Below are 113,115 nucleotides of genomic sequence, written 5' to 3' on the forward strand. Positions count from 1 at the left end.
CTCTCGTCCATGCAGGACCAGGGACTCGCGTACGCGATCACCTATTTCCCCGAGGCCGCATATGACCGCTCGGGAATCGAACTGTTCGAGCGCGAGGTTCTGCCGGCCCTCGCATAACCGGTGCAGCGCGGCGGTCTGAGCGCGTTCCGGTGACGCAATTACATGGTTTGGGGTACCCATTCGATGTAATCGCGTAACTGGAACGAACGGATGCCGCCACCAACGACAAAGCGGGTGCCGTGGAGTTTTCCACGGCACCCGCTTTGTTGTGTTCTGCTACCGCACGATCGCGGTGCGCAGGAGCCGCCACGTGCCGATCGCGCTCAAAGCGATAACGACCACGGCCGCGACGGCGAGCCACCACAGCTGGAACGCCGCGAGGATGTCTGCGGCCGACGGAATGAGCACGATCAGGGCGAGAACGAGTACGAGTCCGATTCCGACACCGATGAGCTGGGGGCCGCGTGCCCCGAACCGCACCCAGGCCGCTCCAAATACTCCGCCGATCGTCAGCATGGTCAGCGCTCCGAGGAAGACGATCGGCAGAAGCCGGCCGAGGTCGCCCGCGCCAAGCACGTAGATATCGAAGACGTAGAAGTCGGAGAACCAGTGGTCCGTCGCGACCTCGATCGTCGTCAGCACCGCGAACACCACCGCGAGGTAGACAGAAACCAGAACAGCCCAGAGCACTGTCCCACCGGCGAATCCGCGGCGGGTGGCGCCGAGAGTCAGGGCGAAGGGAAACGTCGTCGCGACGGACTGCACGCCGAGGTAGACGAGGAAGCCCGCGAGCGCGTAGAGAATTCCGGGGTTGGATTGTGAACCCGAGATCCAGCCCGGCGTGCCCGGGATGCTGCCTGATCGCCAGAAGAGAAACGAGATCAGGACCGAAATCACAGCGACCACCGCCGTGATGTAGAGCGGAACGACGAAGGTGACCTCCCGCTTGTTGAGGTGCAGCTTCGTGGTCGGTATCAGTGTGCTCATGCTCGTCGTACCTCGTTAATGGTGTCGGATGCTGCGTCGTCCGCTCCGTAGGCGGCGACGAGTTGCTGGAGGGATGCGCGGGTGATCTGGACCCTCAGGTCTTCGGCAAGCACGCGGGTTCCGCTGTCGAGAACGCCAGAACCGGTCGCTGACATCAGCCCGCCGACGACGCTCGTCGACAGGACATTGGCCGCGGTCGTAAGCTGGCTGACCGCGTCGGTCGTTCCGCTCATCACCCACGCCGATTCGCTCACGTCGTCACTGTCGGCGTTGAGAACCAGGTGCCCGGAGTCCATGATCACGACGCGATCGAAGAGCGACGCGCTTTCGTCGATCAGGTGGGTGGAGAAGACGACGGTGCGCGGGTGTTCCGTGTAGTCCCGCAACAGGACGCGATGGAAGAACGCCCTGGCGGTGACGTCGAGGCCGAGGTATGGCTCATCGAGGAGGGTGACGGGGGCTCGCGATGCAAGGCCGAGCACGATTGCAACCGATGAGAGCTGACCGCGGGAGAGCTTCTTGATCGGCGTCTTTGCCGGAATGCGGAACCCATCGACGAGTTCGGCGGCGAGCTCCTCGCTCCAGTTGGGCGCGAAGTCCGGGGCGATGCGCAGCACGTGGTGCAGCCGGTAGTCGTCCGGGTAGCGCTGGTTGTCACGAACATAACTGATCTGAGCGAGCGTCGGGGCGTGCTCGAAAGGATCGTGACCGGCAACCTGGACGCGACCGGACGTTGGGCGGTCCTGTCCGGCCATGATCGACATCACTGTCGTTTTTCCCGCCCCGTTGCGGCCGAGAAGCCCGACGATCGAATGCTCCGGAACCGTGAAGCTGACGTTGTCGAGCGCGTGCACACGACCAAAATGTCGGGTGACGGAGTCGATCTCGATGGCGTTCGTCATTTGCTGTCCTCCTGGGTGATCAAGTCGTCGAGTTCTGTTCTGTCGATGTGAAGCAGACGGGCTTCGCGCACGAGCGGACCGATGTGCCGTTCCGCGAATTCTGCGCGCCGTTTGGCCCGCAGCTTCTCCTGCGCCCCCGACGACACGAACATTCCGACGCCCCGCTTCTTGTAGAGCACGCCCTGCTCGACGAGCAGGTTCACTCCCTTGGCGGCCGTGATGGGACTGATCTGGTAGAAAACCGCGTACTCGTTGGTTGAGGGCACACTGGATTCCTCCGGATACGTTCCGGCCAGGATGTCCTCCGCAACGCGATCAGCGAGTTGCTGGTAGATCGGGGCTTCCCCAGTGAACATTCTCACGACCTTAGGTTCTATAGTTCACTAGTTAACCTAAGTGGCTTCATGGCAGAAGTCAACCCGACAGGACGGTCAGCGAGTGCACGGATGCTTTCAGTACAGTGAGACGAGGGCGGCAGCGCGGATTTCCGGCAGCCGTCCTTTCACCTGAAGAGGGGTCAATGGAGACTCTGTTCCACCAAGAAAGAGCTCCATGACCACCGCAACATCCGATCGCACCGCGATCACCAGCACCCCCATCCACGAGGTCCTCGCAGGACGCTGGAGCCCCCGGTCCTTCGACCCGGCGATCGAGGTTCCCGCCGAGAAGATCACGGCCGCCCTCGAAGCTGCCCGCTGGTCGGCATCCGCCGCCAACACGCAGCCCTGGCGCTTCATCGTTGCCCGTCGCGGAACGACCGAACACGCCACGATCGTCGACAACCTGATGGGCTTCAACCGCGAGTGGGCCGCATCCGCCGCTGTCCTCATCGTCAACATCGCGACGATGACGACCGAGGACGGGACCCCGCTCCGCTGGGCACAGTATGACCTCGGCCAGGCCGTCGCCCTCCTCTCGGTGCAGGCGCACCACGACGGCCTCCACGTACACCAGATGGGCGGCATCGAGGTCGACGGCCTGCGTGCCGCTTTCGGTATCGACCCGGCGCTCGAACCGATGTCCGTCACGGCACTCGGGGCGCTCGGCTCCCCCGAAGCCCTGGCCAGCGACGTGTTGCGCGAGCGTGAGGTCGCTCCGCGTGTCCGCCGCCCGCTCGACGAACTCGTCCTCGCCAGCGCGTAGCCCGGAACGGCACCAACCAGCGGCTTCTCCTGATTGAGGGGAAGCCGCTGTCAGTCGTCCGTGCGCGTCCGGTTATCGACCCCTGGGCGTTCGGGGATCACGGGGAATGAACCGGTAAACCCCTGGCGCTCCCGCGCTATCTCGAGAATGCCGCGACGCGCGGCGAACCAGCCGACGACGAGCAGGGGGATGACGATGACGAGCGACCCGATGGTGAACGTCCCCACCGGATAGTCGAGCGCCATCAACACGAGCACGGTGACCAGGAATGCCAGCGTGAGCCAGGCCGTGAACGGGGCACCGAAGAGCCGGAATGACGGACGCTCCATCTTGCCCTGCTTCGCCCAGCGCTGGAGCTGCATCTGGCACAGGATGATCATGCCCCAGCCGGTCACGATCCCCAGTGCGGAAATATTCAGGACGATCTCGAAGGCGTCGTCCGGCACGATGGCATTGAGGCCGACGCCGAGGAGCGTGATCACACCGGTCAGAAGGATGCCCCCGTACGGCACTCCACTCTTGTTCATCAATCCGGTGAACCGTGGCGCCGCACCATTCACCGACATCGACCGGAGGATCCGGCCGGTGGAGTACAGCCCGGCATTGAGACTCGAGAGCGCGGCTGTAAGCACGACGAAGTTCATGATGTTGCCGGCGGTCGCCGCAACGGCCGGGCTCCCGATGCTGGAGAAGAAGGTGACGAAGGGGCTCTCATCCTTGCTGTATTCGGTGTACGGAAGCAGGAGCGAGAGCAGCAGGACACTGCCGACGTAGAAGACGGCAATCCGGATGATCACCGTGTTCACGGCCTTGGGCATGATTCGCTTGGGGTCAGCGGTCTCCCCCGCCGCTGTGCCGACGAGCTCAATGGCGGCGTAGGCGAAAACGACCCCCTGCACAACGAGCACAGCGGGCAGGAGCCCATTCGGCAGGATCCCTCCATTGTCGGCGAGCACAGACAACCCGGGCGTTCCGACATCCGTCGGCAATCGGAAGGCCAGGAAGGCTGCACCGATCAGCAGGAAGGCGACGAGCGCCACAACCTTGATGATCGCGAACCAGAACTCCATCTCGCCGAAAACCTTGACCGAAACCAGGTTGAGCGACAGCACGATAGTGAGGGCGATCAGCGCGAGGATCCACTGGGGCACGTCGGTGAACGCCGACCAGAACTTCACGTAAATGGCAACCGCTGTGACATCGACGATGGCGGTCATCGCCCAGTTCAGGAAGTACATCCACCCGGCGACGAACGCCGCCTTCTCGCCGAGGAACTCCCGTGCGTACGACACGAACGAGCCCGATGACGGCCGGTGCAGCACGAGTTCGCCGAGGGCACGCAGGATCAGGAATGCGAAGAACCCACAGATCGCGTAGACGAAGACCAGAGAGGGGCCAGCGGATGCCAGTCGGCCGCCCGCTCCGAGGAACAGGCCGGTTCCGATCGCGCCACCGATGGCAATCATCTGCAGCTGTCGCGGCTTGAGTGTCTTGTGGTATCCCTCCTGCTCGCCGGAGAAGTCCTGCACGGCCATCATCTCGTCGCCGATGCGCTCCCGCGGGTTCTCGAGATCGGGTGCCGGGTCGTGGTCTGGCGGCTCATAGTGGTGTTCGTGCTGCATGGCCGGCTCCCCTCGCCATCCCCATAAAAGACTCTGAGCCTAGACCTGCCTCCCGGGTCCGCCACAAGGGACGAACGGCAAGAACTGGAAGCGGGAATCTGATTCGAAAAGTACACAATGGTCATTGCGCAATGAGTATTGTGCGTCTAGGCTGGCGCTCATGACCCCTCTCGACGGCTCGCGCAGCACACTGGTTTCAGCAACCTCGATGCGGGTACTCGCACATCCGACCCGACTGCGGCTTCTTGGACTGCTCCGCGAACGCGGACCGCAAACCGCCGCCCAGCTCGGCGACGTCGTCGACGAAGCACCCGGCACCGTGAGCTACCACCTCGGCAAGCTCGCATCGATCGATCTGATCGAACCGGCGGAAGCGGAAAGCACCGACCGCCGCGAACGCTGGTGGCGGGCAACGTCGGCCCTCACCAGTTGGGAACCGGCCGAGCAGCTCGACGACCCCGACAAGCTGGCAGCATCCTCGGCCCTGCAGAAGTCGATCGCGCAGGCGTACGCGTCGCGGTTCACCGAGTACATCGATCTGATGCCGACGATGACAAGGGAGTGGGTGGCTGCCGGCGCGAGCAGTGACCGCACGCTGCGCCTCACCGTCGACGAACTCACGGCCATGCGCGCTGAACTCGAAAGCCTGACCGAACGATGGCTCGGGGTGAGCGCAGCCCACGACCCGGCGGCGAGCGACGGCGCTGAGCCCGTTGTGCTCGTCTATCAGGCCTATCGGCACCCCTGAGGGGCTGAGAATGACCACGCGCACCGCGGCTTCACGGCCGCCACGCGACCGCCGCGCTGTCGGCTCGCTGGCCGCGCTGCTGGCCGCCCACTCGATCTCGCAGACCGGCAACGTGGTGACGGCCTTTGCGATCCCGTTCTACGTGCTCGCCCTCGGCGGCTCCGGAGTCGAGGTCGGCATAGCGGCCTTCTTCGCGACGATTCCGATCCTCATCGGCGGCCCTTTCGGCGGAGTCGTGGTCGACCGGGTTGGGCACCGCCGGGCCGCGATCGTCGCCGACCTCGTGAGCGGTGTGGCGGTGCTGGCCATCCCGGTGCTTGCCCTGACCGTCGGTCTGCCGTTCTGGGCCCTGCTCGCCCTCGTGTTCGCCGCCGGCTTGCTTGACACCCCGGGGCAGACGGCGCGCAGGGTCATGCTTCCGAGGCTGACCGAACAGGCGGGAGTGCGCCTGGAGCAGAGCGTCGGACTCCTCGACGGCTCAGAACGATTCGCCAGACTCATCGGTGCATCCGTCGCCGGGCTGCTCGTTGCCCTCGTCGGCCCGATCGCCTCGCTCTTCGTCAACGCCGCGACCTTCGCCGTGTCAGCGCTGTTGACCTGGCTGTTCGTTGCTGTTGTCCCCCGTGACGAACAGGCCCAGCGTCCGGACGCCAACGACGCCGGGTCCCGCACGTCGTACTGGGCCGACCTGGGTGAAGGCTTCCGGTTCGTCGCCCGCGACCCGCTGATGAGGCTCATCGTCGGGCTCGTTCTCATCACCAACCTGTTCGACGCAGCACGCAGTTCATCTCTCCTGCCGCTGTACGCGAATGACCGGCTCGGTGGAGCGGCCGCCCTCGGGTTGCTCGTTGCGGTGATGGGTGGCTGTGCTCTCCTCGGCAACGTGGCGTTTGGTTTTGTGGCCCACCGGGTTCCCCGGCGCGTGACGTTCGCCGTGTGCTTCGCCCTGGCCGGCGGCCCGTCGAGCGCGGCATTCGCCCTCGGAGCACCACTTCCCGTCCTCGTGGCGATGACCGCGGTGTCGGGGCTGGCCGCTGGAGCCATCAATCCCATCCTCGGAACCGTTGAGCTTGAGCGCGTCCCTGAGCACATGCGCGGTCGCGTGTTCGGGCTGATCAACGCCGGTGCCTGGGCCGGCGTTCCGTTTGGCGCATTGATCGGCGGCATCGCCGCAGACACGATCGGCCTGTCGATGGCGTTCGGCATCATCGCTGTCGCCTACGTTCTCGTCACGCTGAGCCCGCTGACGGGCGGTTCGTGGCGACTGATGGAACGGGATCAGCGACCACCGTCGGCATCGAGTCGACCGGGCGATGCCCCTAACCCGTCTGCCCCTGGCCCGTCCGCCCCTGACCTACCCGCCTCCGGCCCACCTTCTCCGTGAGCGGTCTGGCGGCGATACCCACTCTCCTGCCATGGTGGATGCCGTGATCGCACTCCTGTCCGCGCCGTCCAACCTTGGCCTGCGGCCCCCCGAACCCGGCGGAGTTCCCGGCACAGCAAAGGCGCCGGAGGCGCTGCGCGAGGCCGGCCTCTACGACTCATTCCTGTCGGCGGGCGCCCTGGACGCGGGCGTCGTGCTTCCCGGTCGGTACGTCGACGACGATCACACCCGCCCGAGTGGCCGGGTGCGCAATGAAGAGGCGATCGTGGATCACGCCCGCCGGCTCGGCGCGCGTATCAGCACACTCATCGAGCGTGGCCACGCGCCGCTGGTCCTCGGCGGTGACTGCAGCCTGCTGCTCAGCGCCGGACTCGCCCTCGCCGTCAGACCAGCGCCTGGCCTCATTCACATCGATGGGCACACCGATTTTCGCCACCCCGGCAACAGCGACGAGTGCGCGAGCCTCGCCGGCGAGGATCTTGCTGCCGCAATCGGGCTGCACTGGCGATTGCCGATATCGATGGCCTCGGCCCGTACTTCGCCCCCGCGCACACAGCCCACATCGGATGCCGTGACGACGACGACGAACTGGCCGAAGCATCCGCTCGCCTCGGGCTCGTTGTTCCCGCGAGTGTCGCGATGGAGAAGGGCATGCCGGAGACCGCGGCCGCGGCGATCACCGTCGCGGGCGGGGCCGGGTACTGGCTCCAGCTCGACGTCGACGTCCTCGATCCTCGGTGGATGCCCGCCGTTGACAGCCCCGACCCGGGAGGCCTCGACCCCGACGAACTTGTGGGGCTGTTGCGCGCGTGCGCGCCGGGCGCGGTCGGTGCGTCGATCACGGTGTTCGACCCAGACCTCGACCCTGATGGCTGCTACGCGCTACTGCTGGCGCGAATCCTCAGGGACGGTCTCGGCGAGCTCGGCTCGAGGGTGCACGGCGGCTAAGACCCGCCCCGTGCACCCGCCCGCGCTCTAGACAGGTACCGAGACAGAACCGACCGTCAGAGCGTCGGCGTGAGGATCGAGATCCACCCGCACCATGTCACCGTCCCGAACTTCGCCACTGAGCAGCGCCATCGCGAGGCGGTCGTCGATCTCCGTCTGCATCAGTCGCCGCAGCGGACGCGCACCGTAAATCGGGTCGTACCCTCTCTCGGCAAGCCAGCTGCGGGCATCCGGGGTCACCGCGAGCTCGAGGCGACGCTCGTTGAGCCGGCGCTGCAGCCGATCGATGTAGAGCTCAACGATCTGGCTCAGGTCGTCCTGGCTCAGGGCGGAGAACACGACGATGTCGTCGAGCCGGTTGATGAACTCGGGCTTGAACGCCTGCCGCACCATCTGCTGGACGGCCTCCTCCTTCTCGGTCCACGACAGCGTCGGGTCGACGAGGAAGTGCGAGCCGAGGTTCGACGTGAGGATGAGAATCACGTTGCGGAAGTCGACGGTCCGGCCCTGGCCGTCGGTCAGGCGACCGTCGTCGAGCACCTGGAGCAACACGTCGAAGACCTCGGGGTGCGCCTTCTCGACCTCATCGAGCAGCACGACCGAGTACGGGCGGCGGCGAACCGCTTCGGTCAGCTGCCCGCCCTGCTCGTAACCGACGTAGCCGGGAGGGGCACCGACGAGCCTCGACACCGAGAACTTCTCGCCGTACTCCGACATGTCGATGCGGACCATGGCCTTCTCGTCGTCGAACAGGAACTCGGCGAGCGCCTTCGCGAGTTCCGTCTTGCCGACACCGGTCGGGCCGAGGAACATAAACGACCCGGTGGGCCGGTCGGGGTCCGAGATGCCCGCTCGCGTACGCCGAACGGCATCCGACACCGCGCGAACAGCGCGGTGCTGGCCGACGAGCCGCTTGCCGAGCTCGGTTTCGAGGTGCAGCAGCTTCTCGGTCTCGCCCTGCAGCAGTCGTCCGACGGGGATGCCGGTCCACGCGGCAATCACCGCGGCGATGTCATCGGCAGTGACCTGGTCGTTGACCATGAGCGGACCCTCGCTCTCGGCCTGCTCGGCCTCGCGCAGTTCGCGCTCCATGACGGGGATTTCGCCGTAGAGCAGGCGCGACGCCCTCTCGAGGTCGCCCTCGCGCTGCGCCCGCTCAGCGGCAACGCGCGCGGCGTCGAGTCGCTCCTTCAGCCCGCCGACCCGGTTGAGGTTGGCGCGCTCACGATCCCAACGGGCCTGCAGCTCTGCAAGTGTTGCCTGGCGTTCCTTGAGGTCTTCGCGCAGCTTCGCGAGTCGCTCCTTCGACGCGTCGTCCTTCTCCTTCTTGAGTGCGAGTTCCTCGAGCTTCAGCCGGTCGACCGCGCGCCGCAACTCGTCGATCTCGACGGGCGACGAGTCGATTTCCATCCTCAGGCGGGAAGCAGCCTCATCGATGAGGTCGATCGCCTTGTCCGGCAATTGACGCGCCGGGATATACCGGTTGGAGAGGGATGCCGCGGCAACGAGCGCCGAGTCGGCGATCGTCACCTTGTGGTGGGCTTCGTACCGCTCCTTGAGTCCGCGCAGGATCGCAATGGTGTCTTCGACGCTCGGTTCGCCCACGTACACCTGCTGGAACCGCCGCTCCATGGCGGCATCCTTCTCGATGTACTCGCGGTATTCGTTGAGCGTGGTGGCACCGATCATGCGCAGTTCACCGCGGGCGAGCATCGGCTTGAGCATATTCGAAGCGGCGACACTCCCCTCGCCTGCGCCGGCGCCCATGAGCGTGTGGAGCTCGTCGATGAAGGTGATGATCCCGCCCTCGGCGTCCTTGATCTCCTGCAGTACGGCCTTGAGGCGCTCCTCGAATTCACCGCGGTACTTCGCACCCGCGACGAGTGCAGCGAGGTCGAGCGAGACCAGCTGCTTGTCCTTCAGCGAGTCGGCCACGTCGCCCTGGACGATGCGCTGGGCAAGACCCTCGACCACCGCGGTCTTGCCAACTCCGGGTTCACCGATGAGCACAGGGTTGTTCTTCGTCCGGCGGGTGAGCACCTGGCTGATTCGACGGATCTCTGCGTCACGGCCGATCACCGGGTCGAGCTTGCCGGTACGCGCAACATCGGTGAGATTGACCCCGTACTGTTCGAGAGCGCTTTTCTGCTCTTCCTGCGGCTGCTGTCCAGGCTGCATTGTTGTTACCCCTCAGAGTTGAGTCGTGAAGACTCAAGTTTATCAAGTGTGTACCGGTGTGGCCACCTCTATGCTGGGAGGCGCCATTCGCCCGGAGCACAGAGCATGGGCACGTTACATCTCCCCGAAGAAGGACACCAGTGAACAAGGTCGACGTCATCGTGATCGGACTCGGTTCGATGGGCGGTGCAGCGGCGAGTGCCCTCGCGCAGCGTGGCCACAGCGTCCTCGGCATCGAACGGTTCTGGCCGGCCCACGACGGGGGGTGCGCACACGGCGGTACCAGGATCATCCGCCAGTCATACATCGAGGGCATCGAATACGTGCCCCTTCTCCGTCGCGCCTATGCCGGCTGGCGTGAGCTGGAGGAGCAGTCGGGCCGGTCGCTCATGACGCTCAGCGGAGGGATCTACATCGGGGATCCCGAGGAGCAGACGTTCACCGGCGCACTCGCGGCTGCGCGCCACTGGGACCTGCCGCACGAGGTGCTCACGAGTGACGAGATCACCGATCGGTTCCCGGCCATGCGACCCGCGCCGCACGCGATGGGCCTGTTCGAACAGAACGCGGGCTTCGTCGATCCCGAGGGCACAACGGCAGCCAACATCCAGGTCGCCACGATGCACGGCGCCGAACTGCACTTCGGCGAGACGGTTCTCTCGTGGACGGCAACGCCCGGCGGTGGGGTCGAGGTCGTGACGACGCGCGCCAGGTACGGCGCCGATCGACTCGTGGTCGCGCCCGGTGCGTGGTCGCAACAGTTGCTCGGCGAGGTCGGAGCACCCGTGACAGCAGAACGCCAGGTCGTCTACTGGTTCACCCCCGACGTCTCGCCCGGCAATCCCGGACACAGCGACTACGCCGTTGGCACTCAGCCCGTCTTCATCGAGCGCACCGACGGCAATCGACAGGTCTACGGCTTCCCGATCGTCGACGGCCCGGCGGGCGGCATCAAGATCGGCTTCTTTCAGGACCTCACCCCGACAGACCCGGATGCCGTCAATCGCGAGGTGCTGCCGTTCGAGGTTGCCGAGATGCAGGCGCGTGCGCTTGAGCTGTTCCCGCATCTCACGGGCAGACTGCTTGCGTCGAGCACGTGCCTCTACCCGAGCTCGCCCGACGACCACTTCATGATCGGACTGCACCCCGAGCACTCCCAGGTCACCGTCGCCACAGGATTCGGCGGGCACGGCTTCAAGTTCGTTCCCGTCGTCGGCGATATCGTGGCCGACCTGTCGACGCGCGGGCGCACCGATCTCCCGATCGACCTGTTCTCACTCGAGCGCGAGGCGCTGCGGCGCTAGCTGCGTCGTCGGCAGCATCCGCGACGAGCGCTGCTCGCGCTGGCGTGGCAGCATCCGCACCGAGCGCTGCAGGTTCCATGCCCGCGCTGCAGATGCTTCTGCAGCGCGGGCATGGATGTGTAGCGGTCGGCAACTCGCTCAGCGGGCGGTGCCGCTTCCCGAGTCCCCGTCGACGAACTCGTCGCTGGGAATCGGTGTTGCGTGGCGACCGGATGCGTCGGCGCTGTCGCCAGCGACAGCATCCGTTGCCCGCTCCGTGCGTGCGTCAGGTCCACCGGGTGTTGTGACGGCGTCGGCACGCTGCGCGGTGTGCTCGTCGAATTGATCGACGATGCCATTGGTCTGGTCGAAGGGGTGGGCGACGTCGCCCAGGACGCCGACGTTGGCTTCCCGGTCGGCGGCGGAATCAGAACCGGTGTTTGCGCCGGCTTCCGTGCGATCGGCGGGGCTGACTTCTCCGTCAGCGTCCGTGATCTTCAGCTGGTCTTCAATTTTGCGTTCGTCACTCATGACGCGAACCTACGCTCGAGCATCCGCCCAGCCAAGCCCTTGACAGTGACTGCGGGTGGCGCGGTGGTAGCCGGCGGCCCGGGCATCGTGCATCGCGCCGAGCGCTGCAGTTCCATGCTCGCGCTGCAGAAGCATCTGCAGCGCGAGCATGGATGTGTAGCGGTCGGAGAGCGCAGGGTGCACGCACTCGCCCGTTGAGCCGACTCACCGTCGAGCTCGAGTGCGCACATTCGACAGAAACGACTGGATCCCCCGGGCGACGGCGTCGGAGCGGAGCGAATGGAACAGATCGAAGGCATGCTGGGCGTGCGGCAGTTCGGCATAGACGACGGGCGCATCCGTTTCCTCACGCAACCGCGAGACGAAATCCCGCGCTGCCTCGACCGGGACGAGAGTGTCGTGGTCACCGTGCGCTACGAAGAACGGCGGCACGGCCGTCCCCGCGACGGGAGGGAGGAAATCATGGGGCGAGGATAGGCCGGTACCGCCCGAGGCCCGTCCATACCAGCCGTACAGGCATACAGCCGCGGAGACGGTCGTGTCGGCCTCTTCGAAGCCGGGCTGGAACTCGGCATGACCCGGGGTCAGCGCGCACATCGATGCGAGGTGGGCGCCAGCGGAGCTCCCCCCAACGGCGACCATTGATGCGTCACCGCCATAAGCAGGAGCGTTCGCTCGTGCCCAGACAATCACCTTCTTCGTATCGACCAGGTAGTCAGGGAAGCTCGCGGAGCGGCCCACGCGATAGTTCGCACTGATGCACAGCCAACCCTCACTGGCGAGGTTGTTGAGAAGCACACGGGACTCGAAGCTCTTGTGCCCCGATCGAAACCCCCCTCCGTGCAGGAAGATGAACACGCCACTCCCCGTTCGCCCGGACGTGCTGGCGTAGACGTCAAGCAGGTTCTGCCGACCGGCATCCCCGTAACTGATGTTCCGGATGAGGCGGACGTCACGTCTCCTCGTCGCGAACGGCAGGAACAGGATGTGCCCAAGCGGAAGCCGACGACGCGCAGTGTTACCCCCTCCCGCGCGCCATCCCTCGCCGAGCCCTGCGTCGAGGGCTCGATCAACAACGCCGGGAGCCGCTGTCGAGTTGACCGCGATGACGGCGAGGCCGAGAGAGACCGCCGCGACAATGGCGAGGGAGAGCTGGCCGACCACGGTGCTCAACTCCCCTTCGACACCGGCGAGCACGGTCAACCCAACGAGCAGATAAAACGGGTAGAACGGCTGTTCGCTGACGAGAAGCCCCGAGCGAAAGCTCACCTCGCCCAGAATCCTGGGCTGACGGAGCGGAACCGCAGCAAAAAACACCATCCACGCCATCGCGATGGCTGTAATGAGGTATCCGAATGGTTGTGCGTCGACGCTGTTGTCGGCGATGGCGTCGGCGAGCGCGGTCACGAGTCCTCCTCACGCCGGCGGCATGCAACTCATCGACCCTAGGCACACGCACTGCGTCGGTTCAAGGGGCAGAAGCGGTTGCTGGCACGCACGGGGATGCGGTGACCCTCGCCCGGTCAACCGACGGCGGGCAAACGCGAGAGCTGCAGTTCCATGCCCGCGCTGCAGAAGCAACTGCAGCGCGGGCATGGATGTGTAGCGGTCGGCGAGCGCCCGGGCCAGCCGCCCATTAGGCTTGCGCGCAGTGCCCGCCGTTCAGAACGGAACCGAATGCTCGACCCCGATACCGCGGAATACGCTCGCTGGAACGCCGCTGCCTACCGGGCCGCAGGTGTGCCAGACGACGACGTCTCACCTCGGACCATCAGGGCACTGCTACGAATCGGTGCCCTGGTTGCTGTCTGTGCTGCTCTCGGAGTGGCCCTGGTATTGGCACGCGCCAGCGAGGAAGCAGTACGCGGGACCGCCCTCCCGCAGCTCGTCGAACAGCTCATGTTCCTCACACTCGGCCTGCTTGTTGGTGTCGGCGGGTTCATCTGGGCACGGCAGAGTGGTCATTACCTGACCAGGGACCAGTCCATCTCACAACTCCTCACGCGGGCTGATCTCAGGCAATCACGGCGGTGGCTCAGGGGTCAGGAACACCCGGATCCCCGCTGGACGCCAACGCTGGTCGCCCTCGCTCGTCAGAAGCAGCGAACGCTCATCGGAGCGGCACCGCTCTACGCAGGACTGGTGCTTTTCGAGGTATCCGCAGCCTTCGCTACGAACGGACCGATGGCTCGAACTCTGATCCTCCTCGCCGTGCTGCTCGTCGGCGTCATTGCCATCCAGTCCGTGGTCGAGTACCGCCGGGCGGGCAGGTTCATCGCGGAACATCGGCTCCCCCACCGCCCGTAGCCCGTAGCCCGTAGCCCGTGCCGCAGCACCTCCCGGCGCGCGAGATCACTCGCCCCGGTCGAGAACATCCGGCGTGACGGGTGAACTCGACCGCAGCGAGTGTTTTCGGCACCTGGGCCTAACCGGCGAGCACCCGCTCGTACACGGCGATCATCCGCTCCGTCTGGTGACTCTGCCGGAACTCGACGCTCTCCTGCGGCGGCACCACGAGCCGCGAGCCCGACGCAATGTCCGCTGCCGCGTGCCGAATGGCATCCGCAAGCGCACGCACACTGCCGTCGGCGGGCTGCCAGTAGATGCCGTCGGGCAGCTCACCCGCGATATTCGGGTCGCTCACAAGCGACGGGGTGCCGAGCGCGGCGGCCTCGAACACCGTCATGCCCTGGGTCTCGAAGCCGATCGAGGTCTGCACGAGCGCATCGGCGGAGGCAATGGCGGCGAGCGCATCGCGGTACGGCACCTTGCCGGCGAACACCACCCGGTTCTCGAGCCCGTGCTCACGCACAAACGCCCGCGCCTTCTTGAGCAGCAGCCCGGCACCGTAGAGCCGGAACTCGGCGTCGACATCCGCGAGCCGAATCGCGTCGAGGTACTCCATGATGCGCTTCTCGGCGCTCATCCGCCCCATCCAGACGAAGAGCGGCCGACCCCTGTCGACGGCGGCAGGCGCGGCCAGCACCTCGTCGACGAGAGCATCGTCTGCCCCGGTCCAGATCACGTCGATATCGCTGCCGACCCCGTTCGATTCGAGCAGCCGCGCGAAATGACCGCTCGGCGCCACCGACGCGGCAGCCCGCTCGGCGAACTCGTCGAGGTAGCTCCACGCACTCGGCGCGAGCGCCGACAGCCGCGGCTTCAGCACGCGGTGCTCCCACCAGAGCAGCGCACGAATCACGAGCTTCGGAAACGGCACCACCTGCTCCAGCCCGAACTCCATGTGGTTGTGGAAGGTATGCACCGAACGGATGCCGTGGCGCGCGGCGAACCGATACCCGAGCACCGCACCCCAGTAGTCGGCCTGCACGTGCACGATGTCCACCGGCGGGCGGGCGGCGAGAGCGGCGTCGAGCAACCGGTCCGCGCGACGACCGGGCACCGTCAGCGAGTACTCGCGGTCGAGGGTAATCGGAACGGAGGGGGTGTCGACGTAGTCTCGACTGCCCTGGTGGTCCCGGTGCATTCCCGGGGCAACGACGGTCACCCGGTGTCCGGCGAGTTCGAGGAAGCGTTTCTGCAATCGGATGGAGACCTGCACTCCGCCGAGGGAATCGGCGTGCTGGTCGCTGAACATCAGTATGTGCATGGTGCTCTCAGGCTACCGGTGACGTGCCGGACGTTCCCGCAGGCCAGCGCGCCGGCATCCCGCACGCGCGCGCCGGAGCATCCGCACCCACGCCCTCAGCCGCCGAGACACGGATCCAGCCGAGCGGTCAGCCGCTGATGCCCTCGACCTCTTCGAGTGCTTCGATGAGCGAGCCCTGGGTGAAACCGAACCACTCGTAGAGGCTCTGCACGTACTCGGTGTCTGCGCCGTCGACCGCTGGCGCTTCGGTGCCGATCCCGAGGTTGGTGGCAAGCACGAGGCGCAGGTCGGTGAGGGTGCCGAGCCAGTACATCGAGTACTCACGGTCAAGCCGGACGAGCGTGACGTCGCCATCGACCGTGGTGCGCACGCCGGCCTTGTCGAACGACTCGAGCACGCCCTGTGCGTTCTCGATCTTCCGGTCGATGAGGTCGTCGATGGTGAACCGCCGGAATTCATCGGATGCTTCGGGGTCGTCGGTGTACGCATCGGGGAACAGCCGGGACAGTACGGCGCCATCGATGTCGGCCTCGCCCTCCTTCACGCGGACGAGAAGAGAGATGATCTGCTGCACCAGGTCGGTGAACATCATCACCTCCTGTGACTCGAACTCCGCGAGGATCTCGCCCCCGGTCGCGACGCCGAATGCCCTCATCGCTCGCTCCGGGTGAGGCTCGCGAGGAGGCCGTACCCGTGCATCGCGACGACGTGCCGCTCCATCTCTTCGCGGGTGCCCGTCGCGACAGTAGCGCGGCCGTGATGATGCACCTGCAGCATGAGTTCGTCTGCGCGCGCCTGGCTGAAGCCGAAGTAGCTGCGGAAGACCCAGGAGACGTAGGTCATCAGGTTGATCGGGTCGTCCCACACGACGGTGTTCCATGGCTCGCCGAGTGTCAATTGCTCGTCGAGGTCGCGCAGCTCATCTAACTTGGGCACACGACCAGCTTTGCACTGACGGGCGACAAAGCACAGCCCGGCCTTCAGGCTGTAGCGTCCTGCCGCAAAGTGCAGTACCAAACCGATTCAAGTGGACACCGCGTGGGGATTGCCGGATAGTCTCGAACGAGACGGCACGTGCCGTCGAGGCCACGGGAGGCACTGTTGTTGAAACTGGGTTTGAAGGCATCGGCTGAGCAGTTCGGTCCTCGTGAGCTCGTCGAGCTCGGCGTCGCAGCGGAGCGTCACGGCTTCGACAGCGTCACGGTGAGTGACCATTTCCAGCCGTGGCGGCACAACGGAGGACACGCCCCGTTCTCCCTCGCCTGGATGACAGCGGTCGGTGAACGCACCGAACGGATCACCATCGGCACCAGCGTGATGACACCGACCTTCCGGTACAACCCCGCCGTCGTCGCGCAGGCCTTTGCCACGATGGGCTGCCTCTACCCCGGCCGCATCTTCCTCGGTGTCGGCACCGGCGAAGCGCTCAACGAGATCGCCACAGGCTTCCAGGGTGAATGGCCCGAGTTCAAGGAGCGTTTCGCCCGCCTGCGGGAATCCGTCGACCTCATGCGGCAACTCTGGGTCGGCGACCGCGTCGACTTCGACGGCGAGTACTACAAGACCAGGGGCGCATCGATCTACGACGTGCCCGAGGGCGGCATCCCCGTCTACGTGGCAGCCGGTGGCCCGGTTGTTGCGCGCTACGCAGGCCGCGCGGGTGATGGATTCATCTGTACGTCGGGCAAGGGCATGGAGCTCTACACCGACAAGCTGCTTCCCGCTGTGGCCGAGGGCGCGGCAAAGGCGGATCGGGATGTCGCGGAGATCGACAAGATGATCGAGATCAAGATCTCCTACGACACAGACACGGACGCAGCCCTCGAGAACACACGCTTTTGGGCGCCACTGTCGCTGACCCCCGAGCAGAAGCACTCGATCGACGACCCGATCGAGATGGAAGCGGCCGCCGACGCTCTGCCGATCGAGCAGGTGGCGAAGCGCTGGATCGTCTCGAACGACCCGGACGAGGCCGTTTCCCTCATCAAGCCATACATCGACGCCGGCCTCAATCACCTCGTGTTCCACGCTCCCGGTCACGACCAGGAGCGGTTCCTCGAGTTGTTCGAACGCGATCTCGCACCGAGGCTCCGGGCGCTCGGCTAGGAGCAAGCCACATCGCGTGACCCGGCTGGGTGACGGCGTCAGCGCTTTGTCGACGCCGTCACTGTGAACTTCGCGTTGCGCCCGATCTGACGGGTCGGGCCGATCGTTCGCTCGAGCGCTGACCGGTACCCCAGGTGCGAATTCCACACAGCCCAGAGTTCGCCGCCTGGCCTCAGCACCCGCGCGGCAGCTGCGAAAAGCTTGTGCGCGATGCCGGCGTGCACTGTGGCACCGACGTGGAACGGCGGGTTGAGCAGGATCAGTGAGGACGACGCGTCTGGCTGCATCGACAACCCGTCGTCACGCACGACCGAAACCCGGTCGGCGATGCCGTTCGCGAGCGCCGTCTCACGGGCGGATGCCACGGCGGCAGCCGATTGGTCGGTCGCGGTCACGCGCATGGCAGGCCGGGCGCGGGCGAGGGCTGTAGCGAGCACACCGGTGCCGCAGCCGAGGTCGACGGCATCAGCCGCATCGGGAACCGCGTCGAGGAACTCGAGCAGGAACCGCGTACCGATGTCGATTTTGGTGCCGGCGAAAGCAGCACCGTGCGCGACGACCCACAGACCGAGGTCCGAGTGGAACTCGCGGGCCGGCCACGCCGGTTCGCCGCTGAGGGGCACCGGGTCGCGGGCAATGAGCACACGGGATTTCTGCTGCGCGAGCGACGCGGTGACGGTCCCGAAGAACCGTGCGAGCACGTCGTTCATCGCGCGGGTCATGTGTTTGACCCGACCGCCGGCGTACACGGTCACGTCCGGCTCGGCGTGCCGCGCTATCAGCTCGGCGATCTCCGCGAGCGCATCAAGCGAGCGCGGCAACTGCAGCAGCACCGCCTTTGCGCCCCGAAACAGCGTGGCGTCGAGCGGAAAGTGGCTGACGGCATCCGTCATCGACAGCGCCTTCGCGTTGGCGTCGAGTGCACGCTCGCCCGACAGCTCATCCTGATGCGTGCGGATGCCTGTGGCCCCGTCGTGCGCGGCAGCGAGAGTGAGAGCGCCGTACCGGTCGCCGACGACAACGGTCTCGCCGCCGCCCGCCGCGCGGAGCGAGTCAGCAGCTGTCTCGAGAATGAGCCTGTCGCTGGCGTCAAAGGCGAAGAGATTGTCGGCTTCGATGTCTGGCCAGCGGCGAAGCCGGTCGAAAGCGAAGTCAGTCACCTGTTCAGGGTATCCCGCAGCTCGCCATCGCCCCGCATCGCCCGACATCGCCCGGCCCGGCATCCCGGGCCGGGCGCACGTGGTCTGCGGTCAGGAGGTCGGGGGGTTCGATTCAGCGTCCGGGGTGTCGGTCCGACCGCGAGCCGGTTCAGCGGAGGTCGGCGCGCCCGGCGTGTGTCCGGCCTGCGTCGGCGCGCCCGGTGTGTGTCCGGCCTGTGTTTGTCCGGCCTGTGTTGTTCCGCTGTGCGTGATTCCGCCAGGTGGGGGTGCGGCATGAGTCATGCCTGCGGGTGTGTTCGTGCCGGTGCCGTGCTCACCGCCGGCGGATACTCGACGGTCTGCCGGCCCCTGCTCCCTGAAGACATGAGCCATCCACCACCAGCTGAGCAGACCGATAGCCGCGTTGACCACGAGACTGAGGAGCAGGAAGAGCAGGGCAAGACCGAGCGCTGCCGGCGCGAGGTTGACACTGTCCAGCCACTGCATCTGGCCGGGGTCGCCGAAGTTGCGGAAGTCGTCAGGATCGTCGAAGTCGGTATCCCACACGTTGAACAGACCGGTGATCGGCGAGCTCAGCGCACTGAGGAAGAAGTTCCCGACGACGGCGATTCCGAGTCCGCTCCACGTCACGGCAACCGGCCTGTTGACCTTGTGACTGCGCAGAATCCACAGGCTGGAGAAGTAGCCGAGGAGCCAGATGATGATGCCGAGAATCACCGCACCGATGAGCCAGGGAAGCAGGGCCGACGAGGCGTCCCCAATGAACGTCTCGATGTCCTGGGGACGCGGTCCTCCGTTGACCGAGAAGTCATCGGGATCGTTCCGGGCGGCCCAGCCGATTATTGTGCCGAGGAAGGCGCCAAGCAGAGCAAGGATGAGCGGGACAGCGATCAGGGTGAAGCCGAGAGTCATGAGCGTAAAACCGACGGCACCGGCGATCATGGCACCGCGTCGCTGGCGCGGAGCCAGCGGCGGCCGGGGTGGTGTGGCCGGACCGGCAGCGCGGGGAACGTAATTCCTCGGCGGCTGAGGACCGCCGGGGCGAGGCGGGTACCCCGGCTGTGGCGGGTACGGCTGGCCCGATTGCTGTGGTGGATACCCCTGCTGCGCTGGATACCCCTGCTGTGGTGGATACCCCTGCTGCGGTGGGTAGCCACCCGGTTGCGGGGAGGCTGCCTGCTGCGGATATCCGGCGTGCTGCTGCTGCGGGTAACCGGCCTGGGGATGGCCCTGGTTGATCGTGGGTGCCGGTCCGGCCTGCTGGCCCTGGGCCTGGTGAACCGGCCCTTGGTGAGCCGCTCCCTGCTGGACCGGGCCCGGCGCGGCTGTCTGATTCGCCCCGGGAGCGGGTGCTGGCTGACTTCCTGGAGGTGGCGCCTGAGGCGATCCGGGCGGGGGGCCACCGGGGGCCGTCGAGCCCGTCGGTGGCGGTGTCTTTGCTTCAGCGCGTGGTTTGCTTTTCCTGCCCGCCGGCGGCTTCTGCTCGCTCATGCGGTCAGCATAGACCGCGACCTGTCGGGCCGTAAGGGACTAACGCTGGAACGGTCTCCACACGACGAGCTCGGTGCGGCGCTGTGCCCTCGTGCCACTCTTGAGCGGCACAACGTCGCCGTGCGAACCGGCCGCGAAGACGCGCCGGCCGGGCGATTTGAGCATCTCATTGGCGAGGGCGTGCTCAAGCTCGCGAACGCGCGACGACAACGAAGCGACCTCGTTCTCGAGGGCGAGAATGCGACCGATACCCTCCAGGCTTACGCCCTCGGCGCTCAGTTTGGCGATCTCGCGCAACTGCACGACATCCCTCATCGAGTATCTGCGGGACTTACCCGCCGTTCGCGTGGGCGAGACGAGGCCGAGCCGGTCGTACTGCCGCAGTGTCTGCGGGTGCAGTCCGGCCAGCTCGGCCGCTGTCGCGATCGCGAAGATCGGCGAATTCTCGTCCACGCTCTATCCCCTCGCGCGTACGATCAGGTCTTCGCGTGGGTTTTCCTTGGGCTCCACCTCGTGGAATCGCTCGAGCGCCTCGCGTGCCTCAGCACTCAGGTGCGATGGCACGGCCACCTGGACGACCGCGAGCAGGTCACCGGTGCCCTTGGACGTGGCGACGCCCCTGCCCTTAACGCGAAGCACTCGTCCGGACGGCGTTCCCGGAGCAACTCGAAGTCGCACAGGTTCACCGCCCAGTGTCGGCACTTCGATCGTCGCGCCGAGAGTCGCCTCGACGAACGTCACGGGGACGTTGACGCGGAGGTTGAGTCCATCGCGCTCGAACACCGGGTGTTTACGCACGGATACCGAGAGAACGAGATCGCCCGCCGGGCCGCCATCCGGAGACTGGTGACCCTTTCCGCGCAGCTTGATCTTCTGCCCGTCCGCGACACCCGCCGGAATTTTGACCTTGATCGTCCGCCCCTCCGCGGTCTGCAGGGTGATGGTGTCACCCTTGACCGCGGTGAGGAAGTCGATGGTGGTGGATGCTGTCACGTCACGTCCCGGCGTCGGGCCACCGAAACCACGGTAACCACCGGAGGGCTGGCCGAAGCCACCGCCCCGGCCGAAGACGCCACCGAGGATGTCCTCGAAGTCCGCCTGTTGGTAGCTGCTGCTCGTGCCACGGGCACCGCCACCGAACATGCCGCCGAAGACATCGTCAAAGCCGCCGGCTTGTCCGCCGCCACCGGGAGCGGTGAACCGTGCACCGGATCCCATGGCGCGAACGGCGTCGTACTCCTTGCGCTGTTCCGGGTCGTTGAGAACCGAGTAGGCCTCGCTGAGCTCCTTGAACTTGGCTTCGGCCTTGGGGTCGCCCGCGTTCGAGTCCGGATGGTATTTCCGCGCAAGCTTGCGGTAGGTCTTCTTCAGTTCAGCAGGCGTGACATCTTTCTTCACGCCAAGAACCTTGTAGAAGTCCTTGTCGAACCAATCCTGACTTGCCATCGTTCCTACTCGGCGGGAACGGCGACGACGACCTTCGCCGCGCGGAGGAGGGTCGAGCCGACCGTGTAGCCGGTCTCAACGACATCGAGAATTGTTGCGGTCTCAACGTCGGGGCTCGGCTGCTGGAAGATCGCCTCGTGGATGTTGTGGTCGAACGGTTCGCCCTTCGCGCCAAACGGGGCAAGGCCCAGTTTGGTGACGCTCGTGCGGAGCTTCGCGGCGATCGCCGTGAACGGGGTGTCGCCCTCGAGGTCGCCGTGCTTCTCGGCGCGGTCGAGGTCGTCGAGCACGGGAAGAAGGGATTTGACGACGTCACCGGTCAGCCGCTCACGCTCCACCTCGCGGTTCGCCTCCGTACGCTTGCGGTAGTTCGCGTACTCGGCACTCAGCCGCTTGAGGTCGACCAGGTGCTCGTGCTCGGGGTCTGCGTCTGCAGCTCGCGCTGCCTCGTTCTCGGCGTCCTCGGTCTGTACCGCGTCGAGGATGTCCTGAACGGTCAACTCGTGGTCGGCCGCTTCGGGCAGTTCCGTCTCGGGTACGTCGGTCTCGGATACGTCGGGGTCCACCTGCGACCGAGGGCCGGAAGCCGTAGCTTCCGACCCTTCGTTCACTGGCTGAACCTCGTCACCGTCTTCTGGAGTCGGGTTCGTGTCAGTCATTGTTACTTCTTGTCGCTTTCCTCGTCATCGACAACTTCGGCGTCTACAACATCCTCGTCGGATGCGGTGTCGGCCGGCTGCTCGGTTCCGGCAGCACCCGCAGCGGCGTCAGCCTGCTGCGACTGGGCGTAGATGGCCTCGCCGAGCTTGGTCTGGCTTTCGTTGAGCTTATCGAAGGCGGTCTTCACCGCTGCGTCGTCGTCGCCGGCGAGCGCGGACTTCAGTGCGTCAACATCGCCCTGAACCTCGCTCTTGACGTCTTCGGGCAGCTTGTCATCGTTTTCCTTGATGAGCTTCTCGATCGACCAGGCGAGCTGCTCCGCGGTGTTGCGGGTCTCGGCCGACTCACGGCGAGCCTTGTCCTCGGCCGCGTGCTCTTCAGCCTCGCGAACCATGCGCTCGATGTCTTCCTTGGCGAGCGATGAGCCACCGGTGATCGTCATCGACTGCTCCTTGCCGGTGCCCTTGTCCTTGGCGGACACGTGCACGATGCCGTTGGCGTCGATGTCGAAGGTGACCTCGACCTGCGGTACTCCGCGCGGTGCCGGAGCGATACCGGTCAGTTCGAAGGTTCCGAGGTTCTTGTTGTCACGGGTGAACTCGCGCTCGCCCTGGAACACCTGGATGGCGACGGACGGCTGGTTGTCGTCCGCCGTCGTGAAGGTTTCGCTTCGCTTGGTCGGGATCGCGGTGTTGCGCTCGATGAGCTTGGTCATGATGCCACCCTTGGTCTCGATACCGAGAGACAGCGGGGTGACGTCGATGAGCAGAACGTCCTTGCGCTCGCCCTTCAGCACGCCAGCCTGGAGTGCGGCGCCGACGGCGACGACCTCATCAGGGTTGACGCCCTTGTTCGGCTCCTGTCCGCCGGTCTCTTCCTTCACGAGTGCCGAGACGGCGGGCATACGGGTCGATCCACCGACGAGCACGACGTGGGCGATGTCGCCCACCTTGATGCCGGCCTCGCGGATGACGTCCTGGAACGGCTTCTTGGTGCGGTCGAGGAGGTCAGAGGTCATCTGCTCGAACTGCGCGCGGGTCAGGGTCTCGTCGAGGTTGACCGGGCCGTTCTCCGTGAGGGAGAGGTACGGCAGCTGGATCGACGTCGACATGCTCGACGACAGTTCCTTCTTGGCCTGCTCTGCAGCTTCCTTGAGACGCTGCTTGGCGATCTTGTCGTTCGAGACGTCGACGCCTGTGGTCTCCTTGAAGCGCTTGATCAGGTGCTCAACGACGCGCTGGTCCCAGTCGTCTCCACCGAGGCGGTTGTCACCGGCGGTCGCGCGAACCTGGATGGTCGAGAAGTCGTCGTCCTTGCCCACTTCGAGCAGCGAGACGTCGAACGTTCCTCCACCGAGGTCGAAGACGAGGATGAGCTCGTCTTCCTTGCCCTTGTCGAGGCCGTACGCGAGCGCAGCGGCGGTGGGCTCGTTGATGATGCGGAGGACGTTGAGTCCGGCGATCTCACCGGCTTCCTTCGTGGCCTGACGCTCAGCGTCGTTGAAGTATGCAGGGACCGTGATGACGGCATCCGTCACCGTGTCACCGAGGTACTGCTCAGCGTCGCGCTTGAGCTTCGCGAGGATGCGCGCCGAGATCTCCTGCGGCGTGTACTTCTTCTGATCGACGGCGAAGGTCCAGTCGGTTCCCATGTGGCGCTTGACCGACGCGATGGTGCGGTCAACGTTGGTGACTGCCTGGCGCTTCGCGGTTTCGCCGACGAGGACCTCGCCGTCCTTCGTGTATGCGACCACCGACGGGGTGGTGCGGAGCCCTTCAGCGTTTGCGATGACGGTGGGCTCGCCACCTTCAAGAACGGCCACACAAGAGTTGGTGGTTCCGAGGTCAATTCCTACTGCACGTGCCATGTGTCTATTTCTCCTTTGAGACCGCGAACGGTCTGATTCGATGTTGGCCTTGGCCTGTTATTCGAAGTTTGTGATCGTCGCTCATAGTTGAGCGCCGATGACTCAAGTTTACCGAACCCCCGACGGCTGTCAACTTTTGTCGGCAAATCTTGAGCCGGGTCGGCTCAAGTTTTGAGCGCGCAAGCCACCGTAGCCCCACAAACTCGGGTGTACACGACACCCGGTCGACACAACAGAGGCGGCCATCGAAATGGCCGCCTCTGTTCGGGTGGCGTTGCGTGAGCCAGCAGCGGGAGTCGTCAGTCCGTTCGCCGGAGCGCTGCGGCAATCCCCGCGATGACGAGGACAACTCCCCCGGCGACGAGCGTGACGATCAGCCACGTTCCCGCATCGAGGCTGAAGGGCACGAGCGCGTTTGTCACCATGAAGGACGCGAAGATCAGCAGGATCACGCCCCACAGGATGGTCCCGAACCGGGCGTGCCGCCGTTCTGGGCCACGGGATGCCGACCGGTCGCCCGGTCGATCCTCGGGGCCGCGGAATACCGCCCGGTCGCCCGCTCGATCCTCGGTACCGGAAAACAGGCCGGTGGCCGGGTCGGTCGCTGGGCCAGTTGCCCGATCCGCGGGATCGGAAAACAGACCACCGATCGCGTCGGTCGCTTGGCGGGTTGCCGAGTCGGTTGCCGGGTCAGTTGAGGCCGCTGTCCCGGGTTCGATCGGGGTGGTGTCGCCGTTGCCGTTGCCGTTGCCGTTGCCGTTGCCGTTGCCGTTCATCGTGCGCTCCTCGCATTGTTCTCGAGGTCGACGCTGCCTGCGCCGATCCAGATCCGGACCGTCGTGGTGTCGCTGTCGCTGGTGTCACCGAAACGAAGCACCTGTCGGTAGAGCGGCGCACCGTTCTCGCGCAACTCGCCGTCATCGACGTAGCTGATGCCGGCGACACCGCCGGCGACCTCGAGGATGACGGGCGCGTCCTCGGGGAGGACGAGATCGACGGTTCCCGCGGCAAGCCACAGGTCGACCGTCCCGCCGGTCTCCGCTCCGGGATCGTCCAGGGCCGACAGGTCAAGCGTCGGCGATCCCGCCGCCATGGCGAATCCCGAGGTGGAATCTGCCGGTGCGTCGATCACGTGCCAGGTCGTGTTGCCGAAGACGGAGACCGCTGTACCGCGCGGGAACACTCCGACGAAGAGCAGAGCGAGAACCGCGACGACGGCGAAGAAGCCGAGCCAGCCGCTCTCACGGCCGCGGATGCCGGCGATGATCGTGGCGAGCGCCAGCACCCCGAGTGCGGATCCTGTACCGATGACCACCGCCGTTTCCGACATCGTGGTGTACCCGAGGGCAATGGCGACGAAGACGCCGGTGAGCACGGCCAGGCCAAGCGAAATCGAGACGAACGCCGCTCCCGGCTGGCGGGAGCGGTAACGCTCCTCGTGCTCACGTCGCTGTTCGGCGTGAATGGCCGCGCGACGCCTGCGCTCGGCCTCCCGCTCGGCCGCGTCTGGCCGCTGCGGCGGGTTCCACACGGCGCCGTACACCCGGGTTCCCTGGTCGGTGGCGGAGTGGGCTGCCTCAGCCGTAGCGAACCAGGGCTCAGCGCCGGTCGGGTTGGCTGCGGACGTCGGTACGAATCCCTGGGGCGCGGTGGCGTTCGCCCCGGCATCCGGTGTCGAATCCGTCGATGTACCTGTCGAGGTGGCCGTCGGCCCTTCGGTCGGTGCGGCTGGAGCTGCCTGCGCTGGGCTGGTCCAGAAGTCAGCGTGCGAACGCGGCTCGGGCTGGCCAGGAGCCTGAGTCCGTGAGGACGGCACCCGCCGAGCGATGACGACGGTGAGCCAGATGAGTCCGGCGATGAGCGCGAGAGTCCAGCCGGTGCTGAGCGTCGACTCGAGCCACCGCGGCATGTTCCACGCGTCGGGGGCGCCCCGCCACCAGATGCCCTGCATGAACGGGAGAAAGGCCAGGGTGACAAGAATGATGATGGCAATCATCGCCGGGTCGAAGATTCCCCTGAGGGCCCGTTCGGTGTAAATGCGGCCAGAGCTGTCGGGCAACAACGCCCACGCGATCGCGTAAAGGAACAGTGCGGGGCCGCCGAGCAGGGCGACGACGAGGATGACGCCGCGCACGATCAGCGGGTCGAGGCCGGTGTGCCGTGCGATGCCACCCGCAACACCGCCAAGCCAGGCGTCGTCCGAGCGGCCGATGCCGGTGCCGCGGATCCAGTCGAAGAAGGTGACCTGCGGTGCCGGCGGCGCGTACCCGCCCTGGGCAGGTGGAGCGTCTGGGGTTGACGGTGCTTCGTTCATACTCCGAGTGTGGCGCGCACCGGTACGCCACTGCCATGAGGGTTCCCCCGGATCGAACCCTGAGATTTCGGATTCCGTCCCGCAGCGAGCATCAGGGGTGCTTGGATTGCAGCATGGACGCAGCGCTGATGACCCGCCCCCGCGTCCGGCTCGTGGGCGGAGTGTGCGCGGGTTTCGCCGAGCACACCGGCCTGCCCCTGCCCCTCGTGCGAACGTCGACAGTGCTGCTCGCACTGTGCGGCGGAGCGGGCGTGCTCCTCTACGCGTGGCTGTGGGCGACGACTCCGGTCGCCATCGACGCCGCCGACCCCGTCAAGCGCGCACTCACGAGGCCGTACGACGACAACGACGACACCCCGCCGTCGCCAACGGAACGGAGGGCGCCGGTCACCGAGGTGCTGCTCGGCCTCGCGCTGCTCGCCGCGGCCGCCGCTCTCGTCGCTTCCCGCCTCGGTGCCGATGTCCCGCTCTCCTTTGTCATCCCGGCCATCGTGGTGCTCGGCGGAGCGGGACTGGCCTGGCGCCAGTTCGACGACCTCAGGCGCCAGCGGTCCTCCTCCTCATCGGCGCTGCTCGTCCGGGCGCTCGGGGCGCTCATCCTCGTCGCCGTCGGAATCCTCCTGTTCTTCGTCACCGGTGAGGAACCCAACGTCTGGACCGTGTTCGTCGCCGCGATCGCCGTGCTCTTCGGGGTCGCGATCGTCGTCGCACCCTGGCTGGTCCGGCTCACCCGTGACCTCGCCGACGAGCGCGCGGCGCGCGTGCGCGAGGCCGACCGGGCGGAGATCGCGGCGCACCTCCACGACTCGGTGCTGCAGACCCTCGCACTCATCCAGCAGAAGGCCGGTCCGGCGAGTGAAGCATCCCGGCTGGCCAGGGCGCAGGAGCGTGAGCTGAGGGACTGGCTGTTCGCCGGCTCCCCAGGCGCCTCCGTGGAGTTCGCCGATGAGCTCCGCCGAATCGCCGGGGTGATCGAGCAGGATTATGCCGCCCTCATCGAGGTCGTCGCTGTGGGCCAGAGCCCGAGCTCGGTGCCGGACGCGCTCCTCGGTGCCGCACGCGAGGCGATGCTCAATGCGGCACGGCACGCGGGCGGCACCGTGTCCGTCTACCTGGAGTCTTCGCCGACCGCCATCCAGGTCACGATCACCGACCGCGGGCCGGGGCTGAACCTCGACGACATCCCCGCCGACAGAATGGGGATCCGCGAATCGATCCTCGGTCGCATGCGACGCATCGGTGGCACCGCCGAACTGGCACCCGGCCCGGGCGGCACCGGTACCGAGGTCCACCTTCTTCTGCCCCTGACCCCCGGAGCTGACCATGCCGACAGTTGAACCGACCACCCCAGCGTCCTCGAACGACCCAGGCCTCACCGTGGTGATCGTCGACGACCACTCAATCTTCCGCTCAGGTCTCCGTGCCGACCTGGCCGACGGCATCCGCGTCCTCGGTGAAGCCGCGACGGTCGATGGCGCCGTCGATCTGGTTCTTGCAACGCAGCCGCAGGTCGTTTTGCTCGACGTTCACCTCCCCGGCGGCGCAGGAGGCGGCGGCGGCGAGGTCATCCGGCGGGCAGCGCCGCAGGCGCCGAACACCCGGTTCCTGGCGCTCAGCGTCTCCGATGCCGCGGACGACGTCGTGACGGTCATCAGGGCGGGGGCCCGCGGTTACATCACGAAGAGCGCCTCGGGCGCTGACGTGTCGGATGCCGCACGGCGCGTTCGCGACGGAGATGCCGTGTTCTCGCCGCGGCTCGCGGGGTTCGTCCTCGATGCCTTCGGCGCTGTCGCCGGCGAAACCGCGGAGGCGTCTGATGAGCTCGATCGCCTGTCGGCACGAGAGCAGGAAGTGATGCGCCTGATCGCGCGGGGCTACTCGTATAAAGAGGTGGCGGCATCCCTCTTCATCTCGGTGAAGACCGTGGAAACCCACGTCTCCAGTGTGCTGCGGAAGTTGCAGCTGTCGTCGCGGCACGAGCTCACCGCCTGGGCGCTTGCGCGCAAGCTACTCTGAGCCCGGCCGCACCCCGTTGCCCCGGCGGCGGATGCGATCGTGCCGCATCCGCCGCCTGGCAGGCTACCCGGGGCTGGCAGCTCTAACCGAGCCGCGCCGCATCGACGACTGCACGCGCAAGGGTCGCCGCGACAGGCGACAGGGCCTGCGCGTGCCGCAAGCGCAGCGTCGTGAGTGTCACGCTGCCCTCACTCCAGCGCACGGTCGCCGTCGTGGTCGCGGCTCCGCGCAACCAGCCGGAGAAGATCCCCGAGTACACCCTGGCGGAACGGATGGCGTTCGGAATGCCGGTGAGCACGTGCTCACCGAGCAGATCCTCGAATGCGATGCCGAGGAGAGTGCTTCCCGGGACGTTCTGGAACGGGCCCGAGCGGTCAAGCCATTCGCTGCGCGGCACCCAGTCGCCGTCACCTGAGCGCGGGCCGATGCGGCCGGCGGTGAGCAGGTCGAACGCCCCGTCGAGGGCGTCCGGTTCTTCGACCAGCACGAGCACCCGGCCACCGTCGCTGGCGTGTGCACGGGCAGCGGCGTCGAAAACCGTCGTGACCAGGAGCGAATCCGGTTCCAGCTCGGCGTCGCAGCCGAGGCCGATGGACCGTGCCCAGTCGGCGATACCGCTGTCTGCGGCGACAACCGCCCGGCCGGCATCCGCACCGACGGGCGCAACGACGACGAGGTCTGCGGCGTCGCGGGCAGCCACCTCACCGTTCACGACGAGTTCTGCGGCGAGCTCGTACTGGCCGGGCTCGCTCGGCACTGGCACTGACATGCGCGCGGTCGACCAGCGCTCGGCGTCGTCGGGGATCGTGAAGATCTCGACGCCATCGAGCAGCACCCGGACGGTACCGGCGACGGGCGCAGGTGCGGACCCGGTGCGGGCCGGCACCGTCGTGATGCTCAGCGCGAGGCTGTCACCGGTCACGGCGCTGTACGCGTCGGGCCGAAGGGCGATTGCCCGGTCGCCGTTGGCGAGGGCAAATTCAGCGGTACCGGTCTTCGGTGTGCGGTTCATGTCGAACAGCCCGTTGGCCTCCCACTGCACATCGCTCAGCTGCGTCAGCACGTAACCGCTGATGCTCGGCTGCATCCGGATGGATGTGGTCTGGTAGCGGTTCGCCACGAGTTGCGCGTGGTGCAATTGCGCGACGAGGTCCTCCCACGTGCCGAAGACCCGGTCGAGACCGAGTTCAGCGAATCGTTCCATCAGGCGGGTGCCTTCCGCCGCGCCGTACGCCCAGTTGGCGCCGAGGCCAAACCACCACGGTTCCGCTCCGTCGGTGTACTGGTCGCGCACAACCGGCAACGCCCAGTTTCCGAACTCGGAGAGCATGAGGGGCTCGGTCCCCGAGCGTTCCGCGTCACCATAACCGGAGTAGGTCCAGTCGGGGCGGGCGGCGAATTCCTCGATCTTCTCGTCCCATTCTCGACGCGACTCGGGGATGCCACGGTAGACGTGGTAATCGTCGACGTCCGAAACCATGTGGAAGTTGGGGAAGCACGCGGAGTTGTCGACGACGAGGGAGCCGAGAGCGACAGCCTTGATCCGGTGGAACGCATCGGCGAGCCAGCGCCGCTGGCGCCCGCTCGTCATGTCGAGCCCCCAGGACTCATTGATGATCGTCCACATGACGATGCTCGGGTGATGCTGGTCAGCGGCGATGAACCGCTCGAGCATCGCGAGTCCTTCGTCTGCACCACTTTGGGTCCAGACCATCCAGCTCGGGAGCTCAGTCCAGACCAGCATTCCCATCCGGTCGGCGATCTCGTAATAGCGCGGATCCGGGCGTTTGATGTGCACGCGGAGCATGTTGAAGCCGAGGGCACGAGTCTCGTACAGCAGCTCTTCCCACTCCTCGGTGCTCTCGGGGATCGGTGCGGAAGACGGGTGGTAGTCCTGGTCGAGAACCGCACGCACCTCAAGTTCGTGGCCGTTGAGGAAGAACGCACCGTCGCGTGCCTCGATCGTGCGGAAACCCGTGCTTCGTGAGACGACGTCGGCTGTGCCGTCGGCGGCCTCCAGCCTGAGCGTCACCGTGTAGAGCGCGGGCTGGTCGATCCCCCACAGCTGTACATCAGGAACCACGACTGTCCCGTTGTACCGGCCGTCGTGCTCGGGCAGCTCGGCGCGAGCGACGACCTCGTCGCCATGGCTGACCGTCACTTCTGCCCGCGCACCGGGGAGCGAGGCGATGGCGCGAACATCGATGGTTCCCGTCGGGGCATCCGCTCGCACCTCGATCTCAGCAATGTGGTGCAGTGGCCTGGTTTCGATGAAGACCGACTGCCAGATGCCCGCCGATGTGCCGTACCAGGACTGCTTGCCGTGAGGGACCTCGAGGTAGCCCGGCTCGGCATCGGTGTCCGTGCGCGGCGGATAGGCCACAATCACGTCGAGTGAGTTCGTCCCGGCGATCACGACGTCGCTCACGTCGAGGGAGAAGGCTTCCCAGGCCCCGACGTGGGTTCCGACCACGGTTCCATTGAGCCTGACCTCGGCGGAGTGGTTCACGCCGTTGAACACGAGGTGCACACCCGCAGTGCCGGGCGTCCAGTCGAACGTGCGCCGGTATCGGACGCTCTCGTGCGAGTCGCCGTGGCCGGCGATCTGCGCGGTCCAGGCACCGGGCACGATCACGTCTTCGGGTCGTCCATCGGTGTCGTCGCCGTCGAGGAGTTCGAGCTCCCAACGGCCGTCGAGGGAGAGTCGTTCGCGAGGGTGCAGGCTCATGTGCCCATCCTTCTTGATAATGAGTGGATCAGAGCCGTGGCCCGCCCCGAAAACGGGAGCGGGCCACGATTGTGGTGCGGATTAGTCCTGCTACTTCAGTTCCTGGCCGACGCGCTGCTGCGCCTCGGTCAGTGCTGAGTCGAGGTCTTTTCCGTTGAACCAGACCTCTTCGAGCTGCTTGTGGATCAGCGACTTGATCGCCGTCCAGTTCTCGACCTGCGGTACGAAGCTGATGTTCTCAAGCGCCGTGTCGGTGTAGTTCGCACGCTCGGGAGCGTTCGGGTACTCGGCGGATTCAACGACCGAGACGCGAGGGGCAATGTGCCCGGTCGCGGTGGCCCAGACGCTCGTGTTCTCGTAGAGGAACGAGGCGAATTCAAGCGACGCACGGTACTTCACCGGGTCGTTGTCCTTCTGCACTGGCAGCACCCACATGTGCGAGGACGCCCAGACTGCGGCTTCGTCCATGATCGTCGGGAAGTCGGTGACCGTGTAGCCGAAGGTCGCCGTCGATGCGTACTCGTTGACGCCCCAGGTGCCGTTGACGAGGATTGCGGACTCGCCGTTCTTCCACTCCTCGATCGAACCCGAGTAGTCGGCCTTGGTGTGGATGTAGCCGTTGTCGATGAGCTCCTGAAGCAGCTCCATCGCGGCCTTCGCCTCGGCGGAATCAACGTTTGCCTCACCGTCGACGATGAGGTCAGAGCCCTGCTGGCGCACGAACGAGTAGAACATCCGCCATGCCATGTCGTCGTTGGCGAACCCGACGGACATCAGAGGCTTGCCGGTCTTCTCTTTGACAGCCTGTCCCATGGCCATGAGCTCGTCGGCGTTGGTCGGCATGACGGGCCGGCCGTCGGCGTCCATGTAGCCGGCAGCGCCGAGGACGTCGGTGTTCACGTGGGCGAGGATCGCGTGGGAGTCGAACGGAACCGCGAACGTCTTGTCGTCGTAGGTGACCGAGTTCTGGGCCTGCTCGGTCGCGTCGTCCATGTCGATGTCGAGCGCTGCGGGGTCGAACGACACCAGCTGGGCACGGCGCGCATAGTCAGACAGCGCGTAATCGTGCAGGTTCGCGATGTTCGCGGGTTCTCCACCGGCGATCGATGCGTTGAACGCGTCGTAGTACGAGTTCCAGTCAGCACCACCGAGGCGCTCAACAGAGATGCCGTGCTCGTTCTCGGCATTGAACTTGTTGGTGAGAATCTGGATCGCTTCACACTCGGATGCCGCCATCGCGAGGTCGGTGACGCCCTTGGTGGTCTCCTCGCAGTCGCCGAACATCCGCGACATCGTGATGCTGGTTCCCTTGAGCTGCTCGTCTGTGACCGCTTCAATCTTTGCCGTCATGTCATCGTCTCCGGCGGCTGTGCCGGTTCCGGTTCCAGTGCCACAGCCGGCGAGCAGCATCGATGCTGCCGCGACCGTCGCGAGAACCGCTGGGATGCGTTTTCCGTTCATGTCTGTTCCTGTCTTGTTAGGTTCGTGTTACGGGTGTTCGTGTTACGGGTGTTACGAGTGGACCTGCAGAACAAATGCAGGGGGAATGCGACTGCGGGGCTGGTGCCCTACTTGCCGCCTGAGGTCATTGAGATTCCGCGGATGAGATGGCGCTGGAAGAGCAGGAAGATGATCAGCAGCGGCAGTGATCCCACGAGCCCGCGGGCCATCAGGCTGCCGAGTTCGGTGGCCTGGGCGAAGTTGCCCTGGAGTGACGCAAGGCCGGTGGTGATCGTGAACATCTCACTCTTCGTCGCCGACACGAGTGGCCACAGGTAGTCGTTCCAGGTCTGAACGAAGGTGAAGATCCCGAGCGCGAACATGCCGGGGGTTGCAAGCGGCAGCATGATCGAGAAGAACGTGCGCCACGGCCCTGCGCCGTCGACGCGCGCCGCTTCCTCCATCTCGAGCGGAATCTTCGAGAAGAACTGGGTCATCAGGAAGACGCCGAGGGGAGCCGCGATCCGCGGCAGAACGAGCGCAGCGTAGGTGTTGTGCATCTCCGCGTCAGCGACCATCGTGAAGAGCGGGATGAACATCGCCTCCTTGGGGATCATCAGCCCCGCGAGCACTGTGGCGTATACAAACGTGCGGCCGGGGAACTCGATGCGCGCGAAGGCGTAGCCCGCCATCGCGCAGAGGAGCACCGTCAGGACCGTCGTGACGATGGCCACGATGGCGCTGTTGAGGAACCAGCGGCTGGTGAGTCCGACGGAGAAGACACCGAAGACGTTGTCGAGTGTGAAGTCCCGCGGGATCAGTCCGGTGACACCCTGGCTCAGCGTCGCGTTGTCGCTGAGCGCGAGCGACAGCATCCACAGCATGGGAAGAAGCCAGACCAGCGCGGCGACGATCATGGCGAGGTGCCACCAGGTCGCACGCGTCGCGGTGTGCCGTGCTGCGACGAGACCGGGCGCTGCGGCGCTCGTCTTCCGGGTCGGGGGAGGGCTCATGACGTTCACTTGGTGTCGTCCTTTCCGAGGAAGCGCATCTGGACGACGGAGACGATCAGCATCAGTGCGAAGAGGAAGAGTGACATCGCCGACGCGTAGCCGAGCTCGAAGTCGCGGAAACCGGTCTGGTAGATGTGCCGGATGAGCACCTCGGTCGAGGTACCGGGGCCGCCACCGGTCATGATGTTCACCTGACCGAAGACCTGGAACGACGCGATTGCCTGCATCACCATGACGAGCAGGATGACGTGACGGATGCCGGGAAGCGTCACGCTCACGAACTTGCGCCACGGGCCGGCACCATCGAGCGATGCGGCTTCGTAGAGCGACTTGTCGACATCCTGCAGCCCGGCGGCGAACATGACGAGGTTGAACCCGACGGTCCACCAGATCGTGGTGATGATGACCGCGGTGAGCGCCGTGTTCGAATCACTCAGCCAGGGAATCGGGTCGATGCCGAGCGGGGTGAGGATCTGCGCGAGCAGACCCTGGCCCGGTGAGAGGAAGTACGTCCAGATGAGGGTGACCACGGAGACCGGGAGGATGTACGGGAGGAAGAACGCCATCTGGTACCAGCGGGATCCGCGCCGCTGTCCCTGCAGCGCAAGGGCCATGACGAGACCGAGCAGGGCGATGATCGGAGTGGAGATGGCTGTGAACAGCAGGGTGTTCTGCAGGGCGATCCAGAACGTCGGGTCGTACCAGTAACCGTCTTTGCCCGGCGCAAAGCCGAGGGCGACGAACACCCCGAGCAGGCCGAGGACGCCGGCAACACTCCAGACGCTGATGTGCCTGCGCTTGATCGGGCCGACCAGCAGCACCGCAACCAGGGCGAGCACGCCGATGCGCCACCAGAACAGGTTGGTGATCGACCACTGAATGTCGACGCCCCAGAGCATCCGCTCATAGTTTTCGAGGCCGATGAACTCGCGAACGGACCCGAGCAGGTCCCAATCGAAGAAGCTCATCTGGGCTGCCTGGAGAACCGGGTACAGCACGAAGACGAGGTACAGAACCGCGAAGGGAGCGACGAAAGCAAAGCCGTACTTCAGTCCGGCCTGAGAACGCCGTTTGCGGGGCAGTCGCGGCGGGCGCTTCCTGGTCGCTTGGGCCGCTTGATCGAGCGTCAGCGTCATCGATTCCTTGCCTTCCGGTTTGCCACGTTGCAAAAACTGCACGAGGGCTATTGTGTTCATGACCGTGATGCTTTGTCAAACGCTGTCATACGCACCTTTGCCACGTTGCATAAATCGGTTCACCGTCACGCCTCGTTGTAGGCCAAGATGGTCAGGGAGGGAACATGGCAACCAACATTCACGACGTCGCGAAGCTTGCAGGCGTGTCCCCCCGCACGGTCTCCAACGTCGTCAATAACTACGTGCACGTCAGGCCGGACACGAGGCAGCGCGTGCAGGACGCCATCGCCAAGCTCAATTACCAGCCGAACATCTCCGCCAGACGGCTCCGCCAGGGCAACACCAAGATGCTCGGTTTCGCCGTGCCCGAGCTCTCCCAGCCGTATTTCGCCGAGCTGTCCGAACTCGTCGAGCGGTCTGCCCAACGCCGCGGATACACGGTGATCGCAACCCACACGCAGGGAACGAAAGAGCGGGAACTGGGCACACTGAAGAGTTTCACCTCCCACCTCGTCGACGGGCTGATCTTCAGCCCGATGTCCCTGACCAGGGAAGACCTCTACTCGGCTCCCCCGAGCGTGCCCACCGTGCTCATCGGCGAGCAGATCTCGACGTCGTCCTATACGACCATCGCCATCGACAACGTCGGTGCTGCACGGGAGATCACCGCGCACCTCATCGCCTCGGGCCGACGCCGCATTGCGACCGTGGGAGCGTACCGATCGGACGACTACCGGAGTTCCCGGTTACGACTGCAGGGCTTTCAGGAGGCCTTGTCAGCTGCGGGGCACAGCCTGGACCCCGAGCTGCTGCTGTACACCGATCGGTTCGGCACCGCGGCGGGGTACGACGCTGTCGGCCGCGCGCTCGCTGCGGGCATCCGCTTCGATGCCCTCGTGTGCTTCGCAGACGTCATCGCGTTCGGAGCGATGCGTGCACTCGCCGACGCGGGACTACGGATGCCGGAGGATGTTGCCATCGTCTCAATCGACGACGTTCAGGAGTCGACATACTCGATTCCGTCGCTGACGTCGGTTGCACCAGACAAACAGGCGATCGCCGACCGAGCGGTCGATACCCTCGTCGACGCCATCACCTCGGAGCGGGTGAATCCACGCAGCATCGAGATCGGGCACCGTCTTGTCGTGCGTGAGAGTTCACGGGCGCGGGGCGAAGACACGGCGGATCAGGGTTCACCCGCGAGTCTGCCAGTGCCAGTAGCCTGAGCACCATGACCACGAATGCGGGCAATGGTGCAGCGACGGCGGCACGCCCCCTCTCCGAAACACCGACGAAAACCTCGACCAAGCAGGTACTGGCGTGGGGCTTGTGGGACTGGGGCTCCGCATCGTTCAACGCCGTGATCACGACGTTTGTCTTCACCGTCTACCTGACGAGCGACGCCTTCGGTGAAGAGGCCGCCGTCTCGGCCCAGCTCGGCTGGGCGCTCGGCGCCGCCGGTCTGCTGATCGCCATCCTGGCCCCCGTCACCGGGCAGCGCTCAGACAGCTCGGGCCGCCGCAAGTTCTGGCTCGCCGTCAACACCTACATCGTCGTCGGGATCACCGCGGCCATGTTCTTCGTCGAGCCCGACCCGAGCTTCCTCTGGCTGGGGCTTCTGCTCGTCGCCGCAGGAAACATCTTCTTCGAATTCGCCGGCGTGAACTACAACGCGATGCTCGCCCAGGTCTCGACGCCGAAGACCATCGGCCGGGTGTCGGGCATCGGCTGGGGCCTCGGCTACCTCGGTGGAATCGTATTGCTGCTCATCGTGTACTTCGGCCTGATCCAGCCCGACGTCGGCATCTTCGGAATCACGGGCGATGACGGCATGGATATCCGGGTGACCGTTCTGATTTCCGCGATCTGGTTCGGCCTGTTCGCCCTTCCGGTGCTCCTCTTTGTTCCCGAGTACAAGGGCGTCGGTGCCAGGCGCGACAAGGTCGGATTCTTTGCCTCGTATCCCCGTCTCTTCGGCGACATCAAGAAGCTCTGGAACGAGAGCAGGCAGACCGTGTACTTCCTGATCGCGAGCGCGGTCTTCCGCGACGGACTCGCTGGAGTGTTCACGTTCGGCGGGGTACTCGCGGCTGGCTGGTTCGGTTTCTCGCCGGGTGAGGTCATCATCTTCGCCATCGCCGCGAACGTCGTTGCGGGTATCTCGACGATCACCGTCGGTCTGCTCGACGACAAGCTCGGCGCAAAACCGGTGATCATGGCATCCCTCATCGGACTCGTCCTCGCCGGTCTTGCCGTCTTCTTCCTCCACGACGGTGGTGCGATCATGTTCTGGATCTTCGGACTCGCGCTCTGCCTGTTCGTCGGACCGGCGCAGTCGGCCTCACGGTCGTTCCTGGCCCGCCTCATCCCGGCCGGCCGCGAGGGAGAGGTCTTCGGCCTGTACGCAACGACGGGTCGTGCCGTGTCGTTCCTCGCTCCGACAGCGTTCGCCATCTTCATCACCATTGGCGGAGAGCAGTACTGGGGGATCCTCGGCATCATCCTCGTCATCCTCATCGGACTTCTCCTGCTGATCCCGGTACAGGCGAAGCAGAAGCAGCTGGCGTAGCCGCGAAGACTCTCGATGAGCGATACACCACAGCAGAAGGACACCATGAGTTCTCGACCGTCAGCATCGGCATCCGGTGGCGTGCTGATCGTCGGAAGCATCAACGTCGATCTCACGACCTTCTCGTCGAGGCTCCCGGCTCGAGGCGAGACGATCATCGGCGACGAGTTCACGCTCGTGCTTGGCGGCAAGGGTGCGAACCAGGCGGTCGCCGCGGGGCTCGCAGGGGGCAACGCGCACATGGTCGGCTGCGTTGGCACCGACGTCTTCTCCGACGTCGCGAGCGGCGGGCTTACGGATGCCGGCGTGCACGTCGACCACGTCCGCTCGGTTCCTGGTCCGACCGGAGTGGCGCACATCCGGGTCGATTCATCGGGCGAAAACGACATTGTGGTGGTTCCCCTCGCGAACTCGTCGCTCAGCGAGTCACAGATCGACGATGCGTTCGAGGCTCTCGGGGCGAGCTGCCGGGTATTGCTCACCCAGCTCGAAATCCCCTGGGCGCTCACGCAGTACTCGATCAGGAAGGCGCACGACGCCGGACTCACTGTCGTCCTCGACCCGGCGCCAGCCACAGCTCTCGACGACGCGATCTGGCCGCTCGTCGACATCGTCACTCCGAACGAGACAGAGGCAGCGATCCTCACCGGCATCGAGGTGACCGATGAGTCATCGGCGGTCGAGGCGGGTCGCTGGTTCACCTCCCGCGGCGCGACCAGCGCCCTCATCACTCTGGCGGCTGCTGGAGCGGTTCTGGTCACGGCGACGAGCGCCGAACGGTTCGACTCCATTCCGGTCACCGCCATCGATACGACGGCAGCCGGCGATGCATTCGCCGGCTACCTTGGCGCTTCGCTCGCCGACGGCCTCACGCTCACCGACTCGATCCGTCGCGCGATCGCCGCTGGAGCGCTCACCGTGACGCGGCAGGGTGCTTCCCCGAGCCTCCCCCACCGTGATGAGGTCGACGCGCTGCTCGCTCGTTCCCGCTGACGCACCCGGGACAGAAACTGACCTGGGCCGGGGTTGGGGATGTGCCGTACGGCCTGTCTCTCTGCCATGCCACCGGAGTAATCTGCGGAAACGGGCTTCGCACCGGCGCGGCCACCGGGGTGGAAGGACACGATCGTGCTCATCGGCGCACACGCTCTCGTCTTCTCAGGCTCATTCGACGCCGCGGGGCTGACCCTCGCGATCGAGAAGACGAAACAGGCGGGATTCGACCTGATCGAAATCCCCCTCATGGACCCTTTTCATTTCGATCGGATGCTTGCGGCTCGCCTCCTGCAGGAAAACGAGCTCGCGGTCAGTGCGTCCCTCGGACTGAGCGAGGCAACCGACCTCACGAGCAACGACCCCGACGTCGTGGCTCGAGGCGAACGGATGCTCGAGGAGTGTCTCGAGATCGTGCACGCAATGGGTGGAAGCGATCTCTGCGGCGTGATCTACAGCGCCATGAAGAAGTACATGGCCCCGGCCACCCCGGCAGGTCGCGCGTCGAGCGCCGCCGCTCTCGCCCGGCTGGCGTCACGGGCCGAAGGTCTCGGCATCCGGTTGTCGCTTGAGGTCGTCAACCGTTACGAGACCAACCTGATGAACACGGGCAGGCAGGCGCTCGCGTTTCTCGACGAGGTGGGGCACGACAACGTCTCGGTGCACCTCGACACCTACCACATGAATATCGAGGAGTCGGATCTGTACACCCCGGTCCTCGACGTCGGCAACCGGCTGGGTTACGCGCACGTCGGCGAGAGCCACCGCGGTTATCTGGGTTCGGGCACGGTGGACTTCGGCTCGTTCTTCCGCGGTCTCGCCCGGATCGGCTACGACGGGCCCGTCGTGTTCGAGTCGTTCTCGTCGGCGGTGGTGAACGAGGAGCTGAGCAGGATGCTCGGCATCTGGCGCAACCTGTGGGACGACCCAGACGACCTCGGCGCGCACGCGAACCGGTTTATCCGCACCCAGTTGCGCGCAGTGGAGACCATCGCGCTGCATTAGGCGCGAGAGCCGCCTTCAGATGCCGCAAAACCGCGGTATGCCGACGCCATTCCGCGGTTTTGCGGCATCTGAACGCGCTATTCCTCCGGGTAACCGGTGCTGAGGCTGAGGTCGCGCCAGGTGTCGGCGTCGTTGCGCTCCCGGGCCGCCAGCGTCTCGAAGCCGTCGATGGCGTCGGCGCCGAGCAGCAGGAGGAGGGGTGCGTTCGGGGATTCGACCGCCGTGATGATCGCCTCGGCGGCGAGCGCCGGGTTGCCCGGCTGGGTGCCGTGCACCGTGTCGTTTTCCTTCCGCCGCTTGCCAGCGGTCTCGGCATAGTCCGGGATGGCGACCTCAGACTGTGCCAGTGATCGCCCGGCGAAGTCGGTGCGGAATCCACCCGGTTCAACGACGGTAACCGCGATTCCGAGGGGCTCCAGTTCCTTGCGGAGGGAACCGGACATGCCCTCGAGGGCAGCCTTCGACGCCGCGTAGTACCCGGACCCCGGCGGTGTGAGGCGCACACCGATGGAGGAAATGTTGACGATGGCCCCGGAGCGGCGTTCGCGCATCGCGGGCAGGACCGCCTTGATCATGGCGACGGCTCCGAAGAAGTTGGTGTCGAAGAGCCGCTGGACGTCCTCGGGGGTGGCTTCCTCCACGGCGGACCGATACCCGTAGCCCGCGTTGTTCACGAGCACGTCGACGGTGCCGAACCGGCGCTCAGCCTCCCGGACGGCTGACTCGACCTGCGCCGGGTCGGTCACGTCAAGCGAGAGTGCGAGGGCTGAGTCGGGGGAAGTGTCGGCGATGTCCTGCACCGTCGACGCATCGCGCGCCGTGACGACGACGTTGTTCCCGTGAGCGAGCACGGCGGTCGCGAGCGCGCGACCGAGGCCTGTGGAGCAGCCGGTGATGAGCCAGGTGGACATCTGAGTTCCCTTCGACGGGCGCCGGGCGGAGGAGGCCGACGCGCTCCGAGACTAATGCCCAGTGCCGCGGCACGAAAAGGGCTTGCACCGGACAGCGGGAGGTGTCGCTGTGCCGGTAGATTTGGTCGATGCGCGACGCCACCTTCTCCATCCGTCCCACCACCGACGCCGACTGGCGCGAGGTCAGGAGGCTCCGGCTCGAAATGCTCGCGGACACGCCGATCGCTTTCGGAGAGACGCTCGCTCACGCACAGGCCGTGGGCGAAGCCGAGTGGCGGATGCGTGGCAGGCGAGGCACGAGCGACGGCGGAACCGTGCTCGTCGCGATCACTGGCGACGGCCGATGGGTGGGCACGATGGGTACGTACAGGCCGAACGGAACGACGGTGCCGATGCTCGTTGGCGTCTACGTCACACCTGAGTTCCGGGGCGAAGCGGCCGGTGTCACCTCCGCTCTCCTCGAGGGCGTCGAGCAGTGGACCAGGGAGCGATCCGACCGGATCACCCTGCACGTTCACGAAGACAACACCCGGGCGCACGCGTATTACCTGAAGAAGGGTTACCGCGACACCGGTGTGACCATGCCGTACGACCTCGACCCGAGTAAGCGCCAACTCGAGATGGTCAAGATCCTCGCGTCGGGCGAGGCCGGACCGGCCTAGAGTCCGTCGGCGACCGCCGCCGTCACCTGAAGCCACGCTTCGCGGGTCTGCGGAGAGAGCACGTCGACGTTGAGCGGTCCGCCGCCCTGGAACCCGGGGTCATAGGGCACCTCGAGCACGACGCGGGTGAGGGCCGAAAAGTGGCTGCGCAGCCGCTGGGTCAGCTCGGGCTGCACGGTGTCTCCCGGTGACGAGAGGATCGTCACGGCCTGGCTGACCTTGTCCTGGTGCCCCTTCTGCCTGAGCCCGTCGATGAGCCACGCAGCACTCGCCGCGGTCTCCTCGTTCACCGTGGTGACGACGACGAGCTGGTCGGCGGCTTCGACGGCCGCTTCCCAGTTGGACGCACGCATGTTGTTGCCCGTGTCGATCACAAGCACGCGGTAGAACCGGCTGAGTGTCGAGTGCAGGCTGCGGAAGGCATCCGCATCGATTGTGGATGACGCCGCGGCGTCCTCGTCAGAAGCGAGCACGTCGAACTGGGCGTCGCCCTGCCCGCGCACATAGTTGTCGAGGTACCCGACGCGCGCCGACTCGACATCGGAGAACCGTCCGAGGTCGCGAAGCAGGTCGACCGCCGTGTTGGAATGCACCGACGGCTGGGCCCGCCAGCCAAGGGTGCCGCGGGTTTCGTTGTTGTCCCAGGCGAGCGTCGATCCACCGCGGTGAGTACCGAAGGTCGCGGCGAGCAACAGTGTTGCCGTCGTCTTGTGCGCTCCACCCTTCGGGTTGAGCACGACGATGGTGCGCGGCCCCTTGAGGCTCCGCTGGACCCGCCGGATCGCATCACGATGGGCGCGCTCGGCCTTGCCTGGGCGCGGCGAGATCAGTCCGCCCGTCACACGGCGGACGGCCCCCTGCCAGCCCTGCTTCGCCGGGCCCTCCGGGGCCGATGGTCGCGACTGGAGGAAATCCTCGAGAGTGGGCGCGGCTTCCGGTTCACCCTCGGTCGACGGCGCGGATGCCTTTTCCCACCTGCCCGGTGTCGGCAACAGCTGGTCAAAGGTCAGCTCGGCCGCCTCCGATGAGGCAGTGTGCTCGGCCGACCTTCCGGCGTCGGGCCGCGCAGTGGGCGATGGAGCACCCTCCGCTGGCGCGGCGGATCCGGAATTGTTCTGCGACAGGTCGCTCTCCTCTGAATAGGACCGGAAGGTTGACCTCCGTGTCGGTGCCGGCTCGGAGCCTTTGTCGTTGTGCGGCGTCGGCTCGGATCCGGACTCGGCGAAGTCGATGAGGTCATCGATACCGAAGGGGGGCGGAGGAATCACCGGCGTTGCCTCGCCGAAGGCGGGGTTCAGCACGGCTCGCGTTGGGCCAGCCCCGCGAGCTGGTCCTTCCGCCGGAGACGGCTGGCGGGTCGGCCTGGTCTCGGGTTCCGGCTCCTGTGTATGGGCGGGCTCGGATCCGGACCCAGCCGCTGTCGCGCCCTGCGCCGCTGCACCGGCATCCGGAACAACAGGACCCTCTGACTCGACATTTCCGTCGGGGTGAACCGACAGCAGGTAGACCCCGTCGAGGTCCGTGATCGCCACCAGCACCCGTTGGTTGCGCGCCTTCGCCTCGTCGGTGACACGCGCGATGATTGCGGCTCGAACTTCGGCGACGTCGTTTGCCCGGATGTCGGACTGCGCGCCATCGACCGAAATCATGCCCGTGCCGTCAGCTCGGGCTACGGCGGTTATCCACGGCTCACTCAGCTCAGTGGACTCGTTCGGCTCGTTCGACACGTCAAGTCACCATCTCTATCAGCGGCTGATCAGTTCCCGTGCGGGCTTCACATCGGCCGGTTTCCAACTACCAGTATCGCCTGACCCACATTCGGGGGGCGAATCCTGACAGCGCCTCACCGCGGAGCGGCGCCGCAGCATACGTGTTTGGATCGGTTACGGGTGCCGCCATGGGTGGCGCCGAGGCATCCGACCTGTCCAGACTGGGGAGATGACGACTCAACTCGAGAAAGCCGAACTGCTCAACCGCCTCCACGCCCCGGGCGACCCGCTCATCGTGACGAACGTCTGGGATGCCATCACCGCGAAGATCGTCTCAGAAGCCCCGGGAGTGCGTGCCCTCGCGAGCGCGTCGCACTCGGTCTCGTTCGCACGTGGCGTGCCCGACAACGAGGGACTCACCGTCGACGCAGCGATCGAGGCCGCCCGCATCATCGCCGGTGCCGTCGACCTGCCGCTCTCGGTCGATTTCGAGAAGGGCTACGCACCGGATGCCGTCGGCGTCGGTGACAACGTCCGTCGCCTGATCGAAGAATCCGGTGCCGTCGGCATCAACATCGAGGATTCCCTCGAAGCGGCCAACGGTCCGCAGCGCAACATCGACGACTCGGTCGCACGCGTAGCCGCTGCCCGCGATGCCGGGAACGCGACGGGCATCCCGCTCGTGATCAATGCCCGCGTCGACACGCTCGCCGGCGGCGGAAGCTGGGAGGAAGCGGTCACGCGGGCAAACGCCTACCTCGACGCGGGGGCCGACGTGATCTTCTTCCTCGGGTTGAGCGATGAGGATCGCGTGAAGCGCGCGCTGGACGAGGTGAACGGCCGCATCTCCACAATCGGTGGGCTCGGCGGCATCCCGCTCAAGCGGCTCGCCGAGCTGGGCATCTCCCGCGTCAGCTTCGGCCCGCAGACCCTCGGCCTCACCCTTGCTGCATTGCAGCGTGCGGCGACGACGCTCACGGCGCTCGGGGACTACCCCGAGGACCTCAGCTTCCGGTTCGAACTGTAGCGGGCGCCCAACTCATCAGTTCCGGCCGAGAACATCAGGCGCAACTGGCGTTCTCGGCCGCAAGTGACGCTCTCGCGGCGAGGCCTGCGTCAGCTGACGCGAATGCCCTCGTTGTGTTCATTGAGCACCCAGGTGGTGCCTTCGTCTTCCGAAACGAAGCTCTCCCACTGGTAGGAGTGATCGGTGATCTTCGAGAAGTTCCAGCGGATCAGCAGCCCGTCGTTGCGGGTTCCGTCCTGGCGGATGCCGTCGCGCTTGTGCGCGGTGGCAACGAGGTGGGCGTATTCGCCGCGCTCCGGCTCGAAGTAGCTCACACGCCAGGCACCCATGTCGCGGTCGTAGACCCGGACCGCCGTGGCGATCGTTTCGAAGCCACCATCGGTCGGCGTGAGTGCGACATCCTGAACGGCTTTCCCGTCGAGAATGAACCCGACCACCCAGACGAAGTCCGACTCATGCCAGTTCCCTGTGGCCTCATCCATGCGGCGTGAGTGCACGTTCCAGCGACCGACGAGGCGACCGAAGCGGGACATCCGGTTCGGGTATCTCTCGGTGGCGGCATCCGATATGAGTGCGTCAGCGAACGACAGGTCGATGGGGTCACTCATGGCGGTGGCCTTTCTTGCCTAGCTGCCGGCGCTGCCCGCGTCGATGAGGCCGACGTCGGTGCGGTGGAAGTTCTTGAACGAGCGGGATGCCGTTGGGCCGCGCTGACCCTGATAGCGGGAACTGTACGCGGCTGACCCGTATGGGTTCTCAGCCGGGGAGGTCAGCCGGAAGAAGCAGAGCTGGCCGATCTTCATGCCGGGCCAGAGCTTGATCGGGAGGGTCGCGACGTTGGACAGCTCGAGGGTCACGTGGCCGGAGAATCCCGGGTCGATGAAGCCGGCTGTCGAGTGCGTCAGCAGGCCGAGGCGGCCGAGTGAGCTCTTACCCTCGAGCCGGGCAGCGATGTCATCGGCGAGGGTGACCTGTTCGAACGTTGCGCCGAGCACGAATTCACCGGGGTGCAGGATGAACGGTTCGTCTGGCTTCGTCTCGATGAGGTGGGTGAGCTCCGGCTGGTCTTCGGCCGGGTCGATGTAGGGGTACTTGTGGTTGTCGAACAGCCTGAAGTAGCGGTCGAGGCGCACGTCGATGCTCGAAGGCTGGATCATCTCGGAGTGGGACGGTTCAAGACCGATGCGTCCGGATGCCAGCTCTGCCTTGATGTCGCGATCGGAGAGAAGCACGAGGCCAGTTTATCTGGCACGTCTTGCTAAGATTGCGAACGTCGCCGTACGGCGTCATGCGGATGTAGTTCAATGGTAGAACTTCAGCTTCCCAAGCTGATAGCGCGGGTTCGATTCCCGTCATCCGCTCCATCAGGCCCCGGAGTGACCCGCCCGTTCCATCTGTGGGCGACGGGCACGCGACCGACGCCAAGGACCTCGGCCTCTGCCACCTCCCACACCTCCTCTTTACCGTCGAGGAATGAACGCGTCACGCAACAACACTCGAGGCGGGCCAGCGCAGGGTGCCGGTGGCCCCGAGGGATCCACACGCCCCAAAGCCAGGCACCCCAAGGGCAGCCCGGTAGTGATCATCCTCATGATCATCGTGGTCCTTCCCTCCGTGCTCCTCGCCGATGCGTGGGGAGCCGGTGCGGCTGGGATCATCGGCGGCCTGACGGGTATGTTCTCGCTGGTGGTCTTTATGGGCGGCCCTCTGAGGCCTGACCTCCGCGTGATCGCGGTAATGGGACCGCTTCTGGTCTTCGCCGCGGTCGTTCCGCGCCTCGTGGCTGAGGCCTCTCGCCCCGCGGCGATTGCGCTCGTCGTGGTGCTCATTTTCGTGGCCTCATTGCTTCCGCTGATTGGCCCCCGCTTCGCCAACGCCGGCATGGGATTGGGAATGACCACGGTGTTCGGTTACGGCTACGCTCCAGCCGGCGGAGCCGACCACCGACAGGTGATCGTTGCCGCCGTCGCCGGCGTCGCCGTTGCTCTGCTACTGCGGGTTCTGATGGGAATCTCGGACCCGTCGAAGCCGACCAGGGAGCAGGTCGCCGATGTGCTCGTTGCCGATGATCCCGGCGCCGCCACCGCCACCGCGTTCGGCACCTGGCTGAGCGACGGCAGGCAGCGATGGCTGGCGGACGCGCTCGAGGGGGCCTCCCGCTACCGTCTGGCCATGCACACCGCAGAGTTGTCCGACGCGGGCGGTTCGGCCGACACCGAGATTCGAGCCCGTGCCCACACGCTGGCCGAGCAGCTGAAGTCCAAGCCAGGACGGAAAAACAATCCGGTCACGACCTCGTCGTCTTCGTCGGCGTCGGTCGCCACCGGCTCACCCCTCGCCGAGGCCACAAGCGCCCTGGACGTCGTTGAGCAGGCAATGCGGGATCATGACACCTCACCGGTCACGCTCGATCGCGACCGACGCCACCAACTTCAGGACGCAGTGCTGCATCCGTCCGCGAGGCTGCGGTCCATTCAGGTCAGGCACGCGTTGCGCACCGCGCTCGCAATTCTTCTCATGCTGCTGATCACGTCGCGCCTCGAGCGCGGTGATCCGCTGGTCTCCACCGTCCTTTTGGCCACTTTCGGCATCATGCAGGCCAGCTGGAACGACACCGCCACCAAGGCGAGGAACAAGATCATCGGTCTGGTCGCGGGCTCGCTCACCGTCGCGTTGGTCCTGCTGTTCGTCCCGTCCCGCTACCTCACCCTCGTCGCAGTGGTCGCGCTGTGCCTGGGGCTGTGGTTCATCGCCACCCGTCCCGCGCTTGGCAATGCTTTCATGGTGATCGTCAGCGTCGGCTTCAATTCAGTGACCCGCGACCTGAACCCGGTGAACCTTCTGGCGCAATACGTCGGACTCACAGCGGCAGCGGTGCTCATCGGATGGGTCCTCGGCTTCATGGTTATCCCCGCTTTCCGACCAGCGCCCCTGCGACAACGGATCGAGACAGCGACCGAGGCCACCGCCGCAGCCATCCGTGCCTCCTCGAACGGCACCGGCCCACCCGGGCCGGAAGTACTCGCCCTGTTCCGGGACGCAACACGGATGCAGGACGAGCTCGTGCCCGACCGCGACCGGCTCGATGACAGGCAGCTCCAGGAACTGGACACGCTGCGTTCAGGGTTGCGGGATCTGACCGCGCTGGCCGATGCCACTCAGTTGACCACCGGCGAGCTGGATGACGTGCTCCAGGCGCTGAGTCCCGATGACCGGGGCACCCGGGACAAACTGGGCGGCACTGCCCCTGAGACCTCCGGCGCGGCATCCTCCTCGACTCTGTGGGGCCTGGCCCAGCAGACCGGCTCAGCCGAACGAGACCTGCTGCGGACGCTGCCGGTCAGCGCCTGAGAACACTCGCCCGGTGAGGAGAAACGCTCGCCCATGTCTCGGATTCTGGATCTCGCACGGCGATATTGGCCGGTCACACTCACGATCATTGTGGGCGTCGCCGGTCTGGCGCTGGCATTGCTGGGCTCGGGCTGGCTCGTGCAGTGGCTGTTCAGCGTGTACTCATTGGCGATCGCTGCGTGGCAGGCCGTCGGCATGGTGCGGGCACTGTTGCGTCGAGAATTTGGTCTTGACGTCTTAGCCATCACCGCGATCGTTTCTACGGTCATCGTCGGCGAGTACATCGCAGCTCTGGTCGTTGTTCTGATGCTGACGGGTGGCGAAGCGTTGGAGGATTTCGCGAACGCGCGGGCCAAACGCGAACTGGATGCGCTCCTCGATCGGGCGCCTCAACTCGCCCACCGATCCGTTGCGGGCGAGTACCAGGATTTGCCGGTCAATGAGGTGCAGGTCGGCGACGTGCTGCTCGTGCGGCCGTCGGAGATCGTGCCGGTTGACGGCGTGTTGCTCTCTGCCGGGGCCACTCTTGACCAATCCTCCATTACCGGCGAAAGCACCCCCGTAGAGAAAGTGGCCGGCGACACGGTGCCGAGCGGCGCCGTGAACGGGCAGGAGGCTGTGGCGATCCGGGCGACGGCGACAGCGTCGGCCAGCCAATATCAGCAGATCGTCGCCCTGGTCGCTCATGCAGCCGAGAGCAAGGCACCGGTTGTCCGGCTCGCCGACCGGTTCGCTATACCCTTCACCCTCTTCTCACTTGCCCTCGCAGCGGTCGCCTGGTGGCTCAGTGGCGATCCGGTCCGTTTTGCTGAGGTGCTCGTGCTTGCCACCCCGTGCCCGTTGCTGATCGCGGCGCCGGTGGCATTCATCGGCGGCATGAGCCGGGCTGCGCGCAACGGCGTCATCGTGAAAAGCGGTGGAGTTCTCGAACAACTCGCATCCGCTCAGACTGCTGTGTTCGACAAGACCGGCACACTCACCTATGGAGTGCCGGCTCTCTCGGAAATACGGGCGGAGCATCCGTTCACGGAGGACGAAGTACTGACTTTTGCCGCGAGCGCCGAGCAGTATTCGTCGCATGTGCTCGCAGCGGCGATGATCTCTGCCGCCCAGGAGCGGGGACTCCACCTGCTCGAGGCGGAGTCAGCGCGAGAAGCGGTCACGAATGGCGTGGTTGCCCGAATCCAGGGGCGCGACGTGGTGGTCGGCAAGTTCGCGTTCGTCGCCCAACACGCCCCGAATGCCCGGCGCACGGAGATAGCGCCAGGCGAACTGGCTATCTATATCGCCATCGGCGGGCTGTACGCCGGAGCGTTGCTGGCGAGGGACCACCTGCGAGCCAATGCGAAGGCCACACTCCAACGGCTCGACACATTGGGAGTGAAACGGTCGATGATGCTGACCGGCGACGCTGCGGAAACAGCACAGCACGTCGCTTCTGAGCTGGGCATCACCCGGGTTCGCGCCGAGTGCCTTCCGGCTGACAAAGTCACCGAAGTGAGCAACGTCAGGGAGCGTCCGGTGATCATGGTCGGCGACGGTGTCAACGACGCTCCCGTGCTCGCAGCGGCGGACGTCGGCATCGCAATGGGCGCCAAGGGCGCGACAGCGGCGAGCGAATCCGCGGATGCCGTAATCCTCGTTGACGACATCTCCCGCGTCGCGCTCGCTGTCAGGATCGGACGCGACACCGTTCAGATTGCGCTGCAGAGCATCTGGCTGGGCATCGCCATCTCCGTCGTGTTGATGACCATCGCCGCTTTCGGCTTGATCCCCGCGACCGTGGGTGCCGTGACCCAGGAACTTGTCGATCTGACGACCATCCTCGCTGCCTTGCGAGCGATCGGGGGTCGCCTCGACAAGCGGGAACAGGAGGCAGACACCGCGGGTGTAGCCCAGAGTGCGGGAACGAACGCGCCGATCACCCGCTGACCCGGTTCGTGGGTTCGCCGATGCGTGTCCACCCGGGCGCACCGTTCCTACCGGTCCTCCCCTCGTTCAATGAAGTCCAGAACGACGGATGCCAGTTTCGCGGGTGCTTCCTGGGCAACCAGATGACCGACGCCCTCGAGGTGCACAGCAGTGAACTCTCCAGCGGCCACCGGACGGAAGGACTGTTCCGTGAACGGATGATTGGCGCCATCGACGACGAGGACGGGGAGGCGCAAGGGCTGCGCCTCGGCGAGCGCCCTCGTCTCTCCCTGATCCGTGAACAGGGAACGGTAGAGGCCCTCCGTACCGCGCCAGGCGCTCGGTCGCGAGTAGGTGCGGATGAATTCGTCGAGATCCTCGGCGCGGATCGCACCGGCTGTGCCGTTCATCATCGGGTAAGCCCAGTCTTCCAGGAGCTCGCGCTCGTGCCCCGGCAGGAGCATCGAAGGGATGCCTGGGGCGCCAAGGAATCCGACATGCCACGAACCGAAGGCGTTGACGTCCGCGAGCGCCTCGAGCCCGAACCCGGCAAGGGAGGATTCGACCGCTGTGAAGCTCAACACCTCGTCAGGGTGGGAGGCAGCGAACCGGAACGCCACGCCTCCACTGATGTCCTGAGCGAGAAGGTGCACGGGACCAGCTCCCAGATGGTTGACGAGCTGGTGGAGGTCCGAGGCTAAGGCCTGCTCGCTGTAATCGGTGTCGGCATTACTCGAGTCGCCGAATCCGCGCAGGTCGAGAGCGTATACGCGGTGGGACTCCGCAAGCAGCGGGATCAAACCCCTGAACGCCCACCACGTCTCAGGCCAGCCGTGCACGAGCAGGATGGGCGAACCGGAGGTCCCGGCGGTGACGTAGTGCAGCTCAGTGCCGTTGATTTGAGCTCGATGGTGGGCGACGCCGGGGATGGTTGTGCCGATGGCCGCAATGGCAGACATGAGTCCTCCTTAATAGACAATCATGTTGTCCATAAACGATAGACAACTAGATTGTCTATTACAACCCTGACTTAGACTTCCCCTATGTCTCGGAAGGGTGGCGACCTAGCGCTGCTGATGCTTGCGGGGTTCCGCACCCTCGCCGACAGGGCCACCGCCGAACTGGCGCGCCGAGGCCACGATGACTTCCGACCGGTGCACGACTTCGCGCTTCACTCGATCCTTTCCGGCGCCGAAAACGCGTCGGAACTGGGCCGGGCGATGTCGGTAACAAAGCAGGCTGCGGCCCGCACGATCGCTGTCCTGGAAGAACGGGGCTACGTCGCCAGGGAGCCCGACGAGGCGGATCGCCGGAAGATGCGCCTGCGGGTCACCGAGCGCGGGACAGCTCTTCTGCGCGAGGGCGAAGCCGTCTTCGATGAGATGCGGGATGAGCTCGAGAAGCAGGTGGGCGCAGAATCACTCGCCAAAACGGAAGCGACACTGCGCGCGCTCGTTGGCGACAACGCAATTCGCCTCGACTCCCCCGGCTGGGCCGCCGATGTCGACTCCAGCGGTCGCTCCTGACCGTCGATCTGAGAACGTCCGGCTCTGACAGGCCGGCTCATGCCGATGAACGGCCCATGCCTATGCACGGTACGGCGCCTGCACTCCGAGTTGTGTCGCAATTTCCCAGGCGCATTCCTCGGCCGGGCGGTCTGTCGTGTCCACCTCGAGGTCGTAGCTCACGCCGACATGCACGCTCAGGGCCTGTTGCCGCGCCATTCCCTCTGCCCGGTCAGACCGCCGCGCTTCGCGGGATGCAGCAACATCGGGCGCACAACGGACACCCACCCACAACATCCCGGTGTTGCCAAACGTCGAACGCAGACTCTCCTGCCCGGCACCCCCTGAGAGAAAAACTTCGTCGAGGATCATGTGCGCCCCAGCGGCCGTCATCGCACTGAGGCCGGCGTACCAGCTTCGCTCGAGAGTGCGATACTCGGCGCTGAAGGTAATCATGCCGTCGTGCTCATAGGTGATCCCGGCTCGCGGGCTGTCGCCCCGACCCGGGAGTGCGTCGATAAACGTGTCGACGCCGAAGGTCAACCAGACGCCGGGCAGGATTTCCTGAAGCGCTCTCGCGATCGACGATTTACCTGAACTGGATCCGCCGTTCAGCACGATCACTGTGGGGTTGCGACTGGCAGACATTCTCCGAGGGTAGCCAAATTGGCTGCCCGCTGACACACACGGGCTGGCATGATGTCGCCATGACGACAATCGCTCCGTACGGATCCTGGCGCTCACCGATCTCCGCTCATGATCTCGCCGAGAGCGGGCACGCCGTGAGTGAGGGCACATGGGTGGGCGACGACGTGTGGTGGCTCGAACTGCGCCCGAGCGAGGGCGGCCGGTTCGCTGTCCGCACGACGGGTGACAATGGCGACCCCATCGACGTCCTGCCGGAGCCGTGGAATGCCCGGACCCGCGTGCATGAGTACGGCGGTGGAGCGTGGGCGGCTGACGACGACGGCACTCTCGTGTTCGCCGAGTTCACGGATCAGCGACTGTATCGCCTGGATCGTGGCAGCCGCAGTCCTGTACCGCTCACGAGCGCGGATTCCGGATTCCGCTTCGCAGATCTCACGTGGCGTGACGGCGAAATCATCGCCGTGCGCGAGACCCACTCGGGCGACCTCGTTGAAAGAGACATCGTCGCGGTGCCGGTGGACGGCACTGCCGATGGCAACAACGAGGCGATCCGCTCCATCGTTTCGGGTTCACACTTCCTCGCCTATCCGCGGTTCTCCCCCGACGGCACACGCCTCGCCTGGGTCGCGTGGGATCACCCGCAAATGCCATGGGACGGGACCGAGTTGCGCGTCGGCGACCTCGATCGAGCGGGCCAGGTCGGCGAATGGCGCACGCTCGCGGGTTCACCGACAGAGTCTCTTCTTCAGCCCGAATGGCGGGATGACGACCACCTGACGATCATCACCGACCGATCCGGGTGGTGGAATCTTGCCGAGGTCGATCTCCAGGGAGAGGTCACTCCGCTGCACCCGGACGAGGCCGAATACGGCGACGCACTCTGGTTCGTCGGGCTGGCCTGGTATCGGCTGCTGGCGGATGGCCGCATCCTTGCCTCCCGAACACTCGGCCAGAGCGAACTCGTCATCATCGATCCAGCGACGGGCGCCAGCTCGGTCGTGGCACAGCCGCTCACCCATATCGTCCTGGGACCCGTCCGCGGCACCAGCGTGCTGCTCGCCGGAGGCAGCGCGAAGGACGCACCCGGACTTCGCCGTCTCGACCTCGAGTCGGGAGAGATCACGGTGGTTCGGCTCTCGGTCGATTCACTTCCGGATGCCGGATACCTCCCCATCGCCGAATCCCGGACGTTCGCGGGAGACCGGGAGGTGCACGCCATCGTGTATCCGCCCCGGAACGTGGACTTCGTTGCTCCGGATGACGAATTGCCACCATTCGTCGCCTTCGTGCACGGTGGACCAACCACGCGGGCACCATTCGTCGTGAACCCCGCGATCGCCTATTTCACCAGCCGCGGTATCGGCGTGGTCGACGTCAACTACGGCGGATCGACCGGATACGGGCGGGAGTATCGGGAGCGGCTGCGCGGGCAGTGGGGCATCGTCGACGTGGAAGACACCGTCGCCACCGTGCTTGGACTCGCAGACGCCGGACTCGCCGATCGGGATCGCCTCGGGATCCGAGGGGGTTCGGCGGGCGGCTGGACGGTGCTCGCCGCCTTGACGAGTTCGGACGTGTTCGCGGCGGGTACCTCGTATTTCGGCGTGGCCGAGCTGACCCAGTTCGCCAGGGACACGCACGACTTCGAGTCCCGCTACCTCGACGGGCTCATCGGCCCGCTTCCGGAAGCGGCCGACCTTTACCAGTCGCGGGCACCGCTCAACCGGGTGGATAACCTCTCCACCCCTGTCCTTCTGCTTCAGGGCCTCGACGACCCGATCGTTCCGCCATCGCAGGCAGAGCTATTCCGCGATGCTCTGGCACGGAAGGGCATCCCCCACGCATACATCGCCTTCGAGGGAGAGTCACACGGCTTCCGTCGCGCGAGCACGATCGTGAGCGCGACGGAAGCCGAGTTGTCGTTCTACGGTCAGGTGATGGGGTTCGACCCGGTCGGCGTACCGCCGCTCGAACTCGTCAGCGAGTAGGTCCGCCCGCTCGCTTCCACACCAGCACCCGGATGCCGTTCGGCTGAGAACCGTCAGCGCTGCTGACGCAGGGTCACGAGCACGACGGCGCCGGCGATCGCCGAAATGCCGCCGATCAACAGCGGTGCGGTAGCTGCGACATCATCGACGAGGATTCCCCCGACGATCGCACCGACGGCGATCGCAATGTTGCACACGGTCACGATCACTCCGCCGATCTGCTCAAGACGGGTCGGCTGAGTTCGGGCACCCCACGTGAGCACCGCGGTCGGAAGGCCACCGAAACCGAAGCCCCACAGCGCAGCCGCGATGAACAGCGCCACGGTCGAACCGCCGGTCGCGAGCATGACAAGCATCCCGATCCCGAGGACCGTCGGAAACAGGAAGACGGCCGCTCGGAGTGCACGGTCGGCCAGTGGGCCGCTGACAGCCGTGCCGAGGAAGTTGGCGATTCCGAACACGAGCAGAAGCAGGGCGAGTCCGCCGGCATCGATGTCGGATACGCTCTCGGCAGCCGGCCGGATGTATGTGAAGCCACTGAAGTGCCCGCCGAAAGCGAGCAGCACCGCGAACAGTCCGATGAGAACGGCACGGGAGCGGAGTGTCGCTCCGAGCGCACGAATTCCGCTTCCGACCGTAGGCGTGACGTGCGGCAGTGTTGCCGCCTGAACGATCAGCGCCAGTGCCGCAACAACGGCACCGAGGATGAACACTCCCCGCCATCCCCACAGCTCCCCGAGCCACGCGCCCAGGGGCACCGCGGCAACGGTTGCGACAGACACTCCAGCGTTGACGACGGTAAGCGCACGCCCGAGGTGGTCCGCGTGAACCAGCTGCGCGGCGACCGCGGTGGCCATTGCCCAGAAGCCGCCGAGTGCGACGCCCAGCAGGAGCCGGGACGAGAGAAGCACGAGGAGGTTCGGTGCCAGTGCGACGGCGAGGTTGGAGATGATGGCGAGCAGCGTGAGGCCGATCATGACGCGGCGCCGGTCGGCATGCGGCAGCACCACCGAGATGAAGAGGGCCGAGAGTGCGGCCGCGAGCGCGGTCACGGTGACGCTCTGCCCCGCTGCGCCGACCGTCACCCCAAGATCGCCGGCGATTCGCGGCAGCAGGCTCGCCGGCAGGAACTCCGACATGACGATCGCGAAGATCCCCAGTCCGAGCGAGACGACGCCGGCCCAGGAGCCGGGCTTATGGTCGGTCGATGTGTCGATCGACGAGGTTGCGTTGGTCACGATTCAGTTCCTTCGATGGTTCGATTGTTCGATGTGGTCAGGCGCGCCTGGGCACGGGGAGGGAGGATGCGTGCTCTCACCAGTGAAGGTGCCCGTCTTCGTCCTGGAACGTCCCCGTCGGACCGTCGGGGGCGAGGGCCGCCAGACGCACGACGGTTTGGGCGCTCTGGGCTGGCGGCCTTCCGCCGTCGAACGCCGCCGTCATGTCTGTGGCGGTGTACCCCGGTTCGAGTGCGTTGAACTTGATGTCGGGGTGCGACTTGGCGTACTGGACGGTGAGCATGGTGGCCGCCGCCTTGGAGGCGGCATAGAGGAGATTCCTCAGTTGCGATTCGACCCGGTCGGGATTGTTGACCGCCCAGAACGACCCTGCGCTGCTTGAGACGGTAACCACCGTCGGGTTGGATGATTTCTTCAGCAGCGGGAGCGCTGCTTCCGTGACGCGCACGACGCCCACCGCGTTTGTGTCGAATGCTCGCAGCGCCATCGGGCCGTCGATGTCTCCAAACTCCTGAATTCCCGCGTTGTTCACGAGGATGTCCAGCTGGCCCTCGACATCCCCGATGGTTCCAAGCGCCTTCGCTACCGACAGGTCCTCGGTCACATCGAGCTGCACAAATCGCGCACCGAGCGACGCGGCAGCCTCCCCACCCCGCTCAGCGTCGCGCGCGCCGATGTACACGAGGTGTCCCAACTCCACCAGTTGTCTGGCGGTCTCATAACCGATGCCCCTGTTTGCCCCGGTAACCAGTGCGACGCTCATGCGTCTCCTCTCGAAATAAGTGGCCCGATCGAGCCGTTAAGGACGCTATGAGCAGCGAACACCCCCAACCAGCACCCTCTCCAGCCGGGGGTATGACAGGGCCCCCTCGCTCCGCGGCACACAGCCATAGGCTGGCGTCGTGAGCGAGACAACGAATCCCCTCGGCGCGTATCTGCGGGCGCGCCGCGAACTGGTGACCCCGCAGCAGGTCGGCATTCCCGACGGTGGAGTCCGTCGCGTGCCCGGGTTGCGGCGCGAGGAAGTCGCCATGCTTGCCGGCATCAGCGCCGACTACTACCTGCGCCTCGAGCGCGGTCGTGATCGCAACCCCTCGGCCCAGGTGCTTGAGTCAATAGCTCGCGTGCTGAACCTCAACGACGAGCACGTCTCCCACCTGCTGACACTGGTGGCGGATGCTCCGCGCCAGCGGAGACGCCAGCCACGGAAAGAGACGGTGCCGCCCGGCGCCCTCAAACTCCTCGACTCCCTCGCCCAGCCGGCATTCATCGAGGGCAGATACTTCGACGTACTGGCCTCGAATGCACTCGCCCGGGCGCTCTCCCCCGGACTCAACGTTGGCGGGAATCAACTCAGAGACCTGTTCCTCGATCAGGGCGAACAGGCGCTGCAGCCCGATTGGGAAGACCTCACCGAGTGCTTCATCGCGAATCTCCGGCAGGCCGTCGGCAACGACATCGATGATCCACGCTTCATCGAACTCACCGGCCAGCTCAGCCTCGCCAGCCCTCGCTTCCGCCAGCTCTGGGCCCGCCACGAGGTCCGTGGCCAGCACGGAACACTGGTTCGGTTCGACCACCCTCAAGTCGGCGAACTCGTCCTCAACCGGGAACGATTGAGCATCGGCGGCGCAGACGGCGTCATGCTTGTTGTCTTTCACCCTGACGCAGGGTCGAGTGATGCAGAAAAACTGGCGCTGCTGGCATCCGCGAGCGTACCCACGGCGGATCCGTCACATGAACTGCAGAGCCAGGACTAGCCGATGACACCCCGAGAGGAGCGGGGCTGGTGCGCCCCGCCCCTCTCGGTCGCCCACATTCACTGCGCTATTGCTTGACCTTGACACGCAGTTCGCGAAGCGGACCGGTCTTCACGTGGGTGGTGTAGATCATCAGCCCAACGAAGGTCAGGCCGCCGACGAGGTTGCCGAGCACCGTAGGAATCTCGTTCCAGATCAGATAATCGCCGATGGTGAAGTCTCCACCGAGCATGAGGCCGATCGGGAACAGGAACATATTCACCACGGAGTGCTCGAATCCCATGTAGAAGAACAGCATGATGGGCATCCACATAGCGATGACCTTGCCAGGGAGGCTGTCGGACATCATGGCTCCGACGACTCCGGTGGACACCATCCAGTTACAGAGCACTCCGCGAACGAAGAGGGTCAGCATGCCCGCGAAGCCGTGTTCGGCGTAGCCAACGGTTCGTCCTTCACCGATACCGCCGATCGCCTGCCCGACCTCGTTGACGTCCGCGGAGAAGCCGTAGGTGAAGACGATGGCCATGAGCAGCGCCGTGGTCAGGGCTCCGGCGAAATTACCGACGAAGACCAGACCCCAGTTTCGGAGCATCGCGCCCAGGCTCACCCCGGCACGCTTATCGAGCCAGGCCAGCGGGACCAGTGTGAAGACACCGGTCAGGAGATCGAATCCCAGCAGGTAAAGCATGCAGAATCCGACCGGGAACAGAACAGCGCCGAGGAGCGGTGAGCCCGTCTGGACGCTGATGGTGACGGCAAAGGCCGCGGCGAGCGCCAGGATGGCCCCGGCCATATAGCTGCGGATCAGCGTGTCGCGCGTCGACATCGCCACCTTGGACTGCCCGGCATCGATCATCCGGACAGCGAAGTCTTTCGGCGTTACATAAGTCATCAGAGTGCCCTCTCGTCCTTCACCACTGGTATTTCAGGAATTTGCCGTCGATGACGATGCGCACGCGATCGCCCTCGGGGTCCTCGCGACGCGACATCTCGACCTTGCAGTTGATCGCGCTCATGATGCCGTCGCCGAACTCCTCGTGAATCGCCTCTTTCAACGCCGGCCCGTACACGCCGAGCAGTTCGTAGAAGCGGTAGATGGTCGGGTCCGCTTTGAGCACGTCGCCCGCGATCCGATAGGGCTGCTCCTGGAGCGCGAGGACGGTTTCCTCGTCAAGGTCGAGCAACTGTCCTGCCTTCTGAGCGAGCTCGGCGGGCAGTGCGTGCGAACCCAGGAGCGCTGCAATGGTCCAGAGGAGCGGTCGGTCAAGCTCCTCTGCGAGGTCGGACCACGATGATTCCGAGCGGGCAACAGCCGTGCGGATGTTGTGGGTCGCCTCGTCGCGTCTGGCGTTCCAGTCAGTCATGTGTTCTCCTCGTGCGTGATGTGGGGAAATGCCTCAAGCCCACTTCAGCGACGTCGGGAACCTGCTCACAGGCTTTTCGCGCAGACGATAGAGCCAGCAGCGCAATGGGGAGACTCTTTTACCTCCGTGAAACACCTGCGCAATCCGCTCGCCGTTCCCGGCTCATACCGTTACAGCAGGTTGGAGGTCCCCATGATCGGCGTTGAGGTGCAACACGACGCGAACTTTCTGTCGCAGGTCCTTCACGACGCCCCGGTGCCCCTGTGGGTCATTGATGACCGGGGGCTCGTGGCCCTGGCGAACCGGGCGGCGATCCGCTTTCTTGGCTACCGTGACGGCGACGACGTCGTCGGCGGGCCGAGTCACGAGCTGCTGCACCCGCACCGTCCTGACGGATCTCCGTACCCGTGGCACGAGTGCCCGATCGTCGGCTCGACGGGGTCACACCTCGCGTCAGAGTGGTTCGTCACGCGCGCGGGCGATACGCGACTCGTTCACTGGTCAACCCGGCGTATTGGCGACGGGAGGGCGTCGACGCTCCTGAGCTTCAACGCACCCGACGACACCACAGCCATCCCCCACACTCGAGAGCAGAGGACTTCCGGCCTGCCACCGGTGATCAACCCACGGTTACCGTCGGACGTGACGCACGCACAACTTCGGGAGTCGATGCGCCGGTCGATCCGGGATCGATTCACCGACCCCGCGTTCTCGACGACGGATCTGGCAGCGGATGCCCACCTCTCCGTCCGATCGGTTCAGGCCATTTTCGCAGGCGGCGGTTCTTCACCAGCGGCAGAGATTCGTCGTCTTCGCCTCGACCACGCGCGCGCCATGCTCGAGGAAGGGCACACCGTTCAGGCAGCCTGCCAGACCTCGGGATTTCTCGATCCGGGCACGTTCGCCCGCACATTCCGGCAGCGGTTCGGGCTCGCTCCCAGCCAGGTTCAGCGCGCTGCGTCGCGGTGAACCGGTCGTACACCGCTTAGCTCTCCCGGTTGCCCTTGCCCCAGCCCCAGCCAGTCCGCTTCCTGGGCGCGGCGGGAGCGGGCGCGACCAGCGGGGGCAGCGAGAGCGCCTCTCGAATGCGCTGGTTGGCCTCGGCCCATTCATCCTCACCCGCATCGGCCCACAACTCTGCGAGTTCGCCGTCAGGGACCGTTGCGATGTCGAGGGCCCTCAGCGCGACGGAGGCGATCTCAGCGGGCGGGGCCGGGACGCGATCGACGAAGGCCGAAACGCTCTCGGTGTAGCTGTCGGACTGCGTTGGCCGCCCACGTTGATGTGCCACGACTTCAGCGGCGGCAATGACGGCGGTTGCCGCATCAGCGTCGACGGACGCGGGATCTTCGTCAAGCACGGCTTCAAGCGCCTCGAGGACAATATCCCAGCCCTCGGCACCGTCCAGCTCCCATGCCCAGTCAGCTGCGGCGTCATTGCCAAACGGTTGTCCACTCCAGGTTCCCATGAGGGAATCATAGGGGGAACACCGCGGCGGGCTACAGCCGCCCCACCCGCTCGTCGCGCACGTCGTCCTGCGCCGCGATCGGTTCACTGATCAGCCGCAGCCCCGAATCGGTGTTGGACGACGCGGTGAGCGCGCTGATCCAGTCGAGATTGATGTTGGGCAGTCTCGATTCGTCGTACCGGAAATAAAGCGAAATTCCCGGAGCGATCCACAGGCTCCCCGGAGGTCCGCCAGCGCCGTCAGGCAGCTTCCAGCGGAAGGGAAAGCTCTCGCCCCGCCTGAGCTTCGCACCGATCACGATCTGGAGGTGCGCGAGCGTGCGATCGTCAAGGTTGATGCTCGTCGTCGAATCGTAAACAAGCCGTCCCACCAGGACCCCCTACCCGGCGGGCACGGGACTCGCCGTTGCCCCGAGACTACTCCCGGGCAGGCTGACCGGAAAGACCGGGCTCAGGTGGACGATGCGACCTCGAAGGCGTGTCGAACCGCCTCGATCGATGTGGCAATGTCATCGGCATCCGTCGACCAGTTGCTCACCGAGATACGCAGGATGTCCCTGCCCTGCCAGTGCGAACCGGACATCCACACCGAGCCATCGGCGATGAGCTGCTCGGTGACCCTGCGGGTGAGGTCGTCTGGACCGAAAGCAAGGCAGACCTGGGTGAAGACGACATCGTTGAGCACTTCGATGCCAGGCACGCGAGAGAGCCCGGCGGCGAGCTCGGCCGCGGTGTCGACGAGCCGTTCGACGAGTGCGACGGTGCCTGACCGGCCCAGCGAGCGCAACGCAGCCCATACCGGCACTCCGCGGGCGCGGCGGGAGAGTTCGGGAACCTTTTCCCACGGGTCACCCGGCCCCCTGGCGTCATCGTGGATCAGGTAGTCGGTGTGGATGCCGAACGTGCTGCGGAGTACCGAGGGCTTCGCGACGATGGCGATTCCACAGTCGTACGGAACGTTGAGGGTCTTGTGGGCGTCGGTCGCCCAGGAATCCGCCCTGTCGATTCCGTCGAGCGTGCTCCGGTAGCGCGGACTCGCGGCGGCCCAGAGTCCGAACGCCCCATCAACGTGCACCCAGGCGCCGTGTTCGTGGGCCACTCGGATGGTCTCGGCCAACGGGTCGAACGCTCCTGAGTGCAGGTTTCCCACCTGGAGACAGACGATCACCGGGCCGTCGACGCTGGCGAGAGCATCCGTCAACGCGGACGTGATCAGCCTGCCCTGGTCGTCGGATGCGACAGCGGTCGGGGCGCCGAGGCCGAGGTACCGGAGAGCGAGGTCGACCGACGCGTGTCGTTCCTGTCCCACGAGCACGGTGACCGGTGGGCCACCAGCCAGGCCGTTCGTGTCGAGGTCCCAGCCGACGGTATCCAGAACCGCTTTTCGACCCGCAGCGAGACCGACGAAGTTTGCGACAGTGCCACCCGTGGTGAAGCCGACGTCTGCTGTCGCCGGGAGGCCGAGCAGATCGAGGATCCAGTCCCCCGCCGCTTGCTCGATGGCGGCCGTGGCGGGGGAAGCGTAACGGAGTGCGGTGTTCTGGTCCCAGGCGCTGACGAGCCAGTCCGACGCGAGTGCGGCGGGAAGCGTTCCGCCGATCACCCAGCCGTAGAACCGGCCGGACGGCATCGCCATGAGGCCGGGTTCGGCGAAGCCGGCCAGCTCATCGACAACCGCCGCCGGATCGGTTGGGCCGGCCGGCAGCGGAATCGAGAAGTGTTCGGCGACCTGATCTGCGGTGCGCTGTGGCCGAACCTGGCGCGTTGGCAGTGACGCGAGCCACTCCAGGGAGTGCTCCCGTGCGCGGTCGAGAGGTTGGCGGTAGGCGTCAGGAAGTGCAGCCACAGTCAGAGGCTAGACCTGCGCGGACTCGGCGCAACACCCCCCCCTGCGTCGGTATCTTGAGCCGAGGCTCAGTGTCCGCCGCCCTGGTACACGTCGGGCGTCCCGTCGTTGTCCGCGTCCACGCGCTCCTCGGCTTCGATTTGCTTGTACCTGCGGTTCCGAATGCGCAGCACAACAGTGGCGAGCAGCGCGGCCAGAACGGATGCCGTCAAAATCGCAACTTTTGCGTGGTCGTTTTCGAGGCTGCCGAATCCGAAACTCAGCTCGGCGATGAGAAGCGACACGGTGAAACCGATCCCGGCGAGCAGGCCGACACCGAACAGGTCCACCCACCGGAACGATGGGTCGAGCCTCGCCCGGGTGAATTTCGAGACCAGCCACGTTGTTCCCAGGATTCCGATGGGCTTTCCGGCGACGAGGGCAATGATGATGCCTATCGTTACCGGGTCCATCAGGGCCGACGTGAAGCCGTCAACGCCACCAATCGCAACACCAGCGGAGAAGAAGGCGAAAACGGGCACGGCGAACCCGGCGGAGATCGGCCGGAACCGGTGCTCGAAGATCTCGGACAGGCCGGGCCCGGCTTCCGGTCCGCCGCTGGCCTTGCTCCTGATCACCGGGATCGCGAAGCCAAGCAGGACACCCGCGATCGTTGCGTGAATCCCGGATGCGTGGAGCAGCGCCCACGTGACGACGCCGATGGGCAGCAGGATGAACCATGCCGCCGCAGGCTTCAGCCCGAAGAATCGCCGGTACTTCTGCGCGAGGAAGGTGTACAGGGCAAGCGGAATCAGCGTGAGACCCAGAGCCACCACGTTGATGTCCGTCGTGTAGAACACGGCAATGATCAGGATGGCGATCAGGTCGTCGACGACGGCGAGGGTCAGGAGGAAGATCCGCAGCGCACTTGGCAGGTGGGAGCCGACGATAGCAAGGACGGCCACAGCGAAGGCGATGTCTGTCGCGGTGGGGATCGCCCATCCACCGATTGTGGCGTCGTTTCCCCAGTTGATAGCGACGTAGATGAGCGCGGGAACAACAACGCCACCGACGGCAGCCGCCACCGGAATGACGGCCTTGCGGAAGTCACGCAGATCACCCGCAACCAGTTCCCGCTTCAGCTCGAGGCCGACGAGAAAGAAGAACACGGCGAGCAGCCCGTCGGATGCCCAGGCCCCGAGACTCAGTTCGAGGTGCCAGGGCTCGTAACCGATCTTGAAGTCGCGCAGGGCAAAGTAACCGTCAGAGGCGGGAGAGTTCGCCCAGATCAGGGCGATAAGCGCCGCGGCGACCAGGAGCATTCCGCCGACAGTTTCCTTGCGGAGGATGGTCGCGATTCTGCTCGCTTCGGCGTAGCTGCCCCGCGACAATACGTTGGGACGGTCTGGCGGCACGGTTGCCATGGAAACTCCTTGAAATTGGGTCGTTGATCGATCTTGCCGACCAGACTTCCCGGCGCACCACCTCGATACTATCCGGCCCGGCCTCACGGCGCGGGTTGCCCGGAAGGCTCCACGAGCGCATCAAGCGCGGCCTGTAGCGTGTCGAAGCGCTCCCAGCCAGGTCCCTGTTGCAGACGCACCAGTTCGTAAACGTTCGCCGTTCTGCCGATGTAGCCCAGCATCCGTCTGGCGTCGCTCTGACGGAACCGCCCATCGCACACCCTCCACTCGTGGTCGCTGATGGCGAGAATTTCCAGCACCGGCTTCGCTTCAACATTCCGGGGTACCGGCACTCACTTCTCCACTTCTTCATCAGCGAAACCGCTGCGACTTGCCCGCGAGGGTCTCCTACCGTAGGTTCACAACACAACTCGCGGCAGGACCTTGACATCGGTCGGCAGGGAGGTCCGGGCGCGTCTCTCTGGAGCGACCCACTGGGCCACTGCGTCCCGTCCATCGGGCATCAGGGTTGACCAGGACCGCCCGTGGCCCTAGCTTGAGAGCCACCAGCCGAAGGAGAAAACCATGAATGCTGACATCGTTCTTGCCTGGCTGGTCGCTGGTCTCGCGGGCGCGGCATATCTGGCCGCTCTCGCTTACGGCGTCGTGCAGGTCGTTCGGACCCGCGACCTTTCGCGCGGCGAGCGAAACCTCTGGATCATCGGGTTTCTCGTCTCTCCGCTTATCGCAGCGCTCGTCTGGTTCTTTGCCGGCCCACACCCCTGGGGTCTGCGATGGGGTACTCCGGCCTTCCGCTGATCCGCGCGATCGACGGCAGGCTACTGACGCGGCCGCGTTGACGCGGCGGCGATCGCCGTCAACTCACCGCGCGTGCGGACCCCGGCTTTGCGGAGCAGGTTCGATACGTGGAACTTCACTGTGTTGTCGGTGATGCCCAGCTGAGCAGCGATCGCACGGTTGCGCGCACCCGATGCCACCAGTCGAAGCACGTCCCGTTCGCGCGGGCTGAAGTCGGCGGAATCCTCGAGCGGTTCCGTCTCGGCGGGCGGGTCAAGTGGGAGTCGGATCGCGAGCGTCGTCCCCCAGCCCGTTGTCGATGACACGTCGAGGCCGCCGTCGAGTGCGGAGACCCGTTCCGCGATGGGGCGCAGCGAGTCGTCGTGGGCGCTGATCCTGCCCTCGCCGTCATCCCGGATGTCGATCAGCAGGTTGAGGCCGTCACAATCCCATTGGATGCGCACACGTTTGGCGTCTTCCTGATCCACGAGGGCAAGCACCGCGCTTCGTACGATCGCCCGCGCCGCGTGGGCAACCTCTCCGGGCAGCGCACGACCCCCGGTGGGTGGTTCGACGAACTGCACGTCGAGCCCGCCGAACCGGGCAAGCGGGCGCAGGTCGGATCGAAGCCGGGCGAACGCGCCGTCCACGGGTTCGAGCATGGTGCCGCGCTGCTGGTCGGTGGTGCTGCGCAACTCGATCAGCGATGAGGATGCCAGGTCGATCGCCGTCGTTCGGCTCGCGCGGTCATCCAGGCGCGCTGAGCGGAGAACCGCAAGGATCGACTCAAGGGTCACGGCGTGCCGGTCGGCCTGTTCGGCTACAGCCTGCGCGTGCTCGAGCTGGAGCCTTCGGGGTACAGGGGTTGGCTGATCGCTGTCGATTGTCACCGGTTCAACCTACCCAGAGAACCTGTACCTCCCCCGATGGGTAGGCCGCCTGCACGGGCGGGCGGGGGCCACGGAGCCGCCGTCTGGACACGATGGATCAATGACGAATTCCGAGACGGCGACGATCCCGAACACCGAGGTGACGGCATCCCTCGCCACGATCATGCGGGAACTCACCGCAACGGCAGATGCGATTGCCGAACTCGGCACCGACGATCTCGCGGCTATTGCGAAGGCGCTACACGGCGCCCGTCGGGTTTTCGTACTGGGAGCGGGGCGATCGGGACTGGCGTTGCACATGACCGCGATGCGCCTGATGCACCTCGGCCTCAGCGTCCATGTCGTCGGCGAAGTAACAGCTCCGGCGATCGGCCCGGGCGATGTCCTCGTGACGGCGAGCGGTTCGGGAACAACGCCGGCGATAATTCGCGGGGCGGATGCTGCCGCGAACGCCGGTGCATCCGTGGTCGCCATCACCACGGCCGCTGATTCTCCGCTGGCTGCTCTCGCCACGGTGGTCATGGTTGTGCCGGCGGCGGGCAAGCTCGACCGTTCCGGTTCAGTCTCGGGCCAGTACGCCGGAAGCCTGTTCGAGCAGACCGTCATGGTTGTGGGAGACGCCCTGTTTCACACCCTCTGGCTTCGCTCCGGTCAGAGCGCAGACGATCTCTGGCCACGCCACGCAAATCTTGAATGACCGATCCCTGCACTTGCACGCGATCACATCACCAAAAGAAGGAACACACTATGAAGCTTCAGTTCGCTATGGACACCCTGACCACCGAGGCCGCCCTTGAACTCGCCGCAGCTGCCGCGCCGCACGTCGACATCCTCGAACTTGGTACTCCCCTCATCAAGAGCGCCGGTCTCCCCGCGATCACCGCGGTGAAGGCGGCGCACCCGGACAAGGTCGTTTTCGCGGACCTCAAGACGATGGATGCCGGTGAGCTCGAAGCTGACATCGCGTTCACGGCCGGAGCCGACCTCGTCACGGTGCTCGGTGTTGCCGGTGACAGCACGATCGCCGGAGCTGTGAAGGCCGCGCAGAAGCACGGCAAGGGCATCGTCGTCGACCTTATCGGTGTGGCGGACAAGCCTGCCCGTGCACGCGAGGTCATTGCACTCGGCGCCGAGTTCGTGGAGATGCACGCGGGACTCGACGAGCAGGCTGAAGAAGGCTTCACGTTCGACACGCTTCTGCGTGATGGAGAAGCGTCTGGGACACCGTTCTCCGTCGCGGGCGGGGTCAATGTCACGACGATTGCTTCGGTTCAGGCATCCGGTGCGCAGGTTGCCGTTGCTGGCGGAGCGATCTACGGAGCCCCCGACGTCGGAGCAGCTGCGGCCGCGCTGCGTGCAGCGATCGTCTAGAGATTTCTGAGCGGGGCACCATCCCGGCACCCGGCACCCGGCACCCGGAACCCGGAACCCGGCACCCAGCACCCGGCACCCGGCACCCGGCACCCGGCACCCGGCACGAGCGTTCATGCGCACGTACCGGGTGCTGTGCTGTCTGGAGCCGAAGCCGTCCGATGCATCCGTACCATCCCTGTACCCGGCACTTTTTCGAAGTCCGGCACTCGGCAGGGCGTTCGCGCGCACGTGCCGGGTCTCGTGTTACCTGGAACCGGAAGTTCGGCGCCGGTCACTGGAAGTATGGTTTGCGGCGGATCCACTCGGCGATGGTGACCTTCGGTTTACCGTTAACCATCGTGACCGTGAACACTCCGGTGTCGACCATGCGGTGGTGGAACCAGCAGAACAACACACCATTGTCGATATGGGTAGGCCCACCCTCCGCGTGGGGAACGACGTGGTGCGCTTCGCAGCCGGTCGCCGGGATCTGACAGTCCGGCATCCCACAGGTCGGACCGTCACGGGCGATCATCCCCATCCGCTGCGACCGGTTGAACCCGCGCTGGTCATTGCCGAGGGCGACGACGGTGCCGTCGGGGTCGATGAACACCGGGATGATGCTCGCGTCACAGAGAATTTGGGTGATCGTTGATGCCGCGACCGGAGCGTTCACTCCAACGATCTGGCCGGTACCGGACTTCGAGTCGATGACCTCCGCGTTCACGGTGACCACGACCGTGGGCGCTGCCCCGGTGACACTGGGTGCGTCGGCGGAGCGGGCGAGGGCGTCGATCATCGACGCGAACACGTCAGCGCGTTGCTGCCCAGCGGTCCGTCGGGCCCGGATTGGCTCCTCGCTCTCCTCGCCAGGGTTCCCGCCGGGGCCTTGGGCCGGGTTATCGGTGTCTGGGTTGGTGCTGGCCACGGTTGGCGACGCGGCGGATCCGAAGGCACCCGTGTCGCCAACCCCGGTTCCGCCAGCCCCGCCGCCCGTTCCATCAGCAGTGCCCGCGCCCGCATCAGTGACCATCGGGTCGTATCGGTCCGCGGTCTTGGGGTTCAGCACCGCATCCAACAAGGCATGGAGTTTCGCTCCCACATCAACGGTGACCTGGCCACCGAACTTCACCAACCCATCCTTCGCCGCACGAGCGATCCAGAAATCGCGTTTCTGGAACGCTTTGTCGGTGTTGGGTTCAATCCCGTCTTCGTCCAACCGGTCCCGCCACTGCCGAGCCTGAATACCCACCAAATCGGCCGACATGGGCAACCCGTCGCGCCAGCCCGCACCGACCGCCTCACTGACCAAAGTGCGTTCCGCAATCGTCAGGTGCTCCACTTCTGCGCGTGGTGCGGCGAGGGACAGTTCCCGGGTGATGACTTCGGCGGTCTCTACCCCGATCAGGCCCTGCCGGAATGCTTCCCCGACCACCGGGAACAACGGCGGAAGCGGGAACCCGGCATCGGTCTGGCGGCGGCAGGTGCGCTGCCCTACCCGGATCAACCGTGATGCGGCAGCGGAGGACACCCCGGTGATCACCTCGATCAGGTGTGACGGGCGCTGGTAGTTGTGCTTCACGGCCAACCCGTCGTTGCCGCGGGCAGGATCAGACCGGTCAGCAACCTCGGCACTGAACGCCGCAAGGACCGCTTCGCCGGCGCGCACCACCCCCGCGACCTGGCCCAGCTGCGTCAGCAGTTGTTCGCCGGTCAACCGATCGAGGTGATCCAGATCGAGAACACTGACCACCTGGCCCAGGTGCGTGAGCAACCCGGTGAGCGCACTCTCACCCTCCGGCACCGATGCCGGCGGAAAGTCGCTCACCGCGAAGCTCATGACACCCGCACACCCCCACCAGTCAGGCCATCCGAGCCAAAGACAGAAGGCACGGCCACACCCGAGTTCACTCCACCAGAACGGTGGCGGATCGGACTGCTGACCGGGATGTTCATGACTTCAGTACACACCCAACCACTGACATTGGCCTACAGCAACGACGGCGCCCCGCCCGGGCCGCTGCAGGCATCCGAACACCGCACCAGAACGGTGGCGGATCGTGTGGTTGACCGGGATGTTCATGACTTCAGTACACACCCAACCACTGACACTGACCTGCCGCACCGATGGCACCGCGCCCGGGCCGCTGCAGGCATCCGGACGCCGCGCCAGAACGGCGGCGGATCGTGTGGCTGACCAGGATATTCATGACTTAACTACACACCCAACCATTGACATCGGCGCTGGCCGCGCCCTCCACGAGCACTCGGCTCAGTCGCCCGCAATCTGCAGGTCAGCCAAAACGTCCTTCTTGAAGTCACTGATCCGTTTCGCCCGCAACTTCTCGTATTTCGGATCGTTGTCGCGAACGTACCCCGTGTTCCGCAGCCTCGACCGCAACTCCCGGCCGATCTCCTCCCACGCGTCGTCTCGCGCGTGTTCCACGACCTCGCGAATCCGGTCAGGATTATCGGCCTCGGCCCTCAGTGCATCGGCGAGCGCGCGATGCACCTGGGGCCGCCTCCTGTGCTCTTCATCAAAGTCATCTTCATCGATGAATGGGTCCGCCAGGTCTGCGTCTCCCACCGAATAGGCGTGATGCCCCAGCCTGTCCAGCCGTTCCGCGGTCGACGCATTCTCCTCTGCGGCCGCGAGAAATTCCTGGCGGGCAGCTTCACCGAGCGACTCTGCGTCGAACTTGCGGTCATCGCGGAGCGCTCCGACAATCAGCTTGTTCTTGATGGCCATCCGCACCGACGACGCCGTGATGAGTACGCCTTCGTCGACAACCCTGCTGATGGGTGCGATCGGCTCCTCGGGTGGGGGCTTATAGGTGCCGACACTCACACGTTTGGGGCGGCGACGACGGAATATGGACACCGGTCAATTGTCTCGCGAACCCTCTCGCGGTGCACCTTTCGTTCGAGAGTGGCGTATCGGAAAGAGACAAGGTAATCGGATGCCGCTACTCGCCTCGATTCGCCCCCGCGAGGAAGCGCATTGAACACCCAGCGATCAGCGAACCGACACCACCGGCGGCGATATCCCCAATGGTGTCGGTGTATGACACGTAGATGGATTCGTCGAGGAAGTTATGCCCAAACCACTCCCACATCTCCCACACCGCCCCGAGCGCAAGCCCGAAAGCCGTTGTCAGGCTGACAGTGAGCACAAACCGATACCGTGACTCCGCATCGACGAGTGAAACCCCGAGCTGCGCGCAGAGTACCCAGGCGAGCGCCGCGATCAGACCGTTGAGGGTGCAGTGGACAACGATGTCCCACCACGAAATCGCCTGGTAGAGCTGGAGCACAGCACTCCACGCCGCCACGAGAACGGCGATGCAGACAGCGAGATCGAGGGTTGCTCGCGCACCGAGGAACCGCGGCAGAACTACGCCGAGCATGGACAACGCGAACACCGCCATGGCGACAAAGCCCCAACCGAAGGCAACGACGACCAGGCTCACCAGCCCGACAACGCGGAGGAAATCGGCGGCGTGCTCTCCCGTGGTGCGAGCGGGGCGGAGGAAGTTCTCAACCAGTCGATGATGAAACAGTGTCGCGTGGGGCACTCTCGCTTCTTCTCCTCATCCGCAGGACTGCCTGCACAGGTTCGTGGTCGGATGCCGCGGCGCCGGCATAACGGACCGCGTTGATTGCAACCGACTCCACCGCGACAGCGTCGTTCACGAGGATCCAGTCGATGCGTTTACCTCCCCGCCGTGGCGGGCGGTATCCGGAATATGTCGCCCATCCCTCCGTGAGGCGGTGCTCCGCGATAACCCAGCTGTCCTGGAGTGCGCCCTCTCGCGTCATGTAGCGATACGGCAGCGACCGCGGTGTCGTGTTCATGTCGCCCATGACAATCGCGGCAGCGGGCGCTTGTGAAGCCAGCTCGCTCACCATGCGCGCCGACCGTTCACGGGATTTGCGCGAGTAGTGATCGAAGTGCGTATTGATCATCCGTATCGGCAGCCCGGTGGCAAGGTCGACGAAATCTGCGACAACAGCAATGCGCGGGATCAGGTTTCCCCACGATCGTGAGCCAGGTACCTCCGGGGTGTCCGAGAGGGCGAGCTGCTTCCACGACTGCAGTCGCAGCCGCTCGGAGTCAAAGAAAATGGGAATGTGTTCGCCGCCGTGGTCTGCGTTCCTGCCGTACCCGACCCACTGCCAGAACGGCCCAAAGGCTGCGCGCAGAAAGTGCAACTGGTCCGGCATGACCTCCTGCATCCCAATTACCGAGGGTTGCTCGCTGGCAAGCAGGCGGACAGCGAGCCATTTCCGGTCCTCCCACCGGTCAGGATGCCGTCGCGCCATATGCGGAAACGGCCTGCGGATGTTCCAGCACATGACGTGCAACCGAGCCGGGCCGATCGGACCGATCAGGGCGGGGTCGGCCGCTGACAGGTCGCTCACGACCGCGCACCTCCCCGCACGCGACGAAACACGCTCATCATCGCCCGCTCATCATCATGGTCATCCGGTCAGGTTATCCGCGTCCCAAGTACGCCGCTACAGCCTTTTGATTGGTTGCGGGGAGCACTGATGTGTTGAGCAGGGACGGTTTCTGTCAACCCACCGGGAGAGATGCCCGATCGGCATAGGCTGCTCGACAAGCACACCGGCACGAGAGCCGGCCGGAACGCCGGGCACCGCCCACCAGGAATCGAGGCAGCATGACCGCACGAACAGTCGTCATCACCGGAGCGAGCGATGGCATCGGCGCTGAGGCCGCCCGCCGGCTGCACGAGGCGGGCGACACCGTCATCGTCGTCGGCCGGTCGCCGGAGAAGACGAAGGCCGTTGCCAACGAGCTGAAAGTGGCATCCTTCACCGCAGATTTCTCGCAACTCGACGACGTCAGGAAGCTGGCCGCTGCCCTCCGCGACAACTACGAACGGATCGACGTTCTTGCCAACAACGCTGGCGGGATCTTCGGGCCGCGGCAACTGACCGTCGACGGAAACGAGACGACTTTCCAGGTCAACCACCTCGCACCCTTCCTCCTCACCCACCTGCTGATGGACCGCCTGATCGAGAGCAGGGGGCGCATCATCAACACCTCGAGCATCGCGAACACGCGATTTGCGAAGTTCGACATCAACGACCTCAACATGGACCACGGATACTCGGAGAACCGCGCGTATGGGAACGCGAAACTCGCAAACATCCTGTTCACCACCGAACTGCACAGGCGTTTCTCTGATTCGGGAATCTCGACAGCGGCCTTTCACCCCGGTGTCGTCGCAACGAGCTTCGCCACCGGATCGACGACCGCAATGCGCCACATTTACCGCAGCGTTTTCCGGTTCCTGCTGATTTCTCCCGAACAGGGAGCAGACACCCTGGTCTGGCTCGCGCAGTCGATCCCGGGTGTCGATTGGGTCTCCGGTGCGTACTACGCCAAGCGCCAGATCGCCAAGGCGAATCCGCTCGCATACGACGCGGCGCTTGCCGCCGAGCTGTGGGAGAAGAGCGAGAGGCTCGTCGGGATTTCCAGCGGGTCCGCCGAGCGACCCTGACGATTTCCGGACGATCGGCCCTAACGCTTCACGGTCGAACGGAGAATACTGACGGCATGAGCGACAGCGAATCAACACCATCGGCCGACCCCACTGCAACCCGAACCCGCCCGATAGTGGTGGGGATCGACGGCTCAGAGCTGTCGATCAAGGCCCTCCGTCATGCGCGGCGGCTCGGGGAGGCGCTCGATGCCCCACTCGAGGCTGTCGCCGTATGGCAGCAGGCCCACTCCCTCTACGATTTTTACCAGGCAGAGTCAGGCTGGACTCCGGAGAAAGAGGTGGAGAAACTTATCGGTGACGCGGTCATCTCCGCATTTGGAGAGGATCGCCCCCACGGGTTCACCCAAACGGTCCTCAAGGGCCCTCCCGCCCGCACGCTCATCGGCCACAGCGCCGACGCCGAAATGCTCGTCCTCGGTTCCCGCGGCTACGGTGGCTTCACCGGGCTGCTCGTCGGGTCAGTGAGCACGGCGTGCGTCGCACACGCGACGTGTCCCGTGCTCATCGTTCACGGCTAACCGCGAGCGATCAGACAGCGCGTCGCGCGGTCACGTCCCACAGATGGTGGATTGGATCGTGGACGAGGTAACGTCCGAGCGTCTCGACGCTGAACACAGCACCGTCGCTGCGACGGCCGGTTCGGGATGCCGCGTCACGCGGAACTGCCTCGAAAGCGTCGGCCAGCTGATTCCCCGCTGAGACGAGCTCAGCGGACACGAAAGCGGGATCGAGTTCCGCGTATCGTTCGGCGACGGCTGTGGCATCCTGGTCCCAGTTCTCGAACAGCGGATTGTCGTCGGAAAGCATCGCCGCGAGGCGCGAGGCAAAGATCCGGAACACATCCCTGACGTGGGCCGCATACTCGAGCGGTGACCAGGTGCTGTCATCGGGACGAACCCGCACCAGGTCATCGCGCAGCACCGCGGGCCATGCCGCTGTGTTCTCGCGAAGAATGCCCGGCACATCGGCGAGCCGTACTGAGCTCGTATCGAGACCGCACTCGGGGCACGGGCGCTCGAGCACCCAGGTCCAGTTCTTGGTGTCAGGAACGATAGCCATGACCCCACCCTAGGCCGAGACCCTCGCTGAGCGGGAGAGAGAAGCCGCCGCTTCTCGGCGGGTTCCGGCCATCTTCGGTGGATGCCTCAGCACACGCCGCTCGCGGCAAGTTGGGCCGACATCTGCTCCTCCGACCAGGGCAGCCCGATCTCGGGCTGAGCCCCTGTGCCGGACGGAGCGGCTTTCGACGCAATCGCTGCGAGCTTCATCGCGAGCGTTTGAGCGAACTGTTCGCCCGCGCTCGAGTTGTTGAGCATCACGACAACGGTCAAGCCCGATTCCGGATCGGCGAGCATCGCGGAAATATGACCGGGCATGTAACCAGACTGGCCCCGCATCGGTCCAACCTGCAGCGCACCCGGGCCGAATGACTGCCAGGACGGGGCTCCCGTCATCGGCATCGTCTCCCACGCTGCATCCTTCGTGTCCGGGCCGCGGAGCGAACCGACCGCGAGAGCCTGCACGTACCGTTTCAGGTCACCCACTGTCGACACGACACCGCCGGCGGCGAAGACCATCGAGTTCGACAGCTTCGACTCGTCATAGGGCGCGTCGCACACGAAGGACCCATCCGGTTGCCTGCGCCCTTCCCAACCGCTCGCGAACGGTTCAGGGAGGGTCAGGTCGTGTGGGCCGGGGTATCCGGTCTTGGCCATACCGAGCGGCTCAAAGACGTAATCGTTGTAGAGAGCGGCCATGTTGGACTGCGTCGCCGCCTCGAGCGCGAGTCCGAGAAGCACGTAGTTCGGTTCCGACGGTGAGTAGGTCGTTCCCGGTGTGGCGACGGCGGGGTAGGAGACACCGTGCGACACCAGCTCGAGAGGCGTCCAGAGCCGCTGCGGGTTGCTCGCGAACATCTGCTTCAGCTGCACCGGGTAGTCCCCGAAGCCGGAGGTACTCCGACAGAGTTGCCCGAGGGTTCTGCCGTCCGCCCCGACGACACCGGGGAGATAATCCGCGACGTCGTCGTCGAGCGACAACCGCCCGGCATCGACGAGGGCAAACAGAACATCGCACGTCATCGGCTTGGTATTCCCGCCGACGCGAAAGTGCATGTCCCGCGTCATCGGCGCTCCGCCCGGTGTCACCGTTCCCGCCGCCTTGGTCCAGCGTCCCGACCACGGTGCCCACACTCCGACGACAGCACCGGATGCCGCAGCGAGCGCCATTGAATCGGCGAGCGCCGCGTCGAGCTGCTGAACCGTCGCGGGTGGAAGATCCCCCGCGATCTGTTCCGGCAGGTCGATCGGCGTTTGCATCGGCCCGGAAGCGCAACCCACTAGCGCCGCAACGACGCTCATGGCGGCTGCAAACGCGATGAAGCGAGCGCCTCTGGATCCCGTAGTTCTCATCCATCCCCCGATGGCTCAACGAGGGGCGATCATAACCACGGCCGATCACGTCTCCGAGAGGCCAAAGACAGGTGCGACGAATCCGTTATGCGATCAAGACACTGCGTGGCCGGATTTCGCCAGTGCAGCCGCCGTCAGTGCAGGTGCCGTCAGTACAGGCGCCTGCTCCCGGGCTCGATCACCCGAAGCCACCGGTAGCCGTAGCCTCCCAGTTCGAACCGGCCGGCACCGTCATCGGAGAGCGTGACCTCACCGGTGGTGAGCAGGTCGACAAGCCGGGTACCTGCCGCCGTATCGGGAATGGTGAGCTCGAGGCTCACCGGATCCGGGCCGAAGTTGTGCAGTGCGACCATGCGGCCCTCCGACGCGCTCACGACATGCGCCAGTACCGCCCTGTTCGGCTGATCGAGCACCTCAAAGTCACCCCAGCCGATCTCTGAGGAGTTGCGGTAGGTCCTGATGAGCGTCCTGATGAAACTCAGCAAAGAACCCGGCTCGTGGCGTTGCTCAGCTACGTTGACGAACCGCGGCGCATAGCCGTCGTCGACCACTGGCGCTGTCAGCCGCCGCGGCTTCGCGTTCGAGAAACCACCGTTCGGCTCGGGCGTCCACTGCATCGGCGAGCGAACCGCCTCACGACCACTGATGTCGCGGTTCTCGCCCATACCGATCTCTTCACCGTAAAACAGCACGGGCGTGCCTGGCATCGAAAAGAGGAGGCTGTACGCCATCCGAATGCGTCGCGGGTCACCGCTGAGCATCGTCGGCAGCCGACGGATGATGCCCCGACCGAACACGCGCATGTCCTCGTCAGGGGCGAACGCGGTGAAGACCTCGTCACGCTCGGCGTCGCTGAGCTGGTCGAGGGTCAGTTCGTCGTGGTTCCGCAGGAAGTTCGCCCACTGCGCGGGTTGCCCGAGCCGCGGGCGGCTCGCCAGCGCTTCGGCGAGCGGTGCCGCGTCTTCCCGCGCGAGCGAGAGATAGAACTTCTGCATGGCGACGAAATCGAACTGCATGGTGAGTTCGTCGAATGCTTCGCCTCCGAAATACGTGAGCTGCTCCTCACGCGGGAGGTTCACCTCACCGAGGAGGATGCCGTCTCCCGTCCGCCTGCCGAGGAACGCCCTGAGCGACTTGAGGTAGTCGTGCGGGTCTCCGTACTCATCTCCTGCAACAGCGCCGGGATCACCCTCGATGAAGAAAGGAACGGCGTCGACGCGGAACCCGCTGAGTCCAAGCTCGAGCCAGAACCCCATGATCTTCGCGATCTCTTCGCGCACCGCGGGATTCTCGACATTGAGGTCGGGCTGGTGACGGTAAAACCTGTGCAGGTAGTACTCGCCCGTCTTCTCGTCCAGCTCCCACACTCCGGATTCCTGACCGGGAAACACGGTCTCCGGCTGGTTCGTGGGAAGGTCCTTCCGCCAGACATAGAAGTCGCGGTACGGCGAGGTGACGCTCGAACGGGACGCCTTGAACCACGGATGCTGGTCGGACGTGTGATTGACGACGAGATCGGCGATCACCCTCATCCCCCTGTCCTTCGCCATGCGTAGAACCTCGACGAGGTCGCCGTGATGGCCAAGCCTCGAGTCGACCCCGTAAAAATCGGTGATGTCGTAACCGTCATCGCGGTCGGGCGTTGGATAGAAGGGCATCAGCCACAAACACGTCACGCCCAACTCGGCCAGGTAGTCGATGCGCTGAGCAAGCCCGGCGAAGTCTCCGACGCCGTCGTTGTTCCAGTCAAGGAACGTCTCGACATCCAGGCAGTAGACGACGGCGTTCTTCCACCAGAGATCGGCGGTGTCGGTCTTCTTCATGTCGTTCATGCGAACTGCCCGAGCACGCGGTCACCAAAGACGTCGAGGAACTGGTCCTGCTCGGTTCCGACGTGGTGCAGGTAGATCTCGTCGAAACCGAGGTCAACGAACTCGGCGATCCGCGCCGCGTGCCACGCGGCATCCGATGAGACCAGAACACTCCCCCGCACATCCTCGGGCCTGACGTGGCGAGCTGCCTCGTCGAAGGCCTCGGGCGTGTCGAGGTCCCAGCTGACCGGTGCGGAGAAGACATTGGTCTTCCACTGCTCGTGGGCGATGGCGAGCGCTTCGTCATCGGTGTCCGCATAGCTCAGGTGCACCTGCAGCACGACGGGCCCACGACCGCCGGCGCCACGGTACGCGTCGATGATCCGGCGAAGGGCGTCCGGCTCCTGCAGGACCGTGGCGAGGCCGTCCGACCATGGCGCGACGAAAGCTGCGGTTTCCGGGCTTGTGGCCGCGCCGAGCAGCGGTGGCGGTGAGTCGGGCAACGTCCACAGGCGAGCGCGATCCACGGTGATCAAGCCGTCGTGACTGACCTCGTTGCCGGCGAGCAACTGTCGCATGACATCGACGCTCTCGCGCAGACGTTCGTTTCGGAGGCTCTTGCGTGGCCAGCCATCTCCGGTGATGTGCTCGTTGACGTTCTCGCCCGAGCCGAGCGCTGCCCAGAACCGACCGGGATACATGGCCTCGAGGGTCGCCGCGGCCTGGGCGATGATCGCCGGGTGGTATCGCTGACCGGGAGCGTTGACGACGCCGAGCTTGAAGCTGGTGGCCTGCAGCGCGGCCCCGAGCCAGGACCACGCAAAACCGGAATGCCCCTGGTCCTTGCCCCACGGTGCGAAGTGGTCCGAACACATCGCGGCGTCGAACCCCACCTCTTCCGCTCGGATCACCGAGTCGAGCAAACGGCGGGGGTGGATTTGTTCGTGGGATGCGTGGAAACCAAGGATCACTGCGTGTTCCGCCTTTCGGGTCATGCCCGAGCATAGGGAGTTCTCATGCGCCCGGACCAGCCCTCGCGTTTGCCGTCCGCCGCGTGGTATCCAAATTGACTTTCCACGCGGACGTCGGCTGTGATGAGGTCATGGCAGCTCACAATTTCGACTCGACCGTCGTCGACGCGGTCCTCCGGCATATGAACAGCGATCATGCCGACGACAACCTCCTCATCGCGAGGGCGTTCGTCAGCCCTGACGCTTCAGCGGCGAGAATGGTGGGCCTCGACGGAGACGGCGGAACCTGGCTCGTGTGGGTCGGCGGTGAGGAGCGGGAGGTTCAGATTCCGTGGTCGACTCCGGTCACGGAACGCGCCGAGATCCGCCGGGAGGTCGTCGTCCTGTACGAGGCAGCGTGCGCCAGACTCGGGGTCTCCGCGCGCGACCACTGAGTCACCGCCACCCGGCATCCGCTGGCCGTGGACAGCGCTGCCAGCCCCATAACATCCTTGCGCCGTGATTGCCAGTCGCCCGCTGAACTCAGCGTTCTGCCCGGACTGTTTCGATAGAATATGGCTGACCGCGGCGTTCTCCACCCTGACCGCAACCGCAACCGCCGACGACGGAGTCCCCATGTCAGTCATTCCCTTCTCACAGGAGCTTCGCGAGCGCACTCGCACGAGTCACTCCGAGAGCGAAGGCGCGGACTTCATGGGCGACCTGATGAGCGGCAAGGGCACGGTCAGTGACTACGTAGCCCTCGTGGTCCAGCACTACTTCATCTACGAAGCCCTCGAGGCCGCAACCGAACGCATGAAGAACGACCCTGTGGCGCTCCCGTTCATCTCCGACAAGCTGACACGGCTCCCGGCGATCGAGGAAGACCTGCGGTTTCTCATCGGCGACGAATGGCGCGACCAGATCAGCCCTCTGGGAACGACGGTGGCGTACGTCGACCGCATCCGTGAGGTTGCCGCGGTCTGGGCCGGCGGATTCGTCGCGCACCACTACACCCGTTACCTCGGCGACCTCTCCGGCGGTCAGGTGATCCGTACCCTTATGCAGCGCCAGTTCGGCTTCGAAACCAACGGGGTCGGCTTCTACCTCTTCGGCGACATCGCCGAACCCAGGCGCTTCAAAGACACCTACCGCGAACAGCTGGATGCTGTGCCGTGGGACGAAGACGAGCGGTCGCGCGTGATCGACGAAGTTCGCGTTGCGTACCAATTCAACACAGATCTCTTTCTCGACCTCTCGCGTGCAAAGGCAGCGAGCGTGGCCTAGAGATCGTTTCCGTTCCAGGATGCGTAAGTTCCAACCCGAGGAGAAGTGTGAATCCGTTTGAAAACAAGCCGTGGCTTGACGCGTATGCGCCGGGTGTGCCGCACGAAATCACCCTGCCGACGGGGTCACTCGTCGACATGATCGAGGATGCCGTCCGGCGATTCCGGTCGAAGCCCGCGCTCGAATTCTTCGGCAAGAGCATGACATACGGCGAACTCGGCACCGAGATCGGGCGAGCGGCTGAGGGCCTTCGACGGCTCGGCGTGAAAAAGGGCGACAGGGTCGCCCTCGTGCTTCCCAACTGCCCGGAGCACGTTGTCGCCTTCTACGCAGCGCTCCGCCTCGGCGCGGTCGTCGTCGAGCACAACCCGCTCTATACGGCGCGGGAACTCCGCCACCAGTTCGAAGACCACGGCGCCCGCGTCGTGATCGCGTGGGACAAAGTCACCGACACCGTTGCCGGGTTCCCCGCAGACCTTCCCCTCGACGCAATCGTGTCCGTTGACATCACCAAGTCGATGCCGTTGTCGACGAGGCTCGCCCTCCGCCTCCCCGTCAAGAAGGCTCGCACCTCCAGGTCCGCGCTCACGAGCGGAACCGTCACCCGCGGCGCCACCACCTGGTCACAACTGGTCTCCCAGGGCACCTTGCGGAAGCGCCACCCGCGACCGGATGTGCACGACCTTGCACTGCTCCAGTACACAAGTGGAACCACGGGAACCCCGAAGGGTGCCCAGCTCAGTCACTTCAACCTTCGCTCGAACGCCGAACAGGGTCGCGCATGGGTGCCGGGACTCCGCGAGGGAGCAGAGGTGTTCTACGGCGTCCTCCCCCTCTTCCACGCCTACGGCATGACCCTCTGCCTGACCTTCGCCATGAGCATGGGTGCACGCCTTGTGCTCTTCCCGAAGTTCGACGTCGACCTGGTCCTCTCTGCTTTCGCGAAGCATCCGGCCACCTTCCTCCCCGCCGTCCCACCGATCTACGACGCACTCGAGCGGGAAGCAGAGCGCCGCAAGATCGACCTGTCCGGGATCAGGTACTCGATCTCGGGCGCCATGAGCTTGCCGGTGTCCATCGTCGAACGGTGGGAGGAGTCGACGGGAGGCCTGCTCGTCGAGGGTTACGGCATGACCGAGACGTCACCTGTCGCTGTCGGCAACCCGATCGGCCCCACACGGCGGCCCGGCACCGTCGGCGTGCCATTCCCGAGCACGGAGATCCGCGTCGTCGACCCGGAGAACCCGTCGGTCGACCGTGAACCCGGCGAGGCCGGCGAACTCCTCCTCCGCGGGCCACAGGTCTTCTCCGGGTACTGGAACCGGCCGACGGACACCGCTGCCGTTCTCGACTCGGACAACTGGCTGCGCACGGGCGACATCGTCGAGGTGTCTGACGATGGTTTCATCACCGTCGTCGACCGGGTGAAGGAGCTCATCGTCACCGGAGGGTTCAACGTTTCGCCCTCAGAGGTCGAGGCCACACTCATCAGCCACCCCGACGTCAGGGAAGCCGCCGTCGTCGGACTACCGCTCCCCTCCGGCGGCGAGCAGGTCGCTGCTGCGGTCGTGCTCAAGCCCGGCGCGGTCTTCGATGAGATCGGGCTTCGCGACTTCTGCCGTCACGGGCTCACCGCGTACAAGGTGCCGAAGCGCATCACGGTCGTCGACGACCTGCCCCGTTCCCTCATCGGCAAGGTGATGCGACGCGAGGTCCGTGAGGCGATGCTGAAGAAGGGCGCCTGACGCTCAGCGCTCGATGCCGCGCATGAATCGTTCGACATCCTTGTCGACGATGATGTCGCGCGGCCGCAGGGGCCTGGTCAGGTACAGCCCGTCGAGTGACGTCAGCCTGCTCAGCGCGACGTAGGTCTGGCCCGGGCTGAATGCCCGGTCACCGAGATCTACGATCGCGCTGTTGTAGGTCTTGCCCTGGGACTTGTGGATCGTAACGGCCCACGCCAGCCGCAGCGGGAACTGCGTGAACTCGGCGACGATTTCCTTTTTGAGCTTCTTCGTCGCCGCGAGGTAGCTGTACCGGTACTTCTCCCAGACGACGGGTTCGACCTCGAAGACGTCGCCGTCGACCTCGACGAACACGTTGACGTCGATCTTCGTCACTGTGCCGATTGTTCCGTTGACCCAGCGCTGGCCCTCGCCTCCGCCACCGGTGTCATTGCGCAGGAACATGACCTGCGCACCGACCTTGAGTTCGAGCGACTCGTCAGCGGGGTACGACGCCTTGCCGAAATCACCGCTGACCTCGGCCTCTGCCTTGAGGGCGCGGCCTGGCAGCTTGGCGAGCGCCGCCGCGTTGATCCGGTTGACGATGTCATTTCGGGTGGCGAGAGTGATCGTTCCGTCATCCGGTGGCGTCCTCGCCCCTGTGCTGTTGAGGATGCCGGCGATTTCCGCGGTCACCTGACCGAACCGCACTGCGTTGAGCATGTGCTTGAAGTCAGCGTCAGCCTGCCGGTGGATTTCGGTGAGCTCGATGACCTTGAGCGGCGACTCCTGCCAGACCTTCGCGTCGAAGAACCAGAACGACCGGTAGGTGTCGGCGATGTAATTGCGCTCATCGCCCTGCCCTGGCACCGGTGCCAGCTGGTACGGGTCACCGAACAGCACGAGCTGCACGCCGCCGAACGGTTCGTGCCTCCGCTGCCGCGCCTGCCGGAGGCTCCGGTCGATGGCATCCATCAAGTCGGCATTCACCATGGACACCTCGTCGATCACGAGCGTGTCTATGGTGTTGAGCAGCTTCTTGAGCGCGTCGTTCTGGTCGATGTCGTGATCGGCAATAAGTCCGATCGGAAGCCGGAAGAGCGAGTGGATGGTCTGCCCGCCCACATTGAGCGCGGCCACCCCGGTCGGCGCACAGATGACGATCTGCTTCTCTGTTCGCCACGCCAGGTGGTTGAGCAGGGTGGACTTACCGGTTCCTGCCCGCCCGGTGACGAAAATGTGCTCGCGGGTTCCCTCGATGAGGTCGAACACGAACTGCTGCTCGGGAGACAGCTCGATCGTCGGTTTGGTCTGGGTCACGGATGCCTTCACTTCTTACGTCTGCACCTCAATGGTATGCGGCGTCGCGCAGCCGTTGGAGCGGGCCTCGCCACACCGGCATCCGCCGCCCCGGCCCCTCGCCCGTGCACGTGCCCCTTCCGCATAGGATAGCGGGGTGAGCCAGGTCCAAGCCCCGCACGACCCCAATCCGCAGCAGGCCGTGCCCCCGGCCGGGCCCGAAACGCCCCAGCGGACGAAAATGAGCGAGAAGTCAAAGCTGCTCGTGACCTGGCTCGTCGTCGGAGTGCTGCTCGTGGTCTCGGCGTTTGCGGCAATCGGCGCACTCAACCGTGACGTATACGGCCCGGGGGCCTTCGTGGGTACCTACCTGTCGGAACTCGCTGAAAAGGATGCCGCTGCGGCGCTGGCAATGCCCGGTGTCGAGATCAGCAAGACCGATCTCAAGGCCGCCGGTCTGCCGGAAGGCGCTTCGGGTGCGCTGCTGCGGAATGCAACGCTTGGCTCCATCGAAGAGATCACCGAGATCGCAGACGAGGAGGTCGGCGACGGCGTCCACGAGGTCACGTTCTCCTACGAAGCCGACGGCGTTTACGGGGAGTCGACGTTCACCGTCGCTCCGAACGGCACCCGGTTCCCGCTCATTCCCACCTGGAAGTTCGAGGTGAGCCCTGTCGCTGTGGTGAACCTCTCTGTCGAGCACGCCACGGCGTTCACCGTCAACGGGTTCGACGTCGATACTCGCGCGGTCGCGCCCGCCGAACAGAAGCCGGCGTTCGACAACATCGTCAACCTGCAGGTGTTCACGCCCGGGCATTACACCTTCGAGACGTCGACCGATCTGCTCGAATCCGAGCAGGAGAAAGTACTCGTCGATGTCCCGTCGGACATGCACGAAGCGGCTGTCACCGCTGGACCGACCGAGGAGTTCGTCGAGAAGGCACAGGAGGCTGTCGACGCCGCCCTCGACACGTGTGCCGAACAGGTGGTTCTGCAGCCGACCGGCTGCCCGTTCGGCATCCTGATCGACGACCGCGTCGATGGTGAGCCCACCTGGTCGATGGATGACTACCCCGAGATCACGCTCGAGGCGGGTGCCGAATCGTGGCTCATTCCGTCGACAACGGGCACCGCGCAGATCGATGTCGACGTCCAGTCCCTGTTCGACGGCTCGATCACCAACTACAAGGACGACGTCGACTTCACGATGGACGGGCAGATCTACCTGCTGTCCGACGGCTCCATGCAGGCGCTCGTCACCGGCGAGCCGGTCTCCTAGGACCGCACCCGCGCTGCCCCTTCGGCCGAGAGCATCACTTCCGGTCGAGAACACCCCGCGCAACCGATGCGCTCGACCGGAACTGATGCGCTCGCGCGCGCGGCACGTGGGAGTGACAAGGGGTCGCTACGCGGACGCGCCCGGCCTTCCCTGGCCGGAGACCGCGTCGGACCTCTCCGCGCCTCTCGCGCCCACCTGGTCGGCATCGGGCCCCGCGGTGGCCGCACCCTCGTCACCCTCATCGGCCTTCGCCAGCCGCGCGAGTCGCTCGTTGTACTCGTTGAGTTCGGCGTCACCTGTGCGGTCGGCGTTCCGGTCGAGGCGCTTCGCGTCCTTGGCGTCGCTGCGGCTCCACTGAATCGCGACGGTGATCGCCAGGGCGATCGTTGGGAGTTCGCCGATGCTCCAGGCTATGCCTCCACCGTTCTGCTGGTCGATCAGCGGAGGGTCACCCCAGGTGCGGCCCATTGCACCGAACCAGTCGGGCAGGAACAGGCCGACATTGGACATGATCGAGAGTCCGAAGAACGCGTGGGCAGCCATCGTGGCGAGAAGTACCAGCAATCGCATCGGGTAGCTCAGCCGAACGGGAACGGGATCGATACCGATGATCGATTGCACGAACAGGTACCCGGTGAGCAGGAAGTGGACGATCATCCACTCGTGGCCAATGTGATCGACGGTCGCCCACCGGAACAGCGGTGAGTAGTAGAACACCCAGAGCGAACCGACGAACAACGCGGCCGCAACGATGGGATTCGTGAGGAATCCTGCGTATTTGGAGTGAACCGCGAGCAGGATCCACTCCCGGGGACCCCGGGAACCGTCGGTGCGCTTGTTGATGGCGCGCATCGCCAGGGTGATGGGAGCACCGGGCACCAGCAAAACGGGCACGAGCATGGTGAGGCCCATGTGGCCAAGCATGTGCACGCTGAACAGGTAGTCCTGGTAAGCGGCGACGCCGCCGTTGGTGAGGTAGAACAGCACGAGAAGGCCAAGCACCCAGGAGACGGCGCGCAGCACCGGCCACCGGTCACCGCGGCGGCGCAGCCGCACGACGCCGGCGAGGTAGAAGAAGATCCCGAAGGCGCAGATGAGCAGCCAGATGAGATCGATATTCCACACGGTGAAGTACCGCTCGGCCGTGAGCTCTGCCGGGAGGGGCTCGCCGGTGAGAAGCTCGGCCGCCGTCGGCGTTCCGCCGAGTTCCTCAGGAACCGGAGTGGCGGTCCGGGCGAGGGCAGCCGCGAGCCCCGACGCAATACCCATGAACGCCAGCTCGACAGACACGAGTATCCAGAAGTATCGTCCGACCGTATTGGCCGCCGCTGCCATCCTGCCGATCAGCCATGACCGCTGCAGTGCGCCGAATACCCCGAGCACGATGAGTGCCCCGACCTTCGCGAGCACGAGAACGCCGTACGGGGTGAACAACTGGTCCCAGGTGCCGACGCGGAGTGCCGCGCTCGCGTAACCGGAGACGGCCACCACGATGAAGGAGACGAGAGCGATTGTCGAGTACCGCTTCATCACGGGGATGATCCTGTCGCCGCTCAGGGCGTTGCGCAGCAGCACGATCGTGACCAGCCCGCCCAGCCAGACGGCGGCGAACACCAGGTGCAGTCCGAGCGCGTTGACGGCGGCCTCGTGACCGGCGCTGCCGGCGGCGTGGCCCTGCTGCGCCATCGGCACGAGCGAGACGACCGCGAGAATCCCGACGAACACCATGAGGGTCTGGCCGCGCACGGCGAAGCACAGCACCGTGAGCGTCGCAGCAATCAGGGTGGTGACGAGCCAGGCCTGACCGAGTTCCACATCGGTGAAGAACATGCCGAGCTTCGACCCGAACTGGTCGTCGAAGCTGAGCGCCGTCCCCGTGACGTTGAGGAAGGTGAAGAATCCGGTCATTCCGGCGGCAACCGTGTACAACGCTGCTCCGGCAGCCGCGATGTCGAGGGCCCGGTGGTACTCGTCCTTCTTCGCGGACAGGGCGAACAGGGCGAGCAGGATCGGCCCGAGGGTCAGTGCAGCGCCAAGGTTCACGAGCATCTTCGCGATCGGCAGTCCGAACCGGACAACCGCACCCGGGTCACCGATGGGGCGTGCGTTCGCTCCGCCACCGAAGGCCAGGGCCACGATCAGCGTCACGAATGCCGCGGCGACAAGGGCGGCTGGACCGGCTAAGCGGATTACTCGGGACACACGTCAAGCCTACGTTGTCGTACCTGCACGCCGCGTCTGAGCGCAGGCACCGTGAACCGCAGCACGCGCCAACGGATACCGCGTTAACGGCAGAAAGGGATGCCGCTTTCGCGGCATCCCTTTCTGGAAAGCGGAAGAACCTACTTCGCAGCAGCCTTCAGCTTGGAACCAGCGGAAACCTTGACGGAGTGGCCGGCCGGGATCTGGATCTCGGCGCCGGTCTGCGGGTTGCGACCCGTGCGAGCTGCACGAGCGGTGCGCTCGACGGCGAGCCAACCCGGGATGGTGACCTTGACGTCGTTGCTGACCGAGTCAGCGAGCACGCCGAACAGCGAGTCGAGGACGCCACCGACGGTAGCCTGGCTCTGGTTGGTCTCAGCTGCGATCTTTGCAACGAGCTCGGTCTTGTTAAGCGACTTATCAGCCATTGAGTTGTCCTCCTCGGACTTTGCTTTCTACAGCCTGTTTATAACTGTCCGCGGGCATTTCTTCACCCACGGTGGGTCTGTCTGACCGCCTCGAATGTATCAGAGTTCCGCATGTTTTCGCGGAAATACGCTCCGTGTGACCCATTTTTCTGCGGCGTGTCACAGCATCAGCCTCTCTGACCCCATCGAAAACGTCATTTTTCACGCTCTGAGCGAAAATCTGCACGATTCCGCCGTTGTCAGTGCCATCTCCGGGTGGCCCCCGCAGCTCTCGCTCGGCAGCCCACCCGGCGGGGCTAGGACTCCGTCTGGACCGGCCCGGGCGCTGCTGACGGCAACATGATGCTGCCGTCCTCCCGCCGGTTCCGGCGCTTCTGCACCGGAGCGTCCTTGCGGATCGGACCCTGCCCATCGAGAGCGATTTCAGCGTCGCGCCCTGGTGCCACCTCAAACGATTCGCCCCGGACGACGAAGGGAACGGTGCCTTCTCCATCGACAACCGAGACGCGCATGGCATCCGCCGTGAGGTGGACGAGTACCCGCGTCCCGCGCCAGGTCAGCCGGTAGCGAAGCTCTGACCACGTCGCCGGGAGACGCGGGTCGAAACTCAGCTCGCCGCCATAATCCCGCATTCCCCCGAAGCCGTAGATGAGCGAGCTCCACACTCCGCCTGCCGCAGCAACGTGCACGCCGTCCTGGCTGTTTCCGTGCCGGTTCTCGAGATCGACGAACGCCGTATCGATGAAGTAGTCAAGGGCGAGGTCCTGGTATCCGACTTCAGCCGCCATGATCGACTGCGCCACCTTCGACAGGCTCGAATCGCTCGTGGTGAGCGGATCGTAGTAATCGAAGTCGGCGAGCTTCTCGTCGAAGGTGAACTGGTCGCCCTGCAGGTACAGCGCGAGAACGACGTCGGCCTGCTTGAGCACCTGGAACCGGTAGATCACGAGCGGGTGATAATGCAGCATGAGCGGCTTGCGGTCCTCGGGAGTGGCCTCGAGGTCCCAGACCTCCCGCTCGAGGAAGTGCGAGTCCTGCGGATGGATCTTGAGGCTCTCGGCGTAGGGGATCGTCATCGCTGCAGCGACCCGTTCCCACTCCTCGAGCTCCGAATCCTCGAGCTCGAGCCGCTTCACCGCACGCGCGTACGCGTCAGGTCGCTCCTGCTCGAGCTTTCTCAGCGCTTCGATGGCGTAACGGAGGTTGAACCGCGCCATCACGTTGGTGAACAGGTTGTTGTTGACGACCGTGGTGTATTCGTCCGGCCCGGTGACACCGTGGATCTCGAACCGCTCTTCTCCGTTACGGCGCCAGAACCCGAGGGTGGCCCACATCCGTGCGGTTTCAACAGCGATGTCGATGGCCCCTTGGCTCAGGAAATCAATGTCGCCCGTCGCGTGAATGAACTTCGCGAGCGCATAGGTCACGTCGGCATTGATGTGGTATTGCGCAGTGCCCGCTGCGTAGTACGCGGATGCCTCTTCACCGTTGATCGTCCGCCAGGGAAAGAGAGCGCCAGCTTCATTGAGCTCCCGCGCGCGCTCGCGCGCTTTGGGCAGCATCTGCTCCCGGATCCGAAGCGCGTTCCGTGCCCAGAGCGGGCTCGTGTACGTGAGAAACGGCAGCACATAGATTTCGGTGTCCCAGAAGTAGTGGCCGTTGTACCCGTTTCCGGTGACGCCCTTTGCCGGCACGCCTAGTCCGTCGGCCCGTGCTGACGCCTGGGCAAGCTGGAACACGTTCCAGCGCACGGCCTGCTGCAGTTCATCCTGCCCGGGCGTCTCAACATCGGAGCGCGACCAGAATTCCGTCAGCCACTCCTTCTGCCTTGCGTACTGCGCCGGCACGCCAGCCGAAGCGATCCGGTCGAGGGTGCGCCTGCACCTGTCGATGAGCTCGCGTGTCGGAGTGGTGCGGGAGCTGTGGTAACTCACGACCTTCGTGATTTTGACGGGGTCTCCGCGCCTGGCGTCGACGGAGAAGACATTCTTGGCGATATCGCCGTCGATGTATCGTTCGACCGTGTAATCGTTTGACGTCTCGATCAGGTGATCCGCTGCCACGGCGAGCGTCATGCCCGAATGCGCCGTCTCATAGCTCAGGACGCTTCGGTTACCGTCCTGCCAGTGCTCCTGCGGCTCGAGTACCCGCTCGGACACCCGGCCTCCCGCACGGGGATCGCTCTGTTGCGCCTTGCCGCCGACACCGGTGGGGCCGTCATACTCGTCTTCACCGTCCTGCCGGTTGAGTATCTGGCAGGAGATGGTCAGCGGAGCATCGGCGTCGAGCACCGTCACCTCAAGGGTCATGACGGCCAGGTGACGCTCGGGGAACGAGACCATGCGGCTCGCGGACACCTGCACTTGCTTGCCCGATGGGGTCAGCCAGACCAGGTCGCGCCGCAGCACGCCGTCGCGGAAGTCCAGCGCACGCTCATAGCTGAGCAGGTCGGCGTCACCGAGCGACAGTGGTTCGTCGTCAACGTAGAGCCGCATCACCTTGCTGTCGGGCGCATTCACCATGATCTGTCCGACCTGGGCGAACCCATACGCGTCCTCAGCGTGGCGGATCTTCCAGGTCTCGTGCAGCCCGTTGACGAAAGTGCCGTGCTCGTAGGCCCTTCTCCCCTCGGCCGCGTTGCCACGCATGCCGATGTAGCCGTTGCCTACCGCGAAGAGAGACTCGGTCTCACCGAGGGTTCTGCGGTCGTACTCGGTCTCGATGAGCCGCCACGGGTCAACAGGAAAGCGATCGCGATTCATGCTCTGTTGCGCTCCTCGGTAGGGACTGCTCCGTGCGCATACACGGCAAGATCATCGATGACGACGTCAGCTCCGGCCGCGAGCAGCGCATCGATTCCCGCTCCCCGGTCGACGCCGACCACGAGCCCGAAGTCGCCGGCGCGCGCCGAGGCCACTCCCGAGATCGCATCCTCGAACACCGCGATTTCGGACGGACTGATCTGCAACTTTTCGGCGGCGTAGAGGAACATGTCCGGCGCCGGCTTACTCCCGAGCGCCTCGTCAGCGGCAACAACGCCGTCGACGATCACGGCGAACCGGTCAAGCATGCCTGCACTGGTGAGGACCCACCGCGCGTTCTTCGAACTCGAAACGACGCCCATCGGCATCCGTTTGGCATAAAGCTCATCGACGAGGGCAAGCGAGCCGGGATACGCTCTGATGCCACGCTCCTCGAGGACGCGGGAGAAGTAGCCGTTCTTGCGGTTCCCGATACCGCATACCGTGTCAGCGGCCGGCGGGTCGTCAGGCGACCCGAGCGGCACCTGGATACCGCGAGATGCCAGCAGGCTCGCGACCGCCTCATAACGCTGTTTGCCATCGAGGTACTCGAAGTAGTCGTCGTCGGTATACGGCCGGGACACACCCTTTTCGGCGAAGACCCCGTTAAACATGGACTGCCATGCGTATCGGTGCAGGTCAGCGGTCGGCGTCAGTACCCCATCGAGGTCGAAGAGCACAGCGCTGACCTGGTCGAGACTGCGAAAAGCCGGGTGGGGTGCATTCACATCGTGCGCGTTCAGTGGGTACTCCTGAGCATCGGGTAAGAGTGTGAAACTGACTCTACGACAGAGCGGACCGGCCACAGAACCTGACCGGCAGACTTGCGCGCGGGTGGCCAGGGGCGTTAATGACAAAAACGGGTGCCGGCCAGAAGGCCGACACCCGTTTCAGGGTTCGAGAGTGCTTACCAGCTCGACTTGGTGATGCCGGGCAGCTCGCCCTTGTGCGCCATGTCGCGGAAGCGGACACGCGAGATGCCGAACTTCGAGAGGTGGCCGCGGGGGCGTCCGTCAACGGCGTCACGGTTGCGCAGGCGCACCGGTGAGGCGTTGCGGGGGAGCTTCTGCAGGCCGACACGAGCGGCTTCACGCGATTCGTCTGTGCCGTTCGGGTCCACGAGGGCCTTCTTCAGCTCGAGGCGCTTTGCTGCGTAACGCTCAACGATAACTTTGCGCTGGTTGTTCTTCGCAATCATGCTCTTCTTAGCCATGGCTTAGCGCTCCTCTCGGAATTCAACGTGCTTGCGCACTACGGGGTCGTACTTCTTCAGTACGAGACGGTCTGGGTTGTTGCGACGGTTCTTCTTGGTCACGTAGGTGTAACCGGTTCCTGCCGTCGAACGAAGCTTGATGATCGGACGAACGTCCTGGGTCTTTGCCATTAGATCTTCTCCCCACGGGCCAGCAGGTCCTTGACGACCGACTCGATTCCACGAGCATCGATAACCTTGATGCCCTTGGCGCTCAGCGTGAGCGTGACGTTACGGCGAAGCGACGGTACGAAGTACGTCTTCTTCTGCACGTTCGGGTCGAAGCGACGCTTGGTGCGTCGGTGCGAGTGCGAAATGTTGTGTCCGAAGCCGGGAATGGCTCCGGTCACCTGGCAGGTTGCTGCCATGGTTCTCTCCTTCAGTACCGCAGGACTCTCGCCCTGCCCAAGATCTCTTGTCGGCACACGCAAACCACCCGAATTCATAGCGGAGGGAGTGTCTGTGCGATCCGAACGGGAGGTGCCCGCTCAGCCAAGGATCCATCGTACAGGAGATTCGGCGTCCCGGCGAATGGAGCACAAGCGACCGGTCAGCACTGTCGCGCCGAACCAAGGAAGCTGGCAGGCCGTTCTTAGCCTCCTGATAGCACCGCCACTCACAATCGAGTTACAGGCAGCAGCCGATGAAACCACAGGTCCACAGAGAATCCGAACAGGAGCACAGACACCAGAAACATGCGTAAAGACACACCAAACACCAACGAAAACAACCCGAACGTGAACACCGGAGGCACCAGCGCAGGAGCGCCGAACCCGGCGAACCCGAGCGCAGGCCCGAACGTCGGCCCCAACGCGGGCCCGAACCCGAACACGGGCGCGCCAACGGTCGACCCGAACGAGCCTCGCGCTTACCCGCAGTCAGCGTTCACGTATCCCCCGGCAGAACCCACGGAGAAGCACACCGACTCCAGCCGCCCCAGCGGCAAGCGCATCGCCCTGATGAGCGTCGCGGGCGTCGCCCTCGCCGCTGTGCTCTTCGGTGGTGGCTTCTGGGCGGGAACCGCTGTCGACGACGGCCCCAGGATGTCCCACAGCAGGTCGCACGACGGCCCTGGCATGGGCGAGTGGAGAGGCCAGGGCGGCCCAGGGGGTGATGGCCGTGAGGGCGGACCCGGCGACAGCAGCCACATACGCCCGGACGACCTGGATCGCGACGAGATCAGCCCGGACCGTACCGGTCCAGACGAGACAACCCCGGAGGACGATGATTCGACCCCGGAGACTGACGAAGGATCCGACCCGGCTGACACCGAACCCGCGAACCCCTCGCTCTACATTCGCTGACGCGCATCACCTGAGCCCATACAGCGCCCGCACCTGATCGACCCCGATCGGGTGCGGGCGTTTCTACGTTGTCACGCCGTGGTTATCGCACGCGAGCACTGGGCACAGTAGCCGAAGATGTCGACGATGTGCTGCGCCTCGGTGAATCCATGTTCGGATGCCGTTCGCCTGGCCCACTGCTCAACCTCGGTGGCCTCGATCTCGACCGTCAGCCCGCACTTGCGGCAGATCAGATGGTGATGGTGCCCGGTCGACGCACAGGCGCGGTAAAGACTCTCGCCATCGGGAGACTGCAGCGAATCCGCTTCACCGACCGTGGCGAGATCCGCCAGGGCGCGATAAACCGTTGCCAGTCCGATCGGTGACCCCGCGTCGCGCAAACCCTGGTGGAGGCCCTGCGCACTGACGAATCCTTCACGCGAATCGAGCGCTTCGCGAACCGCTTCACGCTGCCAGGTATTTCTCTTGACGGCCACGACTCACCTCCGCAATTCGACTGTTGGAATGATCTTTGTCATGGCTAGCGTAGCCCCGGCCGCGTCTTCGTGCGCAGGCCCATGAGCCTCGCGACGAGGTAGATCGTGAACGAGATCGTCGTGATGTACGGGCTGATCGGGAGCGAGCCTCCGAGAGCGAGCAGAATGCCGCCAACCGCCGAAACAAACCCGAAGACCATCGCAAGCACGGGCACCCAGAGCGGCGATGCCGACAACCGGAGTGCCGCTGCGGCAGGCGTGACGAGGAGCGCAAGAACGAGCAGTGCACCAATGATCTGAACCGAGACTGCGACGATGAGGCCGAGCAACACCATGAACGCGAGCGAGACAAAGCGAGTGGGAACACCACGCGCGGCAGCGACGTCGGCGTCGAGGCTGTCGAAGCTCAGCGGGCGCCACATCCACAGCAGCCCGGCGAGCACGACGATGCTGATCCCGGTCAGCCAGACCAGCTGAGGGTCGTCGACCGAGATGATCTGGCCGGTGAGCAGCCCGAACTTATTACCGCTCCTGCCCGGATACAGGGCAAGGAACAGGATGCCGAGGCCGAGGCCGAACGGCATCAGCACGCCGATGATCGAGTTGCGATCGCGCGCTCGCGATCCGAGCAGCCCGATCATGATCGCGGCGACCAGCGCACCCGCGATCGAGCCCGCGACGACATTGACCCCGAACAGCAACGCAGCCGCCGCACCGGCAAAGGAGAGCTCGCTGATGCCGTGCACGGCGAACGCCATGTCGCGCTGCATCACGAAGACGCCGATGAGCCCGCCGACGATGCCGAGGATCGCGCCCGCGATGAGCGAGTTCTGCACGAGAGCGAGCAGCTCGCCGTAATTCTCGAAGTTGAACAGCCGACCCCAGAGGTCATCGAGCGAAATCACAGGCCGGCCTCCCCGTGGGAGTGGTGGTGATGGTGGGTCTCGCTATCGGGAATCCCAACCACAACAACGCGTTCGCCCGTGCGGATCACGTCGACCGGTGTGCCGTAGAGCTCGGAGAGCACGTCGCTCCGAAGCACCTCATCCGGCGTTCCCTCGCGGAACTGGCCCCCGGCGAGGTAGAGGATCCTGTCGACCATGCCGAGCACCGGGTTGACGTCGTGGGGGACGAACACAACGGGGGTCCCGTGCTCACGACGTCTGCGGTCAATGAGCTCGGAGACACCCCTCTGGTGCTGCAGGTCGAGACTCAGCAGTGGTTCATCGCACAGCAGCAGTCGCGGGTCGCCCGCGAGCGCCTGGCCAACGCGCAGCCGCTGCTGCTCGCCGCCGGAGAGGTTGCCGACCGGTTCGTCGGCATACGCGGTCGCACCGACGGCGTCGAGCAGCTCGTCGACCTGTCGCTTCTCGGATGCGCGCGAAACGGGAAGGCCGAAGCGGTGCCCGTTCACGCCGAGTGCCACGAGGTCACGGGCGCGCATCGGCGTCCCGCCCGGTATCAGTTTCTGCTGCGGGATGTAGCCGATCCTTCTGTCGCCACGACGAACCGGGTGCCCATCGAAGCCGGCGGTCCCCGAGTCGAGCTTCTGTTGGCCGAGGATGGTCTTCAACAGGCTCGTCTTGCCGGACCCGTTTGGCCCGAGCACCGCGAGGAACTCACCGGCGCAGACATCGAGGGTGAGCTTGTTCCAGAGCACGCGGTCTCCGAAGCTGAGTGCAGCCTCGGTGAGACTCAGGACCGGTTCGGTGGGGTGGCGGTGTCCGCCGGGCTCGGAGGGTGCACTCACGAGGCGAGCACGTCCGCGATGGCGTCGAGGTTGTTGGTCATCCAGCTCACATAGTCCTCACCGTCCGGAAGCGTCTCAGCGAACGAGACGACGGGGACGGAATTCTGGTCGGCAGCGTCCCTGACCTGTTCGGTTTCCGGGCTGCTCGTCTGCTCATTGTAGGCGAGCATCGCGACCTCGCCCGAGCCGAGGAGGTCGAGCGTCTCCCGGAGACTTGCCGGCGGCACATCGGTGCCTTCTTCGATGGCCTCGCTGAAGTCATCGGGGGTCAGGTTGCGAAGACCGGATGCCTCGAGCAGGTAAAGCGGGACGGGTTCGGTAAGTGCGACGGCGGTTCCGTCATTCTCTGTTTTGAGCTGCGCTGTGCGCTCGGTGAGCTCGGCGATGTCTTCGGAGAAGTCCGTGTAGTTCGCTGAGTAGCTTTCGGCGTTCTCCTCGTCGAGGTGCGAGAAGGTGTGTGCAAGCGCGCTTGCCAGTGCGTCGGCGGCCGCGAGGTCATACCAGACGTGCTCGTTCAGTCCCTCGATGTGCTCGTGTTCGTGGTCGTGCTCTTCGCCCTCGGCGTGGTTGTGATCCGCGTGGTCCTCGGTCTCGACGGGCGCCCGACCCGAGAGGTTGACGACGTTGACAAGTTCGGCGTCGTCGCTCGCCGCGGCATCGACAAGCGTGTCGATAAAGGGGTCGTAGCCGCCACCGTTCTCGATCACGACGTCGGCTTTCGAGATCGAGAGCTGGTCCCTGGCACTGGCCTCGTAGCTGTGCGGGTCCTGCGCGGCCGAGTTGATGATGCTCGTAACGTCAACGTGCTCCCCACCGATCGTCGACGCGATACTGCCGTACACATTGGTGGAGGCGACGACACGCAACCCCGAGGTCTCGTCAGCGGCAGGCTCAGCCTGGCCTGAGCATCCGGTCAGGAGAAGGGCTGCCACTGGAATCAGGACGAGGGATGCGCGGAGTGTGGTCACGAGAGACGATACTACCCGTAATGATAACGGTTATCAATTCAATCGCGGTGACCCTGCATTGGGCATCCGACGGTAACGCGCATCAGCGGCGGCGAGACCGGCGCGCATCGCCGCTCGCGACGCAGTGTCCCACGGGCCAGACGCGGCAAGCGGGATCTCGGTCATGAATCGGCGCTCCGCCTCAGGTATTCGCGCCACTACGGTGTCGGGGGCGCTCGCCGCGGTCGCATACAGGTCCGGCCCGTCCGCATAGAACAGGTCGGCAACCACGAGCCGGCCGTCAGCACCGCGCATCACGTTGGACGGGTTGGTGTCCAGTGGGCCACACCAGGCCAGTTCGCGCCGCGCCAGCGCGTGGATCCGCCGAACGACGTCGACAAGATCTGCAACGAACGGCTCCCTGGCCGCGAGGGTCCGGTGGAACGCGGCGGCGGTCGGCTCATCAACGGCATCAAGCCACTCCATGATCTGCAGGTCCCCTCCCCCGTCGAGCCGACGGTGCGCGAACAGGTGGGGCATCTGACGGGTATGCGCAGCCTCGCGATACAGCGCCGCCGTATATGGCCCGGTGGGGTCGAATGGGCTGATTCGCACCGCGGCGGATCCGTCAGGAGAACGCAGCGCGATCGCCCAGTCGCCGGCACCACACCGGCTCCAGCCCGCCTCGGTGAAAGCCCGCTCGGCCACCCTGTGGTCGGCGGCGGACGGGAGCGATGCGAGCGTGGCGTCCATCGCTACATTGTGCCTGAGCCGACCACGGGCACCAACCGGTGCACCGGAGACGACAACAGCCCGGCACGGGAAGGCATGCCGGGCTGTTGTCAGTGAGTATCTAGGAGGTGAGTCCGTCGACGTACTCCTGGTTGTCGTCGATCCACTTCTCGACGATCGGCGCGTAGTCATCACCGTCGTAGTCGACGAAGAGGACCTTCTCGAGCGAGTACAGCGTGTCGAGGTCCATCTCGAAGTCCGAGAGCCAGCCGGCGGCCGTCGGGTGAGTATCGCTGAAGTCGGTCGACGCGTAAGCGTGGATCGTCTCGACGGCGCCGAGGGCGCCCTCGGGGTCCTCGAGATTCTTGAGCGCGAACTCACCGTATGCCCAGTGCGGCTCCCACAGGGTGACGGCGATGTTCTCGCCCGCCTTCGTCGCACTCGTCAGTTCGGTGAGCATGGCCGACGTCGACGAGGTGACGTATTCCATGTCTTCGAGCCCGTAGGTCGGGATGACCCGTTCCTCTGTCGCCATGGTGAGCCCGGCACCCGGCTCGATGCCGACGATCTTATTGCCGAACAAATCAGCATTTTCAGCGAGTTCCGCGAGCGAGTCGATCGGGGCATCCGCGTTGACAGCGATCGCATTCTTACCTTCGTTGTTCCACGCGCCGAGTTCGACGATGTCGTCGCCATACTCATCGAGGTAGCTCTTGTGGGTGAACGGCAGCCAGACGTCGAGGGTCGCGTCATAGTCTCCGGCAGCAAGGCCCGCGAAGACCGGCGCAGGGTCTGCGTAGTCGAGCGTGACGTCATAGCCCTTGTCAGCAAGGATGCTCTCCCAGAGGACGCTCGTTGCGACGGCTTCGTCCCAGCCGTTGAAGACGGCGATCGAGACATCCTTCTCGTCACCGTTCTCGAGTGCTGCCGAGTTTTCGGCTGCGGTGCAGCCGGTGAGCGCGACGAGTCCGATGCTAAGCGCCGCTGCTGTTGTGATGCGTGTACCGATGTTCATGGGATTACCTTTCGGCCGCCGATATCCGGGCGGCTCGGTCTTGATGCCTGAACGAGAGAAATGACAAACGCCGGGGTGAGATCCAGCTCACCCCGGCGTTTGCCGGCTGTTTCAAACTAGGACGTGAGCCCGTCGACGTACTCCTGGTTGTCTTCGATCCACTTCTCGACGATCGGTGCGTAGTCGTCACCGTCGTAGTCGATGAACATGGCCTTCACGAGTGACATGAGGGTTTCGCTGTCCATCTCGAAGTTCTCGAGGTAGCCGGCAGCCTTCGGCGAGTTCTCGGCGAACTCGGTGCTTCCGTAGCTGTAGAGGCTCTCGGTGGCGCCGAACGCGCCCTCGGGGTCCTCGAGGTTCTTCAGCGGGAACTGCGCGTACGCGCGGTGCGGCTCCCACAGGGTGACGACAACGTTCTCGCCCTTGTCCGTCGCGCTCTTGAGTTCGGACAGCATGGCGGCCGTCGATGAGGTCAGGAACTCCATTTCGTCCAGCTCGTAGGTCGGGATGACCGCATCCTCCATCGCCGCGGTGAGGCCGGCGCCGGGCTCGATGCCGACGATCGTGTTGTTGAAGAGGTCGGCGTTGTCCGCGAGTTCCGCGATCGAATCGATCGGCGCATCCTCGTTGACCGCGAGTGTCAGCTTGGACTCGTCGTTCCATGCGCCGAGCTCAACGATGTCGTCGCCGTAGCTGTCGAGGTATGCCTCGTGGGTGACGGGCAACCACACGTCGGTCGTGAAGTCGTAGTCACCCGAGGAGAGGCCCTCGAAAACCGGCGCGGGATCGGCGAACTCGAGGTCGACGGAGTATCCCTCGTCCTCAAGGATCGTCTTCCAGAGCCAGCTTGTCGCCACTCCTTCATCCCAGCCGTTGAAGACGGCGAGTGTGAGATCGGTCTTTTCTCCCCCGTCCGCGGAGTCCGTCGTTCCTGCGCAACCGGCCAGGCCGACCATGCCGACGGTTGCCAGTGCTGCGATAGCGATTCTGCTGTGCTTCTTCATATGTGTTTCCCTCGTGGTGCTGTGGAATGAATGCTGTCGGCTCGCTGAACGAACCAGAACTGGGTGCGGTTAAGCGCCGGTCAGGCGCTAGCGCCCTGCGGGGTGCGAGTATCGGAGTCCGCATCTAGGTCCGCAGTGGTGCTGGCTGCGATGAGCTGCCGGTCTTTCGGGGACTCGGGCGTTGGCTGGCCAGCTGACGTGACGGCATCCGCTTTCTTCGCCCGCTTTTTCCTGTTTCCGAGTGACGCGGTGAGGCGGTCGAGAACAATGGCGAGGATGACGACGGACAAACCGGCTTCAAAACCGAGACCGATGTCGATGCGGTTCAGGCTCGCGACGACGTCGCCACCGAGTCCTCCTGCGCCGACCATTCCGGCGATAACGACCATGGACAGCGACAGCATGATGACCTGGTTGACACCGGCCATGATGCTCGGCATGGCCAGGGGCAGCTGGATCTGACGCAGGATGCGGAACGGCGACGAACCGAACGCGTGGCCGGCCTCGACAACTTCCTTGTCAACACCGCGGATGCCCAGCTCGGTGAGACGGACACCGGGGGCAAGCGCGAAGATGATTGTCGCAACGATTCCGGGGACAACGCCGACGCGGAACAGGATGAGCGCGGGGATGAGGTACACGAACGCCGGCATGGTCTGCAGGAAGTCGAGGATCGGCTTCAGAATGCGCGATGCCGTGTCGGAGCGCGCACCCAGAATTCCGAGCGGAACGCTGATGAGCACCGCGAGGAAACTGGCGACGAGAACGAGGGACAGAGAGTCCATCGCGTTCTCCCACTGGTCGACCGCGAAGATCAGGCCGAACCCGACGATGACACCGACCGCGAGCTTCCAGCCGGTCGCGAGGAAGCCGAGAACGGCAACGACGAGGATGATGACCCAGAACGGCGGGGCCTGGAGAATCAGGTTGACCAGGTCATACAGACCGAGGAAGACGGCGCGGAGCACGTCGAACAGCGGCTGGAGCGTGTCGGTGAGAATGTCGACAAAATCTTCGACCCACTGGCCGAGCGGAATACGGAAATCCATCAGCGAAGGCTCCCTTCAGAAGCGGTGCGGACATCGTCGGCAGGCTGAGCCTTGACCTGGTCGACTTCGTCGGTGAGCCCCGCGGTTTCGCGGAGCGTCTGGGTGATGACCTCGACGGCAACGGTTGCCGGAGTCTCGATGACCTGGTTCACTCCCGTTGTCGCTGGGAGGTTGGCCAGTGCAGCGAGCAGGGTGACGCGCGGAATGGCGCCGAGCAGGCGGCCCTTCTCGTCGACGACGGCGACGGGCAGCTGGCTTTCCGCTGCCGGCTCGAACAGGTCGACGAGGTACTGGTCGGGTCCGACCGTTGCCGGGTCATTGCGGACGATCGTCATGAGATCGGGGTTGCCGTTCTTGACGAGGGTCAGCACGTCACGGTCGTGAACCACGCCGAGCAGCCTGCGGCCGTTTCCGACGACGAAAGCGGCGGATGTCTGCATGTCACGCATCGTTCGCAGCGCGGCACGCGGTCCGGCCGAGCCGGAGACGACGGCGCGCGCCGGCTCCATCACGCTCGCGGCGGTGAGCACGCGGGCACGGTCGACGTCCTGGACGAACTGGGCGACATAGTCGTTGGCCGGATCGGTGAGGATCTCATCGGGAGTTCCGACCTGCACGATGCGACCGTCGCGCATGACGGCGATGCGGTCGCCGAGGAACATAGCCTCGTTGAGATCGTGGGTGATGAAGATGATCGTCTTGCCGAGCTCCTGCTGGAGTTCGACGAGCTGTTCCTGCATTTCGCGTCGAATCAGAGGGTCAAGGGCGGAGAACGCCTCGTCCATCAGCAGCACATCGGTGTCTGCGGCGAGCGCGCGGGCCAGGCCGACGCGCTGCTGCATTCCACCGGAGAGCTCGCCGGGCAGCTTGTCTTCCCAGCCGGAGAGACCGACGCGGGAGACAACCTTCTGCGCGCGCTCACGACGCTCCGCCAGGGGCACACCCTGAACCTCGAGGGCATAAGCCGCGTTGTCGAGCACCGTGCGGTGCGGCAGAAGGGCGAAGTGCTGGAAGACCATCGAGATCTTCGATCGGCGAACTTCGCGGAGTTGCTTCGCGGGCACACCGCTCACGGCTGAGCCATAGACGGCTACGGAACCGGAGGTCGGCTCGAGCAGTCCGTTAAGCATGCGGATCAGCGTGGACTTGCCCGAACCACTGAGGCCCATGACAACGAAGATCTCGCCCTGCTTGACGGAAAAACTCGCGTCGATGACCGCGGCGGTTCCGAGCGCGGTCAGCTCGTCCCGTTTCGCTCCGCCTTGCAATCGCTTGACGACGTCGCGCGGCTTTTTGCCAAAGACTTTGTAGACATTGTTTACCTCAACGGCAACAGTGTTGGTCACGTTTTCTCCGTGCGCGCGCAGGTGCCACAGCCACATTTCGTGACTTTCCCGGAGGGGACGGATGCCTGCACGGCATTCTCGTAAGTTACGACCGGGTCAGGGACGAGTGCACCTGCCCCACCCATCAAGCGGCGACGACCAGTGCGTCTGAAGCGATTCGGGAGCTGTGCCAGCGCGGCCATGGGGCCGCCGCCAACGTCACAAGACCATACGTCCGAATGCGCGACATTCCTGTGTCACATTCGTCCGCGGACTAGTGTTACGGCCATCATGGCCAGGGACGAGCCTAACAGAATCCGGAGGGAGCTTATTATGGGCTGTGCCTTTGCCGTGAAACCGCCCTGTGTCTGAGTACCTGCGCGCACGGGCCGTGCGCCCACCACGGCCCCGGATATCTTCGCAGTGCGCTCACGGCATCCGTTCGTAAACTGGGGCAATTCCTCTCACACAAGGAGCACACTATGGGTTTTCTCGACAGGCTTTTTGGTTCAGGCCAGGATTCGCGGCAGGACCGTTCACAGCAGTACGGACAGCAGAGCTACGGACAGCAGCAGTACGGCCAGCAGGGCTACGGTCAGCAGGGCCAGCGCACCGACGATGAAATCGCCGTCGAGCGTTACCGCTACCTGCTGCGCACGGCTCCCCCCGAGGCGATTGAGCAGGCTCACGAGGAGGCGTTCGCGAAGCTGACGCCCGAGCAGAGGCAGCTCCTGTTCACCCAGCTCAGCGCTGACGCTGCACCGGGTGATGCACCACGCGGCGACGACCCCCGGTCGCTCGCGCATTCGGCGACGCGTTCCGAGCTGCGCCAGCCGGGCACGATGGAGCGCACCATGAACGGCCCTGGCTTCGGCAGCATGGTCGGCGCGTCGCTCCTCGGAACCGTCGCCGGGTATGTCATCGCTTCGGCGGTTGTCGCATCGTTCATGCCTGACCCGTCAACCGAGGCGGGCGCAGATGGGGCCGGCGCGGATGGGCCCGGTACCGACTCCGGCTCGGACGCTGGTTCAGACGCTGGCGCGGATGCCGGCGGCGGAGACAGCGGCGGCGGCTGGGGTGACTTCGGCGGCGGCGGCAGCTTTGGCGGCGGAGACTTCGGCGGCGGCGGAGACTTCGGCGGCGGCTTTTAGGCCCGCTGCCGAACCGGCAGCCACCGTTCCTCGGGTCGCGCGCTGAGCGTGACCCGAGGAACGGGAACCGACTACTCGAGCAGCAGCGCGGGTTCCTCGATGATCGATGCGACATCGGCGAGGAATCGCGACGCGACATCACCGTCGACGACCCTGTGATCGAACGACGCACCGAGGGTCGTGACGAAGCGAGGTCGAACCTCACCGTCGACAACCCACGGCTTCTGCTTGATCGTGCCGAGCGCGACGATCCCGACCTCACCCGGGTTGAGAATCGGCGTTCCGGTATCCATCCCGAACACACCGATGTTCGTGATGGTGATCGTGCCGTTCTGCTGGTCGGCAGGAGGCGTCTTTCCCTCACGCGCGGTGAGGGTGAGCTGCTCAAGCGACTGAGCCAGCTCGAGCAGCGTCATCGACTGCGCTTCCTTGACGTTCGGGACGATGAGCCCGCGCGGCGTGGCGGCGGCGACACCGAGGTTGACGTAGTGCCTGACGATGATCTCCTCATCGGTCCAGGTCGCGTTCACCGTCGGGTTCCGGCGTACGGCCCAGATCATTGCCTTTGCCATGATCAGCAGCGGCGAAACCTTGACCCCGGCAAAGTCCGTCGAGTTCTTGAGCCGTTTGATGAACTCCATGGTGCGGGTCGCATCGACGTCGACGAACAGCGACACGTGCGGCGCTTTGAACGCAGCCTCGACCATGGCTTTGGCGATCTGCTTGCGCACGCCCTTGACCGGAATCCGCTCCTCGCGGGTGTCGCCCCACTCGGGTGTTTCGATATTGCGGAACACACTCGCCTGGCCGGCTTCGCGCACCACGTCGTCCCGCGTGACCTCTCCCCCGACACCGGTGCCGGTGACCTGGGCGAGCTCGACGCCGAGGTCCTTGGCGAGCTTGCGGATCGGCGGCTTCGCGATCACGGGCCCCTTCGCTTGTGGAACGGATGCCGGTCGAGCGGCAGGCGGGACGGGACGCGTCCGCGCGCGGCGGCGCGAAGACACCTGCCCGGCGTCGCCGTAGCCCACGAGAACCGCGCCTGGCTTCTCGTCGTCGACGGTGCCCCTGGTGTCGGCAACCGCTTCTGCGAACTCGGTTGAGACGGCGGGCGGAGCGACTTCTGCAGCCGCCTGGCCACCGGCATCCGCTGCACTGATCGTGATGATCGGGGTGCCGACGTCAACGGTCGTGCCCTCGGTGACGAGGATGGACGCGACGGTGCCCGCGAACGGCGACGGCAGCTCGACGAGAGACTTGGCGGTCTCGATCTCGACGATCACCTGGTTGAGCTCGACGGCGTCGCCTGGCGCGACCTTCCACGAGACCACTTCGGCCTCGGTGAGCCCTTCACCGGCATCCGGCATCAAAAACTGGAACTCACTCATGGTTCTCCATTCGGTCGACGGGCGACTAGTAGGCGAGCGCGCGATCGACGGCCTCGAGGATGCGGTCGGCGTCGGGCAGGTACAGCGCCTCGAGCTTGGCCGGCGGGAAGGGGACATCGAAGCCCGAGACCCGCAGAACGGGGGCTTCGAGCGAATAGAAGGCGCGCTCTGCGACGGTCGCCGCGATCTCGGAACCGACGGACACGTTGCCGGGAGCCTCCTGAGCAACGACGAGGCGGCCGGTCTTGCGCACGCTGTCGAGGATCGGCCCATAGTCGATCGGCGAGATCGACCTGAGGTCAACGACCTCGAGGCTGATGCCCTCGGCAGCCGCCAGCTCAGCGGCCTGAATCAGCACGCTGACCATCGCGCCGTGTGCAACGACGGTGACGTCGGTTCCCGTCCGCACGATTCTGCTCGCGTGCAGCGGTGCCGCCGATCCGGAGAGGTCGACCTCGCCCTTGGGCCAGTACCGACTCTTGGGTTCGAAGAACATGACGGGATCGTTCGACGCGATTGCTTCCTGGATCATCCAGTACGCGTCGTTCGGTGTCGACGGGCTGACCGAGCGAAGGCCGGCGGTGTGGGCGAAGTACGCCTCCGGGCTTTCCTGGTGGTGCTCGATCGCACCGATGTGTCCGCCGTACGGCACCCGGATGACAACGGGCATCTCGAGGGCACCTTCGTTGCGGTTGGTGAGTTTGGCGAGCTGCGATGTGATCTGGTTGAAGCCGGGGTAGATGAAGCCGTCGAACTGGATCTCGCACACCGGGCGGTAGCCGCGCATGGCCAGGCCGATCGCCGTCCCGATGATGCCGGACTCCGCGAGTGGGGTGTCGAGCACCCGGCTCTCTCCGAACTCGGCCTGCAGCCCCTCGGTGATGCGGAAGACTCCACCGAGCTTGCCGATGTCCTCGCCCATCAGGAGGACCTTGTCGTTCTCGGCCATCGCCTGCCTGAGTCCGGCGTTGAGCGCCTTCGCCATGGGCATGGTCGCGACCTGCGCGTCGATGCTCAGCGTCATGCGGCACCTCCCGCCATGGAACGCTCGTAGGTTTGCAACCACTCGCGCTCCTCGGTGACAAGCGGGTGGTCTTCGCTGTAGACGTTGTCGAACATGCTGGTCAGGTCGGGGTCCTCAATGGCGTGTGTCCGCGCGCGGATGTCTGCGGTGTAATCGCGTGCCTGTCCGGCGACACCGGCGAAGAACTCCTCGGAAGCACCCTTGCCGCGGAGGAACGCTTCGAACCGCACGATGGGATCCCTGGCTACCCACGAATCAGTGAGTTCCTGGGTGCGGTACTTCGTCGGGTCGTCACTCGTGGTGTGTGCGCCGACACGATAGGTGAGCGCTTCGATGAGCTGCGGGCCGCCGCCAGACCTGGCATCCGACAGGTGCTTGGCCGAGACCGCGTAGCTCGCGAGCACGTCGTTGCCGTCGACCTGCACGGCGGGCAGGCCGAAGCCTTTGGCCCGCTCAAAGAGCGGCGTCCGCGACTGGGTGGTCACGGGAACGCTGATCGCCCAGTGATTGTTCTGCAGGAAGAACACCTGCGGGGTCTGGTAGCTGGCCGCGAAGATCATGGCCTCGTTGACGTCACCCTGGCTGGTCGCTCCGTCACCGAAGTAGACCATCACTGCTTCGTCGGTTTCGGGATCGCCCGTTGCCGTCGCGCCGTCGAACTTCACACCCATCGCGTAGCCCGTCGCGTGCAGCGCCTGGGCTCCGATGACGAGTGTGTATGGACGGAAGTTGCCGTTGGCCGGGTCGGAGATGTCCCAGCCCGAGTGGGTGGTTCCGCGCATGACCTCGATGATGCCGAGGAGGTCGACGCCGCGAATCAAGCCGACGGCGTGCTCCCGATACGACGGGAAGATGTGGTCCTGGGCGCGCGCGGCGCGACCGGATCCGACCTGGGCGCCCTCCTGGCCGTGGCACGGCGGCCACAGCGCGAGCTGGCCCTGACGCTGCAGGTTCGCCGCCTCGGTGTCGAAAGCCCGGGCGATGACCATGTCCTTGTAGAACTGCTCGTGGTCTGTGTCGGTCAGCGCGTCCAGATACGGCAGATACGGCTCGGCCGATGCGGTCGGCGAATAGCTTCCGTCAGTGGCCAGAACCTGGACCGGGGGCGTGAGAGACGTCATTTCGGTTTCCGCCATTGTCCTAACCTAACTGCCGGGCCGGATGCCCAGCTGGTAGAGATCCCACAACGTCCGCGCTTGCCTGTAGGAGCTTCTCCATAGCTTCTTCCTCGCCAATCGAGATTCTGATACCCGATCCGGGGAAGGCCCGCGCCACAATCCCGTGGCTGAGGAACACCTCATTGGCCTCGAGCGTTTCGTCACCCGTCGCGAGCCAGATGAAGTTGCCCTGGGCATCCGGCACTCTCCAGCCCTGTTCGAGAAGCGCCGAACGGATGCTGTCACGCAGCACACTGAGACGGTCCACGCGTTCGAGCAGCTCGGCTTCGAGCCCGAGCGAGGCGATGGCCGCAGACTGTGCGGGCTGAGTGACCGAAAGGGGGATGGCGGCCGCCCGTGCCGCGTCGAGAATATTTACCGACCCGAGAGCCCAGCCCACGCGGAGGCCGGCGAGTCCGTATGCCTTGGAGAAGGTACGAAGGACGACGAGGTTCGGGTAGCGGCCGGTCAGGGTGAGTCCGTTGACGGCATCCGGGTTCGTTACGAACTCCGAGTAGGCCTCGTCGAGGAGCACGAGGACTTCGGCGGGAACCCGCTCCATGAACGCGTCGAAGTCACGAGCGGTCACGATCGTGGACGTTGGGTTGTTCGGCGTGCACACGATGACGACGCGGGTTCGCTCGTCGATCGCCGCTGCGATGGCGTCGAGGTCGTGAGCCCCGTCGCCGCGGTTGGGGACCTGCACGCTCTCGGCGCCCGCGACGGTGACGAGTCCCGGGTACGCCTCGAAGGAACGCCAGGCGTAGACGACCGTGTCTCCGGGGCCAGCGGCAGCGGTGATGAACTGGCTGAGCAACGCGACGGAACCAGACCCGACATGGATCTCCTCCGGGCTGACGCCGTGTTTCTCGGCGAGCACCTCGCGCAGCGCCGCGGCGCTCGCATCGGGGTACCGATTGAACGCGCCCGAAGCGACGACGGCCTCGACGACCCCCGGTAGCGGGGGAAAGGGATTCTCGTTGCTCGACAACTTGAACGCGTCGTCAGCCGCAGCTTTGCCCTGTCGGTATGGGGGCGTTGCGAGTATCTCCGGCCGAAGCTTCACCGTGGGCCGGTAGGGCGGGTGATCTGCGTTTGCCGGGGTGAAAGTCACACATCGAGTCTAGACAGGGGCCATTCCGCTGATCGCATACGGGCCACTGCGGCCGACTGCCAGAGGGGCGTGCACCCGTTGCGGCGCGGTGCCATAGTGGAGCATGGCCAAATTCCTCCTGAACATCGTCATCAACGCTGTGGCGATCTGGTTGACCACGCTCATCGTGGCCGGTGTCCAGGTCACCCCGTACGAGCCGAACAACGGTGTCGCTACGGCGCTGACCTACCTGTTCGTCGCCCTGATCTTCGCGATCGTGAACAGCATTATCGGCACGGTGATCAAAATCGTGGCCTTCCCGCTCTACATCCTGACGCTCGGCCTCATCTCGTTCATCATCAATGGCCTGCTCCTTCTCATGGCCGGCTGGGTGAGTGGATGGTTCGGCTTCGGTCTCACTGTCGACGGTTTCTGGTGGGCGGTTCTCGGTGCTCTCGTGATCAGCATCATCAACTGGATCTTCCAGATCATCCTGCGCCCGCAGCGCCGCGCCTCAGCTCGCTGACGCGGTAACGCCCGGCGTCAGCCCGACCGGACCCTCTCAGCGCGGAACGCCTGCGCCGCCCCGGCGCCTGAACCGATTCCGGCCAGCGCCTCGGTGAGGCCGGTGAGGCGCGAGTCAGTGGAGTCATCGATGAGCGCTGCCGTCGCCTCGTAGCCGTCCATGGAGTGGGCTGCCCCCGCGTCGTCGGCGCCTGACGGCGTGTCGTCGAAGATGGCGCGGGACACGACGAGGCGGTCGCGCCCTTCGGCCCCGTCGACCGGTTCACCACCGAGCGCCGGCACGAGGTCCTCTGCGTGCTCGACCGCAACCTGGGTCACCGAGTCCGGCACGGCGACCTGGCCGCTTGGAGAACCGAAGGTGACGAGAGCCTGGGTGTCGAAGCTCTCCGACTCGGCGATGCGGGCGGCGACGAGCCCGCCCTGGGAATGGCCGAAGAGGCTGACCCGGTCGCCGGGCTGAACTCCCGCCTGCTCCATGGCGTCGAGCGTGGCGGTATATGCCCCGGCGTCGCTGTCGGCGACGGCTGCCAGGTTGCTCGCCATATCGAACGGTTCGGCGCTGTTGCCGCCGAAGTCTGTCGTACCCGCGATGTACACAGCGTAGGAGTCGGCACCAGAGGAGTGTCTGTATTTCTCGACGGTGATCTGGGGCTTTCCCACTCCGGTCGGAGGGATCCGTCGTGCGGCCTCTGCGAGCGACGCCGGTGGCCGGGTCTCGCGCACCTCACCGTGCCGTGACGTCCGCACCGGCGTCTCGGTGAATGCGTGTCGTCCGCCGAGGATGATCGCGGCGCCGGCGACCGTCTCGAGGCCGACGAGACCGGTGCCTTCATCCCCGAGGAACCTCGCCGCGGGGAGACTCGTTCCGCTGAATCCCATCAGGATGTCGTCGGCCGCCGACACCACATCCCGCACCATCCCAACAAAAGCCGGATTCGCGGTGAGTCCGGGGTTCTGCACCAGCCCACCGGCCAGACCACCCCCGAGCACCGCGACAGCACGGCGCATCGCCGGTTGTTTCATGACGGTCGCGGTAAGAATCAGGCCGGGCAGCAGCGGGAGCGCCCCGATCACGAGGTTGCGCAGGTACGTGCCGACCAGGAACCCGGCGAAGGCTTGCATGGCGCCGAGAGCTTCCCGGCTCCGCGCTTCTCCGTCCGCGTAGGCGTTTGCGGCTTCTTGAACCACGCTGCCGAGCCGCTCCGCACACTCTGACGCCTCAGCGAGCGATCGACTCGCCTGAAGCAGCGCGGGTTCCGCAAAACCGTACGGTGCGGCATCCGTCGACCACTCCGTGAGGCACCGCGCGATCGATGCGGCGTGTGCCCAGTCGGTCGCGTCAGCGGCGAATACATCGAGAGCGCTGGCGAACACAAAAAGCTCCTCGGTCGAGACACTCGTTAACCCACCGGTCGACACGGTGAGCGCGTCGGACATCAGAGCGCACCTGTCGCGCCTGGACCACCACTCGTTGCGGGGTAACCGGAATATCCGGGCGAACCGGATGCCGCAGCGCCATTGGAGTAGGCGGCGAGGACCGCCCTTCTCGCGTGCTCACTCTGGTCGAGCGCCTCGGTGAGGTGAGCAGAGGCGAGAACGAGCCGGTCGGCGAGTTCAGCGACTCGGGCGTCGAACGCGGCCCGACTGGAGGATCGCCACCTGAGGTCGCCAGCCGCATCGAGGATGCGCCGTCGGCCGGGTGTGACGAGCAGCTGGAGCGCTTCGATTCGTCGCCGCTGTTCGGAGATGACATCAAGCGCCCGCAAGAGCGCAGCGCGGCTGTCCGCGTCGCCCGGCGCCCAGAGTCCACCGGTCATCGCGGTGCCCAGTGCCGAAGTGATCGTCGTGTCGATCGCCGTGGTCATCGTTAATCTCTCCTTCGTTAGTGAGATGTCGCCGGGGTACCGATGTTTCGTCGGTCGGCTGTCGGATCCACTGTGGCCGGGTGCCCCCGTCTGTGCCGCGACAATGCCGAGTCGTGGAGAACCCGCCCCGATTCGGGGGTTTGTGAAGGAGCTGGGGGACTCCCGCCCGAGCCTCGAGCGGTACAGAATAGGGGAATGATTTCCGACCCGGACCCGACCGAGGTGCAACCTTTCCGGGTGTGCTTTGTGTGCGCGGGCAACATCTGCCGATCGCCAATGGCGGAGATCGTCTTCCAGCACCTCGTGCGCCAGGCGGGATTGAGCCGTTACGTAGAGACAGTGTCCGCCGGAACCGGCGACTGGCACGTCGGCGAACAGGCCGACGCCCGCACAATCGCCGCCCTCCGCAAATATGGCTATGACGGCGCCAGGCACAGGGCGAAGCAGTTCAACCCTGACTGGTTCGAGAAGCTCGACCTGGTTGTCGCGCTCGACCGCACGCACGATCGGGTGCTCCGGACGTGGGCGCCGACAGAGACAGACCGGGGAAAGATCGCACTTTTGCTCAGTTTCGACGCTGAGCGCAGCGAATTGACCGACGTTCCCGACCCCTACTACGCGGATGACGAAATGTTCGATCGGGTATTGGGCATGATTGAGGGGGCGATCCGCCAACTTTTTCGCCAGCTCGAACCCGCAATCCGACAGGGAGCCACCCGATGACCTCACTACCCGTCCAGCCACTCAGCCCGCTCGATGGCCGATATTCCTCAGTGGTGAGCCCGCTGGGCGAGTACCTGTCAGAGGCTGGTCTCAACCGGGCGCGGGTGCAGGTCGAGGTCGAATGGCTGATCTATCTGACCGGTGCAGGCATGTTCGGGTCAACTCCGCTCAGCGAAGAGCAGATCTTCTCTCTCCGTTCGCTGTACCTGTACTTCGGTCAGGTCGAGATCGACTGGCTCTCTGAAAAGGAAGCGGTGACCCGTCACGATGTGAAGGCCGTCGAGTACCTCGTGCGCGACCGCCTGGCTACCCTCGGGCTCGACTCGATCGCGGAACTGACCCACTTCGCCTGTACGAGCGAGGACATCAACAACCTGTCATACGCGCTCACCGTGTCCAACGCTGTTCAGGCGGTCTGGCTGCCGAAGCTGCGGCTCGTCATCGACAAGCTGCAGGCGCTGGCCGTGAAGCACAGGGCGGATGCCATGCTGGCACGCACCCACGGGCAGCCGGCAACACCGACCACCATGGGGCACGAGCTCGCTGTCTTCGTCTACCGGCTCGAGCGCATCGCGAAACAGATCGACGAGACCGAGTACCTCGGCAAGTTCTCCGGCGCCACCGGTAACTTCGCCGCGCACACGGTCGCTGACCCGGCCGCCGACTGGCCGGTGCTGTCGAAGGCGTTTGTCGAGTCACTCGGACTCGTCTGGAACCCGCTCACCACGCAGATCGAGTCGCACGACTGGCAGGCCGAGCTCTACGGCCGGGTCTCCCACGCCAACCGGGTGCTGCACAACCTCGCGACCGACATCTGGACCTACATCTCGATGGGGTACTTCCGGCAGATCCCCCAGGCGGGCGCGACCGGCTCGTCGACGATGCCGCACAAGATCAACCCGATCCGTTTCGAAAACGCCGAAGCCAACCTCGAGCTCTCCAGCGCCCTGCTGGACTCCCTCGCCGCCACCCTCGTCACCTCGAGGCTGCAGCGTGACCTCACCGACTCGACCACGCAGCGCAACATCGGCGTCGGCCTCGGCCACTCCCTGCTCGCGCTCGACAACCTCGAACGCGGCCTCGGTGAGATCGACCTCGACCATGCCGCCATCGCCGCAGACCTCGACATCAACTGGGAGGTTCTCGGAGAGGCCATCCAGACGGTGATCCGCGCCGAGGTCGTCGCCGGCCGATCGACAATCACCGATCCGTACGCCATGCTCAAGGACCTCACACGCGGCAAGCGCATCGGCCGCGACGACCTCGTCGAGTTCGTCTCGAAGCTTGACATCGGCAGCGAGGCGAAGGAGCGTCTGCTCGCGCTCACACCCGAGCGCTACGTCGGCCTTTCCTCCGAACTCGTTGACTACCTGGCCTAAGGCGCACTGACCTCGAGACCATCCCCTCCGGTCGAGAACATCACGCACATCTGGTGTTCTCGACCGGAACTGGTGCGCTCGACGACCGGGCCAGTATGCGGAGTGCCCGAGGGATCGCACCGACCCTTCCGCGGTTCGCAGACCGCGCGTAGCCTGAAACCGGGAGGCGATCATGCAGACAACAGTCGGGCAGCGAATTGTCATTCGGGGCCAGAGCGTCGGAGCGCCGGAACGGCACGGAGAGATTCTTGAGGTGCGGGGAGCCGACGGCGCACCGCCTTATTACATTCGGTTTGACGACGGCCACGAGAGCCTCATCTTTCCGGGGCCGGACTGCGCCCTCGAGCACGCCTGACCAGCCGCGCGATCCGCGGCAGCGGGCTCCGTGTGCGGCGGTAAGCGCGCGTCTCTGGGCCAACCCGTCAGTGCGGCGTAAGCGTCAGTGCCCGGTGTCCTGGTCGTGGATGTCTTTTTTCTCCATGTCGTCCGGCTTGACCGTGAGGGCGAACATGGCGATGAAGACGAGCGTCACAATGAACGCGATTCCGAATCCGATGAGTGCGAACGTCATGTCGCGGGTCACCATGAGGGTCACGAGGCCGGTGAAGATTCCGGCAACGGCAGCAAAAACCAGCAACTCGACTGGCTTGAGTATTTCGCGACGACTCGGTGGCTGTGGTGCGCTCATGATTGTGACTCCGTAATGCCTGTAATGGACGCGCGTCGCGCTTCGTCCGTTCCCCATTTCAGCGAGAATCCGCCGATGATGAGGAGCACGGCGACGATCGCGGCGTAAGCGCCGAAAACCCCCACCGTAACAATGGATGCTGTCAGGCTGCGGTCGACGCCGTCCGGCCCGATGTAGTGCTGGTCGAGCCCGGGCGGAACGAGCAGGAAGACGATGCCGAGGAGAACCGTGGCACCGCCGACGGTCATCCAGTCGCGAGCGAACGGCGACCGTCCGCGTACGCGGAAGCCGCTGTACAGCTCGAGGACGCCGGTGAGCAACGCCCAGACGATGACCGTGATGAAGAGTGCCGGGAGCGCGGACGTGCCGGTACCGGCGAACACGAGGGCTCCTGCACCGGCGAGAAGGCTGACAACGCCGCTCAGCAGGAAGTTCAGACGAGACACCCGGTCATCAGTGAGCGTTCGCGGCACGAAGACGATGGCAAGAAGACCGGTGAGGACAGCGAACGCTCCGAAGACCGTCAGACCGAGGGGCGCTGAGTGGTCGAGGCTGAACGTGATAACACCGGCGGCGATCGCTGCGGGAACGGCCCTGAGCAATTGGAAGACCCAGTACCGCGACATCGAGTCGACGGTGCCGCGTGAAGCAGCAGCGGCGGAACTGGCCAAGGAGAACGTCTCTTTCGTGGTCGAGCGCGTGGGGAATACCTCTAGTCTACGCGCCGTAGAAGAACCCGCGATTCGCCCGGAATATACCCTGTGCAGGGGTAGATCGTGACCCAGTTCCCGCCGGCGCAGTGCCCGCAGCCGGGGCTAGGCCGGTGCGAGGTCGGCGAACCGCGAGAAGTGGCCGTGGAACGCAACGGTGACGGTGCGGGTCGGGCCGTTACGGTGCTTGGCGACGATGAGGTCGGCCTCGCCCGCGCGCGGGTTGTCTTTCTCGTAGGCGCTCTCTCGGTGGAGCAGGATCACCATGTCGGCGTCCTGCTCGAGCGAACCGGACTCACGAAGGTCGGAGATCGCCGGCATCTTGTCTGCACGCTGCTCGGGTCCACGGTTCAGCTGTGAAAGCGCGATGACGGGGACCTTGAGCTCCTTCGCGAGCAACTTCAGCGCACGCGAGAATTCGGAAACTTCCTGCTGGCGGCTCTCGACGCGCTTTCCGGACGTCATGAGCTGCAGGTAGTCGATCACCACGAGCTTGAGGCCGACACGCTGCTTGAGCCTGCGGCACTTGGCGCGGATCTCGACGAGAGTCATGTTGGGGCTGTCATCGATGTAGAGCGGGGCGTCGTTGATACGCCCGCGCACAGCGGCGAGTTTGTTCCAGTCGCGCTGGTCGACGTTTCCTTTACGCATGCTCTGAAGGGGCACGGATGCCTCGGCGGAGAGCAGTCGCATGGCGATTTCGCTCCGCCCCATTTCCAGGGAGAAGAAGATCGACGGCTGGTCGTTCCCGATCGATGCCGCGCGCGCAAAGTCGAGCGCGAGGGTGGACTTTCCGAGCGCAGGTCGCGCAGCGACAATGATGAGCTGCCCACCGTGGAAACCGTTGGTGAGGTCGTCGAGTTCGGCGAAGCCGGTGGGGGTACCCACCATTTGACCGTCGGAGCCGTTGTTGGCCTCGATCTCTTCGAACGCCGTTCCGACTGCTTCGTTGAGCGGCACATAGTCTTCAGCGGTTGTTGAGCCGGTGACGCCATAGATCTCCGCCTGGGCGGTGTTGACGAGATCGAGCACCTCACCCTCGCCGGCATAACCCATCTGCACGATGCGGGTTCCCGCCTCGACAAGGCGACGGAGCAGGGCCCGCTCAGCGACGATCGAGGCATAGAAGCCGGCGTTGGCCGCCGTCGGCACGAGGCTCGTCAGCGTGTGCAGGTAATCGGCGCCGCCCGCGCGGGAGAGCTCGCCGGTCTTGATCAGTTCGTCGGTGACCGCGATGACATCTGTCGGTTCGCCGTGCGAATACAGCGACAGGATCGCGTCGAAGATGATCTCGTGCTTGGGGATATAGAAGTCGACGCCGCGCACCGACTCGACGACGTCAGCGACGGCGTCTTTCGAGAGGAGCATTCCGCCGAGCGCGGACTGCTCAGCGAGCAGGTCGTGAGGTGGGGTCCGCTCTGCGCGCTGCTCCGGTCGTTCGCCCGACGACTGGTGGTCGTTGAGCCCGAGATGAGCGATCGACACTCGTTCCTCCTATGGCTTTTCAGCCCGTCCGGCGGGGACAGCTCATGACTTTCATGCTCAGTTACAGCAGATCATCGACCACCGACATTGGTGGGATGAACCGCCTCGCGCGCCCCGATAAAAACCTGCGCTGCTACACACTAGGAGCGCCACTCCCCCGGCACAAATGCGCCTGTGGATAACTCTGTGAATAAAGTGGGCGAAACGCCGGGCGGTGTGTGCACAAGGTGTGGATAGATCTGTGGAAAGGGAAATACTTTCAGTAGAAAAACAGCGCCTGACCGGGTAGATCGTGTTTCCACACATGTGCACTTCGACCTGTTTAGAGTTTGTGTTGAACGTTGGCGCACCGCCGCACACCTGTGCACAAATAACTTGACATTTCAGCCAACAGGGCTAGAGGCATCCGCGCAGAAGTCGAAGTAATCCTCATGTTTTCTGCGCGAAAAAGCGGCCCAGTCCGTGAGGACTGAGCCGCTTCACCGAGGCGTGGTGACGGGTGTTTGACCCGTTACCAGCCGCCTCGTTGTACTACTTGGCAGCAACCACCTGGAGGGTGATGACAGCACTGAGGTCTTCGCGCAGGCGGACCCGAGCTTCGTGCGTACCGACGGACTTGATCGGAGACGGGATCTCGATCTTGCGCTTGTCGATCTGGCCGAGGCCAGCAGCAGCGACAGCGTCAGCGACGGTGCCCGTCTTGACGGAGCCGAAGAGACGGCCTTCAGCGCCAGCCTTGACGGCGAGCTTGACCTTGGTGCCTTCGAGGGCAGCCTTGAGGGACTGAGCATCTTCGAGGGTGGCAAGTTCGCGCGCTGCGCGTGCGGCCTTGATCTGCTCGACCTGCTTCTCAGCACCGCGGCTCCACGCAATGCCGAAGCCCTGCGGGATCAGGTAGTTACGTGCGTAACCGTTCTTGACCTCGATGATGTCACCAGGAGTGCCGAGACCGGTCACTTCGTGCGTGAGGATGAGTTTTGACATGTGAGAGTTCCTTACCTGCCTGAGCCGGCGTAGGGCAGAAGAGCCATCTCGCGTGCGTTCTTGACTGCACGGGCGATGAGGCGCTGCTCCTGGACGGAAACACCGGTGATGCGGCGTGCGCGGATCTTTCCACGCTCGGAGATGAACTTGCGAAGGGTTGGGACATCCTTGTAGTCGATGACCCCAACGCGGATTGCCTTCGCGGGAGCGAGCGGCTTGCCGCCCTTGCCACCGCGGGCAGGCTTGCGGCTTGCGCCGCTAGACTTTCCAGCCATTTGGTTTCCTTAGTGTGAATGTGTCCGCCGGAACCTGGGCTCCAGAAGACGAAGTGTTTAGAAAGGGGTGTCGTCGCCGTAGGATCCGGGCGTGTTCCAGCTGTCGCCGGAACCTCCCGCATTGCCTGCGTTCGAGTTGCCGCCGCCGAACGCCTGCGGGGCGGCCGGCGCACTTGCTGCCCACGGCTCGTCCTGGACTGCAGCGGGGCCGCGGCCACCACCACCGCCGGAGGACTGAGCGCGGCTGACCTGTGCGGTTGCGTACCGAAGCGAAGGGCCGATCTCGTCAACCTCGAGTTCCATCGAGGTGCGCTTTTCGCCTTCCTTCGTTTCGTACGAACGCTGCTTCAGACGCCCGGTAGCGATGACACGGCTACCCTTGGTGAGCGATCCGGCGACGTGCTCGGCGAATTCACGCCAAACGCTCGCGCGCAGGAACAGTGCTTCGCCATCTTTCCACTCGTTTGCCGCGCGATCGAAGTTGCGCGGAGTGGATGCGATGGTGAAGTTGGCAACCGCCAACCCGTTCTGCGTGTAACGCAGCTCCGGGTCAGACGTGAGGTTGCCCACCACGGTGATTACGGTCTCGCCAGCCATCGGGACTAAGCGCCTTCGACCGTTGCCGGCTCAGCAGGCTTCGCGTCGGCCTTGGCCTTGGTGGCAGCAGCCTTGCGGGCAGCCTTCTCCTCGGCGCGCTTGCCTTCGGACTCAACCAGAGCGATGGCCTCTTCGGCACGCAGCACCTTGGTGCGCATAACTGCCTCGGAGAGCTTCAGCTGACGGTCGAGCTCGACCGTTGCTTCGCTCGTCGCGGTGAAGTCGACGACGGCGTAGATGCCTTCGGTCTTCTTGTTGATTTCGTAAGCCAGGCGACGACGGCCCCAGATGTCAACCTTGTCGATGGTTCCACCATCGTTGCGGATGACATTAAGGAACTTATCGAGACTGGGAGCAACTGTGCGCTCGTCAATCTCGGGGTCGAGGATAACCATGAGTTC

Annotated in this window: 113 protein-coding genes, 1 tRNA gene and 1 pseudogene (2 of these 115 running past the window's edge); 39 read left to right on the forward strand and 76 right to left on the reverse strand. The window is 65.1% G+C overall.

All coding sequences use genetic code 11. From position 1 onward, the window contains the following. Positions 1-117: the 3' portion of an LLM class F420-dependent oxidoreductase gene (locus tag C3E77_RS13080; protein ID WP_108392130.1), read on the forward strand. Its footprint begins 876 nt before the window's first position; only the last 117 of its 993 coding nucleotides appear in the window; its start codon lies off the left edge, out of view; its stop codon occupies positions 115-117. 159 nt (positions 118-276) lie between these two features. Here the strand turns inward: C3E77_RS13080 and C3E77_RS13085 are convergent, their stop codons facing one another. Genes C3E77_RS13085 through C3E77_RS13095 form a run of 3 tightly spaced genes read right to left on the reverse strand, consistent with a single transcriptional unit; the run spans position 277 to position 2,245 of the window. Then, complete coding sequence (locus C3E77_RS13085; protein WP_108392132.1) at positions 277-987, reverse strand: hypothetical protein; 711 nt, start codon at positions 985-987, stop codon at positions 277-279. After that, entirely contained in the window at positions 984-1,889 is a 906-nt protein-coding gene (locus C3E77_RS13090) for an ABC transporter ATP-binding protein (protein WP_108392134.1), read from the reverse strand. Before C3E77_RS13090 ends, C3E77_RS13085 begins: the two co-directional genes overlap by 4 nt. Next, the gene (locus tag C3E77_RS13095; RefSeq protein ID WP_108392136.1) at positions 1,886-2,245 is read right to left on the reverse strand and encodes a GntR family transcriptional regulator; all 360 of its coding nucleotides are present in this window, start codon (positions 2,243-2,245) and stop codon (positions 1,886-1,888) included. Before C3E77_RS13095 ends, C3E77_RS13090 begins: the two co-directional genes overlap by 4 nt. 196 nt (positions 2,246-2,441) lie before the next feature. Between C3E77_RS13095 and C3E77_RS13100 the strand changes: the two genes are divergently transcribed. After that, positions 2,442-3,032: a nitroreductase family protein gene (locus C3E77_RS13100; protein ID WP_108392138.1), complete on the forward strand. Its 591-nt coding sequence runs from the start codon at positions 2,442-2,444 to the stop codon at positions 3,030-3,032. A 50-nt stretch (positions 3,033-3,082) separates the two neighbouring features. On the opposite strand, the gene C3E77_RS13105 is transcribed toward C3E77_RS13100, so the two are convergent. Then, entirely contained in the window at positions 3,083-4,570 is a 1,488-nt protein-coding gene (locus tag C3E77_RS13105) for an amino acid permease (RefSeq protein WP_108393362.1), read from the reverse strand. Between the two features lie 244 nt (positions 4,571-4,814). Here C3E77_RS13105 and C3E77_RS13110 point away from each other — a divergent pair, with 244 nt between their 5' ends. The 4 genes and pseudogenes from C3E77_RS13110 to C3E77_RS15710 all read left to right on the forward strand — a co-directional run bounded on the left by C3E77_RS13110 (position 4,815) and on the right by C3E77_RS15710 (position 7,734). Then, positions 4,815-5,402: a winged helix-turn-helix domain-containing protein gene (locus C3E77_RS13110; protein ID WP_108392140.1), complete on the forward strand. Its 588-nt coding sequence runs from the start codon at positions 4,815-4,817 to the stop codon at positions 5,400-5,402. Positions 5,403-5,412: 10 nt separating this feature from the next. After that, positions 5,413-6,786, forward strand: coding sequence for an MFS transporter (locus C3E77_RS13115; RefSeq protein WP_108392142.1), 1,374 nt, complete (start codon positions 5,413-5,415; stop codon positions 6,784-6,786). A gap of 31 nt (positions 6,787-6,817) precedes the next feature. Next, positions 6,818-7,174: pseudogene (locus C3E77_RS15705) on the forward strand (arginase family protein); the annotation flags it as partial. 65 nt (positions 7,175-7,239) lie between these two features. Then, on the forward strand, positions 7,240-7,734 hold the full coding sequence (locus tag C3E77_RS15710) for an arginase family protein (RefSeq protein WP_250645392.1): 495 nt from the start codon (positions 7,240-7,242) through the stop codon (positions 7,732-7,734). Positions 7,735-7,761: 27 nt separating this feature from the next. Here the strand turns inward: C3E77_RS15710 and C3E77_RS13125 are convergent, their stop codons facing one another. Then, positions 7,762-9,912 carry an ATP-dependent Clp protease ATP-binding subunit gene (locus C3E77_RS13125; RefSeq protein WP_108392144.1) on the reverse strand — a complete coding sequence of 717 codons (2,151 nt, stop codon included), beginning with the start codon at positions 9,910-9,912 and terminating at the stop codon, positions 7,762-7,764. A gap of 140 nt (positions 9,913-10,052) precedes the next feature. On the opposite strand from C3E77_RS13125, the gene solA reads away from it, so the two are divergent. Then, positions 10,053-11,216, forward strand: coding sequence for an N-methyl-L-tryptophan oxidase (solA, locus tag C3E77_RS13130; protein ID WP_108392146.1), 1,164 nt, complete (start codon positions 10,053-10,055; stop codon positions 11,214-11,216). A 138-nt stretch (positions 11,217-11,354) separates the two neighbouring features. On the opposite strand, the gene C3E77_RS13135 is transcribed toward solA, so the two are convergent. Together C3E77_RS13135 and C3E77_RS13140 are read right to left on the reverse strand one after the other, a co-directional pair. After that, positions 11,355-11,726 carry a hypothetical protein gene (locus C3E77_RS13135; protein WP_108392148.1) on the reverse strand — a complete coding sequence of 124 codons (372 nt, stop codon included), beginning with the start codon at positions 11,724-11,726 and terminating at the stop codon, positions 11,355-11,357. 204 nt (positions 11,727-11,930) lie between these two features. Then, positions 11,931-13,133: an alpha/beta hydrolase gene (locus C3E77_RS13140; RefSeq protein WP_198412153.1), complete on the reverse strand. Its 1,203-nt coding sequence runs from the start codon at positions 13,131-13,133 to the stop codon at positions 11,931-11,933. A gap of 270 nt (positions 13,134-13,403) precedes the next feature. On the opposite strand from C3E77_RS13140, the gene C3E77_RS13145 reads away from it, so the two are divergent. After that, a complete protein-coding gene (locus C3E77_RS13145) occupies positions 13,404-14,033 on the forward strand; it encodes a hypothetical protein (protein ID WP_108392150.1) in 630 nt (209 codons plus the stop codon). Positions 14,034-14,151: 118 nt separating this feature from the next. On the opposite strand, the gene C3E77_RS13150 is transcribed toward C3E77_RS13145, so the two are convergent. From C3E77_RS13150 to clpS, 3 genes are all read right to left on the reverse strand, one after another. Further along, on the reverse strand, positions 14,152-15,336 hold the full coding sequence (locus tag C3E77_RS13150) for a glycosyltransferase (RefSeq protein ID WP_108392152.1): 1,185 nt from the start codon (positions 15,334-15,336) through the stop codon (positions 14,152-14,154). Positions 15,337-15,463: 127 nt separating this feature from the next. After that, positions 15,464-15,991, reverse strand: a complete 528-nt coding sequence (locus C3E77_RS13155) for a DUF2017 family protein (protein ID WP_108392154.1) — start codon at positions 15,989-15,991, stop codon at positions 15,464-15,466. Then, positions 15,988-16,272, reverse strand: a complete 285-nt coding sequence (gene clpS / locus C3E77_RS13160; protein WP_416046405.1) for an ATP-dependent Clp protease adapter ClpS — start codon at positions 16,270-16,272, stop codon at positions 15,988-15,990. The genes C3E77_RS13155 and clpS overlap by 4 nt, the downstream gene beginning before the upstream one ends. Positions 16,273-16,437: 165 nt before the next feature. Between clpS and fgd the strand changes: the two genes are divergently transcribed. Beyond that, complete coding sequence (fgd, locus tag C3E77_RS13165; RefSeq protein ID WP_472428190.1) at positions 16,438-17,442, forward strand: glucose-6-phosphate dehydrogenase (coenzyme-F420); 1,005 nt, start codon at positions 16,438-16,440, stop codon at positions 17,440-17,442. Between the two features lie 38 nt (positions 17,443-17,480). Here fgd and C3E77_RS13170 read toward each other — a convergent pair whose 3' ends face one another. From C3E77_RS13170 to C3E77_RS13205, 8 genes are all read right to left on the reverse strand, one after another. Further along, the gene (locus C3E77_RS13170) at positions 17,481-18,602 is read right to left on the reverse strand and encodes a class I SAM-dependent methyltransferase (protein ID WP_234031215.1); all 1,122 of its coding nucleotides are present in this window, start codon (positions 18,600-18,602) and stop codon (positions 17,481-17,483) included. Between the two features lie 90 nt (positions 18,603-18,692). Beyond that, a complete protein-coding gene (locus tag C3E77_RS13175; protein ID WP_108392158.1) occupies positions 18,693-19,544 on the reverse strand; it encodes a DUF2062 domain-containing protein in 852 nt (283 codons plus the stop codon). A gap of 588 nt (positions 19,545-20,132) precedes the next feature. Next, positions 20,133-20,546 carry a heat shock protein transcriptional repressor HspR gene (locus C3E77_RS13180; RefSeq protein WP_108392160.1) on the reverse strand — a complete coding sequence of 138 codons (414 nt, stop codon included), beginning with the start codon at positions 20,544-20,546 and terminating at the stop codon, positions 20,133-20,135. A 3-nt stretch (positions 20,547-20,549) separates the two neighbouring features. Continuing rightward, entirely contained in the window at positions 20,550-21,539 is a 990-nt protein-coding gene (locus C3E77_RS13185) for a DnaJ C-terminal domain-containing protein (protein ID WP_108392162.1), read from the reverse strand. A 5-nt stretch (positions 21,540-21,544) separates the two neighbouring features. Next, entirely contained in the window at positions 21,545-22,198 is a 654-nt protein-coding gene (locus tag C3E77_RS13190; protein ID WP_108392164.1) for a nucleotide exchange factor GrpE, read from the reverse strand. A 2-nt stretch (positions 22,199-22,200) separates the two neighbouring features. After that, complete coding sequence (dnaK, locus tag C3E77_RS13195) at positions 22,201-24,066, reverse strand: molecular chaperone DnaK (RefSeq protein ID WP_108392166.1); 1,866 nt, start codon at positions 24,064-24,066, stop codon at positions 22,201-22,203. A 299-nt stretch (positions 24,067-24,365) separates the two neighbouring features. Next, positions 24,366-24,842, reverse strand: coding sequence for a hypothetical protein (locus tag C3E77_RS13200; protein WP_108392168.1), 477 nt, complete (start codon positions 24,840-24,842; stop codon positions 24,366-24,368). Next, complete coding sequence (locus C3E77_RS13205) at positions 24,839-26,380, reverse strand: PspC domain-containing protein (RefSeq protein WP_108392170.1); 1,542 nt, start codon at positions 26,378-26,380, stop codon at positions 24,839-24,841. Before C3E77_RS13205 ends, C3E77_RS13200 begins: the two co-directional genes overlap by 4 nt. A 113-nt stretch (positions 26,381-26,493) precedes the next feature. On the opposite strand from C3E77_RS13205, the gene C3E77_RS13210 reads away from it, so the two are divergent. Further along, a complete protein-coding gene (locus tag C3E77_RS13210) occupies positions 26,494-27,717 on the forward strand; it encodes an ATP-binding protein (RefSeq protein WP_108392172.1) in 1,224 nt (407 codons plus the stop codon). Then, a complete protein-coding gene (locus C3E77_RS13215; protein WP_108392174.1) occupies positions 27,704-28,396 on the forward strand; it encodes a LuxR C-terminal-related transcriptional regulator in 693 nt (230 codons plus the stop codon). The genes C3E77_RS13210 and C3E77_RS13215 overlap by 14 nt, the downstream gene beginning before the upstream one ends. A gap of 82 nt (positions 28,397-28,478) precedes the next feature. Here the strand turns inward: C3E77_RS13215 and C3E77_RS13220 are convergent, their stop codons facing one another. The 4 genes from C3E77_RS13220 to C3E77_RS13235 all read right to left on the reverse strand — a co-directional run bounded on the left by C3E77_RS13220 (position 28,479) and on the right by C3E77_RS13235 (position 34,773). Next, positions 28,479-31,124 (reverse strand): glycoside hydrolase family 2 protein, encoded by a 2,646-nt coding sequence (locus tag C3E77_RS13220; RefSeq protein WP_108392176.1) that lies wholly within the window; start codon positions 31,122-31,124, stop codon positions 28,479-28,481. Between the two features lie 90 nt (positions 31,125-31,214). Next, entirely contained in the window at positions 31,215-32,585 is a 1,371-nt protein-coding gene (locus C3E77_RS13225) for an extracellular solute-binding protein (protein ID WP_108392178.1), read from the reverse strand. A gap of 107 nt (positions 32,586-32,692) precedes the next feature. Beyond that, on the reverse strand, positions 32,693-33,577 hold the full coding sequence (locus C3E77_RS13230; RefSeq protein ID WP_108393370.1) for a carbohydrate ABC transporter permease: 885 nt from the start codon (positions 33,575-33,577) through the stop codon (positions 32,693-32,695). Between the two features lie 5 nt (positions 33,578-33,582). Then, complete coding sequence (locus C3E77_RS13235; RefSeq protein WP_198410493.1) at positions 33,583-34,773, reverse strand: carbohydrate ABC transporter permease; 1,191 nt, start codon at positions 34,771-34,773, stop codon at positions 33,583-33,585. A 104-nt stretch (positions 34,774-34,877) separates the two neighbouring features. On the opposite strand from C3E77_RS13235, the gene C3E77_RS13240 reads away from it, so the two are divergent. The 4 genes from C3E77_RS13240 (at position 34,878) to C3E77_RS13255 (ending at position 39,280) form a co-directional block, all read left to right on the forward strand. Then, complete coding sequence (locus C3E77_RS13240) at positions 34,878-35,939, forward strand: LacI family DNA-binding transcriptional regulator (RefSeq protein WP_108392182.1); 1,062 nt, start codon at positions 34,878-34,880, stop codon at positions 35,937-35,939. Positions 35,940-35,944: 5 nt separating this feature from the next. Further along, positions 35,945-37,282, forward strand: coding sequence for an MFS transporter (locus tag C3E77_RS13245; RefSeq protein WP_108392184.1), 1,338 nt, complete (start codon positions 35,945-35,947; stop codon positions 37,280-37,282). 15 nt (positions 37,283-37,297) lie between these two features. After that, entirely contained in the window at positions 37,298-38,275 is a 978-nt protein-coding gene (locus C3E77_RS13250; protein WP_234031216.1) for a ribokinase, read from the forward strand. 135 nt (positions 38,276-38,410) lie between these two features. Then, the gene (locus C3E77_RS13255) at positions 38,411-39,280 is read left to right on the forward strand and encodes a sugar phosphate isomerase/epimerase family protein (protein ID WP_108392186.1); all 870 of its coding nucleotides are present in this window, start codon (positions 38,411-38,413) and stop codon (positions 39,278-39,280) included. 77 nt (positions 39,281-39,357) lie between these two features. On the opposite strand, the gene C3E77_RS13260 is transcribed toward C3E77_RS13255, so the two are convergent. After that, a complete protein-coding gene (locus tag C3E77_RS13260; RefSeq protein WP_108392188.1) occupies positions 39,358-40,191 on the reverse strand; it encodes an oxidoreductase in 834 nt (277 codons plus the stop codon). Positions 40,192-40,319: 128 nt separating this feature from the next. On the opposite strand from C3E77_RS13260, the gene C3E77_RS13265 reads away from it, so the two are divergent. After that, complete coding sequence (locus C3E77_RS13265) at positions 40,320-40,853, forward strand: GNAT family N-acetyltransferase (RefSeq protein ID WP_108392190.1); 534 nt, start codon at positions 40,320-40,322, stop codon at positions 40,851-40,853. Here the strand turns inward: C3E77_RS13265 and C3E77_RS13270 are convergent. Then, a complete protein-coding gene (locus C3E77_RS13270; protein WP_108392192.1) occupies positions 40,850-42,580 on the reverse strand; it encodes a chromosome partitioning protein in 1,731 nt (576 codons plus the stop codon). The two genes, C3E77_RS13265 and C3E77_RS13270, sit on opposite strands and share 4 nt — an antisense overlap. Positions 42,581-42,791: 211 nt before the next feature. On the opposite strand from C3E77_RS13270, the gene C3E77_RS13275 reads away from it, so the two are divergent. Beyond that, positions 42,792-43,589, forward strand: a complete 798-nt coding sequence (locus C3E77_RS13275; RefSeq protein ID WP_108392194.1) for an isocitrate lyase/PEP mutase family protein — start codon at positions 42,792-42,794, stop codon at positions 43,587-43,589. 89 nt (positions 43,590-43,678) lie between these two features. Here the strand turns inward: C3E77_RS13275 and C3E77_RS13280 are convergent, their stop codons facing one another. Continuing rightward, positions 43,679-44,197 (reverse strand): hypothetical protein, encoded by a 519-nt coding sequence (locus C3E77_RS13280; protein WP_108392196.1) that lies wholly within the window; start codon positions 44,195-44,197, stop codon positions 43,679-43,681. An 18-nt stretch (positions 44,198-44,215) separates the two neighbouring features. Beyond that, the gene (dcd, locus tag C3E77_RS13285; protein WP_108392198.1) at positions 44,216-44,821 is read right to left on the reverse strand and encodes a dCTP deaminase; all 606 of its coding nucleotides are present in this window, start codon (positions 44,819-44,821) and stop codon (positions 44,216-44,218) included. 58 nt (positions 44,822-44,879) lie between these two features. Between dcd and C3E77_RS13290 the strand changes: the two genes are divergently transcribed. The 3 genes from C3E77_RS13290 to C3E77_RS13300 all read left to right on the forward strand — a co-directional run bounded on the left by C3E77_RS13290 (position 44,880) and on the right by C3E77_RS13300 (position 48,872). Next, positions 44,880-44,953: transfer RNA gene (locus C3E77_RS13290), tRNA-Gly, on the forward strand. A 109-nt stretch (positions 44,954-45,062) separates the two neighbouring features. Then, on the forward strand, positions 45,063-46,940 hold the full coding sequence (locus tag C3E77_RS13295) for an FUSC family protein (RefSeq protein WP_108392200.1): 1,878 nt from the start codon (positions 45,063-45,065) through the stop codon (positions 46,938-46,940). A 33-nt stretch (positions 46,941-46,973) separates the two neighbouring features. Further along, positions 46,974-48,872, forward strand: coding sequence for a heavy metal translocating P-type ATPase (locus C3E77_RS13300; protein WP_108392202.1), 1,899 nt, complete (start codon positions 46,974-46,976; stop codon positions 48,870-48,872). Positions 48,873-48,919: 47 nt separating this feature from the next. Here C3E77_RS13300 and C3E77_RS13305 read toward each other — a convergent pair whose 3' ends face one another. After that, positions 48,920-49,810: an alpha/beta fold hydrolase gene (locus tag C3E77_RS13305; protein WP_108392204.1), complete on the reverse strand. Its 891-nt coding sequence runs from the start codon at positions 49,808-49,810 to the stop codon at positions 48,920-48,922. An 84-nt stretch (positions 49,811-49,894) separates the two neighbouring features. Between C3E77_RS13305 and C3E77_RS13310 the strand changes: the two genes are divergently transcribed. Next, positions 49,895-50,377 carry a MarR family winged helix-turn-helix transcriptional regulator gene (locus C3E77_RS13310; protein ID WP_108392206.1) on the forward strand — a complete coding sequence of 161 codons (483 nt, stop codon included), beginning with the start codon at positions 49,895-49,897 and terminating at the stop codon, positions 50,375-50,377. A gap of 60 nt (positions 50,378-50,437) precedes the next feature. On the opposite strand, the gene C3E77_RS13315 is transcribed toward C3E77_RS13310, so the two are convergent. Continuing rightward, on the reverse strand, positions 50,438-51,004 hold the full coding sequence (locus C3E77_RS13315; RefSeq protein ID WP_108392208.1) for a chloramphenicol phosphotransferase CPT family protein: 567 nt from the start codon (positions 51,002-51,004) through the stop codon (positions 50,438-50,440). Between the two features lie 59 nt (positions 51,005-51,063). Between C3E77_RS13315 and C3E77_RS13320 the strand changes: the two genes are divergently transcribed. Next, positions 51,064-52,992, forward strand: coding sequence for a dipeptidyl-peptidase 5 (locus tag C3E77_RS13320; protein WP_108392210.1), 1,929 nt, complete (start codon positions 51,064-51,066; stop codon positions 52,990-52,992). 53 nt (positions 52,993-53,045) lie between these two features. Here the strand turns inward: C3E77_RS13320 and C3E77_RS13325 are convergent, their stop codons facing one another. Together C3E77_RS13325 and C3E77_RS13330 are read right to left on the reverse strand one after the other, a co-directional pair. Then, entirely contained in the window at positions 53,046-54,230 is a 1,185-nt protein-coding gene (locus tag C3E77_RS13325; protein WP_198412154.1) for an MFS transporter, read from the reverse strand. Positions 54,231-54,306: 76 nt separating this feature from the next. Further along, positions 54,307-54,993, reverse strand: a complete 687-nt coding sequence (locus C3E77_RS13330) for an SDR family NAD(P)-dependent oxidoreductase (protein ID WP_108392212.1) — start codon at positions 54,991-54,993, stop codon at positions 54,307-54,309. A gap of 139 nt (positions 54,994-55,132) precedes the next feature. Here C3E77_RS13330 and C3E77_RS13335 point away from each other — a divergent pair, with 139 nt between their 5' ends. Then, positions 55,133-55,990: a helix-turn-helix domain-containing protein gene (locus C3E77_RS13335; RefSeq protein ID WP_108392214.1), complete on the forward strand. Its 858-nt coding sequence runs from the start codon at positions 55,133-55,135 to the stop codon at positions 55,988-55,990. Positions 55,991-56,057: 67 nt separating this feature from the next. Here C3E77_RS13335 and C3E77_RS13340 read toward each other — a convergent pair whose 3' ends face one another. Together C3E77_RS13340 and cynS are read right to left on the reverse strand one after the other, a co-directional pair. Next, on the reverse strand, positions 56,058-56,885 hold the full coding sequence (locus C3E77_RS13340; RefSeq protein WP_108392216.1) for a formate/nitrite transporter family protein: 828 nt from the start codon (positions 56,883-56,885) through the stop codon (positions 56,058-56,060). A gap of 19 nt (positions 56,886-56,904) precedes the next feature. Continuing rightward, on the reverse strand, positions 56,905-57,357 hold the full coding sequence (cynS, locus tag C3E77_RS13345; protein ID WP_108392218.1) for a cyanase: 453 nt from the start codon (positions 57,355-57,357) through the stop codon (positions 56,905-56,907). 192 nt (positions 57,358-57,549) lie between these two features. Here cynS and C3E77_RS13350 point away from each other — a divergent pair, with 192 nt between their 5' ends. Continuing rightward, on the forward strand, positions 57,550-58,326 hold the full coding sequence (locus C3E77_RS13350) for a helix-turn-helix transcriptional regulator (protein WP_162925013.1): 777 nt from the start codon (positions 57,550-57,552) through the stop codon (positions 58,324-58,326). 16 nt (positions 58,327-58,342) lie between these two features. On the opposite strand, the gene C3E77_RS13355 is transcribed toward C3E77_RS13350, so the two are convergent. The 5 genes from C3E77_RS13355 to C3E77_RS13375 all read right to left on the reverse strand — a co-directional run bounded on the left by C3E77_RS13355 (position 58,343) and on the right by C3E77_RS13375 (position 62,405). Further along, positions 58,343-58,825: a DUF4259 domain-containing protein gene (locus C3E77_RS13355; RefSeq protein ID WP_108392222.1), complete on the reverse strand. Its 483-nt coding sequence runs from the start codon at positions 58,823-58,825 to the stop codon at positions 58,343-58,345. Between the two features lie 31 nt (positions 58,826-58,856). Beyond that, positions 58,857-59,195 carry a DUF7882 family protein gene (locus tag C3E77_RS13360; protein ID WP_108392224.1) on the reverse strand — a complete coding sequence of 113 codons (339 nt, stop codon included), beginning with the start codon at positions 59,193-59,195 and terminating at the stop codon, positions 58,857-58,859. An 80-nt stretch (positions 59,196-59,275) separates the two neighbouring features. Continuing rightward, a complete protein-coding gene (locus C3E77_RS13365; RefSeq protein WP_108392226.1) occupies positions 59,276-60,670 on the reverse strand; it encodes a pyridoxal phosphate-dependent decarboxylase family protein in 1,395 nt (464 codons plus the stop codon). A gap of 68 nt (positions 60,671-60,738) precedes the next feature. Next, positions 60,739-62,073, reverse strand: a complete 1,335-nt coding sequence (gene nhaA, locus C3E77_RS13370; protein ID WP_108392228.1) for a Na+/H+ antiporter NhaA — start codon at positions 62,071-62,073, stop codon at positions 60,739-60,741. Between the two features lie 83 nt (positions 62,074-62,156). Then, a complete protein-coding gene (locus tag C3E77_RS13375; RefSeq protein ID WP_162925014.1) occupies positions 62,157-62,405 on the reverse strand; it encodes a hypothetical protein in 249 nt (82 codons plus the stop codon). Between the two features lie 232 nt (positions 62,406-62,637). Here C3E77_RS13375 and C3E77_RS13380 point away from each other — a divergent pair, with 232 nt between their 5' ends. After that, positions 62,638-62,871: a PLDc N-terminal domain-containing protein gene (locus C3E77_RS13380; RefSeq protein WP_108392232.1), complete on the forward strand. Its 234-nt coding sequence runs from the start codon at positions 62,638-62,640 to the stop codon at positions 62,869-62,871. 20 nt (positions 62,872-62,891) lie between these two features. Here the strand turns inward: C3E77_RS13380 and C3E77_RS13385 are convergent, their stop codons facing one another. Beyond that, positions 62,892-63,740 (reverse strand): LuxR C-terminal-related transcriptional regulator, encoded by an 849-nt coding sequence (locus C3E77_RS13385; RefSeq protein WP_108392234.1) that lies wholly within the window; start codon positions 63,738-63,740, stop codon positions 62,892-62,894. Between the two features lie 100 nt (positions 63,741-63,840). On the opposite strand from C3E77_RS13385, the gene hxlB reads away from it, so the two are divergent. Together hxlB and hxlA are read left to right on the forward strand one after the other, a co-directional pair. Then, complete coding sequence (hxlB, locus tag C3E77_RS13390; RefSeq protein ID WP_108392236.1) at positions 63,841-64,437, forward strand: 6-phospho-3-hexuloisomerase; 597 nt, start codon at positions 63,841-63,843, stop codon at positions 64,435-64,437. Positions 64,438-64,487: 50 nt separating this feature from the next. After that, positions 64,488-65,111, forward strand: coding sequence for a 3-hexulose-6-phosphate synthase (gene hxlA / locus C3E77_RS13395; RefSeq protein WP_108392238.1), 624 nt, complete (start codon positions 64,488-64,490; stop codon positions 65,109-65,111). A gap of 274 nt (positions 65,112-65,385) precedes the next feature. On the opposite strand, the gene C3E77_RS13400 is transcribed toward hxlA, so the two are convergent. The 4 genes from C3E77_RS13400 to C3E77_RS13415 all read right to left on the reverse strand — a co-directional run bounded on the left by C3E77_RS13400 (position 65,386) and on the right by C3E77_RS13415 (position 69,515). Next, positions 65,386-66,921: an HNH endonuclease signature motif containing protein gene (locus tag C3E77_RS13400; RefSeq protein WP_162925015.1), complete on the reverse strand. Its 1,536-nt coding sequence runs from the start codon at positions 66,919-66,921 to the stop codon at positions 65,386-65,388. Between the two features lie 444 nt (positions 66,922-67,365). Further along, complete coding sequence (locus tag C3E77_RS13405; protein ID WP_146188134.1) at positions 67,366-67,974, reverse strand: hypothetical protein; 609 nt, start codon at positions 67,972-67,974, stop codon at positions 67,366-67,368. An 85-nt stretch (positions 67,975-68,059) separates the two neighbouring features. After that, positions 68,060-68,668, reverse strand: a complete 609-nt coding sequence (locus C3E77_RS13410) for a DUF2238 domain-containing protein (RefSeq protein ID WP_108392244.1) — start codon at positions 68,666-68,668, stop codon at positions 68,060-68,062. After that, positions 68,631-69,515, reverse strand: coding sequence for an endonuclease/exonuclease/phosphatase family protein (locus tag C3E77_RS13415; protein ID WP_232529033.1), 885 nt, complete (start codon positions 69,513-69,515; stop codon positions 68,631-68,633). The genes C3E77_RS13410 and C3E77_RS13415 overlap by 38 nt, the downstream gene beginning before the upstream one ends. A 260-nt stretch (positions 69,516-69,775) precedes the next feature. On the opposite strand from C3E77_RS13415, the gene C3E77_RS13420 reads away from it, so the two are divergent. Together C3E77_RS13420 and C3E77_RS13425 are read left to right on the forward strand one after the other, a co-directional pair. Continuing rightward, positions 69,776-70,621, forward strand: coding sequence for an SDR family oxidoreductase (locus tag C3E77_RS13420; protein ID WP_108392246.1), 846 nt, complete (start codon positions 69,776-69,778; stop codon positions 70,619-70,621). 56 nt (positions 70,622-70,677) lie between these two features. After that, positions 70,678-71,142, forward strand: a complete 465-nt coding sequence (locus tag C3E77_RS13425; protein WP_108392248.1) for a universal stress protein — start codon at positions 70,678-70,680, stop codon at positions 71,140-71,142. A 10-nt stretch (positions 71,143-71,152) separates the two neighbouring features. On the opposite strand, the gene C3E77_RS13430 is transcribed toward C3E77_RS13425, so the two are convergent. The 4 genes from C3E77_RS13430 to C3E77_RS13445 all read right to left on the reverse strand — a co-directional run bounded on the left by C3E77_RS13430 (position 71,153) and on the right by C3E77_RS13445 (position 75,841). Next, complete coding sequence (locus C3E77_RS13430; RefSeq protein WP_108392250.1) at positions 71,153-71,683, reverse strand: DinB family protein; 531 nt, start codon at positions 71,681-71,683, stop codon at positions 71,153-71,155. Positions 71,684-71,769: 86 nt separating this feature from the next. Beyond that, positions 71,770-72,942 carry a serine hydrolase domain-containing protein gene (locus tag C3E77_RS13435; protein WP_158270316.1) on the reverse strand — a complete coding sequence of 391 codons (1,173 nt, stop codon included), beginning with the start codon at positions 72,940-72,942 and terminating at the stop codon, positions 71,770-71,772. A 242-nt stretch (positions 72,943-73,184) separates the two neighbouring features. Continuing rightward, entirely contained in the window at positions 73,185-74,858 is a 1,674-nt protein-coding gene (locus C3E77_RS13440) for an alpha-amylase family protein (RefSeq protein ID WP_108393378.1), read from the reverse strand. Positions 74,859-74,863: 5 nt separating this feature from the next. Continuing rightward, positions 74,864-75,841 (reverse strand): TIGR03885 family FMN-dependent LLM class oxidoreductase, encoded by a 978-nt coding sequence (locus C3E77_RS13445; RefSeq protein ID WP_108392254.1) that lies wholly within the window; start codon positions 75,839-75,841, stop codon positions 74,864-74,866. A gap of 107 nt (positions 75,842-75,948) precedes the next feature. Between C3E77_RS13445 and C3E77_RS13450 the strand changes: the two genes are divergently transcribed. The 3 genes from C3E77_RS13450 (at position 75,949) to C3E77_RS13460 (ending at position 78,828) form a co-directional block, all read left to right on the forward strand. Then, positions 75,949-76,251 carry a DUF2470 domain-containing protein gene (locus C3E77_RS13450; RefSeq protein WP_108392256.1) on the forward strand — a complete coding sequence of 101 codons (303 nt, stop codon included), beginning with the start codon at positions 75,949-75,951 and terminating at the stop codon, positions 76,249-76,251. 181 nt (positions 76,252-76,432) lie between these two features. Beyond that, complete coding sequence (locus tag C3E77_RS13455) at positions 76,433-77,083, forward strand: biliverdin-producing heme oxygenase (protein ID WP_108392258.1); 651 nt, start codon at positions 76,433-76,435, stop codon at positions 77,081-77,083. A 47-nt stretch (positions 77,084-77,130) separates the two neighbouring features. Further along, on the forward strand, positions 77,131-78,828 hold the full coding sequence (locus C3E77_RS13460; RefSeq protein WP_108392260.1) for a long-chain-fatty-acid--CoA ligase: 1,698 nt from the start codon (positions 77,131-77,133) through the stop codon (positions 78,826-78,828). A gap of 3 nt (positions 78,829-78,831) precedes the next feature. Here C3E77_RS13460 and C3E77_RS13465 read toward each other — a convergent pair whose 3' ends face one another. After that, the gene (locus C3E77_RS13465; protein WP_108393380.1) at positions 78,832-80,127 is read right to left on the reverse strand and encodes an ATP-dependent DNA helicase; all 1,296 of its coding nucleotides are present in this window, start codon (positions 80,125-80,127) and stop codon (positions 78,832-78,834) included. Positions 80,128-80,347: 220 nt separating this feature from the next. Between C3E77_RS13465 and C3E77_RS13470 the strand changes: the two genes are divergently transcribed. Next, positions 80,348-81,385, forward strand: a complete 1,038-nt coding sequence (locus tag C3E77_RS13470; protein ID WP_108392262.1) for a hypothetical protein — start codon at positions 80,348-80,350, stop codon at positions 81,383-81,385. Positions 81,386-81,511: 126 nt separating this feature from the next. On the opposite strand, the gene C3E77_RS13475 is transcribed toward C3E77_RS13470, so the two are convergent. The 7 genes from C3E77_RS13475 to rpmB form a co-directional block, all read right to left on the reverse strand. Beyond that, positions 81,512-83,587, reverse strand: coding sequence for a bifunctional copper resistance protein CopD/cytochrome c oxidase assembly protein (locus tag C3E77_RS13475; protein WP_108392264.1), 2,076 nt, complete (start codon positions 83,585-83,587; stop codon positions 81,512-81,514). Between the two features lie 140 nt (positions 83,588-83,727). Continuing rightward, a complete protein-coding gene (locus C3E77_RS13480; protein ID WP_108392266.1) occupies positions 83,728-84,015 on the reverse strand; it encodes an HU family DNA-binding protein in 288 nt (95 codons plus the stop codon). A gap of 296 nt (positions 84,016-84,311) precedes the next feature. Next, positions 84,312-86,777, reverse strand: a complete 2,466-nt coding sequence (locus C3E77_RS13485; protein ID WP_108392268.1) for a glycoside hydrolase family 65 protein — start codon at positions 86,775-86,777, stop codon at positions 84,312-84,314. Beyond that, positions 86,774-87,544, reverse strand: a complete 771-nt coding sequence (locus C3E77_RS13490) for an HAD family hydrolase (RefSeq protein WP_108392270.1) — start codon at positions 87,542-87,544, stop codon at positions 86,774-86,776. Before C3E77_RS13490 ends, C3E77_RS13485 begins: the two co-directional genes overlap by 4 nt. A 179-nt stretch (positions 87,545-87,723) precedes the next feature. Then, entirely contained in the window at positions 87,724-88,029 is a 306-nt protein-coding gene (gene rpsN, locus C3E77_RS13495; protein WP_108392272.1) for a 30S ribosomal protein S14, read from the reverse strand. A 3-nt stretch (positions 88,030-88,032) separates the two neighbouring features. Continuing rightward, positions 88,033-88,200 carry a 50S ribosomal protein L33 gene (gene rpmG / locus C3E77_RS13500; protein ID WP_108392274.1) on the reverse strand — a complete coding sequence of 56 codons (168 nt, stop codon included), beginning with the start codon at positions 88,198-88,200 and terminating at the stop codon, positions 88,033-88,035. Continuing rightward, the gene (gene rpmB / locus C3E77_RS13505) at positions 88,200-88,436 is read right to left on the reverse strand and encodes a 50S ribosomal protein L28 (protein WP_108392276.1); all 237 of its coding nucleotides are present in this window, start codon (positions 88,434-88,436) and stop codon (positions 88,200-88,202) included. The genes rpmG and rpmB overlap by 1 nt, the downstream gene beginning before the upstream one ends. A gap of 327 nt (positions 88,437-88,763) precedes the next feature. Here rpmB and C3E77_RS13510 point away from each other — a divergent pair, with 327 nt between their 5' ends. Then, positions 88,764-89,372, forward strand: coding sequence for a hypothetical protein (locus tag C3E77_RS13510; protein WP_108392278.1), 609 nt, complete (start codon positions 88,764-88,766; stop codon positions 89,370-89,372). Between the two features lie 71 nt (positions 89,373-89,443). Here C3E77_RS13510 and C3E77_RS13515 read toward each other — a convergent pair whose 3' ends face one another. The 9 genes from C3E77_RS13515 to C3E77_RS13555 form a co-directional block, all read right to left on the reverse strand. Beyond that, complete coding sequence (locus C3E77_RS13515; RefSeq protein ID WP_108392280.1) at positions 89,444-89,848, reverse strand: Fur family transcriptional regulator; 405 nt, start codon at positions 89,846-89,848, stop codon at positions 89,444-89,446. A gap of 44 nt (positions 89,849-89,892) precedes the next feature. After that, positions 89,893-90,750, reverse strand: a complete 858-nt coding sequence (locus C3E77_RS13520) for a metal ABC transporter permease (protein ID WP_416046408.1) — start codon at positions 90,748-90,750, stop codon at positions 89,893-89,895. Further along, complete coding sequence (locus tag C3E77_RS13525) at positions 90,750-91,598, reverse strand: metal ABC transporter ATP-binding protein (RefSeq protein ID WP_108392284.1); 849 nt, start codon at positions 91,596-91,598, stop codon at positions 90,750-90,752. The genes C3E77_RS13520 and C3E77_RS13525 overlap by 1 nt, the downstream gene beginning before the upstream one ends. After that, positions 91,595-92,566, reverse strand: coding sequence for a metal ABC transporter solute-binding protein, Zn/Mn family (locus tag C3E77_RS13530; protein ID WP_108392286.1), 972 nt, complete (start codon positions 92,564-92,566; stop codon positions 91,595-91,597). Before C3E77_RS13530 ends, C3E77_RS13525 begins: the two co-directional genes overlap by 4 nt. Positions 92,567-92,599: 33 nt before the next feature. Beyond that, positions 92,600-93,298, reverse strand: coding sequence for a hypothetical protein (locus C3E77_RS13535; protein WP_108392288.1), 699 nt, complete (start codon positions 93,296-93,298; stop codon positions 92,600-92,602). 100 nt (positions 93,299-93,398) lie between these two features. Further along, on the reverse strand, positions 93,399-94,292 hold the full coding sequence (locus tag C3E77_RS13540) for a glycine betaine ABC transporter substrate-binding protein (protein WP_108392290.1): 894 nt from the start codon (positions 94,290-94,292) through the stop codon (positions 93,399-93,401). 116 nt (positions 94,293-94,408) lie between these two features. After that, positions 94,409-95,296, reverse strand: a complete 888-nt coding sequence (locus C3E77_RS13545; RefSeq protein ID WP_108392292.1) for a glycine betaine ABC transporter substrate-binding protein — start codon at positions 95,294-95,296, stop codon at positions 94,409-94,411. Between the two features lie 80 nt (positions 95,297-95,376). After that, positions 95,377-96,348 carry an ABC transporter permease gene (locus tag C3E77_RS13550; protein ID WP_108392294.1) on the reverse strand — a complete coding sequence of 324 codons (972 nt, stop codon included), beginning with the start codon at positions 96,346-96,348 and terminating at the stop codon, positions 95,377-95,379. Further along, positions 96,345-97,727, reverse strand: coding sequence for a quaternary amine ABC transporter ATP-binding protein (locus tag C3E77_RS13555; protein ID WP_108392296.1), 1,383 nt, complete (start codon positions 97,725-97,727; stop codon positions 96,345-96,347). The genes C3E77_RS13550 and C3E77_RS13555 overlap by 4 nt, the downstream gene beginning before the upstream one ends. Positions 97,728-98,152: 425 nt before the next feature. Between C3E77_RS13555 and C3E77_RS13560 the strand changes: the two genes are divergently transcribed. Further along, positions 98,153-98,821, forward strand: coding sequence for a hypothetical protein (locus tag C3E77_RS13560; protein WP_108392298.1), 669 nt, complete (start codon positions 98,153-98,155; stop codon positions 98,819-98,821). Positions 98,822-98,892: 71 nt separating this feature from the next. On the opposite strand, the gene C3E77_RS13565 is transcribed toward C3E77_RS13560, so the two are convergent. Genes C3E77_RS13565 through C3E77_RS13580 form a run of 4 tightly spaced genes read right to left on the reverse strand, consistent with a single transcriptional unit; the run spans position 98,893 to position 103,504 of the window. After that, a complete protein-coding gene (locus tag C3E77_RS13565) occupies positions 98,893-100,209 on the reverse strand; it encodes a dihydrolipoamide acetyltransferase family protein (RefSeq protein WP_108392300.1) in 1,317 nt (438 codons plus the stop codon). A gap of 25 nt (positions 100,210-100,234) precedes the next feature. Beyond that, positions 100,235-101,233 (reverse strand): alpha-ketoacid dehydrogenase subunit beta, encoded by a 999-nt coding sequence (locus C3E77_RS13570; protein WP_108392302.1) that lies wholly within the window; start codon positions 101,231-101,233, stop codon positions 100,235-100,237. Beyond that, positions 101,230-102,369, reverse strand: a complete 1,140-nt coding sequence (locus tag C3E77_RS13575) for a thiamine pyrophosphate-dependent dehydrogenase E1 component subunit alpha (RefSeq protein ID WP_108392304.1) — start codon at positions 102,367-102,369, stop codon at positions 101,230-101,232. The genes C3E77_RS13570 and C3E77_RS13575 overlap by 4 nt, the downstream gene beginning before the upstream one ends. 4 nt (positions 102,370-102,373) lie before the next feature. Beyond that, positions 102,374-103,504, reverse strand: coding sequence for a histidinol-phosphate transaminase (locus tag C3E77_RS13580; RefSeq protein ID WP_522731624.1), 1,131 nt, complete (start codon positions 103,502-103,504; stop codon positions 102,374-102,376). A gap of 103 nt (positions 103,505-103,607) precedes the next feature. On the opposite strand from C3E77_RS13580, the gene C3E77_RS13585 reads away from it, so the two are divergent. Continuing rightward, positions 103,608-104,009, forward strand: coding sequence for a phage holin family protein (locus C3E77_RS13585; RefSeq protein ID WP_108392306.1), 402 nt, complete (start codon positions 103,608-103,610; stop codon positions 104,007-104,009). A gap of 17 nt (positions 104,010-104,026) precedes the next feature. Here the strand turns inward: C3E77_RS13585 and C3E77_RS13590 are convergent, their stop codons facing one another. Continuing rightward, positions 104,027-105,445, reverse strand: coding sequence for an alpha/beta hydrolase (locus C3E77_RS13590; RefSeq protein WP_108392308.1), 1,419 nt, complete (start codon positions 105,443-105,445; stop codon positions 104,027-104,029). Beyond that, positions 105,445-105,873 carry a hypothetical protein gene (locus C3E77_RS13595; RefSeq protein WP_108392310.1) on the reverse strand — a complete coding sequence of 143 codons (429 nt, stop codon included), beginning with the start codon at positions 105,871-105,873 and terminating at the stop codon, positions 105,445-105,447. The genes C3E77_RS13590 and C3E77_RS13595 overlap by 1 nt, the downstream gene beginning before the upstream one ends. Before the next feature lie 195 nt (positions 105,874-106,068). Between C3E77_RS13595 and C3E77_RS13600 the strand changes: the two genes are divergently transcribed. The 3 genes from C3E77_RS13600 to C3E77_RS13610 all read left to right on the forward strand — a co-directional run bounded on the left by C3E77_RS13600 (position 106,069) and on the right by C3E77_RS13610 (position 108,330). After that, positions 106,069-106,596 (forward strand): low molecular weight protein-tyrosine-phosphatase, encoded by a 528-nt coding sequence (locus C3E77_RS13600; protein ID WP_108392312.1) that lies wholly within the window; start codon positions 106,069-106,071, stop codon positions 106,594-106,596. Further along, positions 106,593-107,975: an adenylosuccinate lyase gene (purB, locus tag C3E77_RS13605; RefSeq protein ID WP_108392314.1), complete on the forward strand. Its 1,383-nt coding sequence runs from the start codon at positions 106,593-106,595 to the stop codon at positions 107,973-107,975. The genes C3E77_RS13600 and purB overlap by 4 nt, the downstream gene beginning before the upstream one ends. Before the next feature lie 172 nt (positions 107,976-108,147). Then, the gene (locus C3E77_RS13610) at positions 108,148-108,330 is read left to right on the forward strand and encodes a DUF1918 domain-containing protein (RefSeq protein ID WP_108392316.1); all 183 of its coding nucleotides are present in this window, start codon (positions 108,148-108,150) and stop codon (positions 108,328-108,330) included. A gap of 84 nt (positions 108,331-108,414) precedes the next feature. On the opposite strand, the gene C3E77_RS13615 is transcribed toward C3E77_RS13610, so the two are convergent. The 7 genes from C3E77_RS13615 to rpsF all read right to left on the reverse strand — a co-directional run. Continuing rightward, positions 108,415-108,663, reverse strand: coding sequence for a hypothetical protein (locus C3E77_RS13615; protein WP_108392318.1), 249 nt, complete (start codon positions 108,661-108,663; stop codon positions 108,415-108,417). Next, positions 108,660-109,334, reverse strand: a complete 675-nt coding sequence (locus C3E77_RS13620) for a DUF308 domain-containing protein (RefSeq protein WP_108392320.1) — start codon at positions 109,332-109,334, stop codon at positions 108,660-108,662. Before C3E77_RS13620 ends, C3E77_RS13615 begins: the two co-directional genes overlap by 4 nt. Before the next feature lie 144 nt (positions 109,335-109,478). Next, on the reverse strand, positions 109,479-110,858 hold the full coding sequence (gene dnaB, locus C3E77_RS13625; RefSeq protein ID WP_108392322.1) for a replicative DNA helicase: 1,380 nt from the start codon (positions 110,856-110,858) through the stop codon (positions 109,479-109,481). 531 nt (positions 110,859-111,389) lie between these two features. Continuing rightward, the gene (gene rplI, locus C3E77_RS13630) at positions 111,390-111,842 is read right to left on the reverse strand and encodes a 50S ribosomal protein L9 (protein WP_108392324.1); all 453 of its coding nucleotides are present in this window, start codon (positions 111,840-111,842) and stop codon (positions 111,390-111,392) included. Positions 111,843-111,853: 11 nt separating this feature from the next. Further along, on the reverse strand, positions 111,854-112,117 hold the full coding sequence (gene rpsR / locus C3E77_RS13635) for a 30S ribosomal protein S18 (protein ID WP_108392326.1): 264 nt from the start codon (positions 112,115-112,117) through the stop codon (positions 111,854-111,856). A gap of 57 nt (positions 112,118-112,174) precedes the next feature. Continuing rightward, positions 112,175-112,714, reverse strand: a complete 540-nt coding sequence (locus tag C3E77_RS13640) for a single-stranded DNA-binding protein (RefSeq protein WP_108392328.1) — start codon at positions 112,712-112,714, stop codon at positions 112,175-112,177. 5 nt (positions 112,715-112,719) lie between these two features. After that, positions 112,720-113,115 carry the 3' portion of a 30S ribosomal protein S6 gene (gene rpsF, locus C3E77_RS13645; RefSeq protein ID WP_108392330.1) on the reverse strand. The gene runs 15 nt beyond the window's last position, so only the last 396 of its 411 coding nucleotides appear in the window; its start codon lies beyond the right edge, outside the window; the stop codon is at positions 112,720-112,722.

The organism is Mycetocola zhujimingii, from assembly GCF_003065425.1.
In the GTDB taxonomy this organism is placed as follows: domain Bacteria; phylum Actinomycetota; class Actinomycetes; order Actinomycetales; family Microbacteriaceae; genus Mycetocola_A; species Mycetocola_A zhujimingii.

Excerpts from the sequence above, each read along its gene's own strand:
- C3E77_RS13535 (WP_108392288.1), bottom strand. The coding sequence starts at position 93,298 with ATGGACGCCACGCTCGCATCGCTCCCGTCCGCCGCCGACCACAGGGTG.
- C3E77_RS13485 (WP_108392268.1), bottom strand. The coding sequence starts at position 86,777 with ATGAATCGCGATCGCTTTCCTGTTGACCCGTGGCGGCTCATCGAGACC.
- C3E77_RS13115 (WP_108392142.1), top strand. The coding sequence starts at position 5,413 with ATGACCACGCGCACCGCGGCTTCACGGCCGCCACGCGACCGCCGCGCT.
- C3E77_RS13440 (WP_108393378.1), bottom strand. The coding sequence starts at position 74,858 with ATGAAGAAGACCGACACCGCCGATCTCTGGTGGAAGAACGCCGTCGTC.
- C3E77_RS13455 (WP_108392258.1), top strand. The coding sequence starts at position 76,433 with ATGTCAGTCATTCCCTTCTCACAGGAGCTTCGCGAGCGCACTCGCACG.
- C3E77_RS13420 (WP_108392246.1), top strand. The coding sequence starts at position 69,776 with ATGACCGCACGAACAGTCGTCATCACCGGAGCGAGCGATGGCATCGGC.
- C3E77_RS13135 (WP_108392148.1), bottom strand. The coding sequence starts at position 11,726 with ATGAGTGACGAACGCAAAATTGAAGACCAGCTGAAGATCACGGACGCT.
- C3E77_RS13145 (WP_108392150.1), top strand. The coding sequence starts at position 13,404 with ATGCTCGACCCCGATACCGCGGAATACGCTCGCTGGAACGCCGCTGCC.
- C3E77_RS13150 (WP_108392152.1), bottom strand. The coding sequence starts at position 15,336 with ATGCACATACTGATGTTCAGCGACCAGCACGCCGATTCCCTCGGCGGA.
- C3E77_RS13215 (WP_108392174.1), top strand. The coding sequence starts at position 27,704 with ATGCCGACAGTTGAACCGACCACCCCAGCGTCCTCGAACGACCCAGGC.
- rplI (WP_108392324.1), bottom strand. The coding sequence starts at position 111,842 with ATGTCAAAACTCATCCTCACGCACGAAGTGACCGGTCTCGGCACTCCT.
- C3E77_RS13565 (WP_108392300.1), bottom strand. The coding sequence starts at position 100,209 with ATGAGTGAGTTCCAGTTTTTGATGCCGGATGCCGGTGAAGGGCTCACC.
- C3E77_RS13480 (WP_108392266.1), bottom strand. The coding sequence starts at position 84,015 with ATGGCTGATAAGTCGCTTAACAAGACCGAGCTCGTTGCAAAGATCGCA.
- C3E77_RS13555 (WP_108392296.1), bottom strand. The coding sequence starts at position 97,727 with ATGTGGCTGTGGCACCTGCGCGCGCACGGAGAAAACGTGACCAACACT.
- C3E77_RS13315 (WP_108392208.1), bottom strand. The coding sequence starts at position 51,004 with ATGTCTGCCAGTCGCAACCCCACAGTGATCGTGCTGAACGGCGGATCC.
- rpsN (WP_108392272.1), bottom strand. The coding sequence starts at position 88,029 with ATGGCTAAGAAGAGCATGATTGCGAAGAACAACCAGCGCAAAGTTATC.
- C3E77_RS13450 (WP_108392256.1), top strand. The coding sequence starts at position 75,949 with ATGGCAGCTCACAATTTCGACTCGACCGTCGTCGACGCGGTCCTCCGG.
- C3E77_RS13610 (WP_108392316.1), top strand. The coding sequence starts at position 108,148 with ATGCAGACAACAGTCGGGCAGCGAATTGTCATTCGGGGCCAGAGCGTC.
- C3E77_RS13105 (WP_108393362.1), bottom strand. The coding sequence starts at position 4,570 with ATGATGGCCGTGCAGGACTTCTCCGGCGAGCAGGAGGGATACCACAAG.
- C3E77_RS13570 (WP_108392302.1), bottom strand. The coding sequence starts at position 101,233 with ATGACGCTGAGCATCGACGCGCAGGTCGCGACCATGCCCATGGCGAAG.
- C3E77_RS13240 (WP_108392182.1), top strand. The coding sequence starts at position 34,878 with ATGGCAACCAACATTCACGACGTCGCGAAGCTTGCAGGCGTGTCCCCC.
- C3E77_RS13230 (WP_108393370.1), bottom strand. The coding sequence starts at position 33,577 with ATGAGCCCTCCCCCGACCCGGAAGACGAGCGCCGCAGCGCCCGGTCTC.
- C3E77_RS13205 (WP_108392170.1), bottom strand. The coding sequence starts at position 26,380 with ATGAACGAAGCACCGTCAACCCCAGACGCTCCACCTGCCCAGGGCGGG.
- cynS (WP_108392218.1), bottom strand. The coding sequence starts at position 57,357 with ATGACTGACTGGAACGCCAGACGCGACGAGGCGACCCACAACATCCGC.
- C3E77_RS13235 (WP_198410493.1), bottom strand. The coding sequence starts at position 34,773 with ATGAACACAATAGCCCTCGTGCAGTTTTTGCAACGTGGCAAACCGGAA.
- hxlB (WP_108392236.1), top strand. The coding sequence starts at position 63,841 with ATGACGAATTCCGAGACGGCGACGATCCCGAACACCGAGGTGACGGCA.
- C3E77_RS13560 (WP_108392298.1), top strand. The coding sequence starts at position 98,153 with ATGGGTTTTCTCGACAGGCTTTTTGGTTCAGGCCAGGATTCGCGGCAG.
- C3E77_RS13545 (WP_108392292.1), bottom strand. The coding sequence starts at position 95,296 with ATGAAGAAGCACAGCAGAATCGCTATCGCAGCACTGGCAACCGTCGGC.
- nhaA (WP_108392228.1), bottom strand. The coding sequence starts at position 62,073 with ATGGCAACCGTGCCGCCAGACCGTCCCAACGTATTGTCGCGGGGCAGC.
- C3E77_RS13470 (WP_108392262.1), top strand. The coding sequence starts at position 80,348 with ATGAGCGAGAAGTCAAAGCTGCTCGTGACCTGGCTCGTCGTCGGAGTG.
- C3E77_RS13340 (WP_108392216.1), bottom strand. The coding sequence starts at position 56,885 with ATGACTTATGTAACGCCGAAAGACTTCGCTGTCCGGATGATCGATGCC.
- C3E77_RS13300 (WP_108392202.1), top strand. The coding sequence starts at position 46,974 with ATGTCTCGGATTCTGGATCTCGCACGGCGATATTGGCCGGTCACACTC.
- C3E77_RS13125 (WP_108392144.1), bottom strand. The coding sequence starts at position 9,912 with ATGCAGCCTGGACAGCAGCCGCAGGAAGAGCAGAAAAGCGCTCTCGAA.
- rpsR (WP_108392326.1), bottom strand. The coding sequence starts at position 112,117 with ATGGCTGGAAAGTCTAGCGGCGCAAGCCGCAAGCCTGCCCGCGGTGGC.
- purB (WP_108392314.1), top strand. The coding sequence starts at position 106,593 with ATGACCTCACTACCCGTCCAGCCACTCAGCCCGCTCGATGGCCGATAT.
- C3E77_RS13260 (WP_108392188.1), bottom strand. The coding sequence starts at position 40,191 with ATGTCCACCTGGCTCATCACCGGCTGCTCCACAGGCCTCGGTCGCGCG.
- C3E77_RS13510 (WP_108392278.1), top strand. The coding sequence starts at position 88,764 with ATGCGTAAAGACACACCAAACACCAACGAAAACAACCCGAACGTGAAC.
- C3E77_RS13430 (WP_108392250.1), bottom strand. The coding sequence starts at position 71,683 with ATGGCTATCGTTCCTGACACCAAGAACTGGACCTGGGTGCTCGAGCGC.
- C3E77_RS13085 (WP_108392132.1), bottom strand. The coding sequence starts at position 987 with ATGAGCACACTGATACCGACCACGAAGCTGCACCTCAACAAGCGGGAG.
- C3E77_RS13200 (WP_108392168.1), bottom strand. The coding sequence starts at position 24,842 with ATGAACGGCAACGGCAACGGCAACGGCAACGGCAACGGCAACGGCGAC.
- C3E77_RS13265 (WP_108392190.1), top strand. The coding sequence starts at position 40,320 with ATGCGCGACGCCACCTTCTCCATCCGTCCCACCACCGACGCCGACTGG.
- C3E77_RS13350 (WP_162925013.1), top strand. The coding sequence starts at position 57,550 with ATGATCGGCGTTGAGGTGCAACACGACGCGAACTTTCTGTCGCAGGTC.
- hxlA (WP_108392238.1), top strand. The coding sequence starts at position 64,488 with ATGAAGCTTCAGTTCGCTATGGACACCCTGACCACCGAGGCCGCCCTT.
- C3E77_RS13380 (WP_108392232.1), top strand. The coding sequence starts at position 62,638 with ATGAATGCTGACATCGTTCTTGCCTGGCTGGTCGCTGGTCTCGCGGGC.
- C3E77_RS13595 (WP_108392310.1), bottom strand. The coding sequence starts at position 105,873 with ATGACCACGGCGATCGACACGACGATCACTTCGGCACTGGGCACCGCG.
- C3E77_RS13190 (WP_108392164.1), bottom strand. The coding sequence starts at position 22,198 with ATGACTGACACGAACCCGACTCCAGAAGACGGTGACGAGGTTCAGCCA.
- C3E77_RS13210 (WP_108392172.1), top strand. The coding sequence starts at position 26,494 with ATGGACGCAGCGCTGATGACCCGCCCCCGCGTCCGGCTCGTGGGCGGA.
- C3E77_RS13540 (WP_108392290.1), bottom strand. The coding sequence starts at position 94,292 with ATGAACATCGGTACACGCATCACAACAGCAGCGGCGCTTAGCATCGGA.
- C3E77_RS13225 (WP_108392178.1), bottom strand. The coding sequence starts at position 32,585 with ATGAACGGAAAACGCATCCCAGCGGTTCTCGCGACGGTCGCGGCAGCA.
- C3E77_RS13330 (WP_108392212.1), bottom strand. The coding sequence starts at position 54,993 with ATGAGCGTCGCACTGGTTACCGGGGCAAACAGGGGCATCGGTTATGAG.
- C3E77_RS13590 (WP_108392308.1), bottom strand. The coding sequence starts at position 105,445 with ATGTCCGACGCGCTCACCGTGTCGACCGGTGGGTTAACGAGTGTCTCG.
- C3E77_RS13275 (WP_108392194.1), top strand. The coding sequence starts at position 42,792 with ATGACGACTCAACTCGAGAAAGCCGAACTGCTCAACCGCCTCCACGCC.
- C3E77_RS13435 (WP_158270316.1), bottom strand. The coding sequence starts at position 72,942 with ATGCAAACGCCGATCGACCTGCCGGAACAGATCGCGGGGGATCTTCCA.
- C3E77_RS13245 (WP_108392184.1), top strand. The coding sequence starts at position 35,945 with ATGACCACGAATGCGGGCAATGGTGCAGCGACGGCGGCACGCCCCCTC.
- C3E77_RS13585 (WP_108392306.1), top strand. The coding sequence starts at position 103,608 with ATGGCCAAATTCCTCCTGAACATCGTCATCAACGCTGTGGCGATCTGG.
- C3E77_RS13185 (WP_108392162.1), bottom strand. The coding sequence starts at position 21,539 with ATGGCAAGTCAGGATTGGTTCGACAAGGACTTCTACAAGGTTCTTGGC.
- C3E77_RS13320 (WP_108392210.1), top strand. The coding sequence starts at position 51,064 with ATGACGACAATCGCTCCGTACGGATCCTGGCGCTCACCGATCTCCGCT.
- C3E77_RS13175 (WP_108392158.1), bottom strand. The coding sequence starts at position 19,544 with ATGATCGCCGGTGCCGTCGGTTTTACGCTCATGACTCTCGGCTTCACC.
- C3E77_RS13355 (WP_108392222.1), bottom strand. The coding sequence starts at position 58,825 with ATGGGAACCTGGAGTGGACAACCGTTTGGCAATGACGCCGCAGCTGAC.
- C3E77_RS13280 (WP_108392196.1), bottom strand. The coding sequence starts at position 44,197 with ATGAGTGACCCCATCGACCTGTCGTTCGCTGACGCACTCATATCGGAT.
- C3E77_RS13640 (WP_108392328.1), bottom strand. The coding sequence starts at position 112,714 with ATGGCTGGCGAGACCGTAATCACCGTGGTGGGCAACCTCACGTCTGAC.
- C3E77_RS13250 (WP_234031216.1), top strand. The coding sequence starts at position 37,298 with ATGAGCGATACACCACAGCAGAAGGACACCATGAGTTCTCGACCGTCA.
- C3E77_RS13295 (WP_108392200.1), top strand. The coding sequence starts at position 45,063 with ATGAACGCGTCACGCAACAACACTCGAGGCGGGCCAGCGCAGGGTGCC.
- C3E77_RS13305 (WP_108392204.1), bottom strand. The coding sequence starts at position 49,810 with ATGTCTGCCATTGCGGCCATCGGCACAACCATCCCCGGCGTCGCCCAC.
- dnaK (WP_108392166.1), bottom strand. The coding sequence starts at position 24,066 with ATGGCACGTGCAGTAGGAATTGACCTCGGAACCACCAACTCTTGTGTG.
- C3E77_RS13445 (WP_108392254.1), bottom strand. The coding sequence starts at position 75,841 with ATGACCCGAAAGGCGGAACACGCAGTGATCCTTGGTTTCCACGCATCC.
- C3E77_RS13615 (WP_108392318.1), bottom strand. The coding sequence starts at position 108,663 with ATGAGCGCACCACAGCCACCGAGTCGTCGCGAAATACTCAAGCCAGTC.
- C3E77_RS13600 (WP_108392312.1), top strand. The coding sequence starts at position 106,069 with ATGATTTCCGACCCGGACCCGACCGAGGTGCAACCTTTCCGGGTGTGC.
- C3E77_RS13310 (WP_108392206.1), top strand. The coding sequence starts at position 49,895 with ATGTCTCGGAAGGGTGGCGACCTAGCGCTGCTGATGCTTGCGGGGTTC.
- C3E77_RS13090 (WP_108392134.1), bottom strand. The coding sequence starts at position 1,889 with ATGACGAACGCCATCGAGATCGACTCCGTCACCCGACATTTTGGTCGT.
- C3E77_RS13220 (WP_108392176.1), bottom strand. The coding sequence starts at position 31,124 with ATGAGCCTGCACCCTCGCGAACGACTCTCCCTCGACGGCCGTTGGGAG.
- rpmB (WP_108392276.1), bottom strand. The coding sequence starts at position 88,436 with ATGGCAGCAACCTGCCAGGTGACCGGAGCCATTCCCGGCTTCGGACAC.
- C3E77_RS13155 (WP_108392154.1), bottom strand. The coding sequence starts at position 15,991 with ATGAGGGCATTCGGCGTCGCGACCGGGGGCGAGATCCTCGCGGAGTTC.
- C3E77_RS13095 (WP_108392136.1), bottom strand. The coding sequence starts at position 2,245 with ATGTTCACTGGGGAAGCCCCGATCTACCAGCAACTCGCTGATCGCGTT.
- rpmG (WP_108392274.1), bottom strand. The coding sequence starts at position 88,200 with ATGGCAAAGACCCAGGACGTTCGTCCGATCATCAAGCTTCGTTCGACG.
- C3E77_RS13575 (WP_108392304.1), bottom strand. The coding sequence starts at position 102,369 with ATGGCGGAAACCGAAATGACGTCTCTCACGCCCCCGGTCCAGGTTCTG.
- C3E77_RS13425 (WP_108392248.1), top strand. The coding sequence starts at position 70,678 with ATGAGCGACAGCGAATCAACACCATCGGCCGACCCCACTGCAACCCGA.
- C3E77_RS13110 (WP_108392140.1), top strand. The coding sequence starts at position 4,815 with ATGACCCCTCTCGACGGCTCGCGCAGCACACTGGTTTCAGCAACCTCG.
- C3E77_RS13100 (WP_108392138.1), top strand. The coding sequence starts at position 2,442 with ATGACCACCGCAACATCCGATCGCACCGCGATCACCAGCACCCCCATC.